At 53.4% G+C, this 114,130-nt stretch carries 112 protein-coding genes, 2 tRNA genes and 2 pseudogenes (1 of these 116 cut by a window edge); 52 read left to right on the top strand and 64 right to left on the bottom strand.

Annotated features, from left to right (window positions below):
• From ACMV5I_RS14555 to cspA, 3 genes are all read right to left on the bottom strand, one after another.
• Window positions 1-515, bottom strand: partial view of a sigma-70 family RNA polymerase sigma factor gene (locus ACMV5I_RS14555; protein WP_121607006.1) — the 5' portion only. Its footprint begins 40 nt before the window's first position; 515 of the gene's 555 nt are visible here — the first part of the coding sequence; the start codon lies at window positions 513-515; its stop codon lies beyond the left edge, outside the window.
• 60 nt (window positions 516-575) lie between these two features.
• Entirely contained in the window at window positions 576-1,136 is a 561-nt protein-coding gene (locus tag ACMV5I_RS14550; protein ID WP_021181194.1) for a fasciclin domain-containing protein, read from the bottom strand.
• Between the two features lie 412 nt (window positions 1,137-1,548).
• Window positions 1,549-1,761 carry an RNA chaperone/antiterminator CspA gene (cspA, locus tag ACMV5I_RS14545; protein ID WP_024485401.1) on the bottom strand — a complete coding sequence of 71 codons (213 nt, stop codon included), beginning with the start codon at window positions 1,759-1,761 and terminating at the stop codon, window positions 1,549-1,551.
• Between the two features lie 369 nt (window positions 1,762-2,130).
• On the opposite strand from cspA, the gene ACMV5I_RS14540 reads away from it, so the two are divergent.
• Window positions 2,131-2,307 (top strand): GhoT/OrtT family toxin, encoded by a 177-nt coding sequence (locus ACMV5I_RS14540; RefSeq protein ID WP_021181193.1) that lies wholly within the window; start codon window positions 2,131-2,133, stop codon window positions 2,305-2,307.
• Window positions 2,308-2,352: 45 nt separating this feature from the next.
• On the opposite strand, the gene ACMV5I_RS14535 is transcribed toward ACMV5I_RS14540, so the two are convergent.
• Complete coding sequence (locus ACMV5I_RS14535) at window positions 2,353-4,470, bottom strand: TonB-dependent siderophore receptor (RefSeq protein WP_414824643.1); 2,118 nt, start codon at window positions 4,468-4,470, stop codon at window positions 2,353-2,355.
• A 324-nt stretch (window positions 4,471-4,794) separates the two neighbouring features.
• Between ACMV5I_RS14535 and ACMV5I_RS14530 the strand changes: the two genes are divergently transcribed.
• The 3 genes from ACMV5I_RS14530 to ACMV5I_RS14520 all read left to right on the top strand — a co-directional run bounded on the left by ACMV5I_RS14530 (window position 4,795) and on the right by ACMV5I_RS14520 (window position 7,449).
• Window positions 4,795-5,277, top strand: a complete 483-nt coding sequence (locus ACMV5I_RS14530; RefSeq protein ID WP_414824642.1) for a hypothetical protein — start codon at window positions 4,795-4,797, stop codon at window positions 5,275-5,277.
• A 295-nt stretch (window positions 5,278-5,572) separates the two neighbouring features.
• Window positions 5,573-6,133: a 3'-5' exonuclease gene (locus ACMV5I_RS14525; RefSeq protein WP_414824641.1), complete on the top strand. Its 561-nt coding sequence runs from the start codon at window positions 5,573-5,575 to the stop codon at window positions 6,131-6,133.
• Window positions 6,134-6,255: 122 nt separating this feature from the next.
• A complete protein-coding gene (locus ACMV5I_RS14520) occupies window positions 6,256-7,449 on the top strand; it encodes a multidrug effflux MFS transporter (protein ID WP_024485406.1) in 1,194 nt (397 codons plus the stop codon).
• A 2-nt stretch (window positions 7,450-7,451) separates the two neighbouring features.
• Here ACMV5I_RS14520 and dadX read toward each other — a convergent pair whose 3' ends face one another.
• The 3 genes from dadX to ACMV5I_RS14505 form a co-directional block, all read right to left on the bottom strand.
• The gene (dadX, locus tag ACMV5I_RS14515; RefSeq protein WP_284122651.1) at window positions 7,452-8,528 is read right to left on the bottom strand and encodes a catabolic alanine racemase DadX; all 1,077 of its coding nucleotides are present in this window, start codon (window positions 8,526-8,528) and stop codon (window positions 7,452-7,454) included.
• Window positions 8,529-8,551: 23 nt separating this feature from the next.
• On the bottom strand, window positions 8,552-9,856 hold the full coding sequence (locus ACMV5I_RS14510; RefSeq protein WP_414824640.1) for a D-amino acid dehydrogenase: 1,305 nt from the start codon (window positions 9,854-9,856) through the stop codon (window positions 8,552-8,554).
• Window positions 9,857-9,926: 70 nt separating this feature from the next.
• Window positions 9,927-10,181 carry a hypothetical protein gene (locus ACMV5I_RS14505; RefSeq protein WP_121607011.1) on the bottom strand — a complete coding sequence of 85 codons (255 nt, stop codon included), beginning with the start codon at window positions 10,179-10,181 and terminating at the stop codon, window positions 9,927-9,929.
• 201 nt (window positions 10,182-10,382) lie between these two features.
• On the opposite strand from ACMV5I_RS14505, the gene ACMV5I_RS14500 reads away from it, so the two are divergent.
• The gene (locus ACMV5I_RS14500) at window positions 10,383-11,918 is read left to right on the top strand and encodes a SpoVR family protein (RefSeq protein WP_024528759.1); all 1,536 of its coding nucleotides are present in this window, start codon (window positions 10,383-10,385) and stop codon (window positions 11,916-11,918) included.
• Between the two features lie 67 nt (window positions 11,919-11,985).
• Here ACMV5I_RS14500 and fadR read toward each other — a convergent pair whose 3' ends face one another.
• Window positions 11,986-12,705 (bottom strand): fatty acid metabolism transcriptional regulator FadR, encoded by a 720-nt coding sequence (gene fadR / locus ACMV5I_RS14495; RefSeq protein ID WP_021181184.1) that lies wholly within the window; start codon window positions 12,703-12,705, stop codon window positions 11,986-11,988.
• A 243-nt stretch (window positions 12,706-12,948) separates the two neighbouring features.
• Here fadR and nhaB point away from each other — a divergent pair, with 243 nt between their 5' ends.
• The 5 genes from nhaB to ACMV5I_RS14470 all read left to right on the top strand — a co-directional run bounded on the left by nhaB (window position 12,949) and on the right by ACMV5I_RS14470 (window position 18,736).
• Window positions 12,949-14,523, top strand: coding sequence for a sodium/proton antiporter NhaB (nhaB, locus tag ACMV5I_RS14490; protein ID WP_414824639.1), 1,575 nt, complete (start codon window positions 12,949-12,951; stop codon window positions 14,521-14,523).
• A gap of 122 nt (window positions 14,524-14,645) precedes the next feature.
• Window positions 14,646-15,176 carry a disulfide bond formation protein DsbB gene (gene dsbB / locus ACMV5I_RS14485; protein WP_021181182.1) on the top strand — a complete coding sequence of 177 codons (531 nt, stop codon included), beginning with the start codon at window positions 14,646-14,648 and terminating at the stop codon, window positions 15,174-15,176.
• A gap of 118 nt (window positions 15,177-15,294) precedes the next feature.
• Window positions 15,295-16,611 carry an IS4 family transposase gene (locus ACMV5I_RS14480; RefSeq protein WP_414824638.1) on the top strand — a complete coding sequence of 439 codons (1,317 nt, stop codon included), beginning with the start codon at window positions 15,295-15,297 and terminating at the stop codon, window positions 16,609-16,611.
• A gap of 647 nt (window positions 16,612-17,258) precedes the next feature.
• Complete coding sequence (locus ACMV5I_RS14475; RefSeq protein ID WP_174333561.1) at window positions 17,259-18,158, top strand: Kdo hydroxylase family protein; 900 nt, start codon at window positions 17,259-17,261, stop codon at window positions 18,156-18,158.
• Window positions 18,159-18,298: 140 nt separating this feature from the next.
• On the top strand, window positions 18,299-18,736 hold the full coding sequence (locus ACMV5I_RS14470; RefSeq protein WP_202672669.1) for a universal stress protein: 438 nt from the start codon (window positions 18,299-18,301) through the stop codon (window positions 18,734-18,736).
• A gap of 232 nt (window positions 18,737-18,968) precedes the next feature.
• Here the strand turns inward: ACMV5I_RS14470 and ACMV5I_RS14465 are convergent, their stop codons facing one another.
• The 4 genes from ACMV5I_RS14465 to ACMV5I_RS14450 form a co-directional block, all read right to left on the bottom strand.
• Window positions 18,969-19,415 (bottom strand): YcgN family cysteine cluster protein, encoded by a 447-nt coding sequence (locus tag ACMV5I_RS14465; protein ID WP_021181179.1) that lies wholly within the window; start codon window positions 19,413-19,415, stop codon window positions 18,969-18,971.
• A 212-nt stretch (window positions 19,416-19,627) separates the two neighbouring features.
• Complete coding sequence (locus tag ACMV5I_RS14460) at window positions 19,628-20,284, bottom strand: fumarylacetoacetate hydrolase family protein (RefSeq protein ID WP_024486626.1); 657 nt, start codon at window positions 20,282-20,284, stop codon at window positions 19,628-19,630.
• Window positions 20,285-20,374: 90 nt separating this feature from the next.
• On the bottom strand, window positions 20,375-21,385 hold the full coding sequence (locus tag ACMV5I_RS14455; protein WP_414824637.1) for a lytic murein transglycosylase: 1,011 nt from the start codon (window positions 21,383-21,385) through the stop codon (window positions 20,375-20,377).
• 105 nt (window positions 21,386-21,490) lie between these two features.
• The gene (locus tag ACMV5I_RS14450; RefSeq protein ID WP_021181176.1) at window positions 21,491-21,763 is read right to left on the bottom strand and encodes a YcgL domain-containing protein; all 273 of its coding nucleotides are present in this window, start codon (window positions 21,761-21,763) and stop codon (window positions 21,491-21,493) included.
• A gap of 135 nt (window positions 21,764-21,898) precedes the next feature.
• Here ACMV5I_RS14450 and minC point away from each other — a divergent pair, with 135 nt between their 5' ends.
• Genes minC through minE form a run of 3 tightly spaced genes read left to right on the top strand, consistent with a single transcriptional unit; the run spans window position 21,899 to window position 23,702 of the window.
• The gene (minC, locus tag ACMV5I_RS14445; protein WP_121607016.1) at window positions 21,899-22,591 is read left to right on the top strand and encodes a septum site-determining protein MinC; all 693 of its coding nucleotides are present in this window, start codon (window positions 21,899-21,901) and stop codon (window positions 22,589-22,591) included.
• 25 nt (window positions 22,592-22,616) lie between these two features.
• On the top strand, window positions 22,617-23,429 hold the full coding sequence (minD, locus tag ACMV5I_RS14440) for a septum site-determining protein MinD (protein WP_024486629.1): 813 nt from the start codon (window positions 22,617-22,619) through the stop codon (window positions 23,427-23,429).
• 3 nt (window positions 23,430-23,432) lie between these two features.
• Entirely contained in the window at window positions 23,433-23,702 is a 270-nt protein-coding gene (minE, locus tag ACMV5I_RS14435) for a cell division topological specificity factor MinE (RefSeq protein ID WP_021181173.1), read from the top strand.
• Between the two features lie 234 nt (window positions 23,703-23,936).
• Here minE and rnd read toward each other — a convergent pair whose 3' ends face one another.
• From rnd to ACMV5I_RS14410, 5 genes are all read right to left on the bottom strand, one after another.
• Window positions 23,937-25,058, bottom strand: a complete 1,122-nt coding sequence (gene rnd, locus ACMV5I_RS14430) for a ribonuclease D (RefSeq protein WP_414824636.1) — start codon at window positions 25,056-25,058, stop codon at window positions 23,937-23,939.
• A gap of 89 nt (window positions 25,059-25,147) precedes the next feature.
• Window positions 25,148-26,836, bottom strand: a complete 1,689-nt coding sequence (gene fadD, locus ACMV5I_RS14425) for a long-chain-fatty-acid--CoA ligase FadD (protein WP_121607018.1) — start codon at window positions 26,834-26,836, stop codon at window positions 25,148-25,150.
• A gap of 230 nt (window positions 26,837-27,066) precedes the next feature.
• On the bottom strand, window positions 27,067-27,657 hold the full coding sequence (locus ACMV5I_RS14420; protein ID WP_046808505.1) for a Slp family lipoprotein: 591 nt from the start codon (window positions 27,655-27,657) through the stop codon (window positions 27,067-27,069).
• Between the two features lie 105 nt (window positions 27,658-27,762).
• Window positions 27,763-28,464: a tRNA (adenosine(37)-N6)-threonylcarbamoyltransferase complex dimerization subunit type 1 TsaB gene (gene tsaB, locus ACMV5I_RS14415; protein ID WP_411754939.1), complete on the bottom strand. Its 702-nt coding sequence runs from the start codon at window positions 28,462-28,464 to the stop codon at window positions 27,763-27,765.
• Between the two features lie 72 nt (window positions 28,465-28,536).
• The gene (locus ACMV5I_RS14410) at window positions 28,537-30,438 is read right to left on the bottom strand and encodes an ATP-dependent DNA helicase (protein ID WP_121607019.1); all 1,902 of its coding nucleotides are present in this window, start codon (window positions 30,436-30,438) and stop codon (window positions 28,537-28,539) included.
• Window positions 30,439-30,571: 133 nt separating this feature from the next.
• Here ACMV5I_RS14410 and ACMV5I_RS14405 point away from each other — a divergent pair, with 133 nt between their 5' ends.
• Entirely contained in the window at window positions 30,572-30,916 is a 345-nt protein-coding gene (locus tag ACMV5I_RS14405) for a RidA family protein (RefSeq protein ID WP_021181167.1), read from the top strand.
• Between the two features lie 65 nt (window positions 30,917-30,981).
• Here ACMV5I_RS14405 and mdtI read toward each other — a convergent pair whose 3' ends face one another.
• From mdtI to zwf, 11 genes are all read right to left on the bottom strand, one after another.
• On the bottom strand, window positions 30,982-31,311 hold the full coding sequence (gene mdtI / locus ACMV5I_RS14400) for a multidrug/spermidine efflux SMR transporter subunit MdtI (RefSeq protein WP_021181166.1): 330 nt from the start codon (window positions 31,309-31,311) through the stop codon (window positions 30,982-30,984).
• Window positions 31,298-31,666 carry a multidrug/spermidine efflux SMR transporter subunit MdtJ gene (gene mdtJ, locus ACMV5I_RS14395; RefSeq protein WP_021181165.1) on the bottom strand — a complete coding sequence of 123 codons (369 nt, stop codon included), beginning with the start codon at window positions 31,664-31,666 and terminating at the stop codon, window positions 31,298-31,300. Before mdtJ ends, mdtI begins: the two co-directional genes overlap by 14 nt.
• 553 nt (window positions 31,667-32,219) lie before the next feature.
• Window positions 32,220-32,966 (bottom strand): 2-dehydro-3-deoxy-phosphogluconate aldolase, encoded by a 747-nt coding sequence (gene dagF / locus ACMV5I_RS14390; protein WP_202672674.1) that lies wholly within the window; start codon window positions 32,964-32,966, stop codon window positions 32,220-32,222.
• A complete protein-coding gene (gene dgaE, locus ACMV5I_RS14385; RefSeq protein WP_414824635.1) occupies window positions 32,953-34,077 on the bottom strand; it encodes a D-glucosaminate-6-phosphate ammonia lyase in 1,125 nt (374 codons plus the stop codon). The genes dagF and dgaE overlap by 14 nt, the downstream gene beginning before the upstream one ends.
• 10 nt (window positions 34,078-34,087) lie before the next feature.
• Window positions 34,088-34,948 (bottom strand): PTS system mannose/fructose/sorbose family transporter subunit IID, encoded by an 861-nt coding sequence (locus ACMV5I_RS14380; RefSeq protein WP_161629439.1) that lies wholly within the window; start codon window positions 34,946-34,948, stop codon window positions 34,088-34,090.
• Window positions 34,948-35,694: a PTS mannose/fructose/sorbose/N-acetylgalactosamine transporter subunit IIC gene (locus ACMV5I_RS14375; protein ID WP_414824634.1), complete on the bottom strand. Its 747-nt coding sequence runs from the start codon at window positions 35,692-35,694 to the stop codon at window positions 34,948-34,950. Before ACMV5I_RS14375 ends, ACMV5I_RS14380 begins: the two co-directional genes overlap by 1 nt.
• A 32-nt stretch (window positions 35,695-35,726) precedes the next feature.
• Window positions 35,727-36,212: a PTS system mannose/fructose/N-acetylgalactosamine-transporter subunit IIB gene (locus tag ACMV5I_RS14370; protein ID WP_021806650.1), complete on the bottom strand. Its 486-nt coding sequence runs from the start codon at window positions 36,210-36,212 to the stop codon at window positions 35,727-35,729.
• A gap of 5 nt (window positions 36,213-36,217) precedes the next feature.
• Entirely contained in the window at window positions 36,218-36,637 is a 420-nt protein-coding gene (locus ACMV5I_RS14365) for a PTS sugar transporter subunit IIA (protein WP_414824655.1), read from the bottom strand.
• A gap of 133 nt (window positions 36,638-36,770) precedes the next feature.
• Window positions 36,771-39,581 (bottom strand): transcriptional regulator DagR, encoded by a 2,811-nt coding sequence (gene dagR, locus ACMV5I_RS14360; protein ID WP_414824632.1) that lies wholly within the window; start codon window positions 39,579-39,581, stop codon window positions 36,771-36,773.
• A 192-nt stretch (window positions 39,582-39,773) separates the two neighbouring features.
• On the bottom strand, window positions 39,774-40,415 hold the full coding sequence (locus ACMV5I_RS14355; RefSeq protein ID WP_021181159.1) for a bifunctional 4-hydroxy-2-oxoglutarate aldolase/2-dehydro-3-deoxy-phosphogluconate aldolase: 642 nt from the start codon (window positions 40,413-40,415) through the stop codon (window positions 39,774-39,776).
• A 337-nt stretch (window positions 40,416-40,752) separates the two neighbouring features.
• Complete coding sequence (gene zwf / locus ACMV5I_RS14350) at window positions 40,753-42,228, bottom strand: glucose-6-phosphate dehydrogenase (protein ID WP_024486466.1); 1,476 nt, start codon at window positions 42,226-42,228, stop codon at window positions 40,753-40,755.
• Between the two features lie 392 nt (window positions 42,229-42,620).
• Between zwf and ACMV5I_RS14345 the strand changes: the two genes are divergently transcribed.
• The 7 genes from ACMV5I_RS14345 (at window position 42,621) to ACMV5I_RS14315 (ending at window position 50,268) form a co-directional block, all read left to right on the top strand.
• Window positions 42,621-43,487, top strand: a complete 867-nt coding sequence (locus ACMV5I_RS14345) for a MurR/RpiR family transcriptional regulator (protein ID WP_414824654.1) — start codon at window positions 42,621-42,623, stop codon at window positions 43,485-43,487.
• A gap of 190 nt (window positions 43,488-43,677) precedes the next feature.
• Entirely contained in the window at window positions 43,678-45,120 is a 1,443-nt protein-coding gene (gene pyk / locus ACMV5I_RS14340; protein ID WP_021181157.1) for a pyruvate kinase, read from the top strand.
• Window positions 45,121-45,367: 247 nt separating this feature from the next.
• Window positions 45,368-46,219 (top strand): hypothetical protein, encoded by an 852-nt coding sequence (locus tag ACMV5I_RS14335; RefSeq protein ID WP_121607031.1) that lies wholly within the window; start codon window positions 45,368-45,370, stop codon window positions 46,217-46,219.
• Window positions 46,220-46,657: 438 nt separating this feature from the next.
• Window positions 46,658-48,241, top strand: coding sequence for a YadA-like family protein (locus tag ACMV5I_RS14330; protein ID WP_414824631.1), 1,584 nt, complete (start codon window positions 46,658-46,660; stop codon window positions 48,239-48,241).
• A 127-nt stretch (window positions 48,242-48,368) separates the two neighbouring features.
• Window positions 48,369-49,250 (top strand): leucine-rich repeat domain-containing protein, encoded by an 882-nt coding sequence (locus ACMV5I_RS14325; RefSeq protein ID WP_414824630.1) that lies wholly within the window; start codon window positions 48,369-48,371, stop codon window positions 49,248-49,250.
• A gap of 292 nt (window positions 49,251-49,542) precedes the next feature.
• Entirely contained in the window at window positions 49,543-49,695 is a 153-nt protein-coding gene (locus ACMV5I_RS14320) for a Hok/Gef family protein (RefSeq protein WP_414824629.1), read from the top strand.
• Window positions 49,696-50,115: 420 nt separating this feature from the next.
• Window positions 50,116-50,268, top strand: coding sequence for a Hok/Gef family protein (locus tag ACMV5I_RS14315; protein WP_021181155.1), 153 nt, complete (start codon window positions 50,116-50,118; stop codon window positions 50,266-50,268).
• 222 nt (window positions 50,269-50,490) lie between these two features.
• Here the strand turns inward: ACMV5I_RS14315 and lpxM are convergent, their stop codons facing one another.
• The 3 genes from lpxM to znuA all read right to left on the bottom strand — a co-directional run bounded on the left by lpxM (window position 50,491) and on the right by znuA (window position 54,059).
• On the bottom strand, window positions 50,491-51,459 hold the full coding sequence (lpxM, locus tag ACMV5I_RS14310) for a lauroyl-Kdo(2)-lipid IV(A) myristoyltransferase (RefSeq protein ID WP_121607034.1): 969 nt from the start codon (window positions 51,457-51,459) through the stop codon (window positions 50,491-50,493).
• Between the two features lie 314 nt (window positions 51,460-51,773).
• Window positions 51,774-53,096, bottom strand: coding sequence for a murein DD-endopeptidase MepM (mepM, locus tag ACMV5I_RS14305; RefSeq protein WP_121607035.1), 1,323 nt, complete (start codon window positions 53,094-53,096; stop codon window positions 51,774-51,776).
• Window positions 53,097-53,117: 21 nt separating this feature from the next.
• A complete protein-coding gene (gene znuA, locus ACMV5I_RS14300; protein ID WP_414824653.1) occupies window positions 53,118-54,059 on the bottom strand; it encodes a zinc ABC transporter substrate-binding protein ZnuA in 942 nt (313 codons plus the stop codon).
• A gap of 78 nt (window positions 54,060-54,137) precedes the next feature.
• Here znuA and znuC point away from each other — a divergent pair, with 78 nt between their 5' ends.
• Both znuC and znuB read left to right on the top strand, forming a co-directional pair.
• Window positions 54,138-54,896, top strand: coding sequence for a zinc ABC transporter ATP-binding protein ZnuC (znuC, locus tag ACMV5I_RS14295; RefSeq protein ID WP_021181151.1), 759 nt, complete (start codon window positions 54,138-54,140; stop codon window positions 54,894-54,896).
• Window positions 54,893-55,678: a zinc ABC transporter permease subunit ZnuB gene (gene znuB / locus ACMV5I_RS14290; RefSeq protein ID WP_261155151.1), complete on the top strand. Its 786-nt coding sequence runs from the start codon at window positions 54,893-54,895 to the stop codon at window positions 55,676-55,678. The genes znuC and znuB overlap by 4 nt, the downstream gene beginning before the upstream one ends.
• Before the next feature lie 42 nt (window positions 55,679-55,720).
• Here the strand turns inward: znuB and ruvB are convergent, their stop codons facing one another.
• The 7 genes from ruvB to ACMV5I_RS14255 all read right to left on the bottom strand — a co-directional run bounded on the left by ruvB (window position 55,721) and on the right by ACMV5I_RS14255 (window position 61,378).
• Window positions 55,721-56,728 carry a Holliday junction branch migration DNA helicase RuvB gene (ruvB, locus tag ACMV5I_RS14285; RefSeq protein ID WP_202672682.1) on the bottom strand — a complete coding sequence of 336 codons (1,008 nt, stop codon included), beginning with the start codon at window positions 56,726-56,728 and terminating at the stop codon, window positions 55,721-55,723.
• 18 nt (window positions 56,729-56,746) lie between these two features.
• The gene (gene ruvA / locus ACMV5I_RS14280; RefSeq protein WP_021806658.1) at window positions 56,747-57,361 is read right to left on the bottom strand and encodes a Holliday junction branch migration protein RuvA; all 615 of its coding nucleotides are present in this window, start codon (window positions 57,359-57,361) and stop codon (window positions 56,747-56,749) included.
• Between the two features lie 158 nt (window positions 57,362-57,519).
• Complete coding sequence (gene ruvC, locus ACMV5I_RS14275; RefSeq protein ID WP_021181146.1) at window positions 57,520-58,041, bottom strand: crossover junction endodeoxyribonuclease RuvC; 522 nt, start codon at window positions 58,039-58,041, stop codon at window positions 57,520-57,522.
• Between the two features lie 67 nt (window positions 58,042-58,108).
• Window positions 58,109-58,852, bottom strand: coding sequence for a YebC/PmpR family DNA-binding transcriptional regulator (locus ACMV5I_RS14270; protein ID WP_121607039.1), 744 nt, complete (start codon window positions 58,850-58,852; stop codon window positions 58,109-58,111).
• Between the two features lie 21 nt (window positions 58,853-58,873).
• The gene (gene nudB / locus ACMV5I_RS14265; protein WP_414824652.1) at window positions 58,874-59,320 is read right to left on the bottom strand and encodes a dihydroneopterin triphosphate diphosphatase; all 447 of its coding nucleotides are present in this window, start codon (window positions 59,318-59,320) and stop codon (window positions 58,874-58,876) included.
• Window positions 59,320-61,104, bottom strand: coding sequence for an aspartate--tRNA ligase (gene aspS, locus ACMV5I_RS14260; protein ID WP_046808306.1), 1,785 nt, complete (start codon window positions 61,102-61,104; stop codon window positions 59,320-59,322). Before aspS ends, nudB begins: the two co-directional genes overlap by 1 nt.
• Window positions 61,105-61,186: 82 nt before the next feature.
• The gene (locus ACMV5I_RS14255; protein WP_071683691.1) at window positions 61,187-61,378 is read right to left on the bottom strand and encodes an FmdB family zinc ribbon protein; all 192 of its coding nucleotides are present in this window, start codon (window positions 61,376-61,378) and stop codon (window positions 61,187-61,189) included.
• A gap of 240 nt (window positions 61,379-61,618) precedes the next feature.
• Here ACMV5I_RS14255 and ACMV5I_RS14250 point away from each other — a divergent pair, with 240 nt between their 5' ends.
• The 5 genes from ACMV5I_RS14250 (at window position 61,619) to cmoB (ending at window position 65,557) form a co-directional block, all read left to right on the top strand.
• Window positions 61,619-62,191 carry a hydrolase gene (locus ACMV5I_RS14250; RefSeq protein ID WP_411752617.1) on the top strand — a complete coding sequence of 191 codons (573 nt, stop codon included), beginning with the start codon at window positions 61,619-61,621 and terminating at the stop codon, window positions 62,189-62,191.
• Between the two features lie 246 nt (window positions 62,192-62,437).
• A complete protein-coding gene (locus ACMV5I_RS14245; protein ID WP_414824628.1) occupies window positions 62,438-63,253 on the top strand; it encodes a DUF72 domain-containing protein in 816 nt (271 codons plus the stop codon).
• 101 nt (window positions 63,254-63,354) lie between these two features.
• Complete coding sequence (locus ACMV5I_RS14240) at window positions 63,355-63,750, top strand: MAPEG family protein (protein WP_024486445.1); 396 nt, start codon at window positions 63,355-63,357, stop codon at window positions 63,748-63,750.
• Window positions 63,751-63,845: 95 nt separating this feature from the next.
• Window positions 63,846-64,589, top strand: a complete 744-nt coding sequence (gene cmoA, locus ACMV5I_RS14235; RefSeq protein ID WP_021806664.1) for a carboxy-S-adenosyl-L-methionine synthase CmoA — start codon at window positions 63,846-63,848, stop codon at window positions 64,587-64,589.
• Window positions 64,586-65,557 carry a tRNA 5-methoxyuridine(34)/uridine 5-oxyacetic acid(34) synthase CmoB gene (cmoB, locus tag ACMV5I_RS14230; RefSeq protein ID WP_414824627.1) on the top strand — a complete coding sequence of 324 codons (972 nt, stop codon included), beginning with the start codon at window positions 64,586-64,588 and terminating at the stop codon, window positions 65,555-65,557. Before cmoA ends, cmoB begins: the two co-directional genes overlap by 4 nt.
• A 58-nt stretch (window positions 65,558-65,615) precedes the next feature.
• Here the strand turns inward: cmoB and ACMV5I_RS14225 are convergent, their stop codons facing one another.
• The 3 genes from ACMV5I_RS14225 to ACMV5I_RS14215 all read right to left on the bottom strand — a co-directional run bounded on the left by ACMV5I_RS14225 (window position 65,616) and on the right by ACMV5I_RS14215 (window position 68,389).
• Complete coding sequence (locus ACMV5I_RS14225; protein ID WP_414824626.1) at window positions 65,616-66,113, bottom strand: hypothetical protein; 498 nt, start codon at window positions 66,111-66,113, stop codon at window positions 65,616-65,618.
• A gap of 724 nt (window positions 66,114-66,837) precedes the next feature.
• Window positions 66,838-67,587: a copper homeostasis protein CutC gene (gene cutC, locus ACMV5I_RS14220; RefSeq protein WP_414824651.1), complete on the bottom strand. Its 750-nt coding sequence runs from the start codon at window positions 67,585-67,587 to the stop codon at window positions 66,838-66,840.
• Between the two features lie 232 nt (window positions 67,588-67,819).
• Window positions 67,820-68,389, bottom strand: coding sequence for a VOC family protein (locus ACMV5I_RS14215; RefSeq protein WP_024486441.1), 570 nt, complete (start codon window positions 68,387-68,389; stop codon window positions 67,820-67,822).
• 859 nt (window positions 68,390-69,248) lie between these two features.
• Here ACMV5I_RS14215 and argS point away from each other — a divergent pair.
• On the top strand, window positions 69,249-70,979 hold the full coding sequence (argS, locus tag ACMV5I_RS14210; RefSeq protein WP_202672686.1) for an arginine--tRNA ligase: 1,731 nt from the start codon (window positions 69,249-69,251) through the stop codon (window positions 70,977-70,979).
• A gap of 71 nt (window positions 70,980-71,050) precedes the next feature.
• Here the strand turns inward: argS and murJ are convergent, their stop codons facing one another.
• From murJ to rimJ, 4 genes are all read right to left on the bottom strand, one after another.
• Window positions 71,051-72,586, bottom strand: coding sequence for a murein biosynthesis integral membrane protein MurJ (gene murJ / locus ACMV5I_RS14205; RefSeq protein WP_024530484.1), 1,536 nt, complete (start codon window positions 72,584-72,586; stop codon window positions 71,051-71,053).
• A gap of 119 nt (window positions 72,587-72,705) precedes the next feature.
• Window positions 72,706-73,623: a Gfo/Idh/MocA family protein gene (locus ACMV5I_RS14200; RefSeq protein WP_121607046.1), complete on the bottom strand. Its 918-nt coding sequence runs from the start codon at window positions 73,621-73,623 to the stop codon at window positions 72,706-72,708.
• A complete protein-coding gene (locus tag ACMV5I_RS14195) occupies window positions 73,616-74,260 on the bottom strand; it encodes a YceH family protein (protein WP_121607047.1) in 645 nt (214 codons plus the stop codon). The genes ACMV5I_RS14200 and ACMV5I_RS14195 overlap by 8 nt, the downstream gene beginning before the upstream one ends.
• Window positions 74,261-74,270: 10 nt before the next feature.
• Complete coding sequence (gene rimJ / locus ACMV5I_RS14190) at window positions 74,271-74,855, bottom strand: ribosomal protein S5-alanine N-acetyltransferase (protein WP_024486700.1); 585 nt, start codon at window positions 74,853-74,855, stop codon at window positions 74,271-74,273.
• A 335-nt stretch (window positions 74,856-75,190) separates the two neighbouring features.
• Here rimJ and mdtH point away from each other — a divergent pair, with 335 nt between their 5' ends.
• The 4 genes from mdtH (at window position 75,191) to ACMV5I_RS14170 (ending at window position 79,593) form a co-directional block, all read left to right on the top strand.
• A complete protein-coding gene (gene mdtH, locus ACMV5I_RS14185) occupies window positions 75,191-76,396 on the top strand; it encodes a multidrug efflux MFS transporter MdtH (RefSeq protein ID WP_024486699.1) in 1,206 nt (401 codons plus the stop codon).
• A 169-nt stretch (window positions 76,397-76,565) separates the two neighbouring features.
• Window positions 76,566-77,213: a glutaredoxin 2 gene (grxB, locus tag ACMV5I_RS14180; RefSeq protein WP_414824624.1), complete on the top strand. Its 648-nt coding sequence runs from the start codon at window positions 76,566-76,568 to the stop codon at window positions 77,211-77,213.
• Window positions 77,214-77,244: 31 nt separating this feature from the next.
• On the top strand, window positions 77,245-78,885 hold the full coding sequence (locus ACMV5I_RS14175; protein ID WP_414824623.1) for an ABC1 kinase family protein: 1,641 nt from the start codon (window positions 77,245-77,247) through the stop codon (window positions 78,883-78,885).
• A gap of 144 nt (window positions 78,886-79,029) precedes the next feature.
• Complete coding sequence (locus ACMV5I_RS14170; RefSeq protein ID WP_121607049.1) at window positions 79,030-79,593, top strand: lipoprotein; 564 nt, start codon at window positions 79,030-79,032, stop codon at window positions 79,591-79,593.
• A gap of 37 nt (window positions 79,594-79,630) precedes the next feature.
• Here the strand turns inward: ACMV5I_RS14170 and ACMV5I_RS14165 are convergent, their stop codons facing one another.
• The 3 genes from ACMV5I_RS14165 to ghrA all read right to left on the bottom strand — a co-directional run bounded on the left by ACMV5I_RS14165 (window position 79,631) and on the right by ghrA (window position 82,032).
• Complete coding sequence (locus tag ACMV5I_RS14165; RefSeq protein ID WP_121607050.1) at window positions 79,631-80,209, bottom strand: molecular chaperone; 579 nt, start codon at window positions 80,207-80,209, stop codon at window positions 79,631-79,633.
• Window positions 80,210-80,247: 38 nt separating this feature from the next.
• The gene (locus ACMV5I_RS14160) at window positions 80,248-80,985 is read right to left on the bottom strand and encodes a phosphatase (RefSeq protein WP_121607051.1); all 738 of its coding nucleotides are present in this window, start codon (window positions 80,983-80,985) and stop codon (window positions 80,248-80,250) included.
• Window positions 80,986-81,090: 105 nt separating this feature from the next.
• Complete coding sequence (ghrA, locus tag ACMV5I_RS14155) at window positions 81,091-82,032, bottom strand: glyoxylate/hydroxypyruvate reductase GhrA (RefSeq protein WP_121607052.1); 942 nt, start codon at window positions 82,030-82,032, stop codon at window positions 81,091-81,093.
• Window positions 82,033-82,257: 225 nt separating this feature from the next.
• On the opposite strand from ghrA, the gene ACMV5I_RS14150 reads away from it, so the two are divergent.
• Window positions 82,258-82,347, top strand: a tRNA-Ser gene (locus ACMV5I_RS14150).
• A 368-nt stretch (window positions 82,348-82,715) separates the two neighbouring features.
• On the opposite strand, the pseudogene ACMV5I_RS14145 reads toward ACMV5I_RS14150, so the two are convergent.
• The 6 genes and pseudogenes from ACMV5I_RS14145 to lsrR all read right to left on the bottom strand — a co-directional run.
• Window positions 82,716-82,940: pseudogene (locus tag ACMV5I_RS14145) on the bottom strand (LysR substrate-binding domain-containing protein); the annotation flags it as partial.
• Entirely contained in the window at window positions 82,892-83,548 is a 657-nt protein-coding gene (locus ACMV5I_RS14140) for a dTMP kinase (RefSeq protein ID WP_414824622.1), read from the bottom strand. The gene ACMV5I_RS14140 and the pseudogene ACMV5I_RS14145, both read right to left, overlap by 49 nt.
• A gap of 348 nt (window positions 83,549-83,896) precedes the next feature.
• On the bottom strand, window positions 83,897-84,907 hold the full coding sequence (locus ACMV5I_RS14135; protein ID WP_174333543.1) for an AI-2E family transporter: 1,011 nt from the start codon (window positions 84,905-84,907) through the stop codon (window positions 83,897-83,899).
• Between the two features lie 131 nt (window positions 84,908-85,038).
• Complete coding sequence (locus ACMV5I_RS14130) at window positions 85,039-85,389, bottom strand: cupin domain-containing protein (protein WP_414824620.1); 351 nt, start codon at window positions 85,387-85,389, stop codon at window positions 85,039-85,041.
• Window positions 85,390-85,401: 12 nt separating this feature from the next.
• On the bottom strand, window positions 85,402-86,994 hold the full coding sequence (lsrK, locus tag ACMV5I_RS14125; protein WP_414824619.1) for an autoinducer-2 kinase: 1,593 nt from the start codon (window positions 86,992-86,994) through the stop codon (window positions 85,402-85,404).
• A 52-nt stretch (window positions 86,995-87,046) separates the two neighbouring features.
• Window positions 87,047-88,012 carry a transcriptional regulator LsrR gene (lsrR, locus tag ACMV5I_RS14120; protein WP_162304244.1) on the bottom strand — a complete coding sequence of 322 codons (966 nt, stop codon included), beginning with the start codon at window positions 88,010-88,012 and terminating at the stop codon, window positions 87,047-87,049.
• Window positions 88,013-88,261: 249 nt separating this feature from the next.
• Here lsrR and lsrA point away from each other — a divergent pair, with 249 nt between their 5' ends.
• The 9 genes from lsrA (at window position 88,262) to ACMV5I_RS14075 (ending at window position 95,723) form a co-directional block, all read left to right on the top strand.
• Window positions 88,262-89,821, top strand: a complete 1,560-nt coding sequence (gene lsrA, locus ACMV5I_RS14115; RefSeq protein ID WP_414824618.1) for an autoinducer 2 ABC transporter ATP-binding protein LsrA — start codon at window positions 88,262-88,264, stop codon at window positions 89,819-89,821.
• Window positions 89,815-90,864 carry an autoinducer 2 ABC transporter permease LsrC gene (gene lsrC, locus ACMV5I_RS14110; RefSeq protein WP_024486578.1) on the top strand — a complete coding sequence of 350 codons (1,050 nt, stop codon included), beginning with the start codon at window positions 89,815-89,817 and terminating at the stop codon, window positions 90,862-90,864. The genes lsrA and lsrC overlap by 7 nt, the downstream gene beginning before the upstream one ends.
• Window positions 90,861-91,862, top strand: coding sequence for an autoinducer 2 ABC transporter permease LsrD (gene lsrD / locus ACMV5I_RS14105; protein ID WP_099049937.1), 1,002 nt, complete (start codon window positions 90,861-90,863; stop codon window positions 91,860-91,862). Before lsrC ends, lsrD begins: the two co-directional genes overlap by 4 nt.
• A gap of 44 nt (window positions 91,863-91,906) precedes the next feature.
• The gene (lsrB, locus tag ACMV5I_RS14100) at window positions 91,907-92,929 is read left to right on the top strand and encodes an autoinducer 2 ABC transporter substrate-binding protein LsrB (RefSeq protein WP_024486576.1); all 1,023 of its coding nucleotides are present in this window, start codon (window positions 91,907-91,909) and stop codon (window positions 92,927-92,929) included.
• A gap of 34 nt (window positions 92,930-92,963) precedes the next feature.
• Window positions 92,964-93,839 carry a 3-hydroxy-5-phosphonooxypentane-2,4-dione thiolase gene (gene lsrF, locus ACMV5I_RS14095; RefSeq protein ID WP_024486575.1) on the top strand — a complete coding sequence of 292 codons (876 nt, stop codon included), beginning with the start codon at window positions 92,964-92,966 and terminating at the stop codon, window positions 93,837-93,839.
• Window positions 93,840-93,896: 57 nt separating this feature from the next.
• The gene (gene lsrG / locus ACMV5I_RS14090; protein ID WP_414824617.1) at window positions 93,897-94,187 is read left to right on the top strand and encodes a (4S)-4-hydroxy-5-phosphonooxypentane-2,3-dione isomerase; all 291 of its coding nucleotides are present in this window, start codon (window positions 93,897-93,899) and stop codon (window positions 94,185-94,187) included.
• 219 nt (window positions 94,188-94,406) lie between these two features.
• Window positions 94,407-94,496, top strand: a tRNA-Ser gene (locus tag ACMV5I_RS14085).
• 534 nt (window positions 94,497-95,030) lie between these two features.
• Window positions 95,031-95,240: a hypothetical protein gene (locus ACMV5I_RS14080; RefSeq protein WP_024486940.1), complete on the top strand. Its 210-nt coding sequence runs from the start codon at window positions 95,031-95,033 to the stop codon at window positions 95,238-95,240.
• A 102-nt stretch (window positions 95,241-95,342) separates the two neighbouring features.
• Window positions 95,343-95,723, top strand: coding sequence for a DUF1622 domain-containing protein (locus ACMV5I_RS14075; RefSeq protein ID WP_414824616.1), 381 nt, complete (start codon window positions 95,343-95,345; stop codon window positions 95,721-95,723).
• Between the two features lie 37 nt (window positions 95,724-95,760).
• Here the strand turns inward: ACMV5I_RS14075 and ACMV5I_RS14070 are convergent, their stop codons facing one another.
• On the bottom strand, window positions 95,761-96,876 hold the full coding sequence (locus ACMV5I_RS14070; RefSeq protein ID WP_414824615.1) for a diguanylate cyclase: 1,116 nt from the start codon (window positions 96,874-96,876) through the stop codon (window positions 95,761-95,763).
• A 197-nt stretch (window positions 96,877-97,073) separates the two neighbouring features.
• Here ACMV5I_RS14070 and ACMV5I_RS14065 point away from each other — a divergent pair, with 197 nt between their 5' ends.
• The gene (locus ACMV5I_RS14065) at window positions 97,074-97,559 is read left to right on the top strand and encodes a heme-degrading domain-containing protein (protein WP_414824614.1); all 486 of its coding nucleotides are present in this window, start codon (window positions 97,074-97,076) and stop codon (window positions 97,557-97,559) included.
• A 228-nt stretch (window positions 97,560-97,787) separates the two neighbouring features.
• Entirely contained in the window at window positions 97,788-99,479 is a 1,692-nt protein-coding gene (gene dauA, locus ACMV5I_RS14060; protein WP_121607061.1) for a C4-dicarboxylic acid transporter DauA, read from the top strand.
• Window positions 99,480-99,651: 172 nt separating this feature from the next.
• On the opposite strand, the gene kdsA is transcribed toward dauA, so the two are convergent.
• From kdsA to hemA, 6 genes are read right to left on the bottom strand one after another with little or no spacing between them, the layout of a single operon-like run.
• Complete coding sequence (gene kdsA / locus ACMV5I_RS14055; protein WP_024485431.1) at window positions 99,652-100,506, bottom strand: 3-deoxy-8-phosphooctulonate synthase; 855 nt, start codon at window positions 100,504-100,506, stop codon at window positions 99,652-99,654.
• A gap of 38 nt (window positions 100,507-100,544) precedes the next feature.
• Window positions 100,545-101,354, bottom strand: a complete 810-nt coding sequence (gene sirB1, locus ACMV5I_RS14050; protein ID WP_021806696.1) for an invasion regulator SirB1 — start codon at window positions 101,352-101,354, stop codon at window positions 100,545-100,547.
• Complete coding sequence (locus tag ACMV5I_RS14045; protein WP_414824612.1) at window positions 101,351-101,749, bottom strand: SirB2 family protein; 399 nt, start codon at window positions 101,747-101,749, stop codon at window positions 101,351-101,353. The genes sirB1 and ACMV5I_RS14045 overlap by 4 nt, the downstream gene beginning before the upstream one ends.
• Before the next feature lie 18 nt (window positions 101,750-101,767).
• Window positions 101,768-102,601 (bottom strand): peptide chain release factor N(5)-glutamine methyltransferase, encoded by an 834-nt coding sequence (prmC, locus tag ACMV5I_RS14040; RefSeq protein WP_202810872.1) that lies wholly within the window; start codon window positions 102,599-102,601, stop codon window positions 101,768-101,770.
• The gene (gene prfA, locus ACMV5I_RS14035) at window positions 102,601-103,686 is read right to left on the bottom strand and encodes a peptide chain release factor 1 (RefSeq protein ID WP_024528846.1); all 1,086 of its coding nucleotides are present in this window, start codon (window positions 103,684-103,686) and stop codon (window positions 102,601-102,603) included. Before prfA ends, prmC begins: the two co-directional genes overlap by 1 nt.
• 32 nt (window positions 103,687-103,718) lie before the next feature.
• Window positions 103,719-104,981 (bottom strand): glutamyl-tRNA reductase, encoded by a 1,263-nt coding sequence (gene hemA, locus ACMV5I_RS14030; RefSeq protein ID WP_024528845.1) that lies wholly within the window; start codon window positions 104,979-104,981, stop codon window positions 103,719-103,721.
• Between the two features lie 492 nt (window positions 104,982-105,473).
• Between hemA and ACMV5I_RS14025 the strand changes: the two genes are divergently transcribed.
• The 4 genes from ACMV5I_RS14025 (at window position 105,474) to prs (ending at window position 109,477) form a co-directional block, all read left to right on the top strand.
• On the top strand, window positions 105,474-106,619 hold the full coding sequence (locus tag ACMV5I_RS14025) for a porin (RefSeq protein ID WP_414824611.1): 1,146 nt from the start codon (window positions 105,474-105,476) through the stop codon (window positions 106,617-106,619).
• A gap of 252 nt (window positions 106,620-106,871) precedes the next feature.
• The gene (gene lolB / locus ACMV5I_RS14020; protein WP_021181100.1) at window positions 106,872-107,492 is read left to right on the top strand and encodes a lipoprotein insertase outer membrane protein LolB; all 621 of its coding nucleotides are present in this window, start codon (window positions 106,872-106,874) and stop codon (window positions 107,490-107,492) included.
• On the top strand, window positions 107,492-108,358 hold the full coding sequence (gene ispE / locus ACMV5I_RS14015; protein ID WP_202671359.1) for a 4-(cytidine 5'-diphospho)-2-C-methyl-D-erythritol kinase: 867 nt from the start codon (window positions 107,492-107,494) through the stop codon (window positions 108,356-108,358). Before lolB ends, ispE begins: the two co-directional genes overlap by 1 nt.
• A gap of 171 nt (window positions 108,359-108,529) precedes the next feature.
• On the top strand, window positions 108,530-109,477 hold the full coding sequence (gene prs / locus ACMV5I_RS14010; RefSeq protein WP_002211240.1) for a ribose-phosphate diphosphokinase: 948 nt from the start codon (window positions 108,530-108,532) through the stop codon (window positions 109,475-109,477).
• 181 nt (window positions 109,478-109,658) lie between these two features.
• Here the strand turns inward: prs and ychH are convergent, their stop codons facing one another.
• The gene (gene ychH, locus ACMV5I_RS14005; RefSeq protein ID WP_121607068.1) at window positions 109,659-109,937 is read right to left on the bottom strand and encodes a stress-induced protein YchH; all 279 of its coding nucleotides are present in this window, start codon (window positions 109,935-109,937) and stop codon (window positions 109,659-109,661) included.
• A gap of 365 nt (window positions 109,938-110,302) precedes the next feature.
• Between ychH and pth the strand changes: the two genes are divergently transcribed.
• Complete coding sequence (pth, locus tag ACMV5I_RS14000) at window positions 110,303-110,893, top strand: aminoacyl-tRNA hydrolase (RefSeq protein ID WP_021806702.1); 591 nt, start codon at window positions 110,303-110,305, stop codon at window positions 110,891-110,893.
• Window positions 110,894-110,918: 25 nt separating this feature from the next.
• Here pth and ACMV5I_RS13995 read toward each other — a convergent pair whose 3' ends face one another.
• Complete coding sequence (locus ACMV5I_RS13995; RefSeq protein ID WP_202728991.1) at window positions 110,919-111,164, bottom strand: hypothetical protein; 246 nt, start codon at window positions 111,162-111,164, stop codon at window positions 110,919-110,921.
• Between the two features lie 920 nt (window positions 111,165-112,084).
• On the opposite strand from ACMV5I_RS13995, the gene ychF reads away from it, so the two are divergent.
• Entirely contained in the window at window positions 112,085-113,176 is a 1,092-nt protein-coding gene (ychF, locus tag ACMV5I_RS13990) for a redox-regulated ATPase YchF (protein ID WP_021181096.1), read from the top strand.
• A 186-nt stretch (window positions 113,177-113,362) separates the two neighbouring features.
• On the opposite strand, the pseudogene ACMV5I_RS13985 reads toward ychF, so the two are convergent.
• A pseudogene (locus ACMV5I_RS13985) lies at window positions 113,363-113,856 on the bottom strand (integrase core domain-containing protein); the annotation flags it as partial.
• Between the two features lie 158 nt (window positions 113,857-114,014).
• Between ACMV5I_RS13985 and ACMV5I_RS13980 the strand changes: the two are divergent.
• Window positions 114,015-114,130: hypothetical protein (locus tag ACMV5I_RS13980; RefSeq protein ID WP_414824650.1), on the top strand; the 116-nt coding region annotated here is incomplete at its 3' end.

The raw sequence follows: 114,130 nt of genomic DNA, 5'->3' as shown, positions 1-114,130 counted from the left end.
CGGATCCAACTTTTGATCGTGCCAAGCGGTTGTTGCAGATGTGCCGAAACCTCGCCATGAGACATACCTTGGTAGTAAGCCAACACAATGCTCTGCCGTTGTTCAACGTTCAGATGGTTCAGGCACTCGGCCAGTTTTCCAGCCTCCTCACCCAGCAGCAACTGACTGACAGGTTCTTCCGCGCTCGCCCCCAAGTCATCCAGCCACTCCTCTTCCGTTTGCCCCGCCCGGCCACCAGCACCGCGCAGCCAATCAATAGCCTTATTGCGCACAATGTGCGTCAGCCAGGTCAATGGGGAGCTGAGATTGGGGTCATAGCTGGCAGCGCGATTCCACACGCTGATAAAGCTTTCATGCAGCACCTCTTCAGCCCAGGATTGGCGACGCAGTAAACGCAGAGCAACGGCAAACAAGCGGGGCGACGTCTGTCGATAAAGCTGTTCAAACGCGTTGCGGTCGCCAAGCGCAACGGCTTGCATCAATTCGACATGTTGTTCAGGAAGTGCTTTGGTCATGTCCTGTCCTATCAAGGTGCGGGCAGCCTTTTGGCAGCCTGCACCTAGTATAGACGGGATTTATTTTGGCAACAGAACGCTGTCGATAACGTTGATCACGCCATTTTTCTGATAGACATCATAGGTGCTGATGTTGGCAATATGACCTTGGCCATCTTTGAGCTGAATATTGTGGGGGCCATTATTCATAATCCACAAAGGTTGGCCATTGACCGTTTTCAGCTCGGCCGTGCCGTGCCCTTCCTTGATTTTCTTCTCCAGCTGTTTCATATCATAGCGACCAGCAACCACATGGTAGGTCAGCACTCCGGTCAGTGCCGCCTTATTCTCAGGTTTGAGCAAGGTATCGACAGTTCCGGCAGGCAGTTTGGCAAAGGCTTCATTGGTCGGAGCAAACACCGTAAACGGGCCAGCGCCTTGCAGAGTATCAACCAAACCTGCGGCCTTCACCGCAGCAACCAGCGTGGTGTGATCTTTGGAGTTGAGGGCATTCTCGACAATATTTTTGCTGGGGTACATGGCGGCACCGCCTACCATTACCGTATCGGACATCATGGCAGCCATTGAGACGCTACTGAACAACAGTGATGAACACAGGGCAGTACAGAGAAGCTTTTTCATGGTCATATCCTCGAAGGGTGATGTGGGAAGATGTCCTCACATAGCCATATACGTAGTGAACGAGAATATTGGATGCAGTAATCAGAAAATATTTTTCGAGCGGGGAAAATGGATGTAAAAAACCCCGGCGTAAACGCCAGGGTTAAAAGTAGTGCCGGTCGCTTTCCCGGCTGTCATGATGCGGTGCAAGCGTCCATCGAACACTCCAGCATTGCACAGCCTAAGCACGGCCTTTTCACAACAGAAAAGCAAACTTTGGTGAAATTGGCTTTTCTGTCTACCCTCATGGCTAGGAGGATATATGCAACCCCGGCACCAGGCCGGGATTGATTTGGTAGTGTCGATATCGCTTGTCTGCTCCGGTCTACACCATCATCGCTATTGCAAGTTTCAACCACACTACCCAGTCACATTACATTGCTGTAACGTTAACTGCTGATGGGCCTTTGGCGCCATTTTCGATGCTGAATTCAACCTGCTGGCCTTCATCAAGCGTCTTGTAATCATTACCCTGGATTGCAGAGAAGTGTACGAACACGTCTTTGCTGCCATCAGCAGGAGAAATGAAACCAAAACCTTTACCAGCGTCAAACCATTTTACTAAACCAGTCATTTTATTAGACATAGATACTTCCTTCATTGTTTTTTTAGGCCGCCATAATGGCGAATGAGGTCTGCAATTCAGTGGAAACTTATGGGGGCACTAGAAGGAAATTCGCGGAAAAAGAGGTATCTGTCGGATATCGCTAATACTGAGAACTACTTTACTAAAACTGCTTTCATAAGGTCTGTACTTCAAACCGATGACGCTATTTACTCATAACCCAGAGTTATTAGCAAGGGCTATTTATAATTAATTTCGATAAGGCTCTCTTTCAGCCGTGCGACAAGCCGCCCTTTCCACCCCTTTACACCCCTTTACACCGCATTAACACATTGATTACTTGTGGGGAGCCGCCTAGAATGAGCGGTAAAAATTACCGGGATGGTTTTCATGTTATCGCTGTGGGAAGTCACGCAATACGTTTATTTTATTGGCCTGTTGGTTTCGATGATTGTCACTTTTCTGGTCAGCCGCGATACCCTCCCCATCCGCCTGCTTAGTGCGCTGATCATCGGCCTGACCTGGCCACTCAGTCTGCCCGTAGTGCTGTTGTTTTCGCTGTTTTAGCGCCTCATCCCGCTCACGTTCAGCGGGATGAGTACGGTTTAACCGTTAAAAGTCATACCCCACGGTAGCGATAACTGAACGCCCCGCTCCCCAATAGCAGTAGCCAGTGCCATAGCAGCCAGCAACATATTCCCGGTCCGTCAGGTTATTGGCGTTCAGCTGCACATAAGCCCCTTTTAACGACGGTTTTACGCTGTCCAGATCCATGCGCACCGAAGCATCCAGCAGCGTGACCGAAGGAATACGCAGAGTATTCTCATTATCCGCCCACTGTTTGCCAATATAACGCACGCCAGCCCCCAGATTGATACCAAGCCCAGCCTTGTACTGCCCCCATAAAGAAGCCATCTGATTAGGCGCCAGGTATGGCGTATTGCCATCGTTACCGTCAACGGCATCCTTGAATTTCACTTTGTTGTAGCTGTAACCGGCAATGACATTCAGGCGCTCGCTCACCTGGCTACGAGCCTCCAGCTCAATCCCTTGTGAATGTACCTTACCGGCAGGCACATAGTAACTGTCCTTCACCACACGGTTGGCTACGTCATTCTGCGTCAGATCGTAGAGGGCAATGCTGTAGATCGAGCTGCTGCCTGGAGGCTGATACTTCAGCCCGGCCTCATATTGCTCGCTGGTGGTGGGTTTAAGCAGATGCCCCTCTTTATCGGCCAGGACCGCTGGCGTCACCGCGGAGCTGTAACTCATATACGGCGAGAAACCGCTGTCAAAGTGGTACAGCAAAGAGGCTCTGCCCGTAAAGTGGTCGTCAGTACGGGCATCGGTAGAATCGGTATTCAGCACGGTATTCTTGGTTTCCAAACGGTCAACACGCCCGGATAGGTTGAGATACCAATTGTAGAGGCTGACTTCGTCCTGCAGATAGACGCCGGTCTGCTCATAACGCCGTTTAGAGTCGGTGTGACTGAGAATAGTGATATCTGGCCCGCCGGAAACGCCGGTGAACGGGTTCAACGGCGTGGCCGAACCAGACTCTTCCCACAGGTTATTGGTAAAACGTTGATAATCCAGCCCCAGCATCACCTTGTGTTCCAACGCGCCAGTCGCAAACTCCGCCGCCAGTTGGTTATCCACGGCATAAGCATCCAACGACGTATTGGAGCCGCTGTACCAACGGTTCAACTCGCTACGATCGGCGTTCCAGCCAATCTGGTAAACCTGCTCCAGCTCCACGTTGGAGTGGGTATAGCTGGCATTTTGACGGAATGACCAGACGTCGTTAAAACTATGCGAGAAATCATAACTGTAGATTTGCTGCCAACGTTTGAACACATTGCGGCTGCTTTCGCCGTCAAAAAATCCCCGGCCCAGCTTGTCCCCACTGGTGGTATAAATGCTGCCGTCTGACGGCACCGCGCTATGATAACCACCGGAAGGATCTTTTTGCAGATTGGCCTGCAACAGCAAAGAGGTATTTTCATCCGGTTGCCACAGCAACGAAGGCGAAATCGCATAGCGCTCTTCACGCTGATGGTCATACATAGTGTCGCTGGTGCGGGTAATACCGGTCAAACGGTATGCCCACTGATCGTTCAATGCCCCAGTCGAATCAAACGCACCGCCTTTGGTATTGTTGTTGCCGGCCATCACATTGACGTGGTTTTCACTGGCAAACTGCGGCCGTTTGCTGGTCATTGCCACTAACCCACCAGGGATACTTTGCCCATACATCACGGAAGACGGGCCCTTAATCACGTCAATGCGTTCCAGGAACCAAGGGTCGATTTGCAAAGCGTTATAACTGCCGCCGTCGCTAAGCAGGCGCAGGCCGTTCAGGAAGGTGTTATTGACGTCGCCACCGTGGAAACCGCGCAGAGCGATAGTATCGTAACGCGTCGCGCCACCAGAGAAGTTAGTGAAAACGCCTGGGGTATATTTCAGCGCATCGTTAACCGTCAAAGCCCCTTGGTCGCTCATCTGTTGGCGTGTTACTACGGAGACGGATTGTGCAGTGAGCACCAAGGGCCGATCCGTTTTAGTAGCCCCCTGGCTGGTGCTGGCTTCATAGCCATGCGTTGCCGTTTCCGCCGTATCGGCGGGTTTGGCCGTGACCACGAGGGCATCTTCAGCAAAAGAGGTCAGTGGCAGGAAAATCGCTAGCGAGCAGTAAAGATAAGAACGACTGGCAGGAAAAAACGCAGGCATACCTGTATTCCCCATGGGATCCATTGAAATTGCACCGAAAACGTACCGCACCGGCAACGCTGGCCAGTTTGGCGTACAGAGGTCACGGTGCTCTGATGTTGTTAGATAATAAATACTAATAACAATGATAATTGTTATCTTTACCATCAATGAATTCAAGTAGCAAAATGCACTCTGGTGATGGGCGTTTCAGGCGAGTTTATGGGCTTATGATTGGTACGTCATCATGGAGAAAACCTTTACCTCAGCAGCTTATGCTCCTGAGCCGTTTAGTTTTCATTTAGCTGTTAAATGCTATAAATCTGGATAACTCAAGGAGTGTGCATGACTCAAACAGCAAATCCTATCCCTGCCCCCTCCAGAAGACTGAAAGTGGTCTATGGCTGGTATGTTTATACAGTGTATGCGTTACTGATCTTTAATCTCTATCTGGCGGTATACAACACTTGCGTTCGCCACCCCTTTGAATCACCGTTAATCTCCATGGCTCATAGCCTGTTTATCGCTTTTCTGCTCAGCCAGATCCTGAAGAAACGAAGAGGGTTCGGTTGGGTATTGCTGATCTACTTTATGACCATGCGCCTGTATTACGCCAATATTTTGCATACTGAGTTCTCCACCGCCAGCCTGAGCCTGGTTTGGATCGTCATGACAATGTTACTGGCTGGTACTCTAACCGTTAGGCAATTCAACACTAACAAGGTGCAACAGGAAGGGTTGGCGCGCTTTGGTTGGCGCCAATGGGCCGTGTTAATCGGGATAACGGCGATATTGACGCTATTAGTCACCCGCGACTATCTGGGGTGACGGGTGACTGCGGGATGTGAGGTTCAGAGATATCCACCATGCGGCAGATTTTACTTAAGTTTTGCGCGTTTTCGCAGATTTTATCGGTAACGTAAACGCCAAAATAGCCTAATACCAGCAGATAGCCGATCATACATAGAATAAAAATAAGTGTTCTCAACGCTAGCTACCAACTCTGCAACATGACTAAAGTCATCATACCGTGAACAGACCGTTTTCGCCTATTTCAAAGTAACTGGATATTCTGCCAGACTGTATGCACTACCATCACGAGCTTGTTCAGCCTGGAGACCCCATGAACCATTTGATGCTAGATATTGAAACACTGGATATTACCCCGAGCGCGGTGATCCTGGTGGTTGCCGGCGTGTTTTTTAACCCGAGGACCGGTGAGTTAGGGGCAGAGTTTGAAGCGGCAGTGAACAGCCAGCAGGAACAACCGGGCCGGACAATCAGTCTGGATACTGTGGCCTGGTGGGCAAAACAGTCAGACGAAGCTCGTAAACAGGCCTTCGGAGGTAGCGAAAGTCTCAAGCGGGTATTAACCAACCTGAGCCGTTTTATTCACATGCACAGCACCGACACGGTGAAAGTCTGGGGCAATGGCAAAGAGTTTGATTGCTCGATCCTGGAACATGCCTACCACCAGTTGGCAATGCCTTGCCCCTGGAAGTTCTGGGATACCCAAGACGCCCGCACTATCATTACGCTGGCTGAGTTGCATGGTTTCAATCCCAAGAAACAGCGTCCGTTTGAAGGCACACCGCACCGGGCGCTGGATGATGCCAAACACCAGGCGCGCTACGTTGCAGATACCATTTCAGCGCTTTATTACCGCCAACCCGCGGTAAAATGATCGCGCCAGGGAAAATCAAGCGCAAACGGTTTCCTGCCTGTCATCAATACGTTATCGCTTCCCATTTGCGGTTGGGATCTCTACTCTAGTCCTCTTTGTCATTCGGATGTGCCATTTTTGTTATGCAAAAATTTCTCTTTCTCCTGCTCAGCCTGGTGTTACTTGGCCCTCTGGGAATTGATCTCTATCTGCCGACCATTCCTGCCATTGCCCTGGGCCTTAACAGCAGCGAAGCCTTGATCCAATCCACCATTTCGCTGTTTATTCTGGTGTTGGGTCTTGGCCAGGTGATCGCCGGTCCGCTGGTGGATAACTACGGTCGTAAGCCGGTGGCTATCGCCGGGATCCTGATTTATATGGTGGGTGCAGCCATGGCCGCGCTGGCGACAACGGCGGATATCTTTGTCGCTTCACGCCTGATGCAAGGTGTGGCCGTTTGCTGTACCGCCGTTGTAGCATTTAGTGGCGTGCGCGATCGGATGAATGGCGATGACGCCGCACGCGCTTTCGGTTTTCTCAACGGCACGCTGAATATCATTCCTGCACTGGCCCCGCTGCTCGGTGGCTTGCTGGCAGAAGCCTTCGGCTGGCGCGCCCCATTCTGGTTCCTGGTCGGTTATGCCGCAGTGGTGTTATTGCTGGTCATCTTCTTCCTGCCGGAAACCCGCCCCGCTACTACCGTGGCCGTCAAAGGGCTGCCGGTACGACAGTATCTGCGTATTCTCGGCGATCGCCGTTTTATCTCCTTTGCGGTGGTCAACGCTGGGGCGATGGGGATGGCGCTAACTTATGTTTCATTGGCACCTAACGTGCTGATGGGCACTGCCGGGCTATCACCGCTGCAGTTCTCTTTGGTATTTGGTGCCAACGGTTTCTGGATCATGCTGGTCAGCTTTGTCGCCAACCGCATCATTCACAAGATTGGCCGCCCTTTCTGCCTGGCGACCGGCGGCATACTGATGGGGTTAGGATGTCTCGCGTTAGTGTTGGGCGTGGCACTACTGGGTGACGCTGCACAAAGCCATTGGTTGGCGTATATCCTGCCCGTGGCCTGCGCCTGCGCCGGATTGGCTTTTGTCATGGGGCCGTCAACCAGCTATGCGTTGGAGCCTTACTCTAACGAAGCTGGTGTGGCTTCAGCACTGGTAGGTTTTATTCAGATGGCCGGGGGGGCCGCGCTGGGCCTGATCGCGATGGCGTTACCACTGCAACCGAAAATGTCGCTGGCGTTGGTGATGCTGGTAGGTTGCCTGCTGGCGCTACACGCGCGGCAGCGCAGCAAGCAAATCAAAGGACAGTTGAAGAAGATCGGCTGAGTCTATTCTTCTACAACAATAGGCACCCGTGCCGCCAAGGCTGTCAGCAGTTCGTAACCCAAGGTTCCGGCTGCGGCAGCCACATCATCGACCGGCAGTTTCCTTCCCCACAGTTCGACATCAGTACCAATGGTTGCCTGCGGGCACGGCGTCAAATCCACCGTCATCATATCCATGGAAACCGAACCTACCGTGTGCGTCAGCACACCGTCCACCCAGACTGGAGTCCCGGTGGGCGCATGGCGAGGATAGCCGTCCGCATAACCACAGGCTACGACGCCGATACGCTGCGGCCCACGAGCGGCATAGCGCCAGCCATACCCTACCCGGTCTCCCGCTTGCAGCTGTTGGATGCCAATGATCTTGCTGCTCAGCGTCATCGCCGGTTGCAAACCGGTAGCGGCGATGTCCTGCCAGTGGCCGCTGGGTGATGCGCCATAAAGTATAACCCCCGGCCTCACCCATTCCCCCTGCGTCTGTGGGTGCCACAGGGTGGCCGCCGAGTTGGCCAGACAACGAGGCAGATCAATCGCAGCAGTCGCGCGTTCAATCACGGCCATTTGCTCCGTTACGCCTTCAGCACCGTCGGCGGTGGCGAAGTGGCTCATTAGCGTTATCGAACCAATATTACGCAGCTCCTTTGCGGCTAGCCAAGCGCTGTGCAACCGCTCCGGGGCAAATCCTAGGCGGTTCATACCACTGTTCAACTTGAGATAAATATCCAGCGGCGCCTGTAAACGCGCTTCGGCAATCGCCTGTAGTTGCCAGTCGCTGTTCACCGCCGTGGTTAACCGGTAACGATCGATCAGCATCAGGTCTGCGGGCTGGAAAAAGCCCTCCAGCAACAGAATCGGCCCCTGCCAGCCAGATTCGCGTAGTAACACTGCCTCGTTAAGATCGAGCAAGGCAAAACCATCACTATTCTCGCCTAGGCTGCGCCAGACGTGCTGCAAACCATGGCCATAGGCATTGGCCTTAACAACGGCCCAGATTTTAGCCGTAGGAGCAAAACGACGAACTACCTGCAGGTTATTGGTCAACGCGGCCAAATGCAGCGTCGCGGTAATCGGGCGAGGCATGGGCTCTCCTATCAGATTGTGTTTCAGCGTGCCGGGTGCACGTCATTCAAGGGAACAACAGGTCCCTGCCGAAAGTCTGCGCGGTAACGCGCCACCGCCAGATCGTCTGAAGCAATGGCCGGGGTGACCCCTGAGATCAAATCGGCAAGCAACTGCCCGGAGCCGCAGGCCATCGTCCAACCCAAGGTGCCATGGCCGGTATTCAAATAGAGATTTTTCAGCGGAGTGCGCCCCACGATTGGCGTGCCATCTGGCGTCATCGGGCGCAGCCCCGTCCAGAATGTTGCCTCTTCAACACGCCCACAGTTCGGATACAGATCGCGTACCACCATTTCCAGCGTTTCACGCCGCTTCTGCTCCAACTGGGTATTGAAGCCAACAATCTCCGCCATACCGCCCACGCGGATGCGCTTATCGAAGCGAGTAATGGCAATTTTGTAGGTTTCGTCCAGCACGGTAGAGAATGGCGCGGCCGCTTCATCGGTTATCGGGATGGTTAATGAGTAACCTTTCAACGGATAAACCGGAATGGACACCAGATCGCGCAGTAGCGCGGTAGAATAGGCGCCGAACGCCACAACATAGCTATCGGCAGTAATGATTTCACCATCACACTGCACGCCGGTAATTTTATCTCCTTCCACCAGCAAGCGTTCAACGTTGCGGTTAAACAGGAAGTTGACTCCGGCCTGCTTAGCCAGCTTGGCCAACTGCTGGGTGAACAGTTGGCAGTCCCCGGTTTCATCATTCGGCAGCTGTAAACCGCCGGTCAGCTTATGGGCAACCTGCGACAACGCCGGTTCAACCGTCGCCAACTGGCTGGCCTCCAGCAGTTTGTAAGGTACTCCGGCGTCCTCCAGCACGGCAATGTCCTTGGCCGCGCTGTCAAACTGCTGCTGGGTGCGGAACAGTTGCAGCGTGCCGCCTTGACGGCCTTCGTACTGGATGCCGGTTTCCTGACGCAGAGCTTTAATGCAGTCGCGGCTGTATTCCGCCAGACGCACCATACGGCCTTTATTGGTCATATAGTGGGCGGTATCGCAGTTTTTCAGCATCTGCCACATCCAGCGCAGTTGGAAACTGCTGCCGTCTAGGCGGACTGCCAACGGCGCGTGACGCTGGAACATCCATTTAATCGCCTTCAACGGTACCCCAGGTGCTGCCCAAGGTGCGGCGTAACCCGGAGATATTTGCCCGGCATTGGCCGCACTGGTTTCCAAGGCTGGCCCGGGTTGACGATCGATCACCGTCACCTCATGGCCCGCTTTTGCCAAGTACCATGCACTGGCAACCCCTACCACTCCGCTACCTAAAATAACCACTCTCATCGCTGACTCCAGCCCAAGGATCGATAAAGCACAATCTACCAATAACAGGAAATTAACTCAGTGGAAAAAACTACTCAACAACTCGTTTATTAATCGTGACAATATTCACAATTATTTTATCGTTGATGCGCCAGTCTTTGGCAATACGGGTCAAGAAATAACGATAAGATGCTGTTAAAGCGCATTTTGACGAAAAATCAGGCTGTTCATCCGCCAAAAACATCAGCGAAAACAACCAACGCCATATGGAATAACAACCTTCACAATCTGGAATATAAATCTGTTTAATTAAATATTTCAGGTGAATAATTCCAACTACGAGCATTGCGCATCAGTTTCCTCTGCCTCACGGTCCGAATGCCAGGTTGAGTACCGCCACAGGCCGCAAAGCGGGTTTAAGCATAGCTACCCCAAGTGGTTATCAATGCTCAGCACGGATGATTTCAAACGATTTATTACGACTTGGACTATCATTGTTAAAGGGTCTGCCAAAAGAGCCGACGCCGTTCATAACGAGGGTGCGCTGATGACTACTTCGACACAGAAAAAGGTTAAGGAAGATAAACGTCTGAGCGATGGACCGGACTGGACATTCGACCTGTTGCAGGTGTATCTGGAACAGATCGACCGGGTTGCCAAACATTACCGGCTCGACACCTATCCGCATCAGATCGAGGTCATTACCTCCGAGCAGATGATGGATGCCTATTCCAGCGTCGGGATGCCGATCAACTATACCCACTGGTCATTCGGTAAAAAATTCATCGAAACCGAGCAGCGCTATAAGCATGGTCAGCAGGGGTTGGCCTATGAGATCGTGATCAACTCCAACCCGTGTATTGCCTATCTGATGGAAGAAAACACCATCACCATGCAAGCACTGGTTATGGCTCATGCCTGCTATGGGCACAACTCGTTTTTCAAAAATAACTATCTATTCCGCAGTTGGACCGACGCCAGTTCGATTGTCGATTATCTGCTGTTTGCCCGCCATTACATCAGTGAATGTGAGGAACGCTATGGCGTGGAAGAAGTAGAAAAGCTGCTGGACTCCTGCCATGCGCTGATGAATTACGGGGTCGATCGCTACAAACGGCCACAAAAAATCTCGCTGGTGGAAGAAAAAGCCCGCCAAAAGAGCCGTGAGGAGTATCTGCAAAGCCAGGTCAACTCGCTGTGGAAAACCCTGCCGCGAGTCGATCGCGAAGCCCTGCCGGAACAGGCCGTGCGTTTTCCACGGGAGCCGCAGGAAAACATTCTCTATTTTATGGAGAAAAACGCCCCGTTGCTGGAATCCTGGCAGCGCGAAGTGCTGCGCATCGTGCGTAAAGTAAGCCAGTATTTCTACCCGCAAAAACAGACGCAGGTGATGAACGAGGGCTGGGCCACCTTCTGGCACTACAGCATCCTTAACCACCTGTATGACGAAGGGCGCGTGACGGATCGCTTTATGCTCGAGTTCTTGCACAGCCATACCAATGTGGTCTACCAACCACCGTACAACAGCCAATACTACAGCGGCATCAACCCATACGCGCTGGGCTTTGCCATGTTCCAGGACATCAAACGGATCTGCCAGTCGCCGACCGAAGAAGATCGCTACTGGTTTCCGGATATCGCCGGCAAAGACTGGTTGGATACCCTGCACTTCGCCATGCGTGACTTCAAGGATGAGAGCTTTATCAGCCAGTTCCTGTCACCGAAGGTGATGCGTGATTTCCGCTTGTTTACCGTGCTGGATGACGATCGAAACAATTACCTGGAGATTTCAGCGATCCACAACGAAGCGGGCTATCGGGCGATACGTCAGGAGCTGTCGGCTCAGTACAACCTGAGTAACCACGAACCCAATATTCAGATCTGGAATGTGGATCTGCGTGGCGATCGTTCATTAACGCTGCGCTACATTCCGCAGGACCGGGCTCCATTGGATAAAAGTCGCCGTGAGGTGATGAAACATCTGCATCGTCTATGGGGGTTCGACATTATTCTGGAGCAGCAAAACGAAGATGGTAGCGTTGAGTTGCTGGACCGCTGCCCACCAAGACCCAACGCGTTATAAAGCGGCAATATGACAAAGGGGCGCATGCAGCGCCCCTTCAACTATCTGATTACGGGAATAACGCGAATTAACGACGCGCTTCGGTCAGATCGCTTGGCATAGTGCCCTGCATGCTCTGCCAAATAGCCCCACTCTCTTTACCGTAGTTACGCACGCAATCCATCACCTGATCGTACATCTTCTCATGACACAGGCTAGACAGCTTGTTGTAGAAGGTCAGTGCGAGTTTGCGCGCTTCCGGGTTGGAGAAGTAATAACGGCCAACGCGAGTATACAGCCCTTTCAAGCCATTGAGGATCAGGCCGTAAATCGGGTTGCCCGAGGCAAAGGCCAAGCCACGGAAAATTTCATAGTCGAGCTGGTTGAAGGCATCCGCCTGATCGTCAACCAGCGCCGCTTTCGCCAACACTTCCTGCGCCTGCTCCGGGTGGTTACGCACCGCCGCACGGATAAAGATCGAGGCAATATTGGTCCGCACTGACAGCAGATTATCGATCAGCTGCGGTACGCTGTTGTGATCGAGCCGGGCCAGGGTTTCCAGAATATTAAGGCCGGAGGTTTCCCAAAAATTGTTCACTTTGGTCGGCTTGCCGTGCTGAATAGTCAGCCAGCCGTCACGGGCCAGTCGCTGTAGAACCTCACGTAATGTGGTGCGCGTGACGCCAATCAGTTCTGAAAGCTCACGTTCCGCGGGCAAAATAGAGCCGGGAGGGAAGCGGTTATTCCAAATACTTTCAATAATATACTCTTCCGCGAAACCGGCAGGACTCTGCGCCTTTATAACCATGTGTTTGATGTTCCGTAACGACGATAATCAGTAATTGTAATCGGCAGATCATACCAGATCGCCGGGGCATCACATAGCGCGAGCCAAAAACAATAAACGAAAGTGTGCATAAGCTGGCAAAAAGATGAAAAAAACCACTTCGCCGAAATTTCAGGCTATTAGGGCTTCGTTGTTTGCATCAGCCCCACTGCCGTTGTTAGGGTATGACGAGCCAACTCACTTTAAGGTTTCGCAAAAACAAGCATGGATATGACAATACGCTCGGCATTGGTAAAGAACTTTCTCGGGGCGTCCCCCGATTGGTACAAACTGGCCATCATCAGTTTTCTGGTGATCAATCCCTTGGTATTTTTCCTGGTCAGCCCTTTCGTAGCGGGCTGGCTACTGGTTATCGAGTTTATCTTTACGCTGGCGATGGCGCTGAAATGCTACCCGCTACAGCCCGGCGGACTACTGGCCATTGAGGCAGTGTTGATCGGCATGACCAGCCCCGCACACGTCAGCGCGGAAATTGCCAGTAATCTTGAGGTGTTATTGCTGCTGGTGTTTATGGTGGCAGGCATCTACTTTATGAAGCAATTGCTGCTGTTTGTGTTTACCAAACTGCTGCTGAACATCCGCTCAAAGATGCTGCTATCGTTGTCCTTCTGCGTTGCCGCTGCACTGCTCTCTGCCTTCCTGGATGCCCTGACCGTGGTCGCGGTGGTGATCAGCGTCGGCACGGGGTTTTATTCGATCTACCATAACGTCGCCTCCAATCAGAAAATCGATATTAGTGACGATAGTCACCTGGAAGATGCCGACCATAAACAGACGCTGGAACAGTTCCGTGGCTTTCTGCGCAGCCTGCTGATGCATGCGGGCGTCGGCACTGCTCTCGGGGGCGTGATGACCATGGTGGGCGAGCCGCAGAACCTGATCATCGCCAAAAGCGCCGGGTGGGGCTTTGGCGAATTTTTCCTGCGCATGACCCCCGTCACGCTACCGGTGTTCGTTTGCGGTCTGTTGGTTTGCCTGCTGGTTGAACGTTTTGCGGTATTTGGCTACGGCACCAAACTGCCGGACCAGGTGCGTAGCGTACTAAAAGAGTTCGATCGCCAGGCAACGGCCAAGCGTAGCCGCCAGGAAAAAATGAAGTTGGTGGTACAGGCGTTAATCGGCCTCTGGTTGGTGATTGCCTTGGCCTTCCACCTGGCGGAAGTGGGCCTGATTGGCCTCTCGGTGATCATTTTGGCAACCTCGCTGTGCGGCGTAACCGATGAGCATGCGATCGGTAAGGCTTTCCAAGAAGCCCTGCCCTTTACCGCGCTGCTGACGGTGTTCTTCACCGTCGTGGCGGTGATCATTGAACAGCAGCTGTTTACTCCGGTGATCCACTATGTGCTACAAGCACCGCCGAGCTCACAGCTTTCCCTGTTTTATCTGTTCAACGGTCTGCTCTCTTCCGTTTCTGATAACGTTTTTGTCGGTACGGTTTACATTAACGAAGCGCGGGCGGCACTGGCGGACGGAGCAATTTCACTGCAACAGTTCGAACTGTTAGCGGTAGCGATTAACACCGGTACCAATCTGCCTTCGGTGGCTACACCCAACGGGCAGGCTGCTTTCCTGTTCCTGCTGACCTCTGCCCTGGCGCCGTTGGTACGTCTGTCTTATGGCCGCATGATCTGGATGGCATTGCCTTACACGGTGGTGCTGACCCTGGTTGGCCTGCTGTGTGTGCAGCATACTCTGGCACCGGTAACGGACCTGTTTACCCAATGGCAGTGGTTAATGCCGCTACCGCTTGACGCGACGGCCCCAATCGCTGCACATTAGCCGCCATAACCGTCCCTGCAAACGACGATATTTTTCACTGAATCGTCGTTAGATAGCTGGCAGCGGGGATGAATTGGTTTACACTGCCGGTTCAATTGCTTACTGCATGGAAGAATATAGATATGTTGCAATTCTTTAACCGCTGCTCGCAGGGGCGCGGTGCTTGGCTGTTGTTGGCTCTGACTGCATTGGTACTGGAGTTGGCGGCCCTCTATTTTCAGCACGTGATGCTGTTACAGCCTTGCGTAATGTGTATCTACGAACGTGTCGCGCTGTTCGGGATTTTGGGTGCGTCACTGCTTGGTGCATTGGCACCGAAGTCGCCGCTACGCTATGTGGCGATCCTGCTGTGGATTTACAGTGCCTGGGAAGGCCTGCAGTTAGCCTGGAAACACACGATGATCCAGCTGCATCCATCGCCGTTTAATACCTGTGATTTCTTTGTCAGCTTCCCATCTTGGCTGCCGTTAGACAAATGGGCGCCTGCGGTGTTCCACGCATCAGGTGACTGCTCGGTGCGCCAGTGGCAGTTCCTGTCGTTGGAAATGCCTCAGTGGCTGGTGGGGATTTTTGCTGCCTATTTGCTGATCGGGATTGTGGTTCTGCTCAGCCAATTTGTCCGCCAACGTAAACGCGATCTGTTTGGCCGCTAACGCTATAACATCGCAAAAACGGCGCCTAAGGGCGTAATGCCGATCAGTTAAGGATCACTTGAACGATCCAGCCACTGTGTAAGAATCCGTAATCTCTCCAGGGATTACGGATTTTTTTATGTTACTCAGCCAAGCTTTAGATACTGTCCATAAATTCTCCCCACAGGAGTTTGCTGCTCTTGCAGACCTGCTTTCTCCTGAACTGATTGATGAGTGCCTGGCCGACACAGGTATCGTCACCCTGCGCAAGCGCCGCCTCTCCATGGAGATGATGGTCTGGGCTGTCACCGGCATGGCCCTGTTCCGCTCTCACTCCATGAGCCAGTTGGTCTCCCATATGGACATTCTTCTGCCCGGCAACCGGCCTTTTGTTGCACCCAGTGCCATTGTTCAGGCCCGCCAACGGCTCGGGGAGGATGTTATCCGGTTGATGTTCGAAAAAACACGCCAGCTCTGGTTTGAAAAAACACCCTTGTCTCACTGGAACGGACTGACGTTGATGGCAGTAGACGGCACGCTGTGGAGAACACCGGACACACCAGAGAATGATGCTGCTTTTGGCCGTACCGCCAATGTGAACAAGCGGTCCGAATGGCCGCAACTGCGTATGGTCTGCCAGATGGAAGTGACAAGCCATCTGCTGTCTGCCGTTGCCTTCGACAGCGTCTCTGATGCAGGTGAGGCTGAACTTGCAGCCCAGCTTATCGCCAAAACGCCTGACCACTCGTTGACCATTATGGATAAAGGCTTCTATGCCCTGGGCCTGCTGCATCGCTGGCAGTCATCAGGCGAAGAAAGACACTGGATGCTGCCATTACGCAAAGGTGCGCAGTATGAGGTGGTGAGAAACCTGGGGCCCGGACAGAGCCTGGTGACCTTGCGGCTGTCACCCCAGGCGAAAAAGAAATGGCGGGATGCCCCGGAAACCCTGACAGCAAGACTGATAAGTAAGGACGTGGGGGGTAAAACGGTGCAGATACTGACATCGATGTGTGACCCGCTCAGATACCCGAAAGCAGATATCGCAGACCTGTACAGCCACAGGTGGGAGATAGAGCACGGGTTCAGGGAGATGAAACAGCATCTGCTGAATAATGAGCTGACACTGCGGAGTAAAAAGCCGGAGCTGGTGCGTCAGGAACTGTGGGGTGTGGCGCTGGCGTACAATCTGTTGCGCTTTATGATGGGGCAGATGGCGTACAGTCTGAAAGGCGTAGAGCCTTATCAGATGGGCTTTAAACAATCCGCGTTGTATCTGTGCAGCCACTTGCGGTTACTGCCAGGAGTGTCGCCGGGAAAACTGCCAAAAGTCATGGAAGAGATACTGAGCATGGCATCTAGCTTCGTGCTGCCAGGGAGAAGAGCGCGACATTACCCGAGAGCAGTAAAAAAGAGGCCGCAACGTTATCCGTTGCGGCCTCCTTTAAAAGCTTAACTGATAAGCATTACGCCTAAGGGCGCCGTTTTTTATTGCTACTGAGGCTTACCGAGTAGGGCCGCTGCATGCTGCGTCCGTTTGGGTAATCAATGGCATCGTGTGTAGTAGGCAAGCAACATCAAGTATGGGTAAAGTAATACACGAGCACGATCAGTACTCCGGCCACGGCAAATAGGCGTACCATCTTCATCATCACATTCTCATCACAGGCGGAGGTGCCGACAAGCTACCTAAGATTTTGTTTAAAAAGAAGCGTCCACCAGGCGATTATGACGTAATTTACATAACATTAAGTTTTGTTGTGGTTCCCCGCCGATATACCGCCCAATCTTTGGCAATTCTCCCCTTTCAAGCACCGATATATTGGCTACACTTAATCACTGATTGGCCGTTTTTCATTCACCGTATTAATACTTTAGGGCGGATACTAATAAAATGCTGACATATATAAGCCACTCCCCTCATCCGCCCTGATTTATTTACCTTTCCGTTTAACTTTTGTTTAACCTAACTGCCCGGTTAGCACGCTATTTCGGCTATGCTCTGCATGATAAAACGCCTACGTCTACCAAGGCCGCAGGCGCTCAACCACTGAACAGTCGCAGCCAATAAGATAGACAGAGTATTTTGAGCAAGGGATCACTATGTCAGAAAATAAAATCAATCTGCAATCGGCCATCACAACGCTGCCCTATTTAGACTGGAATGCTACCGCCTCTGCTACTCTGGATGCCGTAGCCGAGTTGGAAAGCGGCAAGGTGCTCTATTTCCCTCATCTGGCCTTTAATCTGACCGACGCGGAAAAAACCTTACTCACCCCAGAGTTGGTCGATCCCAAACGCAAAAATATTAGCTATCAGCCAGAACAACAAAAACTGACCGGGGTTGCCCTTGAGGCCAAACGCGAAGCAGTACATAAATTAATGGCTCGGCACTATCAAGCCTGCCAGCATTTAATCGATTCCGTGCTGCCCGAATATCGGCACGCAGTGCAAATGCCCACCAATAGCCTGCGTCTACACCCGATCTCTGCGTGGACAGCCTCGACTTCATGGCGCAAGGACGACCGCCGCCTGCATGTCGATGCGTTCCCTTCTCGCCCCAATTATGGCAACCGTATTTTACGCATCTTCACCAATATCAACCCTCATGGTGAAAGCCGCCAGTGGCGAGTCGGGGAGCCGTTCCCCCAGTTGGCGCAACGTTTTCTGCCACGCCTGAAACGTTATTCGCCCTTTGCCAGTTGGTTGCAGGATAAAGTTGGCATTACCAAAACGCGCCGTAGTCACTACGATCACCTGATGCTGCAAATGCACGATGCGATGAAGGCAGATAAAGACTACCAGGAAAGCGGCCCCCAGCAGGCAGTGGAATTCCCCCCAGGAAGCAGCTGGATCTGTTTTTCCGATCAAACTCCCCATGCTGCTATGGCTGGCCAATATATGCTGGAACAGACCTTTATTTTACCGGTGAGCGCCATGAAAACCCCGCAGCATGCGCCGCTGAACGTCTTGCAAGAGTTGTTACACAAGCCATTGATATAGAAAGCCTGGCTTTTCAGCCGATCCGCGGGTTAATCGCTGGATCGGCCATAACTTCGATCTGTGTCACCCCATTGGGGCAGCAAATTTGGTATATTAATCACGCAGTAGTATGCACATCACCTACTCATTATGGAGGTTGTATGTACAAGACTATCTTAGCGCCCATTGATTTGGCTGAAATCGAGTTAACACAGAAAGTCATTCCCACTATTCATTCACTGGCAAACATCGATTACCCGCATATCCATTTCCTCGCCGTACTCTCCCCTATGCTCTCTTATTATGAATATGGGTTATCGCACCCCGAGCGGTTGCTGCCCAGCGATGATGAACGGATACAGATTGCACTGGCGGAGTTAAAGAAAGCCGTTACGGCGTTTGATATTCCGGAAGGCCGAGTGCACTGTTCGGTAGAGATCGGCGCGCCACGGGATCGGATTTTGAATTTTGCTGATGAGATCAACGCCGATCTGATCGTTGTCGGTTCGCGAAGGCCAAGTATCACCACCTTCTTGCTTGGCACAACGGCATCATCGGTAGTCAGGTATGCCAAAACCTCGGTTTTGGTGGTGCGATAAGACCGCAGACTACGTTCTAAAAAGCGCTAGTAATACGTAGCTGTACGTAATAGTGCTACAGGAGGGAGCCATGCAGAACGCCGACACGCCGTGAATCCATCCCTGGAGGCTCGTATCGCGCGTCCATGCGCTCAACGGTCGGCTAACCTGCATGGCTCCCTCCTGACTTAGCTTAAGGTGTTGCGGTGACAAGCGTAATTATTTGGCCACGGTTTCTGGTTATAACAGCCACTCACCTAGCCCAACTGGGTTTGTTGAGGATATGATCCTGCCAATCCACGACTTCGCTTTCACGCACCGCGATATGGCGTACGGTAATGCGCTCACCGTGCATTGCCGCTTTTGATCCGCTGACCAACGGGTGCCAGTCAAACAAGGGTTTACCCTCGCCGATCAGGCGATAGGCGCAGGTTGGCGGCAGCCAGTCGAACGTGGTGAGGTTTTCGCGCGTCAGCTTGATGCAGTCTTCTTCCAGCTCAAAGCGGCGCTCGTAGTTGCGGCACTGGCAAGATTTGATATTAAGCTGATCGCAGGCCACGTTGGTGAAGTAAATCTCATCGGTATCTTCATCGATCAGCTTGTTCAGACAGCATTGCCCACATCCGTCGCACAGCGATTCCCACTCTGCCTCAGACATTTCGTCCAGCGTCTTCTGTTGCCAAAAAGGGAGTTGTGACATATCGACTTCCGAAAATAGGTAAATGAACAAACCACCTGCAAGCAGGTTCAAGGGGGCACACTATATAGACACTCAGCGCAAAAGGAAACGTTTCCCCGGCTGCCCCTGCCTGCCGCAACGACATCCAACGTGGATAATAACAGTGTAAGGTAGCAAAGAGGTTTCTGCCTGCAACACCCAGAAGGCCCGACAGGCAGAAAAATAAAGCGGGATTAAATCACTCGGGTGCTCAGGGTCTTACCGTTAAGCGAGATTTTCAGCATATCGCCGGAAACCATTGGCCCGACCCCTTGAGGAGTACCGGTCAGAATGATGTCGCCCGCACGCAGCGTAAAGAAACGGCTCATATAGGCAATCAGCGGCAAAATGGGGTTGATCATATCGCGGGTATTGCCCTGCTGGCGCAGTTCGTCATTGATCGACAAAGACAGCTCGGCATTTTGCGGATCGCCAAACTCAGCCACCGGAATAAAGCCGGAGATCGGGCAAGAGCCATCAAATGCCTTGGCTTTTTCCCAAGGTTGACCCGCCTTCTTGAACCCGGCCTGCAGATCGCGCAAGGTCAAATCCAGTGCCACCCCATAGCCCGCAATGGCACGGGCCACGCGATCTTCATTGGCCTGCTTTAATGGGGTACCAATCAGCACCGCCAACTCGACTTCATGATGAATCGACCCCAGCCCCTTGGGGATCGCAACCGGTTGACGAATATCACACAATGCTGTTTCAGGTTTGATAAACAACACCGGCTCAGGCGGGGTGACACTCCCCATCTCCTTGATGTGATCGCTGTAGTTGCTGCCTACGCAAACCACTTTGCTTACCGGGAAATCAAGCAACGCTCCTTGCCAGTCTCTATGTTGATACATACCGCCTCTCCCAACCACAGTGTAGGGGCCAGATAACCTCAGCCCATGATACGTACGGGGTGCCATTCCAGGCACCTGGTAGTTACCGACCTATTGACCGATACCGTCGGCCATCATTCCCACGCTGATCGCGAAATAATACGAACGATTCCAGTGCATGAGAGTACGGAAGTTATCATAAACCAAGAATGCGCGTCCTTGCATATCATCTGGAGCAATCACCCAACTACGCAAACCAGAGGCCGGTAAGGGTGAACCATCCGCTAACACCACTCCTTTTGCCGCCCACCGTTCCTCGCGATGCCCCTGGGCATCTTTCAGCCCCAGTTGGTCAACATTGAATTGCGCGGGCAGTTTGACTTCACGGCCCCAGCCAACCCCAGCCTGCCAACCCTCGGTAGCCAAATAGTTGGCCGTGGAGGCAAACACATCGTCGAGATTATTCCAGATATCGATTTTACCGTCGCCATCTCCATCTGCGGCATAGGTCAAAAACGAGGTTGGCATAAACTGGCTCTGCCCCATCGCCCCCGCCCAGGACCCTTTCAGGTTGCCCGCATCAACGTGACCCTGCTCAATAATCTGTAAGGCCGCCATCAGCTGTTTGGAAAAGAACGCTTCGCGCCGGCCTTCAAACGCCAGCGTCGCCAACGCAGAAACAACATCTTCCTTACCCTGTATCTTGCCAAAGGCACTTTCCATACCCCATAGCGCGACAATGTATTGTTCCGGAACGCCATAACGCGCCGTCACTCGCGCCAGCTGTGGCTGATATTGCTGAAGCATCTCGCGGCCCCGCTGGATCTTCCACGCGGGCAACACACGGCTGAGGTAATCATCCAGCGTGATCTTCTTTTCCAACTGATTGCGATCGGCATTAATCACCCGATCGACAAAATGCGCGTTGGCAAAGGCAGCCTCAACGGTAGCCGCAGGTATACCCTGCTTGATGGCCCGGCGCTTCAATTGTTCCACATAAGCCGGGAACTCCGCCGGATCACGCCCGGTTTCTGCCAGCGTGCTCCCGGTTGGCTGCGTTGCTGGCGCGGGAGCTGCCCCCACCTGTTTAACGCAGCCAGCCAAAAGGAGCAGCGTTAGCATTATCGACATCTTCTTCATGATTTTCCCTACCTGTGACGACCTGCCGCCAGATGCAGATGATGCTTAAAAGCTGGCGTTAACACAGGGTTGAAAATCGACGCCCGGTTATTTTTTGGCGTCAGACAAATGAAGGTTTAATAGGTTTTCCACCGGCGGTGGGAACTGCAGATAAAACCCTTCCTGCTTTAGGGCTTCTTTCACCTTCTCGATATCCGCTGAGGCCAATTTCTTACGCCCGTCGAGCGACAGCATCATGGCATACTGCGGAGTGCCAAAACTTTTCATCAGATCTTCCGGCACCCGAGAGAAATCGTCTTTTTTTTCGACATAAAGATAAGTCTGATCGCGCTTGGCACTTCTATAGATGACACAAAACATTTTTAAAACTCTATTTAATTGAGGCAGCGTCTTGCCTGGATATAACTCTGACTATAACATGCTTATAGTACTTCGGAATATCGCACCCCGAGTGGTATTCCGGGGATTTAAGTTGCTGAGACTGAGTCAGGATAGATGTCACAATCGCCAATTGAGCTAAAAGGCAGCAGTTTTACCCTATCGGTGGTTCATTTACATAATTGCGACCCCGAGGTAATACGCCAGGCACTGCAAGAAAAGGTGGAACAAGCGCCAGCTTTTCTCAAAAATGCCCCTGTTGTTATTAATGTTGCTACGCTGAACGGCGACGCAGACTGGAAAGAAATTCAACGGGCTGTCACTGCGGCTGGGCTGCGCGTGGTCGGCATCAGCGGTTGCAAAGATGAGCGGCAGAAACGGTCCATCGCCCGCGCCGGTTTGCCACTGCTCAATGAAGGTAAAGGCCAGAAGGCGGCCCCACCGGCTCCGGTGATCGCGCCAGTACCTGATAATGCCCCAGCCAAAACGCGCATCATCAGTACTCCTGTCCGTTCAGGTCAACAGATTTACGCCCGTAACAGCGATTTGATCGTCACCAGCAGCGTCAGTGCCGGTGCCGAACTGATTGCCGACGGCAATATTCATATTTACGGTAGCATGCGTGGCCGCGCACTGGCTGGCGCCTCTGGCGATACCCAGTGTCAGATTTTTTGCACGCACCTGGGTGCTGAGCTAGTCTCTATCGCAGGGCAGTACTGGTTGAGCGATCAGATCCCGTCCGAGTACCTCGGGCAGGCAGCAAGGCTCAGCCTGTTGGATAATGCTTTAACCATACAACCTTTAAATTAAGCCCTTTTGACAAGGAATCCATTTCATGGCACGCATTATTGTTGTTACATCGGGTAAAGGGGGCGTTGGCAAGACCACATCAAGTGCGGCCATTGCGACCGGCTTGGCCCAGAAAGGCAAGAAAACCGTGGTGATCGACTTTGATATCGGTCTGCGTAATCTTGACCTCATCATGGGGTGTGAGCGCCGGGTCGTTTACGATTTCGTGAACGTTATCCAAGGTGACGCCACGCTGAACCAGGCGTTAATCAAAGACAAGCGCACCGACAACCTCTACATTCTGCCCGCTTCGCAAACCCGTGACAAAGACGCACTGACCCGTGAAGGCGTGGAAAAAATCCTCGGCGATCTTGACGAGATGGCCTTCGAATTTGTGGTTTGCGACTCACCCGCAGGGATCGAATCCGGTGCTTTGATGGCGCTGTATTTTGCCGATGAAGCCATCATCACCACCAACCCGGAAGTGTCTTCAGTACGTGACTCCGACCGTATCCTGGGCATTCTGGCTTCCAAATCGCGCCGTGCCGAGAGAGGGGAATCCCCGATCAAGGAACATCTGCTGCTAACCCGTTACAACCCGGGCCGCGTCAGCCGTGGCGACATGTTGAGCATGGAAGACGTGCTGGAAATCCTGCGTATCCCGCTACTTGGCGTGATCCCGGAAGATCAGTCGGTATTACGTGCCTCTAACCAGGGTGAACCTGTTATTCTTGATAGTGAGTCCGATGCCGGCAAGGCCTATGACGATACCGTTCACCGCCTGTTAGGGGAAGAACGCCCGTTCCGCTTCATCGAAGAAGAGAAAAAGGGCTTCCTGAAACGCCTTTTTGGGGGATAAACCATGGCTCTGTTAGACTTCTTTCTGTCCCGCAAAAAATCAACAGCCAGTGTAGCCAAGGAACGGCTACAGATTATCGTCGCAGAACGTCGTCGTGGGGACAGCGAACCCCACTATCTGCCTGATTTAAAGCGCGATATTCTAGCGGTAATTTGTAAATACATTCAGATCGACCCCGAAATGCTGCACGTGCAATTCGAGCAGAAAGGGGACGATATTTCGGTACTTGAACTGAACGTGACGCTACCGGAATCGGAAGAAACGCCTAAATGATTGCGATGCAATGAGTGCCCCCTGTATATTTTTATACAGGGGGCAACTGTATATTCGTCCAGTTATAAACGCGCGCGCAAAAATAAAAACTCCGCGCTATTGAGACTACTCTCAGTTCTTTTTGACACCACTTTCTTTATGGTGAAGGCTGGCGATTAATATTTTCTTCGCCTTATTTTTAGCGAGATAAAACGGAACAGTTTGATTTAAACTGCCCCGCCCGATCTTTAACGATTAATAATCCTGTAGGATCGCCTGCAACGGCGCGGCCAATAGCTCACCACGCCAACCACGGATTAACTCAGGCTGTGACTCGCTCTCTTTCAATTTCCAGTGCCAATTCAGCAACTGGTTAATCTGCCGCCGCGAAGCCAGCAGTTCGACGCTAAGGCCACTCTGCTCACTTACCAACGTAATGGCAGCCTTAATCTCCTTGAACACTTTCTTATAGCCAGGATGATCGACCAGGTTACTCAACGGTGCCGGCAAAGCTGATTCTTCGAGAGCGTTAGCCTCCGCCACCAGCGCCACCAGGGTTTTACCATGATAGCGGATCTCCGGACCACTCAGCCCCAGCGCCTCCAGTTCACCCAGCGAACCCGGCATATAGCGCGCCACGGCCCATAGGTTCTCTTCACGCACGACAAAGTTCACCGCCAGATCGCGTTCACGCGCCTGACGTAAACGCCACTCGGCCAGTTTTTGCAGGCAAGCCAACTGACGCGGACGTAACTGCCAGGCATTGGTGATTTCGCGATAGGCCAATTCCGGCGCCAGCGCCTCACTGCGCCGTTGGCAGAGCAAGCGGCACTCGTTATCGGCTGCAGCGGTCCAACCCGCTTCCTCGGTCTCCTGCACCAGTTGCTTGGCCATCGGCAACAGGTAGAACACATCAGCTGCGGCATAAACGCATTGGCGCTCGGTCAATGGCCGCGCCAGCCAGTCGGTACGCGATTCACTCTTATCGAGATCGACCTGCATATACTCCGTCACCAGCTTGGCAAAGCCACAGGACAGCGTATGGCCGCTGAAGGCCGCCAGGATTTGAGTGTCGACCATCGGTGTCGGCAGCGTCTTGAAGGCATTCAGAAACACCTCCAGATCTTCGCTACCGGCGTGCAGAAATTTCACTACGGCGGTATCGGCCAGCAGGTCGATAAAGGGTTGCCACTGCTTGATGGGGAGAGGATCGATCAGGGAAAGTTGTTCACCATCATATAACTGGATCAGGCCTAACTGCGGATAATAGGTACGCGTGCGGACGAACTCGGTATCCAGCGCCACCTGGGCGTAGTTTCTTGCCTGCTCGCAGACCTGCTGCAATCCGGCGTCGGTAGTGATCAACTGATAATTCAAAACATCATTCTCTTGGTCATTTTTAGGATTCAAACACAACAACGCCGGCTTATTCACCGGCGCTGTTGAAAAGGGGAGCAACGATTGGCCTAGGCGGCATCGTCAGCCTTGGGCTTTTTCTGTTCGTCACGCAGTTCCCGTCGTAAGATTTTGCCGACGTTCGACTTCGGCAACTCGTCACGGAACTCAACAATTTTTGGCACTTTATACCCTGTCAGGTGCCGACGGCAATGGGTTAGCAACTCTTCTTTGGTGAGTGTCTGATCTTTCTTCACCACACAAATCTTCACCGCTTCACCCGAAGCATCGCTGGGTACCCCGATGGCCGCACATTCCAGCACTTTCGGATGCTGGCTAACGATCTCTTCGATCTCGTTCGGATAGACGTTAAAACCAGAAACCAGGATCATATCTTTCTTGCGGTCAACGATGCGGATAAAGCCCTCTTCATCCACGGTAACCACATCCCCAGTCGCCAGCCAGCCATCGCGCAACACTTCGTCCGTCGCTTCAGGGCGTTGCCAATAGCCTAACATAACTTGCGGCCCTTTAACCCAAAGTTCACCGGGTTGACCGACCGGCACATCTTTGCCTTCATCATCCACCAGACGGATATCGGTAGATGGCACCGGCAGGCCAATGCTGCCGCTGTAGTGTTTCAAATCATGCGGGTTGCCAGAGACCAGCGGAGAGCACTCCGTCAGCCCATAGCCTTCCAGCAAATGATGGCCGGTCAGCTTTTCCCACTTTTCCGCCACCGATTTCTGCACCGACATCCCTCCGCCAACGGAAAGCCGCAGCGTGGAGAAGTCCAGCTTCTGGAAATCTTCATTGTTCAATAACGCATTAAACAGGGTATTTACCCCGGTCATGGCGCTGAACGGGTATTTTGCCAGCTCCTTCACCAGGCCCGGAATATCACGTGGGTTGGTGATCAGCAGGCTACGGCCGCCCAACTCGATAAACAGTAGGCAGTTCACCGTCAACGCAAAGATGTGATACAGCGGCAAGGCGGTGACTACCAACTCCTGCCCTTCACGCAGTAACGGCACATAAGCCGCTTTGGCCTGTACCAGATTGGCCTGCATGTTGCGGTGGGTCAGCATCGCTCCTTTTGCCACGCCGGTTGTACCGCCGGTATACTGCAGGAAGGCCAGATCGGTATTGATAATATCTGGCTTCACGTATTGCAGGCGGCGGCCACGCTGCAACGCGCTGCGAAACGAGATGGCGTCCGGCAGGTCGTACTTGGGCACCAGTCGCTTGATGTACTTCACCACAAAGTTGACCAACGTGCCTTTGGCGGCGGAGAGCTGGTCGCCCATGCGGGTCAGGATAACGTGTTTAACCTGGGTTTTGAACACCACCTTTTCCAAGGTGTGGGCAAAATTGGAAACGATGACAATCGCGCTGGCACCGCTGTCGTTCAGTTGATGTTCCAACTCACGAGGGGTATACAGCGGGTTGACGTTAACCACCACCATCCCCGCCCGTAAAATACCGAACAGGGCGATCGGGTATTGCAACAGGTTGGGCATCATCAGCGCCACACGGTCGCCTTTTTTCAGCCCCAACTCGTTTTGCAGGTAGGCGGCAAACGCTCGGCTGCGCTCTTCCAGCTTGCGGAAGGTCATCACCTCACCCATGTTGATAAAGGCGGGTTGATCCGCGTAACGGGCAACCGCATTCTCAAACATTTCGATCAGGGATGAGTATTGATCGGCATCGATTTCTGCCGGAACATCCGCCGGGTAACGTTTTAACCAGACCTTTTCCAAGCTATTACTCCTGAAATCATTACTAATTATCATCGCAGCCCCCAAAATTGCAGCCAAACTTTAACAATATTTTAACTCAGCGTACCAGTTTGGGTTTTAAACAATATTCAGGTTGCGATGTGCGTCACTAATTGCCGACGCAACCGCACAACAAAAAAAGTTAAGGCGGCCATTAAGCCGCCCTAAAGTATAAAAACTATCCTACTTGCCGAAGCCTCAGATCTGCGTCCTTACTCCGTAACGAAAGTTTGCACCTGCGCCGGACCTGGATTATACCAGCCATAACCCCCGCCCCAACCTGGGCCCCATGGGCCATTATGCCAGCCCCACGGCCCCATTGGCTGTGGTGGCATCACAATCTGCTGAGCGATTCGCCAACGCTTGAAACCGGTCGCATCCATGGTGACAAAGCGGTAAGGCGTCATGCCAATCTTACCGTCCCGTAGGCCGGTGATCGGCCCAACTACGGTGACCAGTTGCCCTCTGAAGTCGACCGGGTCGAGGAAGCCGTTAACCGAAGCCAGCAAACGGCCTTGCGAAGGTTCCCCCAATATCGGGCGAGCGCCAGAATCCAGCGGCACCGCCGCAATCTCCAGAATGGTACGCCCACGTTCATTAGCCACCGCAACCACGGTACCGCCGAAGCGTGCCTCCGCGCCGGTAAACTGTTTCGGCGCGTTTTGCACCACCGACAGTCGATCGACCGGCGTGGGGCTGGTGCCTTGGATGGCATCAGGAATGGTCACACAGCCAGAGAGTGCCAATACGCTGCTTGCGATTGCCAGCGTTAACAGCTTTTTACTCACAGTACGGGTTAAGATCATCGCAATCTCCTGAATTAGCTGTAACTTCGACAACGTTCATCAGTGCAAGTTGCAGGCGGAGCTGTTTTCTATCGGCGGCAACTTTAGATTAACTATAGGAAACTATTCGCGTCCCGGTAGCTTCTTCCATGTCACTTCGTTACGCAAATAGGTCGGCTCAGCATTTTCCACGCTAACCGCCAAGCCTTGCTGCCAGGCCTGTAGTGCCAGAGGCAGCATATCTTCGGCCTGCGGCAACAGCATTTTCCCATCGGTAACGTTCAGCGAGGAACCTGCAACCAAATCTGGGTAGGTTTGCCAACCGGTCCCCACATGGGCCCAATCACCTTGCAAATGCTGCGCTCGCTCCAGAGCCTGCTGTGGAGACAGCACCGCTTCCCCTGCGCTTTCCAGCCACTGGCCATCAAGCTGGCGTTCAAACTGGCCCCAATAGACCTCGCCCATACGGGCATCGATCGCTGCCAACACTCGCTGCGCGCCGGTCATGCGCCAGGCACCTTGCGCCATGGTTTGCAGCGTGGAGATCCCAAGCATCGGCAGTTCGGCGCCGAGCGCCAGCCCTTGGGCAATACCAATGCCGATACGCACGCCGGTAAAGCTCCCAGGGCCACGGCCAAAGGCCAAGGCATCGAGCTGTGAAAGGGATAATCCGGATTCGGCCAGCACCTGCTGCACCAGCGGCAAAATGCGCTGGGTATGCTCGCGTGGGCACAGTTCAAATAGGGCGTGAACTTCGCCTTGATTCCAGATAGCGACAGAACATGCTTCCGTCGCCGTATCGATCGCTAAAATTCGCGTGGACATGCCAAACCTCAGGCGGGAAATATCAGTGGTTTCATACAGGGCGCGCATTGTAGCACACCCCAGAAGTCGCGCCTATTCACCCTTGAGGAAGGCAATAGCCTGCGCAAGATCGCGGGTACGTGGCGTTGGTGGCAGGCTGTTGAGAAACACTTCACCATAAGGGCGCATCACCAGGCGGTTATCACAAATCACCAGCACGCCCCGATCGTCGGTATCGCGGATCAGACGGCCAACCCCCTGCTTGAGCGTAATCACTGCATCGGGCAGTTGCACATCATTGAACGGGTCACCGCCGCGTAAACGGCAATCTTCAATGCGCGCCTTCAGCAACGGATCGTCCGGCGAGGTAAACGGCAGCTTATCGATAATCACGCAAGAGAGCGCATCACCGCGCACGTCAACCCCTTCCCAGAAGCTGCTGGTTGCCACCAGTAACGCATTGCCCGCTTCGACAAACTGCGCCAACAGTTGACCCTTGCTGGTTTCCCCTTGCAACAGCACCGGCAGCGTCAAGGTGGCGCGGAACTCTTCAGCCAGCTCACGCATCATCTGATGCGAGGTGCAGAGGAAGAAACAGCGGCCCTGGTTGGCCTCAATCATTGGCCGCAGCATTCGGGCCAGTTGTCGTGCCCCACCGGGTTGATTCGGCGAGGGCAGGAAACGTGGCACGCAAAGCAGCGCCTGATTGGCATAGTCAAACGGGCTGGGTAGCAGTAGAGTTTTGGCCTTATTCAGCCCCAAGCGATCGGTAAAGTGACCCATTTGCTCATTCACCGACAGCGTTGCTGAGGTGAAAATCCAGCTACCCGGTTTTTCATCCAGCATCTCGCGGAAGCGGTCTGATACCGTCAATGGCGTTAGCGCCAACACAAAACTGCGTGAGTTGCATTCATACCAATAGCTGAAACCGGGTTCGTTGACCTCTTTGAGCCGTTTCAGGCGAGCGCGGAACTGCGTAGCACGTTCAAAGGCAGCATCCAGCAACGCCGAACGGCCCAGGGAAAGCTTGACCACGTCGTAACACAGTTCCAAAGCATCATCGAGCAACAGCAAGGCGCGCTGGACGTTAGGCTGAGTTAGCACCTCACGAAGGTTACCGCGAAAACCCGGTTCCCCCAGCGCTAAACGGAAATCCTGCGTGCTCTGGCTGAGGCGATCGGCGCTCTTTTGCAGCTGTGCGCTGTCGCGTACCTCGGTACGGTAAGCAATGGTGATATCTTTGGCCAGATCCATCAGTTGGCGGCTGGTGAGCTGCTTGCCGAAGTATTGGCTGGCGATATCCGGAATTTGATGCGCTTCGTCGAAGATCATCACGTCCGCCTCCGGGATCAGTTCGGCAAAACCGCCCTCCTTGACCACCATATCCGCCAGAAACAGATGATGGTTAACCACCACCACGTCGGCATCCATTGCCCGGCGCCGTGCCTTGACCACGAAGCACTCTTTATACAGCGGGCAATCACTGCCCAGACAGTTATCGTTGGTGCTGGTCACCAGCGGCCAGACAAAGCTGTCTTCCGCCACATCGCTGCAGGAGCTGATATCCCCTTCTTCCGTCAGGGTTGACCAACTGCGCAGCCGCACCAGATCGATCAGCGTCTGGCCAGCCAGTTCGCCACCAGCCATGGATTGCTGCTCCAGGCGTTCCAGGCACAGATAGTTGGAACGCCCCTTCAGCAGCGCCAGCTTGCCTTTGTATTTTAATGCCTTGGCCACGGTGGGCAGATCGCGAGCGTAAAGCTGATCCTGCAAGGCCTTGGAGCCGGTGGAAATAATCACCTTGCGCTTTGAACGCAGCGCCGGTGCCAGATAGGCGTAGGTTTTACCGGTGCCGGTTCCTGCCTCGACGACCAGTTCCTGTTTGAAATTGATGGCTTCCGTTACCGCCTCTGCCATCAATCTTTGCGGTTCACGGGGTTTGAACCCTTTAATTGCCTGCGCCAATGCGCCTTCTGGTGCGAAATCGTCTGCCACGCTATCTCTCTGCCGGTATCATTCAGCGGTGATTATGCCAAGCCTGCCACGCCGCTACCACCGACTTTATCCGCACACACATCCGTTCCCGGCTGTGATACGCTTATGACGTTGATGATAAGGAGATAATTGCATGAATATCGAACGAATTGATCCGGCACAGCGCTGGTCAGAAGCGGTGATCCACAATGACACCGTTTATTACACCAGCGTCCCGGAAAATCTGGACGATGACGCTACAGCGCAAACCGCCAACACCTTGGCCGCTATCGATGTGCTGTTGGAGCGAGTGGGTTCGGACAAGAGCCGGATTTTAGACGCCACCATTTTCCTGGCCAACGGCGATGATTTTGCCGCCATGAATGCCGCCTGGGATGCCTGGGTTGTTGCAGGCAGCGCGCCGGTACGTTGTACCGTAGAAGCACGTCTGATGAATCCTAAATACAAAGTTGAAATCAAGATCATCGCGGCGCTGTAAAACAAAAAAACCGCAGGTCATACCCTTAATCCAAGAGTAGAGACCTGCGGTTTTTTATTTGGCCGTTAAGCCAGTTTGATGATGACCATACCCGTCAATAACAGGGCCAGCCCCATCCAGCCTTTGGCATTGAGCCGTTGACCGAACAGGATCCAACCGGCAGCGATAGTGGCAGCAATACCGAAACCGCCCCACAGCGCATAAGCGACTGAAAGATCGATCCCCTTCACCGCCTGCGCCAGCGCGCTGAACGCCCCTAATACCGACACCAAAGACAACAGCCCCAGCCAAACTCGGCTAAAACCGTTCGACATCTTCAGAAAGATGTTGGCCACAATCTCCAGTACGATGGCCAAGGCCAGAAACCCAATGTGGTACAACTCAAGCTGTTGCATGGTTGTTACCTCGCGGGCTGACCTGTTTTCGTGGCTTGCGGGTGCCGGATTTCACCAGCAGGATCCCGGCAATCAACGCTACCAAGCCCAGCACTTTCAGCGCAGAGATTGGCTCATCAAACAGCATCACGCTGAACAGGGTAATAAACAGGATGCCGATCCCTTCCCATAGGGCGTAAGCAACGCCCAAGGCCACGCGTTTTACCGCTAATGACAGCATGATGTAAGACAGGGTGATCATCACGTACATGACGATGTGTCCGGTCATACCGCCGCTGACGCTAGCGTATTTCATGGACAGGGTACCGATAATTTCGGCGGTAATGGCAAAGCCTAAAAAGATCCAATAAATCATAATTTTTCTCCCAAACGGCGAATCACGCACGCTAAGGCGTATTTATCCCAATCTATCTCATCAAACAGGCGCACGGCGGCGCTTGAGATATAGAAATCTCTGGGGATAAACCTACCCAAACGTATTAAAGAAGTTTGCCCGGCAACGCCAAACGACGGGAAGTGAACCCAGTCATCAGCACCGGTTAAGGGAGAAAGACGCTATAGCTCGCTGCACCAGTGATGCTCACTGGCAAGAATGGCAGAAAGGAAAAGTTGGCAACAAGATGTTCTGAGAGGCGTTCCATTAAGTTTCATCATAATTATTCTCTATCTTCAGCCGCACACCGTGCGATTTGCCCAATATCCTCATGAATGTAAAATTTTCAACTGCATTAGTTTTACCATAGCGAAAATCAGAAAGCAAACCGCTGTTTTCACATTTAGCGAAAAAAAATGAGTTATAAATAAGAGCCTTAATGTTTTTAAAAATTAAAAAAAGGCTCGGATTTACACCTGAGCCTTGTGAGAATTTCGCTAGCCGGTAAGTGCGGCAGATTCAGGCGCCACGCGCCTTAGCGCAGGATCTGTTTGATGCCTTCCAACAGCAACGCGACCTCTTCGGCACGGGTCTCTCCGCTGTGTGGATCGATGATGGAACTGTAAACGTGTGGCATCACCTTTGCGACTCCGGCGTCAAGGCAGGTTTCCAGTATTGGCAGGAAGTTTTGCGTATCGATCCCGCCGGTGGGTTCGATCATGGTCATGCCATTGCGTACGCAACTTTCCGCCAATGCGCGCAGTTCTGCCAGCGACGATAAGCCCCCCATTGGGAAGAATTTGGCCGCATGACCACCCAGATCGAGGATCATACGCACCGCGCTGTCACAACTCACCACGGCGGGCTCGCCCTGGCTGCTGTGAACTCCGGTGGAAATGATCACCTTCCCTGGCGTTCCGGTGGGCGAGATCAAGGCATTAATGCAGGTATTGCTGATACCTCGGGCTGCCAATGCACCCGCGGCAAAACCACAGCCGGTGAAGGTCTGGTTAACGTGTGCGGGCGCGGTGGCTGCCGCAATCATTGCCGCCTTATAAAACTGTGCCGCCGACCCCGCCCCCAAGCCAACGGAAATTGCCGGGATTTGCTCCATCCAGCGTTTCACCTCGGCCACGCCCTGCTCAACGTTGGTGAACTGCGCCGAGATCACCCCAATTGCGGCATGCCCTTCGGCGGCATGGTGTACCCGTAACGCATTGGGGATATCTTTGGCCAGCACGTTGATGGCCACGCGTCCCTGGTAAAAATCAAGCTGTTGCATGTTGCCCCCTGGCCTGTTGCACAATTTCCGTCAGCCGCGCCACGATCAACGCAAAATCGTCGTCGCGCAGCGCCCGTGGATCGAAGCTGAAGACGCCCTGATTCAGCCAGTAATGGCGGGTGTAAAACGCCACCTCGCCAGTGCGCAGTTGCTCTTCCACCTGATAGGCGGTTAATCCTAATCTGGAGGCGTCCACACTTACCCGCACCCGATAAATCGCTCGCCCGGCTTCATCCTGTTCGATTTCAGCCTGTAGACCAGGCAACGCGGATATCTGCTGTGCCAGATCGCGCAACGCGGGTAATTGGCGGCTCCAGTCCGGCTGATGTTGCTGATAATGATCCAGCGCCATCACCAGCCCCACCATGTTCTCTTTACCGATCTTCATCGCTCGCGCAATACCGTTATGCTGGGCCTTGCAGCAGGCGATCCATTGCCGATCGCCGGTGACAAAACCGGAGGTCGGTGCGTCCAGCGCTTTAGCCCCGCTATACACCACCATGTTGGCCCCGGCTGCCACATAGGCCCGCAAATCTTCCTCTGCGGCCGCATCCACAATCAGCGGCAGCCCGGCATCACGGGCCACGGCGACAAAATCGCTCAGCGCAACCATGCCCTTTTGTACGCAGTGATGCGACTTGACGTAAAACAGTGCCGCCGTCTGCGCCGTGATGGCCTTGGCTAATTGCCAGCGGGCCGCCAGATTGCTTTGCCCTACCTCAACCACTTTACCGCCACCCAGCCGGATAGCGGTGGTGATCGGCGCACCATAGTCAATATTGTGGCCACGCAGCATGACGATTTCATTCGCCAAACCTTCACTGCACGGCATCTGAGCCACCCGTTCCGGCTCCCCACGGGTAATGGCTGCCGCGACCGCAATAGCCACCCCGGCGGAGGCGCAGGAGGTCACATAGCTGTCTTGCGCACCGGTATGCTGAGAGATGAGCTCGCCAACGCGATCCACCAGCGCATCAATTTCCACAAAGGCTGACGCCGCCTCGGCCGTAGCCGCCATCACCTCATGCGGCACCGAAGAAACACCAAGGATGGTCATCTTGCCGCTGGCGTTGATCACCCGTTTCAATCCGAGCCGTTGATAAATATTCATCGCTGCTCCGTTACAAAATACCCAACAGGGAACACACCACGCTCAGTACCACTACCGAAAGCAGAATGGTGGTATAGCGCGGTCCTTTTTTGACCAGATAGAAGTAGATCGAGAACACCGCAGCCAGCGGCAACAGGCCGGGGGCGATGGAATCCAGGATCTGTTGCACCACCACCTCGGAACCTTCCAACGCGCTGATTTTCAGCGGTGAGGTGATCTTGACGTAGCTGGCAGACAACGCCCCCATCATGATCAGCCCGAGCACGTTGGCCCCGTAGATCAGCTCTTTTATCTTGCCCCCTTGCAGCAGCCCGATGATCGATTCCCGTCCCAGCGTGTACCCTTTGTGGGCTAAGCCGTAGCTGATCGCCATGGTGATCACGGTATACAACACCACCGGCATGATGCCACCCATGGCGCTGCCGTTGGCCGCAAAGGGAATGAAGATGGCGATTAACAGCGGCATGATTGCCGCCCAGACCACCGAGTCACCAATTCCGGCCAGCGGCCCCATCAGGCCGGTTTTAATCCCGGTGATGGACGAATCGGAAATCGGCTCGCCACGGGTTTTCTGTTCTTCCATGGCGATGGCAACGCCCTGGATCACCGCACCGAAGGTCTGTTCGCTGTTGAAGAAGTTCAGGTGGCGTTTCAGCGCCTCAACCTGCTCTTCTTTCTGCGGATAGAGCTTTTTAATAATCGGCGTCATTGAGGCGCAGAAAATCAGGCTCTGTAAACGTTCATAAGAGTTGGAGACTTCGGCTCCCAGCCAGTAAATAAACCAGGCTTTGGTGATGTCCCGCTTGGTCAGCACGTTGGTTTGGCGTGCTCTTTCCACCAGCTCGTGTTGCATGATGTCGCTGCTCATGATCAGGCTCCCTCACCTTTGGCCATGTTTTTAACCAGGAATGCCGCACAGGTACCGAAGATGGCCATCGCCATGATGTCGACCTTGAGGTATAGCACCGCGAAGAACCCGGCAATGAAGTAAGGCAGCAGGCTTTTCCTGCCGATAACCATGATGGTGATCGCAAAGCCCAGCGCAGGCAGGATGCCGCCCATGATTTCGAACGAGTGGGTCAGCCAATGTGGCATCAGCGCCAGGAATTTCTCGACCACGCCCTGGCCGAAATAGTTGGCGGCAAACACCACCGGGAAGCGGATCACCAGGCCAAGCAGTGCCGGATACAGGAAGGCACAGCGCATGATCCCGCTGATATTAGCCTCTTCCGCATGCTTATCGGCCATATGCACCCAGACGGCGTTCACGGTACGGCGTAACTGGTCAACGAACACGCCGATCACCCCAAACGGGATTGCCAACGCGATCGCCAAGTTAGGATCCATCCCCGCTTTCACGGCGATCGGCAGTGCGATACAGGCCGCCAGCGCCGGATCTGAAGGGACGTTCCCGCCCGGCGTAGAAGTCACGCCCAGATACACCAACTGCATCCCGGCACCGATAATCATCGCCGTTTTCATATCCCCCAGCAGGAAGCCGACGAATACCGCAATGGCGATGGGTTGCACCAACATCCCCGAAAGGGTGTAGCCCAAGCGCAGGCGGGCAAACCAGTAATACAGCCCCATACAGATGGCAACGGTCAAGTTATCCATGTTATTGCTCCTAATCGATCAGATGCCGAATATCAGAACTTCTTCAAAATATCTGCCAGTGCCTGCGGCTTGTCTTCCGGGATGGTCTGGAAGAACACCGTCACACCGCGTTGCTGTAGGTCTCGCAGGATCGCCACATCAGCCTCATCCAGCGTGATGTTCTGGAATACCGCTTTACGGTTTGGCCCACCGCCTAGGCCACCCACCTGGATATTTTTGACGTCAAACCCGTCGACTACCGCCTGTTGCACCGTAACCAGGTTCGGGAACAGGACCAATACGTTGCCCTCCCCTAGTTGATTCTCCCGCCAAGCCGCCGCAAAGCTCTGGTTGCCATAGCAATCCACTTTCACATTCGGCGGAGCAGCCATCAGATAGATGCTTTTCATAAACGGATCGGCTTCCAGCTCATCACTCACTACCGCGATACGGTTAGCCTGCGACTGCCCAACCCACTTGGTAACGACCTGGCCGTGGATCAAACGGCTGTCAATGCGGCATAAAACGATATTGGCCATAATGATTATTCCCCTGATGTTATTGATTTGATTTGTTTAACTACGTCGAGGCAGCTGTTGCGCCCCAGTTCAACCAACTCATCGAGATGGTTGAGAAAATTGCCCTGCTCGCGTAAATCGATAGCGGCCAGCAGCAAGGTGGCGTTCAGGCCGGAAATCACGCCGATGGCGTAGTCGCGGCTCAAGCGTGCCGCCACGTTGGAGGTGGTGCCGCCGATAAAGTCGGTGAGGATCAATGAGCCCTCCGGCATGGTTTTCACCTGTTGCTCAACGCGCTCATGGAACTCCACCAGCGTGTCGACCGGCATCAGCGCGATATCGAACACCCCGCTGGTTTCGCCAATCACCATGCGGACGCTTTCACGCAGTTGTTGGCCCCAGCCGCCGTGGGTCAGTAGTAAAATCTGTGGTAATGCAGCCAAAATGGCCTCCTGGCAATCTATTGAAAGTCATCGAAAATTTCTGTTCCCTAGAGATATAGCAATGCCTGTGCCAACTTTGTGGCACGCCGGAGGAGGTCAGTGGAGAGCGGGCCTTCAAGGCCCGCCGGGGAGGGGTTTAGCGGTAGAGTAGCTCGTAGATATAAAAATATTCCGCATCGGACAGGCGGATAGAATAGGCACGTTCAATCGGCGAAAACGCGTCTTTGATGACAGAAAACGCCTGTTGGTCGATATCCTGCTGGGCATCCAGGGCAATCTGTAACGGTTTGTGGCTTAAAACGATACGCTCCACCATGCAACAGCAGTGGATCAGGAAGCGAAGTGTCACCTGCCTTGAAGGCTGCAGATCCAGCGTGCGGCAAATCTGATGCAACACCGCTTCGATCTCTTGCAGAATACGTTGGGGATTGAGCACGGAAATATGGTTGATGATGCTCTCCAACGTCAGCGCGCTGATAAAGCGCATTGAACAGCGCTCCACCTGCAACTGGCGTTCGGCGCTGCCAAGGTCCGGGTTTAACAGGCTAAGCACCAGTTCCGGCCCCTGTTCGGAGAACAGCTCTTCCAACGCGATAAACGGGATATCCGGCAAGCCAGGCTGGAAGGTGCCCACGATCCCCACCAGGCGCTCGTTACCGCCTATCGCCTGACGCAACCGCTCCAGGCTGCGCACTTCGTTGTAATCCACCAATACCATGCGGGTGTCTTCCGCCATCAGCTCACCGAAGCTTTCCTCCAGCACTTTCTTGATCTTCACCGCCGTGCCCATCCCGGTGATACAGGAGATTGCCAACACCTTGCCGGTCTCATCTTCACGCTGGTCGTAAAGCTGATGGGCAATCCCTTTGCTGGCCATCAGTTGCATCAAGGGGGCGAAATCACTGGTCTCATAGGTCAAATCCAGCCCAATCTCCAGCAACGCCCCCATGGTGATGTTCTGGATCAGCAGCACATCGATGTGGAACAGTTTGCTGACGGTGCTGGCAAAGTGCACCAACGAGCCGATATCCACAATCAGGATCAAGCGCTGATAGCGCTTTTCCCGCAGTGTCGCAATCAGTAATTCCAATGTGTCATGCACCGACTGCTCGAACGGCATATCGATGGCGGTAAACAGCTCACATTCCAGCACCCGATTGACATAGTGCGCCATGCTGCTGGCCGTGGTGGTGCCATGGCCGATCAACATGGCACCGCAGTCAGGATTAACCTCCTTGCGCTGGCGGAAGCTACGGCACTCCTTCAAAAACAGACACAGGTAGACGATTTCCGTCGATGGGCATTGGATGTGGAAGATTTCATTGATTTTGCGGCATAGCTGGTTGGCGTTGTCGTACTCATCCTTGCAGTAATCCAGGATCAGGCTGGAGGAGTACAGGTTAGGGATCAGCCCTTTCTGCACGTAGGAAAGCAGCGCCAGTAAGTGTTTACGCAGATGGCCGGCCATATTCTGCGGCAGCGGGAAACCCAACACCTGTTCGATGCAGCCGATCAACAGGGTGATGCGTTGCTCAACCTGGCCGCCATAATAGCGTTCCTCACTTTCCCCACCGTTGCGGCTGTACAGCCCATATTCAAAAATGGTGCGTAGCTTGTTCTTCAGGATCGACAGGGTTTCCTGCGGCGGCACGTTGCTGTTGCGCAGGTTGACGTATTCGCGCGTCAGATAGGTATAAAACAGATCGCTATCCTGCTCGCTGCTTAAGGCGCTCAGATGCTGCTTGAGCTGCTCCAGAGGCTGTGAACTGATGTCCAGATACTCCTGCTGACCAAATAGCGCATCCACCAGCAGGCGGCTGCTTGCGCTGGCAGAGTGCGGGACATCCATCAGCCGCTTATCCAGCAACAGCCTTGGGCTACTGTGTCCCATCCCGCTGGCCCAAGCCTGGGCACAGAGGAATTGGATATCGCTTTTGAGTTGGCCGATGTTTCCGCTCAGCGGTTTCTCCAACAGATAGAGCAGTAATCCCTTATCCAGACGGATAATACGGCCAATCTTGCGGCTCTCAAGCTGTAAGAAACCGGTAATGATTTCTACCTGTTCCTCCAGCGAGCGTTCCCGCAGCGCCGGTATGACAATCGACACCTGAATACGCCGCAGGAAAGTGCGTAGCAGCGTTGAGTCTGGGCTTTCGGTGGTAGCGCAAATCAGCCGTACGCTGATGGGTCGGGCTTTATCGCTTGAACCCAGTGGCCGATATTCACCTTTATCGAGGATCGAAAACAGTTTCTCCTGCCCTTCGTAGGGCAAGCGATGGACTTCATCGAGCAACAGAAAGCCACCGTCCGCCTGTTCGGTCAGGCCACGTTTGCTTTCGATCGCGCCGGTAAACGCGCCCTGTTTATGACCAAACAGATGGGACGAAAGCAGCTCCGGGTTATGGGCATACTCGGCGCAGTTGAAATACACTAACGGGATTTGCCGCTGTGGCTGTTGCACCGTGGCGAATTGGTGCATCACCTCGGCAAAGAAGGTTTTCCCCACCCCGGAAGGCCCGGTAAGCAACACATGCAATCCACCGGGATAAAGCACCGCCGCCTTGCCCTTCTCTACTGACAGCCGCAGACTGCGGTCATAACCAATTACCGTATGAAAAGGGTCATCACTGGCTGGCTGCGGCAAGGCTTTGGCGGGTAATAGATCCAGCAAGTCTTTGGCTTCCAGCCTGTCATCTGGCAGCGACTGCTCAATCAACTGTTCGCAGACTGCCCGGTGCAAAAACAGCACGGGACGGGATTTAATCTTGATGACCAACCGATCACCGTGCAGCTCGTTGAGATCTTTACTGACGGAGTTACGTGCCAATCCCAGGTTGAAAGCGATGGTTTCCGCGGCGAAACCGCCAGCGCTTTGTTCAAGCGTTTCCCGGCTAAGCGTAAGGGTAAGACGTTCCAGCTCCTGGCGAACTGCATCTTTACGTTTCATTTTAACCTGTTGTTATTATTTATTATAAAGAAGAAAAAGAGGGTGATTGGCAAGCGGGCAGCCAATCTAAACAAAAGTCATCCTAATACAGGGTTAGGGAAAACAACCACCGCAAAATGTGAAGCTGTGGTATTTACAGGCAAAAAAAATGCCAATCACAGAGGATTGGCATCAGCAGGAGCGAACGCGGGTTTAGGCGGTAGCACCCTTGACGGCTTCACGCGCCAATTCGGTGATACGAGCATAGTCGCCGCTTTCCAGCGCATCCGCAGGCACTAACCAGGAACCGCCGATGCACAGCACGCTTTTCAGTGCCAGATAGTCACGGTAGTTGTTCGGAGTGATGCCGCCGGTTGGGCAGAAGCGCACCTGTGAGAACGGCCCGGCAATGGCTTGCAGCGCCTTGACGCCGCCGTTGGCTTCCGCAGGGAAGAATTTAAACTCGCGAAGGCCATAATCCATCCCCAACATCAGCTCGGAAACGGTGCTGATACCCGGGATCAACGGAATGCTGCCTGCGGTGGCGGCTTTCAGCAAATCGGCGGTCAAGCCAGGGCTGATGGCAAACTGAGCGCCAGCCTCGGTCACTTCCTGCAGCTGTTGTGGATTGATCACCGTGCCAGCACCAATGATGGCATCAGGAACTTCTTTGGCGATCGCACGAATCGCGTCCATCGCACAGGCGGTACGCAGCGTCACTTCCAGCACGCGCACGCCACCCGCAACCAGTGCTTTCGCCAACGGCACGGCGTGTTCCAGTTTGTTAATCACAATCACCGGAACTACGGGGCCTGCCGTCAGGATCTGCTCTGCACTGGTTTTCCAGTTTTTCATCGTCATTCTCTCCATTACTTTCGGTTGGTGTATGGCACGCCCCTGCCACAGGGCTCCGCATCGCTGCAGATTCCGATCGCACCGCTAAAAGCCAGCAGACAGGCTGACGCCGGTCACCTAGGCTAATTCTGTTGACTGGTTACCAGCCCCTCACCCAGCCCTCTCCTAAAGGGAGAGGGCGCTAAACGGTGATCTCAATAAGCCCCTACCGCTCCGATGATAAATCGGTCTCAATCTACCTCTGGCCCCAGAAAAAACACCAGGGGTAGCGGCGAACTCGATCGGTTCCCTCTCCTTTTGGGAGAGGGTTAGGGTGAGGGAACTGGTTAACTGCTGCTTATTCGAATTCGTTCCACGAACGGCCATCGCGTGTGATCATCGCGACGGAAGCCACCGGCCCCCAAGTCCCAGACTGGTAAGGCTTAGGTGCTTCGTTGTCCGCTTTCCAGGCATCCATGATTGAGTCAACCCACTTCCAGGCTTCCTCAACTTCATCACGGCGCACGAACAGCGCCTGGATGCCACGCATGGTTTCCAGCAGCAGGCGCTCATAAGCGTCGGCCACGTGCTCCTGATTGAAGGTTTCCGAGAAGCTCAGATCCAGCTTGGTAGTTTGCAAACGATGCTTGTGATCCAGGCCCGGCACCTTGTTCAGTACCTGGATTTCGATCCCTTCGTCCGGCTGCAGGCGAATGGTCAGTTTGTTCTGCGGCAGCTGTTGATAGGAGTCACGGAACAGGTTCAGCGGTGGGTTTTTAAAGTACACCACCACTTCTGAACATTTGGTCGGCAAACGCTTACCGGTGCGCAGATAGAACGGCACCCCGGCCCATTGCCAGTTGTCGATATCGACGCGGATGGACACAAAAGTCTCGGTGTTGCTGCTCTTGTTTGCCCCTTCCTCTTCCAGGTAGCCCGGCACTTTTTTACCCTGCACGAAGCCTGCGGTGTACTGGCCGCGCACGGTGGTTTCCCGGACATTGGTCTGATCGATACGGCGCAGCGAGCGCAGCACTTTCACTTTCTCATCACGGATACGGTCAGTGGTCAAATCCGCCGGAGGTGACATGGCGATCATGGTCAGGATCTGCAACAGGTGGTTCTGGATCATGTCGCGCATCTGCCCGGCCTGATCGAAGTAGCCCCAACGCCCTTCAATACCCACTTCTTCCGCCACGGTAATCTGCACGTGATCGATGGTGCGGTTATCCCAGTTGGAAGCAAACAGGGAGTTGGCAAAGCGCAGTGCCAGCAGGTTCAGTACCGTCTCTTTGCCCAGATAGTGGTCGATGCGGTAAACTTGGGATTCGTTAAAGTACTCAGCAACCTGATCGTTGATCACCCGTGAGGATGCCAGGTCAGTACCAAGTGGCTTTTCCATCACCACGCGCGCCGGATCTTTATTCAGCTTGGCCTCGCCCAGACCCTTGCAGATGGCGCCAAAGGTGCTTGGCGGCATGGCGAAATAGTTGATGGTGGTGCGATGTTTCTGGTCCAGCATCTTGCCTAACTCGGCGAAGTGCTTGCTGTCGTTGACGTCCAGATTGCAGAAGTCCAGGCGTGCGCTCAGCGTGGCCCAAAGCTCATCGTCCAGCTTTTCTTTCATAAAGGTGCCCAAGGCTTCCTTGACCACCTTGGTATAAGCTTCTTTATCCCACTCGGCACGGCCTACCCCGATGATACGGGTATCCGGGTGGATGTGACCGGCTTTCTCTAACTGGTACAGGGAAGGCAGCAGTTTACGACGCGCCAGATCGCCCTTTGCGCCGAAAATAACCAGGTCACAGGCCTGGGCTGTAGAGGTTACCGCCATGTTCATCTCCTCGATGCAGGATATTTGTAATTTTCTTACATTACTAATGTACTCTCTTTCGCTACGGCCAGTAAACCCGGATCAAAAGCAGAAAAAAAGCCTCAGAAACTACGGCGTTATCCCTGGCGCGGCGCTAACGCTGCTGGCAACGGGGGAAACTGTAATTTTCTGTCTTTTTTGACACTCTTTTACCATTATGAAAGTTAGACACAGGTCATGTTCTGGTGAAAAAAACCAGCTTATCCCTTGTCGACACTGCCAACGCTTACCAGCACGTAGTATATTTTCATTAAACCGGATTGATTTCTCCTTTGATTGAAATCGACATACCCTATGGATCGCCAGTGACAGCTGGTGTCCGGCAGGTATAAACCATGAGTGACTCTCGTTATATGAATACGCTGGAAAAAATCCAGAGCCATCTGGAGCTCCTGAGCAAATCGGAAAGGAAAGTCGCCGAGGTGATCCTGGCCTCCCCACAAACCGCTATTCACTCCAGCATCGCCCGTCTGGCCAAACTGGCCGATGTCAGTGAGCCGACCGTAAACCGCTTTTGCCGCCGCCTGGAAACCAAAGGGTTCCCCGACTTCAAACTGCATCTGGCACAAAGCCTGGCCAACGGTACACCCTATGTAAACCGCAATGTCGAAGAAAACGACACCGTTGCCGCTTACACCAGTAAGATCTTTGAATCGGTGATGGCCAACCTGGATACAGTAAAGGCAAATCTCGACATTACCGCAATCAATCGTGCGGTTGATCTGCTTACCCAGGCAAAAAAAATCTCGTTCTTCGGGCTCGGGGCCTCTGCCGCCGTGGCGCACGATGCCATGAACAAATTTTTCCGCTTTAATATTCCTGTGGTCTATTTTGACGATATCGTCATGCAGCGCATGAGCTGCATGAATTCTGTCGAGGGGGATGTCGTAGTGCTGATCTCCCATACCGGGCGCACCAAGAATCTGGTCGAGATGGCGCATCTGGCACGAGAGAATGACGCCACGGTCATCGCCATCACCTCGAAAGATACACCACTGGTCCAGGCTGCGACCCTCCCCCTACTGCTGGACGTGCCGGAAGATACCGATGTTTACATGCCCATGGTGTCCCGAATTGCACAGTTAACCCTGATTGACGTACTGGCTACCGGATTTACCTTGCGTCGAGGGGCTAAATTCAGAGATAACTTGAAGCGGGTCAAGGAAGCGTTGAAAGAATCGCGCTTTGATAAAGGGATCGTCCCCAACAGTTTCGACTGAAAACGGATTTAAAAACCGCCGGTCAGATCACAAGTTGACCCACGGGATTATAGTTGTACCCTGATAGCTCGTTCATACAGATAACCCAGATGAAAATTGGGTAGGCGAAAAGCGTCGGCCCCCTCATCCGGTTTCGTTATCTGACGTTCAGCAACACCAATACTTGCGTCACAAGTCAACGGAGTAATACATGACCAGACGGCTCAGAAGAACCAAAATCGTTACCACACTGGGTCCGGCTACCGACCGCGACAATAATCTGGAAAAGATTATTGCTGCTGGTGCGAACGTAGTTCGGCTTAACTTTTCCCACGGCAATGCAGAAGACCATCAGGCACGGGCAGATAAAGTGCGTGAGATTGCGGCCAAGCTGGGGCGTCATGTCGCTATCCTGGGCGATCTTCAAGGGCCAAAAATCCGCGTTTCCACCTTTAAGGAAGGCAAGATTTTCCTTAACATCGGCGATAAATTCCTGCTGGATGCCAACCTGACCAAGGGTGAAGGCGATAAAGAAAAAGTCGGTATCGACTATAAAGGCCTGCCTGCGGACGTGGTTCCTGGCGATGTCCTGTTGCTGGACGATGGCCGCGTACAGCTGAAAGTGCTGGAAGTTCAGGGCATGAAAGTGTTCACCGAAGTCACCGTAGGTGGCCCGCTGTCGAACAATAAAGGCATCAACAAACTGGGCGGTGGCCTCTCTGCCGAAGCCCTGACCGAGAAAGACAAAGCCGATATTCTGATCGCCGCCAAAATTGGCGTCGACTACCTGGCCGTCTCCTTCCCACGCACCGGTGAAGACCTGAACTATGCTCGCCGCTTGGCGCGTGACGCTGGCTGCAACGCCAAAATCGTATCAAAAGTAGAACGTGCCGAAGCCGTATGCAGCGACGAAGCGATGGATGACATCATCCTGGCTTCCGACGTGGTCATGGTTGCCCGTGGCGATCTGGGCGTCGAAATTGGCGATCCAGAGCTGGTGGGCATTCAGAAGAAACTGATCCGTCGCGCCCGTACGCTGAACCGTGCGGTGATCACCGCCACGCAGATGATGGAATCGATGATCACCAACCCGATGCCGACTCGTGCCGAAGTGATGGACGTGGCGAACGCCGTGCTGGATGGTACCGATGCGGTCATGCTCTCTGCCGAAACCGCTGCAGGCCAGTATCCTGCCGAAACGGTAGCCGCCATGGCGCGTGTTTGCCTGGGCGCAGAGAAGATCCCAAGCATCAATGTGTCTAAGCACCGTCTGGACGTGCAGTTCGACAATATCGAAGAAGCCATCGCCATGTCGACCATGTATGCCGCTAACCACCTTAAAGGGGTTACCGCCATCATCGCCATGACCGAATCTGGCCGCACCGCGCTGATGATGTCACGTATCAGCTCAGGTCTGCCGATCTTCGCCATGTCACGCCACGAACACACGCTGAACCTGACAGCGCTGTATCGTGGTGTCACCCCGGTCTACTTCGGTAGCCACAGCGATGGCGTCGCCGCCGCTAATGACGCTATCGCCCGTCTGCGTGATAAAGGCTACCTGGTGTCCGGCGATCTGGTACTGGTTACCCAAGGTGACGTCATGAGCACCGTGGGCACCACCAATACCAGCCGTATCCTGCGCGTAGACTGATTTAGTCATTTCGACACGCTGTTATAGGCCAGCCGGTTACTCTATCGGCTGGCTTTTTTAATGCCTGGATAACGTTTGCCGCTTCCCTGTTACTGACCTTCAGCTTTTCTTCCCTAGACTAAAAAACAGTTAATCAAGCCATCTGTGCGCTAGCTATCATAATTAGTAGCAACAGACAGCCTAAAGAGGTGATAAACTCCAATAAGTATTGGATTAGACAAAGGTTAATCAAAGGACAATCAGATAAATGATACACGCATTTTTTGAATTCCCCTTACTGCCAGCCAAGGTGACCGACGTCAGCAAACTGAAGGAAGTCATCAACAGTGATAGCTCGACAAGTTTTGTCATGGCCCCTGAAGTCGCCAAATTTGTCAAAGACGCACTGGTCATTAACACCACTATCGGCAGCTTTAAAAACACCCGTTTTCAGTTTGCCGATGGCACCTATATCGCCTTTGACAGCAAAGGTAAATCCACGCTGTTCCACTCGGATAACCCGCCGGATTGGGCGCGGACCAAAAGAGAATATTCACGCACACAATGGCTCACCAACCATGGTCTGCTCGATGCGCCCGCTAAGGCACTGATAGCCAAAATGCTGGAAATACCGCTAAAAGAGCGGCGCGAGATTGCCGACAATCTGTTTAATCTTGATCTAGACAAGCTGATACCCTCAGTAGGTGCAAGATCAACCGCAGGCAACCGCAATGGTAAATCAACCAAACCCAAGATTTCGGACTTGGGTTCGGTGGAGTATTTCCTTAACTTCTTCGCCAGACTACGCGAATGCGTAACCACAGACACCTTCCCCACTCTGCAAAAACTGATGGATCTTGGCGAGCAGGTGTCGGTTAATCAGGCCCCAGCCAGCGTCAAGCAAGCCGTTAGAACCTACTATAAAGCGGTGTGTGGCGAGCAGATCCCTAACAACAAGGTGGTTGAAAAGGGTTACCCTGAGCTCTACTGCATGCGGATCAAACCCGCGATTGAAGCGGTTGAGGCGGTTGGGCTTGATAGCTACTATGCCAAATTATCAGCCGCGATCGGCCTGGCCGGTGACTGCACCATCGCAGACTTTTATTTTCACTATCAGTAAGTCATAACATAGTCAGTTGCGCTGCCCGAGGTTTTGAAAACGGTCCGGCGCAACTTAGCCTACTAGCCTCCACCCTACCTCTCTCATCTCGCACTGCTTCCGTACCTAATACACCTAATCTGCCAGACCTTCACAAAATTCATTGCTCATGGATAAAATCCACACCTGCTAACAATCACCATCCCAGCGTGATCCACCTCACTTGAAACACCTTAAGTCTTCGATTGAAAGTCATCAAAACAACACTGCTTGATAAGTCATTTAAAATTGACAGCAGTCAATAAAAAGACTGAACAAACACATAGAATGACCAAAAACAAAGACTACAAACACAACACAAAGACTGTGATTGTTTATGCGAAGTCTATAGAGGCAAGAAAGACTATGGATGGTCATATCAAGCTCCCAACCTTAATGACTTAATGATAGGTAGTAAAAATGACCATCCAGAAAACCCTGCTTGCTTCTTTCATCACGCTGGCCGCGATTAGCGGTATCGCCCATGCGGATAGTTTAGCGGGTGCGCTGACCGAGCTGCAAACCATCCAATCCGGCATGAGTCAGCAAGAAATAAACCAGAAAATTCAACGCTTCATCGAGCGTGCTCCTGATGGCACAAATATCAAAGGAGTGTTAGCAGACTTCGGCTTAACCTACACCGGCCCGACGGTAGATACCTCACCCCATCAGGCTCTGATCACGCTCCCTCTTGATGCGCCAGTAATTGATCGCTCTTCACATCTGGACAGCAACGTGACGCAGGAACAACACGATACCGCCAAAGCTGCCGCAGAGGAGCTCGCTGCCTATCACCATAACAATCCCGAAGGCAACCCGACACACCAGACCGGGCCTGCCACGCATCTGGATGGCACCCATCAACCACTGGTTACCCCCCATCTGGACGCGCCAGTGATTGATCGCTCCTCACATCTGGACAGCAACGTGACGCAGGAACAGCGCGATACCGCCAAAGCTGCCGCAGAGGAGCTCGCTGCCTATCACCATAACAATCCCGAAGGCAACCCGACACATCAGACCGGGCCTACCACACATCTAGATGGCACCCATCAGCCGCTAGTTACCCCACATCTCGATGCACCGGTGATTGACCGTACCTCACATCTCGATAGCAATGTGACCGATGCTGAGCGCAATGCCGCACGCTACGCCGCTTACCAGCACAACAATCCCGAAGGCAACCCGACTCACCAGACCGGTCCTGCTACCCATCTGGATGGTACTCATCAGGATACGGTAACCCCACACCTGGATGCGCCGGAGATTGATCGCACTGCTCATCTCGACAGCAACGTTACCGACGCCGAGCGTAATGCCGCACGCTATGCTGCTTACCAGCACAACAATCCAGAAGGGAACCCGCCTCACCAGACTGACCCTGCCCCCCATCTGGATGGACAGCACAATGTCGCAAAAAAGTTAACTGCGGCCGGTCCCCACCAAAGCGAGCAGCGCGTATTGACCGCAGAGAAATATGCCGACGCTAATGCCGTCCCCCATAACGGTATTGACGGCAAGAACGGTGTCGATGGTAAAGACGGACAATCCATCACGGGTAAAACAGGTGCCAAAGGCAAAGATGCGGATATGACGCTGGTGAATGCCAATGTTGTTGCTCTGCGCAGCGTACGTAACGAACAGGCCGTACAGGGTGCTTACGTCCAGCAAAACAGCGCCAACGTTGCCCTTAACCGCGCACGTATTGCCAGCAACAGCGCCGCGATCAATCAGAACTCACATGATATTGCCGCCAACCGCAAAGATATTGATGAGAACAGCAAAGATATCAAACGCGTAGGCGCCATGGCTCAGGCTGTAAGTTCACTGCATTACAACCGCAATGAATCAGGCTACGCCGTTGCCGCCGGGGAATATGATAGTGAAGCCTCCATCGCTGGCGGTATGCAATTTCGTACGTCACAAGACAGTGCCGTCACCGTTCAGGTTAGCTGGGATGGCAATGCCACGGGTGCCGGAGTTGGTTTCCATTCAAACTTTTAAGCCATAGCCTTTACCAAAACCTCGGGAGCATTTAGCTCTCGGGGTCAGCTCCACCAGATTTGTATTCCCCTACCTTCCCCGCTTGCGTACCATCGGCCGATATCCCCCATTTTTTGGAGCACCATGCATGCTACACCAGCATCATCGGCAACATACTCAGGATTCGCTGGACCTAGATAACCAGCAATTGGACAGCCTGAACGAAGCAAGCTTGAGCGGCACCTCCCTGCAAAAAATCAGCCTGTACAATAATTGCCTGACCCGCTTCCCCGAGCAGATTTTTCACCATCGTAAGCTGAAAGTACTCAATATCTCCTGCAACCAGATCGCCGAACTGCCAAGGGAAATCGGCTTGCTAAGCCAGTTGCAGATGTTCGATTTTGGCCACAACCAGGCAGCATCAATTCCTGCCGAAATCGGGGAATTGCGTGAATTAAAGTATCTGTATTTAAGTGATAACGGCTTCAGCCAGCTACCCGATTCACTTCGCCAGTTGCAGGCATTGTGTTATCTGAATCTGACGGATAATCAGCTAGTGGAACTCCCCTCAGCGCTGTTCGCCATGGCGGCGCTACAAGAGTTGCGTCTCTACAATAACGCCATCACCGCATTACCCTCCGAGATCGGTTTGTTAGGCCAGTTGCGTGAATTACACCTGATGAAAAACCGTCTCACAACCCTGCCCAATGAGATCGTGCAACTGTCAGAGTTACAGGTGATGGATTTGGAAAACAACGCCATTGCGTACTTACCCGATCAATTCTGCCAATTGCCCAAGCTGAGCACCCTCAATCTGCGTTTCAACCAGTTATCCCGGCTGCCTGATGGCTTTGAGGCATTGAGTTCACTGGTTTCATTGGACTTACGTGCAAACCGATTAAGTGAATTACCGACAAGCATGGCGCAAATGAAAAACCTACGGCGACTGGACCTGCGTTGGAATGACTTCGACCATTATCCAGCGGTGCTTGAACCGCTAATCCAGCAGGGCTGTATGGTTCATTGCTAATTGTCTGACTAAAATCTGCAACGATGAACAGTTGGTTTTTCAGGCCGTTGCAGAGCATTGCGTAACGCTGCGCAGAGTTGGTATTTGGGAATAAAACTGACACGAGCCAGGCGGGTGTGATGAATATACTACGCGTGGGTGCTCTGGATCTTTGTATCTGGAGCCAAAAGCCAAGGTGATGGATACAAAGAGAAAAGCCCCGAGTCGATAACATCAACCCGAGGCCAACTCTAACGCCACACAACGTTAGGTTAGCTTCTTACCTGCCGAGAGGCAAGGAGAAGGAAACGTAATGTTGAATAAAGGAAACATCGTCAAACTGGTCGTTATCTGTACCACCGTTATTTTGCTGGTATGGCTAACGCGCAGCAAACTTTGTGAGCTGCGTATTCGATCGGGCGACACGGAGGTTGCGGCCATTTTGGCCTACGAATCCGAACGGTAAGGCAACCCAACGGCGGGGGCCTGCTCCCGCCCGTTGGTTGTTGGCGTGTAGATCTATGAGCACCCTTTTCCTACAAATTAAAACGACGGGTTTCTGGCCCGTCGTTTTTACTTTATTAGCCGCACCTGGCTTGCTATTTCTTAGCCAAATCCGTCATAGCTGCTTTTCAGGCCGTTGCAGAGCATTGCGTAACGCTGCGCAAAGTCGATAGTTGGGGTTAAAACAGACACGAGCCAAACGGGTGTGAAGAATATACTACGCGTGGGTGCTCTGGATCTTTGTATCTGGAGCCAAAAGCCAAGGTAATGGATACAAAGAGAAAAGCCCCGAGTAGATAACATCAACCCGAGGCCAACTCTAACGCCTACACAACGTTAGGTTAGCTTCTTACCTGCCGAGAGGCAAGGAGAAGGAAACGCAATGTTGAATAAAGGAAACATCGTCAAACTGGTCGTTATCTGTACCACCGTTATTTTGCTGGTATGGCTAACGCGCAGCAAACTTTGTGAGCTGCGTATTCGATCGGGCAACACGGAGGTTGCGGCCATTTTGGCCTACGAATCCGAACGGTAAGGCAACCCAACGGCGGGGGCCTGCTCCCGCCCGTTGGTTGTTGGCGTGTAGATCTACGAGCACCTTTTTCCTACAAATAAAAAACGACGGGTTATAGCCCGTCGTTACAGTTTGTTAAAAGCTGCTGAAATTGTAGGAAAAGAACAGGTTAGAGAATAGTGGCGCTGCATGCTGCGCCCATTTAGCAGCGTGTAACGCCCGGTAGAGAGTTGATAAGCGACCTTAACGATATAAATCGTCCCGCGAGTAAGGTTCAATCTCACCTTCCTTGCGTGTTTTCAGCAGCTTCAAAATCCAGGTATATTGTTCCGGATTAGGACCCACCAGGTTTTCCACCTCTTCGTTCATGCGGCGCGCAATGCGAAGGTCGTCGGCTTCGGCCAGATCATCCATCGGCTCACGGATATAAATGTCCAGCATGCTGGTTTTACCGTCATAAACTGGGAATAGCGGCACGATCGCCGCTTTGCAGACTTTCATCAAGCGGCCGACCGCAGGCAATGTGGCTTTATAGGTCGCAAAGAAATCTACGAATTCACTGTGCTCGGCACCGTGATCCTGGTCAGGCAGATAATAGCCCCAATAACCATGGCGCACCGAACTGATAAAAGGCTTGATGCCATCGTTGCGGGCGTGCATACGGCCACCAAACTTGCGGCGCACGCTATTCCACAGATAGTCGACCAGTGGGTTGCTCTGGTTATGGAACATCGCTGCCATGGGTTGCCCGCGCGCAGCCATCAGCATCGCTGGCACATCGACGGCCCAGCCGTGCGGCACCAGGAAAATCACGTTGCGGCCTTCCTCACGGATTTTATCCAGCACTTCTTCACCGTGCCAACGTACGCGCTTGAGTACTTTCTCCGGTTTGGTACAGGCCAGTTCCGCCATCAGGATCATCGATTGCGGTGCGGTGGCAAACATCTCATCGATAATTTGTTCGCGTTGCTGCTCTGGCAGTTCCGGCATGCAATAGAGCAGATTGATACGGGCGCGGCGTCGTGCCCCTTTCGCAACCTTGCCAGCCAGTTTACCAATCGCACCCAGTAATGGATCTCGCATTCGAGCTGGGACCAGAGAAATACCGGCCATCAGCCCGGTTCCCAACCAAACGCCCCAGTAGCGCGGATGATAGAAGGCTTTATCAAATTGTGGGATGAACTCTACGTTCGATTTCTTCTCGTTTTGCATGACCTGCTCTCATTCAACGCATCTGCTCGCAAAATATATACCCGTCGTCTTTCAAGCTGCAGCGTTGTTACCTGCGCTTGTTCACCCCAGTCACTTACTAAAAGTAAGCTCCTGGGATGAACAAGCTTGTCGCCTAGCTGCAACTTGAAATCCATAGGGTATAAAACTATACACCTAATTACTGTCAAGCAACGGGCCAGGTTAGAACCGCAACCGTACGCTGACAACATAAGGTATTTGTGGCCTCGAGCAGGCACTAATAAAAACATCGGCCCGAAATCAGGCCGATGGGAAATCATAAGGGATAGCGACGGTTAATCCAGCTGCAGCTGTGGCACCACTTCCTTCACCTGTGCCAGGTAATCGCTGCGATCTTTACCCATCAGCCCTTCAGAGCGAGGCAACTTAGCCGTCAATGGGTTTACCGCTTGCTGGTTAGTCCACATTTCATAATGCAAATGTGGGCCAGTAGAGCGGCCGGTGTTACCGGAAAGCGCAATACGATCGCCACGTTTCACCTTCTGCCCTGGCTTGACCAATAGCTTTTTCAAGTGCATATAACGCGTGGTGTATTGGCGGCCATGGCGGATCGCCACATAGTTACCTGCCGCGCCACTGCGCTTGGCGATCACCACTTCACCGTCACCCACCGCCAACACTGGCGTGCCGACCGGCATGGCAAAGTCGACGCCTTTATGCGGTGCAATACGCCCGGTCACCGGATTTACGCGGCGTGGATTAAAGTTGGAAGAAATACGGAACTGCTTCATGGTCGGGAAACGCATAAAGCCACGTGCCAGCCCGGAACCCTGACGATCGTAGAACTTGCCGTCATCGGCGCGGATGGCGAAGTAGTCTTTGCCGCTGCTGCGCATACGTACGCCCAACAGTTGGCTTTGCTCGCTCTTGCCGTCAAACTCTTCACGCGACATCAACACCGCGAACTGATCGCCTTTGCGCAGCTTGCGAAAATCAAGCTGCCATTGCAGGGCTTTGATCACCGCATTGATCTCGGCACGGCTCAGGCCAGCCGCCGCGGCGCTGCTGACAAAGCTGCCATTCAGCTTGCCACTCAGCACGCTGTTGCGCCATTCACCCTTCTGGGTTTCCTTGGTTTCTTTAAAGGAGTTGCCCACACGATCATAGGTGCGGGTTTCACGGCGTGAAACCTCCCAGGTCAGGCGCTTAAGATCGCCATCTTCGGTAAGTGTCCAGGAGAGTTGCTGGCCGATTTTCAGGTTACGCAAATCGCGGTTCTGCGAAGCCAGCAGCGAAACATCCGACATTTCGATGCCGTACTGGGTCAGAATACTGCCGAGCGTGTCACCGGTAGAAACCACATATTCATGCACACCTTCCTCTCCGGCGACCTTCTGGTCCAGCTCATCCTCAGGGATGTCATCATCGGGGGTAGGTTGGTCGGCATCAATAGGTTCACTGGCTTCGGGCTGCAATGCCCTTAACTGGTTGGCTTCCAACTCGACGCTTTTAACAATAGGGTTATGTTCTGGGTGATAAACGGAAGGCCGCCAAACAGCGACGGCCAACGTAACGACTGTCAACGACCCTAGCATTACGCGATGGGGCCGAGGCAGGTTGTTATACGCCAGAGTGATAGTTCGGACTATCTTCTGCACTCAATAATATCCTCATAATCTTTACTTCAGGCAGCTCACGTACTGGTTGGACAGCGCTGTCAGGAAGTTCCCGTAGCTGTCTTTCCCCAGTTCGATGCCGGTGCCCAGCGGGTCCAGCGTTCCAGAACGCACATTGGTACCCTTGGCAACGGCATTAATTACGGCCGGTCTGAATTGTGGCTCAGCAAAAACGCAGACTGCTTTCTGCTCAACCAACTGTGTTCGAATTTGGTGTAAACGCTGTGCGCCAGGTTTAATTTCGGGATTAACGGTAAAATGGCCCAGTGGGCTCAAGCCGAAGTGTTTTTCAAAGTAGCCATAAGCGTCATGAAAAACAAAATATCCCTTACCTTGCACAGGCGTTAGCATCTTAACAAGATTTTTATCAGTTTGCGCTAGCTGATCCTCGAACTGGCGCAGGTTTGCGTCTAATTTGTCCTTCTTTTGCGGCATAAGTTCCAATAATCTGTCGTGAATCGCGATCGCGGTCACTTTTGCCACCTCTGGCGACAGCCAAACGTGCATATTATAGTCACCGTGATGATGGTCATGTCCATCGTCACCATCCGCATGACTATGCGCTTCGGCTGCATGATCATGGTCATGATCGTCATCGCCTTTCATCAATAACGGCTGTACCGCAGGCAGTTCACTAATCGCAAGCTGCTTATTGGCGGGCAACTGCGTCAGGGATTTGGTCAGAAAAGCCTCCATATCTGGCCCTACCCACAGTACCAGGTCGGCGCTACGCAGCCGCTGAATGTCCGAAGGGCGCAAGGCGAAGTCGTGAGGTGAAGCACCGTCCGGCAGTAATATCTCGGTAGGCGTTACCCCATCAGCAATTGCGGAGGCGATAAAGCCCAGCGGGCGTATAGAGGTCACTACGGCGGCCGTCGCATTGCCCGCCATTACCAAAGCCGCCGCCAGCAGAGTGCGTTGCAGCCATTTATTTTTCTGTACCATCATCAGTAATCCCGTCGTTTTCAGCAAAGAAGCGTGATATTATAACATTTGGTTAGTTCTGCAAAATGTAATCACGATATGTCTACACTGGCAACGCTAAAAAATATCTCTGTTTCTTTTGGTACCCGGCGGGTACTGACAAATATCTCTCTCAACCTGCAACCGGGTCGTATTCTGACGCTCCTCGGGCCTAACGGGGCTGGCAAGTCAACGCTGGTTCGTGTGGTGCTGGGCCTGATTGCCCCTACGGAAGGCACGCTGGAACGCCTGCCGGGGTTGCGCATTGGCTATGTGCCGCAAAAGCTGCATCTCGATGCCACCCTGCCCTTGACCGTCAACCGCTTTATGCGGCTCAAGCCTGGGGTGAAAAAGGCCGACATCCTGCCCGCGCTCAAACGCGTACATGCTGCGCACCTGTTGGATCAGCCCATGCAAAAGCTGTCCGGCGGCGAAAACCAACGGGTGTTACTGGCACGTGCGCTGTTGAATCAACCGCAGTTGCTGGTACTGGATGAGCCCACGCAAGGGGTAGACGTTAACGGCCAGTTGGCGTTATACGACTTGATCGACCAATTACGTAAAGAGCTGGGCTGCGCGGTACTGATGGTTTCCCATGACCTACACCTGGTGATGGCCAAAACCGACGATGTCCTATGCCTGAATCAACATATCTGCTGCTCCGGCACGCCGGAAGTTGTGTCAATGCACCCGGAGTTTATCGCCATGTTCGGTAATCGGGGCGCTGAGCAGTTGGCGATCTATCGCCATCACCATAATCACCGTCACGACCTGCAAGGCAGAATTGTGCTGAAAAAAACCGGGGGCCGTGAGGCATGATTGAACTGTTATTGCCCGGCTGGCTGGCCGGTGTGCTGTTGGCTGCGGCGGCGGGCCCGCTGGGTTCATTTGTGGTCTGGCGCCGGATGTCTTACTTTGGCGATACGCTGGCACATGCTTCGTTGCTTGGTGTGGCCTTCGGCTTATTGCTGGACGTGAATCCGTTTTATGCAGTGATTGCCGTTACGCTGCTGTTGGCCTTGGTGCTGGTTTGGCTGGAGCGCCGTCCACAGTTGTCGATCGATACGCTGCTCGGCATTATGGCGCATAGTGCGCTCTCGCTGGGTCTGGTGGTGGTCGCACTGATGTCCAACGTGCGCGTAGATCTGATGGCTTATCTGTTTGGGGATTTGCTGTCGGTGACGATCAGCGATATCTGGATGATCGGCACCGGCGTGGTGATTGTGCTGCTGGTGCTCTGGTGGCAATGGCGCGATCTGCTGTCAATGACCATCAGCCCGGAGATGGCGCATGTCGATGGCGTTAACCTGCCCCGCGCACGTACCATTTTGATGCTGGTGACCGCCTTGACCATCGGGCTGGCCATGAAGTTTGTTGGCGCGCTGATTATTACGTCGCTACTGATTATCCCAGCCGCAACCGCACGGCGTTTTGCCCGCACTCCTGAACAAATGGCCGGTTATGCGGTATTGATAGGGATAATTGCGGTCACCGGCGGGCTAACCTTCTCAGCATTCTACGATACGCCAGCTGGGCCTTCGGTAGTGTTAAGTGCTGCGGTGTTGTTTGTACTGAGCCTGTCGAAAAAGCAGCAGGCTTGATCTCATTACGCCAGGGGCTCCCCTGGCGTAACTCCTAGATTGCTACTTCTCTTCCCGCTCGAGACCAAAGTGCTTATAGGCATGATTGGTCGCCATTCGCCCACGCGGAGTACGCTGAATAAACCCCTGTTGGATCAGGAAGGGTTCGATCACGTCTTCTATTGTTTCACGCTCTTCACCGATCGCTGCCGCCAGGTTATCTAACCCCACCGGGCCACCGGCAAATTTGTCGATGATCGCCAGCAACAGCTTGCGGTCCATATAGTCGAAACCTTCCGCATCGACGTTCAGCATATCCAACGCCTGCATGGCCACTTCGCCATTGATCACCCCGTTGGCACGTACTTCGGCAAAGTCGCGCACGCGGCGCAGCAGGCGGTTGGCAATTCGTGGCGTACCGCGGGCGCGACGTGCCACTTCATGCGCCCCATCGGTAGACAGATCAAGACCCAGGCAGTTGGCACTGCGGGAAACGATATGTTCCAGATCGGCCACCTGATAGAACTCCAGACGCTGCACGATGCCAAAGCGATCGCGTAATGGAGAGGTCAAGGAACCGGCCCGCGTGGTGGCTCCAACCAGAGTGAACGGTGGCAAGTCGAGCTTGATCGAACGTGCCGCCGGACCTTCACCGATCATGATATCCAGCTGATAGTCTTCCATCGCTGGATACAGGATCTCTTCCACCACCGGTGAAAGACGGTGGATTTCGTCGATAAACAGGACGTCATGGGGCTCCAGGTTGGTCAGCATTGCCGCCAAATCCCCAGCCTTTTCCAGCACCGGACCAGAAGTGGTACGTAGGTTAACGCCCATCTCATTGGCCACGATGTTGGCCAAGGTGGTTTTACCCAACCCAGGCGGCCCGAAAATCAACAGATGGTCCAGTGCATCGCCGCGCTGTTTGGCAGCCTGAATAAAGATTTCCATCTGCTCACGCACATGCGGCTGGCCAACATACTCCGTCAGCAGCTTGGGGCGGATCGCACGATCCAGCACCTCTTCTTCATTGAACGGCTCGGCAGAGATCAGGCGGTCGGCTTCAATCATGGTCTACCCCTTTCCGGCCTACAGTGCGGCACGTAATGCTTCGCGGATTAATGCCTCGCAATCCGCACCCGGCTTGGCAACCTTGCTGACCATCCGGCTGGCTTCCTGCGGCTTATAGCCCAAGGCCACCAGCGCAGAGGCCGCTTCGGCTTCAATATCCATCTCCGCCGCTTTGGCCGCACTGGCCGGCAGAGGGATTTCGCTGCTGTTGTTGAACAGATCGCCGTTCAGGCCTTTGAAGCGGTCTTTCATTTCGACGACCAGACGCTCGGCGGTTTTCTTGCCCACGCCTGGTAATTTGATCAACGTAGTAATCTCTTCACGTTCTACCGCGCTGACAAACTGCTGGGCAGACATGCCTGAAAGGATCGCCAACGCCAGTTTTGGCCCTACGCCGTTCACTTTAATCAGCTCACGGAACAGCGCTCGCTCTTGCTTATCATTGAACCCATACAGCAGCTGTGCATCTTCACGCACCACGAATTGGGTAAACACGATAGCCTCTTGCCCCAGCTCCGGCAGCTCGTAAAAGCAGGTCATCGGCATATGCACTTCATACCCGACGCCATTGGTTTCAAGTAACACCAGCGGTGGCTGCTTTTCCAGAATAATTCCTCTGAGACGACCTATCATTACCCCTCCTGAATGGATCCCTGTACGCGGCGCACTGCCACGCAGTATTGATACAGCTTATACCATAAAAAAGGCTGGATGAATATCCAGCCTCCGATTGATAACAAAACGGCCATGCCTCGGCGAGCGCAGCATGCGGGCCACTAAGTTACAGGCCCCTAACGCAAACGCCCGCGCGCCAAATTCAACCGCCCTTCACTCATACGCAGCACGTTCTGGCTGAGATGGCAGTGAGTAATGGCGATAGCCAACGCATCCGCGGCATCCGCCTGTGGATTGGCAGACAGCTTCAGCAGTGAGCGAACCATATGCTGCACCTGAGACTTTTCCGCCGCACCGGTACCGACCACCGTCTGTTTCACCTGACGCGCCGCGTACTCAAACACTTCCAGGTTTTGATTGACGGCGGCAACGATCGCCACCCCCCGCGCCTGCCCCAGCTTCAGCGCCGAGTCCGGGTTCTTGGCCATAAACACCTGTTCGATGGCGAAGAAGTCCGGTTGAAACTGGGTGATGATTTCGCTCACACCGGCATAAATCAGCTTCAGGCGCGTTGGCATATCATCCACCACGGTACGAATACAACCGCTGGCAACATAGGTCAGTTGGCGGCCCTGCTGGCGGATCAGGCCATAGCCGGTGACGCGCGAGCCGGGATCGATACCCAGTATGATCGCCATTGCTACCACCACCCTGCATTGATTGTTGCCTGGCGTTGCCGGTTGGCAACGCCATCGTTCAGCCGCATTACAGCGTTTCAGCGATCTCGTCGGAGATCTCACCGTTATGGTAAACCTCCTGCACGTCGTCACAGTCTTCCAGCATGTCGATCAAGCGCAGTAACTTAGGCGCAGTCTCCGCATCCATATCCGCTTTGGTGGACGGGATCATGGAAACTTCGGCCGAGTCTGCCTCAAAGCCTGCGGCGGTCAACGCGTCTTTCACTTCACCCAGATTTTCCCAGGCGGTGAAGACGTCAATAGCACCATCGTCATAGGTCTGGATATCTTCGGCACCCGCTTCCAGCGCGGCTTCCATCACCGTGTCTTCATCCAGGCCCGGTGCATAGGTGATCACGCCTTTTTTGGTGAACAGATAGGCCACGGAACCGTCGGTACCCAGGTTGCCACCACACTTGGTGAAGGCATGGCGCACTTCTGCCACGGTACGGTTACGGTTGTCACTCAGGCACTCGATCATTACCGCAGTGCCGCCAGGGCCGTAACCTTCATAGATGATGGTTTCCATATTGGTATCATCATCGCCGCCTACACCACGGGCGATAGCACGGTTCAAGGTATCGCGTGTCATGTTGTTGGACAGCGCTTTATCGATAGCCGCACGCAGACGCGGGTTCGAACCCGGATCGCCGCCGCCCAATTTGGCGGCAGTCACCAACTCACGGATAATTTTGGTGAAAATCTTACCGCGTTTAGAATCTTGTGCAGCTTTGCGGTGTTTGGTGTTGGCCCATTTACTATGACCTGCCATAAAAAATATCTCCAAAAAGAACTACTGGACAGAATGGATCACAAACTCTTCAATCGCCTGCTGATTACTCCAGGACTTGGTCAGTTTGACCGCCTCGGACGCCTCAAGCCATTGGTAAGCATGATGTTCGGTCAAGACCGGATCGCGCTCATCAGGTAACGCCAGACAGAACCAGTGCTCTTTATTACGCGTGGTTCCCGGCGCATAGCGGTGTCGCAAATGGACAAAGAGTTCAAATTCCACACAGCGCTGGCAATCGAGCAACGGCAGACCCTCTGCTGCGATGTCGATGCCAATCTCTTCCATGACTTCGCGCTGTGCGGCATGCGGCGGCGATTCGGCGTCTTCAAGGCTGCCGGTGACCGACTGCCAGAACTCCGTATCGTCACGCCGCTGTAACATCAGCAACCGGCCACTGGATTTTGCATAAATCACCACCAGAATAGACTCGGGCCGCTTGTAATTCATCACTCGCTCTCTTGTTCGGCTGAGGCTTTCTTCACTACGCTGATCGCCAGTTCCTGCAACGAAGCCGGGTTGGCGAAGCTTGGTGCATCGGTCATCAGACAGGCTGCCGCGGTGGTTTTCGGGAAGGCGATAACGTCACGGATGTTCTCGGTACCGGTTACCAGCATCACCAAACGATCCAGACCGAAGGCCAAACCGGCGTGCGGAGGAGTGCCGTACTTCAGCGCATCCAGCAGGAAGCCAAACTTCTCGCGTTGTTCTTGCTCATTGATGCCAAGAATACCGAAAACGGTTTGCTGCATTTCACTGCGGTGAATACGCACGGAACCGCCACCCACTTCATAGCCGTTCAGCACCATATCGTAGGCATTGGCGATGGCCGAGGTAGGATCTTTTTGCAGCTCTTCCGGGCTCATATCGCGCGGAGCAGTAAACGGATGGTGCATCGCCGCCAGGCCACCTTCGCCGTCTTCTTCGAACATTGGGAAATCGACCACCCACAGCGGTGCCCAGCTGTCGAGTTTGGTCAGGCCCAGATCGCGGCCGATTTTCAAGCGCAGCGCGCCCATGGCGTCGGTAACGATTTTAAAGCTGTCGGCACCGAAGAACAGAATGTCACCGGTTTGCGCATTGGTGCGCGCCAGGATCGCTTCCAGCACTTCGGCACTGAGGAATTTGGCAATCGGGCTTTGCACGCCTTCCATACCTGCAGCACGATCGTTAACCTTCAACCATGCCAAACCTTTGGCACCGTAGATATTAACGAAAGCGCCGTATTCGTCGATCTGCTTACGGGTCAGCTGTGCGCCACCCGGAACACAAATCGCGGCCACGCGGCCTTTGGCATCGTTCGCCGGGCCAGAGAACACTTTAAACTCAACGTCTTTAACCAGGTCGGCAACGTCCACCAGCTCCAGCGGGTTACGCAGGTCTGGCTTATCGGAACCGTAACGGCGCATCGCTTCGGCAAAGGTCATGATCGGGAATTTACCCAGATCGACGCCCTTCACGTCCAGCCACAGTTCATGCACCAGTTGCTCCATCACTTCACGCACTTGCTCGGCGCTCATGAAAGAGGTTTCCACGTCTATCTGGGTGAATTCCGGCTGACGATCCGCGCGCAGGTCTTCGTCACGGAAGCACTTGACGATCTGGTAGTAACGGTCGAAGCCAGACATCATCAGCAGCTGTTTGAACAACTGTGGGGACTGCGGCAATGCGTAGAACTTACCTTTATGTACACGGCTTGGTACCAGATAGTCACGGGCACCTTCCGGCGTAGCTTTGGTCAGCATTGGGGTTTCGATATCCAGGAAACCGTGGCTGTCCATAAAGCGGCGCACAAAGCTGGTGATCTTGGCACGGGTTTTCAGGCGGTCGGCCATTTCCGGGCGACGCAGATCCAGGTAGCGATATTTCAAACGCGCTTCTTCGCTGTTGGTCTGGTTAGAGTCCAACGGCAGCGGTTCGGAGCGGTTGATGATCTCAAGCTGATGAGCAAACACCTCAACTTCGCCAGTCGCCATATCCTTGTTGGTCTGGCTTTCCGGGCGCGCACGCACGGTACCGACGATCTGGATGCAGAACTCGTTACGCAGTTCGAAGGCTTTGTCGAAGGCCGCTTTCTGATCCGGATCGAAGAACACCTGGACGATGCCTTCGCGGTCACGCATATCAATAAAGATCAGGCCACCCAGATCGCGGCGGCGGTTGACCCAACCACACAAAGTGACTTCCTGGCCGACGTGGGCCAGATTCAACTGCCCGCAATATTCAGTACGCATACGCTATCCTTTTGACTTAAGCCGATTCGGCCGGAGGTTGGCAGCAGTTGCTGTTTCCGCACGGCTATTATCTGACGAATTGTTATTTATCACCCGGTTTGAAGTCTGTTGCATACCAGCCGGTGCCCTTTAACTGGAAACCGCTGGCAGAGATCAACTTGGTCAATGCGGGCTGCCCACACGCCGGACATTGAGTCAACGGCGCGTCGGAAAATTTTTGTAGTTTCTCTAATCGATGTTGGCATGAGCCACATGCATATTCATAAATCGGCATAGATCGCTGGATTAAAGATTGGTGAAAAAAGGCGGTCATTATAAAGGAAATTCATGCGCCAGATAAGAGCGAACACGGCATTGTTGCAACGCTAAATGGTACCGAACGTTAAGAAACAACACATCGGTTAACAAATTTCCCATTAACTGGCAGCAGTTTTATCACGTAGCCTATGTCTCCGTCGTCTTTCAAATGCCAGTAGCACAACCTTAAATCCACTTTAACCCAGAGACGCACCCAATGTTGAAACTTGATGCCCAAACCACCGCCCTGGTCCTGATCGATCTGCAAAATGGCATTTTACCTTACGCCGCTGGCCCGCATAGTGCTAGCCAAGTCGTCACCCATGCAGCCCATCTGGCAGGGCGCTTTCGCGCGCTGAATGCCCCCGTGTTTCTGGTGCGCGTCGGCTGGTCTGATTCCTTTGCCGAAGCGCTCAAGCAGCCGGTAGATAAACCTTCACCGTCTCCGGTCGGCGGGCTGCCAGCGTCCTGGTGGGAATTCCCCGAAGAACTGGCGGTACAAGACAGTGATGTGCTGATCACCAAACGCCAATGGGGCGCATTCTATGGCACCGATCTGGACCTGCAACTGCGCCGTCGGGGTATCAAATCGGTGGTATTGGGCGGTATCGCCACCAATATTGGCGTGGAGTCTACCGCTCGCGCAGCCTGGGAACATGGCTATGAGTTGGTGATCGCCGAAGACATGTGCAGCACCTACAGTGCCGAGATGCACCAATTCGCCTTCGACAATATCTTCCCGCGTATTGCCCGTGTGCGCAGCACCAGTGAGATCCTTGCTGCGCTGTAAAATCTCATCTAGCTGTTGATAAAGAGTAACAGGTGGAAGTCATGCAGAACGCCGACACGCCGTAAATCCGTCCATGGAGGCTCGTATCGAGCATCCCTGCGCTCAACGGTCGGCTAACCTGCATTGACCTCCACCCGACTCAAGCTCAGGTGTTGCGGTGGTAAACACTGTTTTCGGCACTTGAAAGCAAGGCAGTATGACGCTACCGTTGTTGCCAAAATGTAAAACAGGGAAGATGAGCGTTTAATGTACATCGGACTACCGCAATGGCAACATCCGGCCTGGAACCGCATCGGCCTGCGCGATCTGGCGGACTACAGCCGCTATTTCAACTGTGTGGAAGGTAACACCACCTTCTACGCTCTGCCGAAGGCGGAAATAGTGCATCGCTGGCGCGACATGACCGGCGATGATTTCCGTTTTTGCTTTAAATTCCCCTCAGCGATCAGCCATAAAGCGGCCCTGCGCGGCTGTGAAGCCGATATCAAGGCGTTTTATGACTGCCTGCGCCCCCTTGAAGGGCGTATCGGGCAGCTGTGGTTGCAGTTGCCCGCCGCCTTTGCACCCGAGCATCTGGGCATTCTGTGGGCATTTCTTGATGCGTTACCGCCGGAATACACCTACGGAGTCGAGGTCCGTCATCTAGAATTTTTCGCCAAGGGTGAGGCAGAACGCCAACTGAATCAGGGTTTGCACCAACGCGGCATTAACCGGACCATCCTCGATAGCCGCCCACTGCACCATGCCAAACCGCACAGCCCAGCGATCCGCGATGCACAACAGAAAAAGCCCAAACTGCCGGTGCATGCAGTGGTAACGGCTAACAACCCGCTGATCCGCTTTATCGGCGGTGACGTGCTGGCGGACAATCAGCGCTGGTTTGAGTCATGGCAACAGAGGTTGCCTGACTGGTCGCAGCAACATCAGCCTTATCTGTTTATTCACACGCCAGATAACAGCGATTCACCGCAGCAGGCACAGAAAATCTGGCAAGGGCTACACGGCATAATTCCGAATTTAGCGATGCCTCCAGACTGGCCAGAGCAAGAAACCTTGTTTTAACCTATTAATCTGATGGGTCCTATCGGATATTTCCTCGCGACAGTCGCGATGATGGCAGTTATGATGCTCGTTGCCAGATTTGGTTACGAATGGAGTTAAAAATGGTAAGCGCGCTCTATGTGGTGCTTGGCGCATTGTTGTTGATCAAACTCTCTTATGACGTGGTCAGGTTGAGGATGCAGTACCGGGTCGCCTACGGTGACGGCGGGTTCTACGAGCTGCAAACCGCGATCCGCGTACATGGTAACGCCGTGGAATACATCCCGATCGCCGCCATTCTGTTGGTGATCATGGAGATGAACGGTGCCGAAGTCTGGATGGTGCATCTGTGTGGTTTGCTGCTGATGGCAGGCCGGCTGGTTCACTACTACGGTTTGCGTAACCGTGAAGTCCGCTGGCGCCGTTCGGGTATGGCGGCTACCTATCTTTCTTTGATACTGATGGTGATAGCTAATATCGTTTATCTGCCGTGGGACATTATCTTCAGTTTGCACTGATATCCCCTGTGTTCAGGCGGCCACGCCGCCTGCTTCTGCCTGCGTCGCTTTTCTGTTAGTATACGCCCCTTCGAATTCTGACCTGATTTGCCGCTATGCCAAACCGCGATACTCTTTTTTCCGCCCCGATCGCCAAACTGGGCGACTGGACCTTCGACGAGCGCGTTGCTGAAGTCTTCCCAGACATGATCCAGCGTTCCGTTCCGGGCTACTCCAATATCATTTCGATGATTGGCATGCTGGCCGAACGTTTTGTCCAGCCACACAGCCGGGTGTATGACCTGGGGTGCTCGCTCGGCGCGGCCACGCTATCGATGCGCAGGAACATCAGCGTCGAAGGTTGTCAGATTATTGCGGTCGATAATTCCCCCGCGATGGTAGAGCGCTGCCGCCGCCATCTTGATGCGTTCCGTGCCGATACGCCGGTCGATGTCATTGAGGCGGACATTTTAGACATTACCATCGAAAACGCCTCGATGGTGGTGCTGAACTTCACCCTACAGTTTCTTGAACCGGCCGATCGGCTGCGCCTGCTCGAACAGGTTTATCGCGGGCTACGTCCGGGCGGCGCCTTGGTGCTGTCAGAGAAATTCAGCTTTGAGGATGCGGATGTCGGTGAACTGTTGTTCAACATGCACCACGACTTCAAACGCGCCAACGGCTACAGCGAATTGGAAATCAGCCAAAAGCGCAGCATGTTGGAAAACGTGATGCTGACCGATTCGGTCGAAGCGCATAAAGCGCGCCTCAGGCAAGCCGGTTTTGAACATGCAGAAGTCTGGTTCCAATGTTTCAACTTCGGCTCGTTGATCGCCCTGAAATCAGGAGAAACCGCATGATCGAGTTTGGAGACTTCTACCAGCGCATTGCCAAAAGCCCGTTAAGCCACTGGCTGGATACGCTGCCGGCACAAATCACCACCTGGCAGCGCGAATCGCTGCATGGCAAATTCAAGCAGTGGTTCAATTCGGTAGAGCACCTACCTTCCCTGACGCCGATCCGGTTGGATTTATTGCATGGCGTACGTGCCGAGATGGAACAACCGCTGTCACCTGGCCAGCTCGAAGGCATTGAGAAAATGCTGCGTACGCTGATGCCGTGGCGCAAAGGGCCCTTCTCGCTTTACGGTATCGATATCGATACTGAATGGCATTCCGACTGGAAGTGGGATCGAGTGCTGCCGCATATTTCCCCACTGGCCGGCCGTACCATTCTGGATGTGGGTTGCGGCAGCGGTTACCATCTGTGGCGCATGGTCGGTGCCGGAGCGCATCTGGCGGTCGGTATCGATCCGATGCAGCTGTTCCTGTGCCAGTTTGAAGCGGTGCGTAAATTGCTGGGTAGCGATCAACGCGCCCATGTGTTGCCGCTGGGTATCGAACAACTGCCCGAACTGGCCGCTTTCGACACCGTTTTCTCGATGGGCGTGCTTTATCACCGCCGCTCCCCGCTGGACCACCTGTATCAGTTGAAAAACCAGCTGGTTTCCGAGGGTGAGCTAGTGTTGGAAACGCTTGTAGTGCCAGGCGATCGTCATCAGGTATTGGTGCCGGGCGACCGCTACGCGCAGATGCGTAACGTCTACTTTATTCCGTCTGCCGAAGCGCTGAAGTGCTGGCTGGAGAAATGCGGATTTGTGGACGTTAGAATTGCCGATATCTGCCCGACCAGCACTGAAGAGCAGCGCCGGACTGACTGGATGACCAGCGAGTCACTGGCTGAGTTTCTCGATCCTCAGGATCCAACCAAAACGATTGAAGGCTACCCGGCACCAATCCGCGCCGTGCTGATCGCCAAAAAACCGTAAGCCTTAACCGACTCATTATGTAAGGGCGTAGCAATTCTACGCCCTTTTAGTTGCCTTGTTATTTTCTCAAAGCCTCTAGCAGATCCTTTTCAAACACCCCGCTGGATGAACACTCGAAAGGCTTGACCTTATCGTTGCCATCGCCCGCTACTAGCCCCGCAACGCCATTGACTTGCACCATCACGTTAGTCCCTTCTCCGGCGCTAAAAATCTGCACCAAGATCCGGTAGGTAACATTCAGATTAGACGGCCCAGGCTGGTCTGAACAAGTCAGATACAGACTGGCCAGTTCAGTATCATTGCCCGTCGTGCCAACAATCCCAAGATGTGGGTCGACAAACGTGGCCTTTAACCCTTTCTGCGCAAAAATTGCCTCGGCACGGGTTAACAGCTCATCCGGCTTACGGTTACCTATCAAGGTGGGCTTCTCCGCAGCAGTCGGTTCACCAGTGGCAGTTTCAGCCGCACTGCCGGGCTGGTTACCGGTTTTGGTTGGCCCATACACCGAGACGCAACCACTCAATGCCAATGCCAGCAAAAAAGTAAAATATCTCATCACTCACCTGTAATACAGCGTGGCGCAGGCCGTTAACGACATAACAAGGCCGACAATCAGTAAATAACGCATCGCCCCTCCTCCATTAACGATAATAGGCCGCAACACAGCCCGATAATGAACAACAAACCAACATTAACCACACAACATAAACTCTCATGTATCCTCCTGACAAAAAGCGGTTGAACTTGTTTAGTAACAGCGCCATCAAACGGTATCTTCTCCACATCAAGATGTCGCTTCCTGTCAGGTGTGTGAGCGCTGGCAATACAATCGTGAGGAAACCAATCGAGGCTCAGCGCTGAGGATTGAACACTTTCTCTGGCGTGGTCGACTGGACAAATTCATAAGTGTTGTTAATGCTATGTATGGACAGGCTGTTGATAGCCTTGCTTATCATCATGACCGGCATAGGGATTGCCGTCATATTCAATATCGGCGGCATCGTGCAAATGCTCTCGGCCATTTTTCACTGGGTGGAGAGTCTGCGATAAGCCACGGCTGCCGGTTACATTTTATCAATATTTAAACTTAAGGCCGTGGCTCATCGTTAACTAGAGTTAAAGTGTTGGTATCGCGCCAACACCAGAGAAGTATAAACCTGTTTGCCCTGAGCACCTCTACCCTGTTCAGGGCTTTTTTTGCGCACAGATGCAAAAAGCCCCGAAGATTCGGGGCTTCAGACTGGTCTCGCAACCGGGCGCAGCATGCGGCCCCTACGAACTCACTCGGCAGGAGTCAGCATGGCCAACGCGTTCTTCATCGCCTCGACCGTTTCACCATCCACGCAGTAGTGGCTGAATTCGTCAAACTCATTATCGGCACACATGGTGACACCCGCCTTACGGTAACGCATGGTGGAAGGCACCGTATGCCCGGCCGAGCTATGCAATTCCTGAATACCGATATCCACAAACTTATGCATATTGCTCAAACGGACACCTGCACCGGCCATAATCACTGGCCCCTTGCTGGCATGCACCAAGTCGCGCAACAGCGGTAAGCCCAACTCGGCATTTTGCTGCTGCCCAGAGGTCAGAATGCGCGCCACGCCGAGTTGGGTCAGGTGTTCCAGCGCCACCATCGGGTTTTGACACATATCGAACGCACGATGGAAGGTCACCGCCATATTACCGCTTATTTTCATCACCTCGCGCATCCGCGCAAGATCGATATGCCCTTCGTCGTCCAGCATGCCGATGACTACACCGGCAAAACCCATCTCGCGGATTTGCGCCACGTCGTTCTTCATAATCTCAAAATCGACGGAGCTGTAACAGAAATCGCCCCCACGCGGCCGTACTATTGGATGAACGGGTATCGTTACCCGCTCCCGAGCCAGCCGCAACGATCCAAAGCTCGGCGTCAACCCGCCCTCACTCTGGCTGGCACACAATTCTATGCGGTCAGCGCCCGCATGCTCTGCTGTTATGGCACAGTCGACGCTATAGCAACAAACTTCCAGCTTCATTATTGTTACCCCCAGATAACGGTCAAAAATGCTACAGCAAACGTTAACCCGTCGCCCTTAGGCCACAGGATGACAATCTGATAAAAGTCTTAATGGCACGAGGTGCTAACTATGGCACTCAATTTTGATTAATGGATCGATCGCAGTCACAGTGGCGGCGTTAAGTCGGATAAATAACGCGAACGCATCATTTTTTCCCCTAACCCCCCATTCGAAACAGGCAACGAAAGACACGCTACTGTTTCACCCGTTCACTGGCCACGATGTCACGAATATGATGCGGATGGAATTTGATGGTGACATTGCCATCGGTGATCGCCAAGGTCGGATTGGCCAGGCGTTCGCCCTCACCTTTAGGTGAGCTCTGCTTAAGTTTGATGCCCGGCAGCAGCAAGGCTTCGTCCGCCAGATGTTCCAGGGCGCGAGCATACAGGGTAGCGGGATCGCCGCTTAGCACCAGCTCTACATGTTCCCATCCTTCATGTGGATAGCGTTTCTCGCCGGGGTATGGCAGTTCAATACAATCAATCTGCCAAGGACCAACCTGTAGTGGCTCATGGAGATCAAACAGGCAAATCGGCCTGCCGTTAATCATCGTCTCCGAAAGCAGCGATCCGCATTGCAGCAACCCCTGCCGCCAACGATCGGCGGTGCTGTTCTGATGGCAACGCAGCGAGATATGGTCTGCGCTGAATTTTACCAGCTCAAGATGGAGCCGTTGTGCAAACTGCTCCAGCGCCAGTTCAAAGCGAGGCAAATCGAGCGTCAGGTCGTTAAGTTCAGCGATCGATGACAAGGTAGTCATAAGTTTCTCAGGCTCTCCAGGATCTTTGGCAGGCCAATAATCTACACGTCGAATCGGCTTGAGGCTATGGATCAGAGAATAAAAACCTAACGGATGAACATAATGTTGTCTATTTTGCGCCCAAGCCTATTTTGGACCGAATTATCCTTCATGAAAGATGAAGCAATCAAGAATCGTCTCATATCATAATTAATTAAACCATTATTAATAATCTTAAGAACGCCTAATGTTTAATCGTTCTTTACCCCCTCAAGGACAACATATATAAATCACTTGAAATGGAATCTAAACACAACCCCACAAAAAATGTAATGCCATGTTTTTACTGGTAAAAAACAGAAATCATGCGAACAGTCCTAAACAGTGCCATTACAATTGATTCAATGACGTTAATAAGTTAGGTTAGGAGGGCATTTGATTTTGGATAAATAAACATGATCCTGTTAGGTATATCCCTTGTTTTAATAGCCATCGCTGGCTACGCGATTTATCGCCATTTCAAAACTCGTCAGAATAGTGTGTTACGCTCTGGCCGAGGCAATAAAAAGCGCTAAAGCGTCCATTAATCCGCACCCATCAAACCTATGACAGCGGACGGTTTGATTCACCGACTTACCTTTTTGGCCTTCACTTTTCCCCATCTTTCACCATGCCAGCCCGCGTCAACTACTGACGCGGTGCCGTCAATCGGTTACAATTGCAGGCTGTTTTGTGGTTGAGCGTCGCCTGCGATGTGCGGCGTCGTCCCTGCTGGACTGCAAGTTGTGCGCCAAGGCGTTTTGCAGGCCAACAGAGTAAAACCACCTTTTGATCCGGAGGGCGTACTGCACGGCCCTCGTTTGTCATTTAAGGTAACCCGGTGAATATTCAGGCTCTTCTATCAGATAAGGTCAGCCAGGCGCTGATTGCCGCAGGTGCACCTGCCGATTGCGAAGCTCAGGTTCGTCAGTCCGCGAAAGCACAGTTTGGTGACTATCAGGCCAACGGCGTGATGTCCGTTGCCAAAAATCTTGGTATGCCGCCACGACAACTGGCAGAGAAAGTCGTGCAACTGCTGGACCTGGGTGACATCAGCAGCAAAGTGGAAATTGCCGGCCCTGGCTTTATCAATATCTTCCTGAACAGCGAATGGGTTGCCCGCCAGGCCGATGCCACCCTGGGCGCAGCTAAGCTGGGCATTGCCCCCGTTAAGCCGCAAACCATCGTGATCGACTATTCTGCGCCCAACGTGGCGAAAGAAATGCACGTGGGTCACCTGCGCTCCACCATTATTGGCGATGCCGCTGCCCGTACTCAGGAATTCCTGGGCCATAAAGTCATACGCGCCAACCATGTGGGCGACTGGGGTACCCAGTTCGGTATGCTGATCGCCTACCTGGAAAAGATGCAAAACGAGCACGCCAGCGATATGGGGCTGTCGGATCTGGAGCAATTTTACCGCGAAGCCAAGAAAAACTACGACGAAGACGAAGATTTCGCTCTGCGCGCCCGTGGTTACGTGGTCAAACTGCAAGGCGGCGACGAATACTGTCTGAAGATGTGGCGCAAGCTGGTGGACATCACCATGGCGCAGAACCAACTGACCTATAACCGTCTGAATGTCACCCTGACCGAAGATGACGTCATGGGCGAAAGCCTGTACAACGCCATGCTGCCGGGCATCGTTGCCGATCTCAAGGCGAAAGGGCTGGCGGTAGAAAGCGAAGGCGCTACCGTGGTGTTCCTGGACGAGTACAAAAATAAAGACGGCGATCCGATGGGTGTCATCATCCAGAAGAAAGATGGCGGTTACCTGTACACCACTACCGATATCGCCTGCGCCAAATACCGTTTCGAGACCCTGGGTGCCGATCGTGTTCTCTATTACATCGACTCGCGCCAGCATCAGCACCTGATGCAAGCCTGGACTATCGTGCGCAAAGCAGGTTACGTGCCAGACTCCGTCTCGCTGGAACACCACATGTTCGGCATGATGCTGGGTAAAGACGGCAAGCCGTTCAAGACCCGTTCAGGCGGCACCATCAAACTCTCCGATCTGCTGGATGAAGCCGTTGAACGCGCCAGCAAACTGATTGCCGAGAAGAACCCGGACATGCCTGCCGACGAAATGCAGAACGTGGCGAACGCGGTCGGCATCGGTGCGGTTAAATATGCCGATCTGTCGAAAAGCCGTACCACGGACTACATCTTCGATTGGGATAATATGCTGACCTTCGAGGGCAACACCGCGCCGTATATGCAGTATGCCTATACCCGCGTCGCCTCGGTGTTCAAGCGTGCTGGCGTGGATGAAAGCAACCTGACGCTGCCATTGGTGATGACCGAAGAACGTGAAGTCGCGCTGGCAACTCGCCTGCTACAGTTCGAAGAAACCCTCACCGTGGTCGCCCGTGAAGGTACGCCGCACGTGATGTGTACCTACCTGTACGACCTGGCAGGGCTGTTCTCTGGCTTCTACGAGCATTGCCAGATCCTCAACGCCGAAAGCGAAGAAGCTCGTCAGAGCCGCCTGAAGTTGGCTCTGCTGACCGCCAAAACGTTGAAAACCGGTCTGGATACGCTCGGGATCGAAACTGTCGAACGCATGTAATCCCATTCGATAGCCGTAAAAAAGGTCGCATTAGCGACCTTTTTGTTATCTGGTGATTAGCAATGGGGGTATCAATCTACCCGCCGAGCAAAGTCTCTAGGGCGGAAACCAAGGATCCCCAACACCGCGAAGTAGGCAACAATCCCCGCAGCCACCACGACCGATAGACGCAGTAAGCGAGCCAGCATATTGCCCTGATCCCATTCCGGCATCAGCCACATCACGCCAAGCAGTACCGCTGCCATCACCAGCACGGCGACTACCAGCTTGAACAGGAACATCGCCCAGCCGGGTTGCGGTTGGAAAATATCCTGCTTGCGCAGTTGCCAATACAGCAGCGAAGCATTCAGACAGGCCCCCAAACCAATCGACAGCGAAAGCCCGGCATGCTTCAGTGGACCAATAAATATCAGGTTCATTACCTGGGTCAGGATCAGCGTAATGATGGCAATCTTGACCGGCGTTTTGATGTCCTGGCGCGAGTAGAAACCCGGTGCCAGCACTTTCACTACGATCAGGCCCATCAAACCAACCGAATAGGCCACCAGCGCGCGCTGGGTCATCGCCGCATCAAAGGCGGAGAACTTACCGTACTGAAACAGCGAAACGGTTAGCGGCTTGGCCAGGATGCCTAGCGCAATGGCGCTCGGCAAAGCCAGCACAAAGCACAGACGCAGGCCCCAGTCCATCAGGCGGTTATATTGGTCATGGTTACCGCTGGAGAAGCTCTTCGCCAAGGACGGGAGCAGAATGGTTCCCAATGCCACGCCCAACACCCCAGACGGGAACTCCATCAGGCGGTCGGCGTAATACATCCACGAAACCGAGCCGGAGACCAGGAACGAGGCGAAGATGGTGTTGATGATCAGCGAGATCTGGCTGACCGAGACCCCCAGGATCGCCGGCCCCATCTGGCGCATCACACGCCATACGCCAGCGTCATTCAGCTTCAGGCGCGGCAATACCAGCATGCCGATTTTCTTGAGGTGCGGTAATTGATAACCCAGTTGCAGTACGCCCCCCACTACCACCGCCCAGGCCAAAGCCAGCACCGGCGGATTGAAGTACGGCGCGGCAAACAGCGCAAAGCCGATCATGCTGACGTTCAACAGCGTTGGCGCAAAGGCCGGGATGGAGAAACGGTTCCAGGTGTTGAGGATCGCCCCCACCAGCGAGGCCAGTGAAATCAGCAGAATATAAGGGAAAGTGATACGTAACAGCGACGAGGTCAGGGCAAACTTATCCGGCGTATCGGTAAACCCCGGAGCCGTAATAAAGATCACCCAGGGCGCAGCCAGCATGCCAAGCACGGTCACTACCGCCAGCACCAGCGTCAACAGGCCGGAAACGTAGGCAACAAAGGTGCGCGTCGCCTCTTCCCCCTGCTGGCTTTTGTATTCCGCCAGGATCGGCACAAATGCCTGGGAGAAAGCCCCTTCCGCAAAGATGCGGCGTAAAAGGTTTGGCAGCTTGAACGCCACAAAGAAAGCATCCGTAGCCATCCCTGCCCCAAAAACGCGTGCCACGATGGCATCACGCGCAAAGCCCAGCACCCGTGAAAACATGGTCATCGAGCTAACGGCTGCCAGTGATTTAAGTAGATTCATGTGGTTTTTCTGATGAGTACGACGGGTAAATATCAACGCCTGCATTGGCAGGCGTCAGTTGAGTGGCGTTAGTCTACGGCTCCACGCCGTTAATAGCTACCGCCATATGTTACATGGGGTTAACTGGCATCACGCAGCATTTTCTCGATCAATCGCTGGGCGTAAATGGCCTGTTCTCCGGCGGTTTCTGGCACGGTCTGGTTGATGATGGACTGAATAAAATGGTGTACCGCACCGGCAAAACCGCGTTGTTCCAGCGTGGTTTGCCAGCCTGGGGCTGGTTTCTCGAGCACGCCTTGCGGGTCTTCCCGCAGCCATTGGCGCATATCGTTCAGTTGATAGACCGCGCCGTTGGTGACTGCCTGCACACTCTCCCGTTGGCTGCCAGCACGCCGGTGCATGCTGGTCGTAACGATGGTGTCACCACAGGCAAAGTGGTGTTCCGCGTAAAGCATCTCGCCCGCTTCGTTTGCACGCAACTGGCCACTCTGCAAGCTGGCATTCCCGCCTCCCAACCACAGCGCGGTATCCACCACGTGCAGATAATCATCCAGCAAGGTAAAACGCAAATCCTTGGGTCCTACGCTATCGGCGCGGTGTTTATCCATACGGATCGAGGCCGGTAGCTGCATTTGCTGTTTCAACTGGCGATACAGTGGCGCAAAACGGCGGTTGAAGCCCACCATCAGTGCCACGCCCTGCTTTGCGGCCAGCTCGATCAACTGCTCACCCTGCTCTAACGTTTCCGCCAGCGGTTTATCCACATAGACGTGTACGCCCTGCGCCAGCAGTTCACCAACCACCTGAAAATGGCTAGCAGTGCTGCTGTGTACGAACACCGCATCACACTGCTGTGCCAGACTATCAAGGCGAGAGAAATAGGGCATACGATAGCTATCGCATACCGGCTGGGCTTTCTGCTGATTCGGTGAAAAGCCGCCGACAAGCTGCCAGTCCACCGCTTGAGAAAGAATTGGCAGGTAAGCCTTTTGCGCGATACCGCCTAAACCCACGACCCCGATACGAAGTTTACTCATGTGAACCCCGCGCCAGCAGTTGCTGCACCTGTTGTTTCAATTCAGCGACTTCAGCCTCCAGACGCACCACGCGTTCAGTCAATTCACCAGCATTAGCCTCCTCGGCTTCGGCCGGAGCCGCATCAATCTGGCCGCTGAACAGGTGCATAAAGCGGCTCTCACGCTTGCCTGGCTCACGCGGCAAACGCACCACGAACGGCCCATCTTCACGGGTCGTCAACTGTTGCAACACCTCTTCCACTTCGCTGACGTCGTTGAATTCGTGCATCCGGTTTGTGCGGGTACGCAGTTCGCCCGGCGTCTGCGCGCCACGTAACAGCAGGGTCGCAATTACCGCCACTTCGGCTGGCGACAGTTTCAGTTGGCCAAACTCGGAGTTGCAAAAACGCTGCTCATACTTCACTACTCGATTGCCAAAACCACTTAAGGTGCGCAAAAAGTGTCTTCTCAACAGCAAATCGAGCTGCTGCTGGACTTCGCTTTCCGTCAGGTCCATCACCGGCTCGCGGTTGGTTTTTTGATTACAGGCCAGCGTAATGGCATTCAGGGAAAGGGGATATTGGTCAGGGGTGGTCACCTGCTTTTCCATCATGCAGCCGATCACTCGGGCTTCTTTGGCATTTAATTCATATTTCATTGTTACGGCCTCAGCGTGGTGGTTGCCACTCTTTATTGGTCAATGCGGTCAGCACATGATCCTGCCACTGTCCGTCGATCAGCAGGTAATCCTTGGCATAGCCTTCGCGTTCAAAACCGAGCCGGGTCAGCAACGCTCCGCTGCGTTGGTTGTGCGGCATATAGTTGGCCATAATGCGATGCATCCGTTGTTGGCGCTGCATATAACGGATGGCCGTTTGCAACGCTTCGTACATCAACCCCTGTCCCTGCCACTTCTCACCCAGGGAATATCCCAGGAAGCAGGCATGGAACGAACCGCGCAGCACATTGCTGAAGTTGGCCACGCCGCACACATGAAGTTCTTCCGGATCGAGCAGGATAAAATAGTAGGCACTGCCCTGCTTTTGCATTTCCGTGATCATAGCCAGGCGGGCTTGCCAGCCAGAGGGGTAACAGTGGCTATCATCGCGCACCGGTTCCCAGGGCTTCAGGAACGCCCGGTTTTCGGCATAGTATTCGGCCAGGCGGTAGGCATCACGTTCGTGAACTAAACGGACAACCAGCCGGTCGGTGGTAAGGCGTATTTTCGGTGATGCAGAGCGATAGCCAAACATCATTTCCCCCGCGGTCAGAACGGTTCGATAAGAAGTATTGATTGGGTCAACGTCTACGGGCTCAGGCGTTATCTCGCATGACTCATGGCAGACTATCGGCGTAAAACCGCGTATTCCCCCGGTAATATAACCGTAGCCTGCCCGGCAGGTAAGCCCCTTAGCGCTCAGTAAATAGCCAGTTAGCTGTTTTTCCCATTTTTAAGTGTAGTTTTGCCACTCAGGTAACGTATTGACGATTAAAAAATATTATCTATCGCCCCCCTATCAGCCACCGCATATTGGGTAGAGAATAATCTAGGTAGTCTTCCTCTCCTTTTAACTGCTCGTGGTGAAGCATGTCTCTGGTATCGCAAGCTCGGAGCTTGGGTAAGTATTTTTTATTGTTCGATAACCTGTTGGTGGTTTTAGGCTTTTTCGTCGTCTTCCCACTTATTTCTATTCGCTTTGTCGATCAACTGGGCTGGGCGGCCGTGGTCGTGGGCCTGGCTCTGGGGTTACGCCAACTCATTCAGCAGGGATTGGGGATCTTTGGTGGAGCGATTGCCGACCGTTTTGGCGCCAAACCGATGATCGTCACCGGCATGCTGCTGCGTGCGGCGGGCTTTGCCACCATGGCGATGGCCGATCAACCCTGGATACTGTGGTTTTCCTGCGCGCTGTCCGCCATTGGCGGCACCCTGTTCGATCCGCCCCGTACCGCGCTGGTCATCAAACTGACCCGCCCGCATGAACGCAGCCGTTTCTATTCACTGCTGATGATGCAAGACAGCGCCGGTGCCGTAATCGGTGCGTTAATCGGCAGTTGGCTGCTGCAGTACGACTTCCATTTCGTCTGCTGGGTGGGCGCGGGTATTTTCGTGCTGGCCGCTGGTTGGAACGCCTGGCTATTACCCAACTACCGGATCTCTACCATACGAGCGCCGATGAAAGATGGCATGATGCGTGTGCTGCGCGATCGCCGCTTCCTGACCTATGTGTTGACGTTGACCGGCTATTACATGTTATCGGTGCAGGTAATGTTGATGCTGCCAATCGTGGTTAACGAGATCGCCGGTTCGCCGTCGGCGGTCAAATGGATGTACGCCATAGAAGCTGCGCTATCGCTTTCATTGCTATACCCGCTGGCACGCTGGAGCGAAAAACACTTCCGGTTGGAACAACGCCTGATGGCCGGCTTGCTGCTGATGACCCTCAGCCTATTGCCTGTCGGCTTTGCCACCAGCCTGCAAGCGGTGTTTACTCTGATCTGCTGCTTCTACCTGGGATCGATCATCGCCGAACCGGCGCGTGAGACCTTGAGCGCCTCGCTGGCCGACTCTCGGGCGCGCGGCAGCTACATGGGCTTTAGCCGCCTGGGGTTGGCACTCGGTGGCGCATTGGGTTATACCGGCGGTGGCTGGATGTATGACACCGGCAATGCGATGGGCATGCCGGAGTTGCCCTGGTTCCTGCTGGGGCTGGTGGGCTTTATCACGCTGTTTGCCTTGTACTGGCAATTTAATCCGCGTACCGCAGCCCCCGCAATCGTCCGCGGTGGCTGATTTTTGCCCGGGCGCATCCCTTGCGCCCAGTCTCTGGCGACCAACTCTGCCAAAGTTGCTATCCTGATAGTACAAAAAACGGCGCAGAAAGGCTTATGATGGAGCATCATCCCACGACAACCTGCGCAGCGGCCCAGACTGGCTGCTAAACCCGACAACAGGAGCATGCATGAAACTGTTTATTTACGACCACTGCCCATTCTGCATAAAGGCTCGCATGATATTCGGCCTCAAGGATTTGCCGGTGCGTTTGGTGACCCTGCTAAGCGATGACGAAATCACCCCCACCAGCATGATCGGCAAGAAGATGGCGCCAATCCTGCAAAAAGACGATGGTAGCTATCTGCCCGAAAGCATGGATATCGTGCATTACGTCGATAACCTGGACGGCAAACCACTACTGACGGGAAAAACCAATCCGGCCATCGCCGCGTGGTTGCAACACACCGCCACCTACGTCAACAAACTGCTGTTACCGCGCTTTGCCAATGCCGATTTCGAAGAGTTCGCCACTGACAACGCGCGCCGCTATTTCAGCGACAAAAAACAGGCCGCCAGCGGTGATTTTGCTGTATTACTGGCCGACAGCGCCGACCTCATCGCCCAATTGGAAGAGGATCTGGCCACGCTCTCCCCGCTGATCCAGTCATCGGAAGCGGTCAACGGCACGCTCAGTGAAGATGATATCCATCTGTTCCCGCTGTTACGCTCGCTGTCGATCGTGGCCGGTGTCGCCCTGCCGGACAACGTGGAGGCTTACCGCAACCACATGGCGCAGCGCGTTGATATTCCGTTGCTGTTCGATATGGAGCAATGATCCACATCGGCGATAAGGGAGTCACGCGCAGATGCTAAAAATGTTTTTTGTCACCGCTCGTGACCGCGCCAGGCTGCAAGAAATTTCTTCCGTACTAATCCGTTACGGTTTGCAGGATGTCATCAGGCTGCTAGGGTTAGGCAAGATGCTTGGCGGCCTGAGAAGCGGCGGCGTGGAGGTCGATAATCAGACATTGCCAGAACGTCTGCGCGCGGCCCTGGAGGCTTTAGGGCCAACCTTCGTTAAATTCGGCCAGATCCTGGCCACCCGCACCGACCTGCTGGAACAGCGCTGGACCGACGAGCTGGAGCGCCTGCATAGCCAGGCGACAACCCTACCCTGGGATAAGCTGGCCGCGCAGATCACCGCCGATCTGGGCGGTGATCCTCAGCAGGTATTTGCCCAATTCGATCCCATCCCGCTAGCCGCCGCCTCCATGGCGCAAATCTACCGCGCCCGCCTGCACAGTGGCGAGTCGGTGGTGGTGAAAGTGTTGCGTCCAGGGTTAGCCAAAACCATTCATGCCGATCTGCGCCTGTTGGCCTATCTGGCAGAAACCGTGGAGCAACAAAGCCCGGCACTGGCGCGTTATCGCCCGCACCAGATGGTGCAAACGCTGGCCACCGCGCTCAATCACGAGCTGGATCTGACGCATGAAGGTAATAATTGCGATCGGGTTGCGGAACACTTTGCCAAACAGCCCGACGTGGTGATCCCGAAAATTTATTGGCAGCACTCGTCAAAACGCCTGCTGGTACAACAATATCTGCCCGGCATCGCCCCCGAAAACCCGCAGCAATTAGCCGACGCCGGGTTCGATGGCCCGTTGCTGGCACAGCGTGGCGCGCAGGCATTTATGACCATGGTGCTGGAACATCGGCTTTATCACGCCGATCCTCATCCCGGTAACGTAATGGCCCTGGGCGACAACCACGTAGGGTTTATCGATTTTGGCATGGTTGGCCAGTTGTCGGAAAGGCGGCGTAACCAACTTCTGCTGTTGCTGCAGGCCATTGCGGAGCGCCAGAGCGACGGCATCGTCAATACGCTGATCGCCTGGTCTGACAGCCAGGAACTGGATCTGACCGATCTGGAACAGGCTGCGCAAAACTTTCTCGATAAGCAAGCCTCAAGCACCCTGACTCTGGGCAAGGCACTTACCGACCTGTTGGTGATGGCCCGTGAGCATCAGCTACCGTTACCTCCCGATCTGGTGCTGTTATTCAAGGCGCTGATCACCGCGGATGGCGTTTTACACCGCCTGGATCCCGCCTTTGATATCGTAGCCACCCTTAAACCGATGTTGCGCCAGGTGATGCTCCAGCGCTATACACCCGAAGCGCTGCGCCGTCGTGCTCTATTGCTGGGTGGTGAGGCGCTGGATGCCGGAGAGGAACTGCCACAGGCCATTCGTTTGCTGATGCGCCGTTTAAAGCAGGGCAAGATCGACGCCGAAATCAACGTCAAGAACCTCGGCCAGCTCAGCAAAGCTTTGGAACGTGCGGCGGTCACGCTGGCCATTGCGATCGTCACGGCGGCATTCGCACTGGGGCTGGCTCCTTATCTGATGCGTTCCACCAGCCAGCTGTGGGGCATTCCTCTGTTCCCCGCGCTTGGCGGGTTAACCTGTCTGGGAGGCGTGGTGCTGTTGGTATGGCGGCTGCGGCGATAGGTAATTTCAGCCTTATCCGACTAGGTAAAAAACCCTTTGCGCCGCGTCATCTGTTATCCTGCGAGCTGAAATTTTTCTTTGCTGGCAGTCACCTTTGGTTTGCAACAGTCAAAGTCTGCCGCATTTTCGTTTTACGAGGTTTGAATGAAGAAGATCCTGATGGGCATGGCTGCCCTGGTCGTTGCCGGTACGCTTGTCGGCTGTAACCAGCTTACCCAATACAGCGTCAGCGAGCAGGAAGTGAATAATTACCTGCAAAAACACAACGACTACCAAAAGCAGATCGGCGTGCCGGGGTTGGTTGATGCCAATATTGTGTTAACCCAGTTGCAGAGCCAGATTGGCCGTACAGAACCTAATAAGGTCACGCTTTCCGGCAATGCCAAGGTCAATATTACTTCGATCCTCGGGCCACAGGCCGCCGATTTGCAGTTAACGTTGAAGGCGCAACCGGTCTACGACCGCGAAAAAGGAGCGATCTTCCTCAAGGAAATGGAATTGGTCGATTATCAGGTGCAGCCGGAGAAGATGGATACGGTGATGAAGGCTCTGTCGCCTTACCTGAATCAGTCGTTGAAATCGTATTTCGATCAGAAACCGGTGTATGTTCTCAATGCGGATAAGAGCAAAACGGAAGCCATGGCACTCAAGCTGGCTAAAGGGTTGGAAGTGAAGCCCGGTCAGTTGGTGATCCCGTTCACCGATTAATTCTTTTGGGCGCAGTCTAGGCTGCGCCCTCTCACATTTACTCTTCTTCGTCCTGCCCTTCTTCACCTTGTTCATACTCTGCTAGCTCATCACACATGGCGGCAATGGCATGGCGAGCTATCTCTGCCAGAGTACGGTAAAAACCGCTGGTGGCGTGTGCCTCGACCTTACCCAGGAAGCGGCCACACCAAGGCAGCAAGAACTCGTTAAACAGCGTGATTTGCGCCTGGACTTCATCTTCCTGCGACTGATCTTCCAGCCAGGAGGCGGCCAACAACAGCGAACCGAAATGATCGGCTGGCGCTTCACCTAATGGCATCCCACGCTGCTGGAGAAATACCCGCACGTCCGCTTCGCTGGCCCCTTCAACGTAGGACGAACGCAGTGGTGAGACGCTGCACTCGCTGCCGACAAACAGAGCGTTAAAATCGGCGGCCAACTGCGGATCGGTACAATGCTGTTGCAAACGAGTCAGCAGTTCGTCCTGCTCGAGCGGCCAGTGCTGCTGCAGTTTGCCCTCTTTGATCAAGGTAAACAGTGGCTCCAACAACGGATCCTGCGGCTGGCGGTAAAACAGCGTGCCCAACACCCGGCAGACAACGGAAAACTCATTCATGATAACACCCTATAAAACTAAAATTTGCCGTGACGATGTCACAGATCGGCTAATTCCGCAATTGCCGGTCTGCCACGCTGCTCAAGAAAGTTCAGGATCCGGCGCGGTGACACGTTTAAAACGCGCTCCTGCGGGAAATCCACTTCCTCAAGGATACGCTCGCAGTGTTCAAAACCACCTAGAGCAAAAGCCACGTGCGAGTCAGAGCCTAATGCCAGCCAGCCGCCAGCGTCACGCACTGCGGCAGCTATCGCACGGCAATTTGATTCACTGCCCTTACGGGAATGAATAAACGAAGAGTTATTCAGCTCCAACGCTACCTGATATTTGGCTGCCGCTGCGGCTATCGCCGGGATATCGACCGGATATTTTGGGTTGCCCGGATGGCTGATGATATGGACATCGCCCTGCACCATGGCGGCAATCATCGCCTCGGTGTTGGCGGCCCGATCCTGCGGAGCAAATACCGGCTCATGGAACCCGGCAATAATCAGATCGATTTCGTTGAGCATGGGTCCGGTGCAGTCGATATCACCGGCCAGGTTTTTGATATTGGCCTCAATACCGCGCAGAATGCCAATGCCATCCACCAGACGTGGCCACACACGCATGTTCATAAAGTGCCAGTAGTGTGGCGCATCGGCCATATCCGGCCCATGGTCGGTGATGGCGAACAGTTTGATGCCTTTGTGTTTCGCTTCGGCGATATAGTCGTGCAGGGTGCTATAGGCATGGGTACTGGCTACGGTATGCATATGTAAATCAACGGGGTACATTCTTTCTCCTTCTTAGGCGCTCGCCAGGGTCAGCGGATGGCGGCCAATCCTTGTTCATGATAGCAGTTAACGCCGCTAGCGACATGTTAACGGATTGGGAAAGCATCAATAGCCACGCTGAATATCAACCAGTCCAGCAGGCTGTTCACCCGCCTCAAGCCGCAGGAGATTGGCACTAACCTGATCCATCGCCTGTTCCGGCAGAGTAACAGCAGCAATATGCGGGGTAATCGTGACACGGGGATGACGCCAGAAGGCATGAGCGGACGGCAAAGGTTCGTTGACAAAGACGTCAAGCATGGCGGCCGCCAGTTGCCCTTGTGCCAACATCGCCAGCAGATCGTCTTCCACCAGATGGGCACCGCGCGCAATGTTGATCAGGTAAGCACCTGGCACCAAACGGCTAAACAGCTGGCGATTAAGGATACCCGCAGTTTCAGGCGTATTGGGCAACAGGTTGATCAGCAACCGCGTGCCATCAAGAAACGCCGCTAACTGAGGTTGCCCGGCAAAACTCTGTACGTGCTCAATCTGCTTGGGGCTGCGGCTCCAGCAGCGGACGTTAAAACCGAACGCCACCAGCTTTTGCGCCACACTTTTCCCCAATACCCCGGCGCCCAGAATGCCGATGGTGAAATCACTCTGCTGATGAGGCTCAAGCGGCAACCAGTTCTGCTGCTGTTGCTGCAACTGATACTCATCAAAACGACGAAAATAGCGCAACACGCCAGCCAGCGCGTATTCATCCATCTGCTGCGCCATGCCGGTATCCTCCAGCCGGATTAGCGGTACTCCCGCCGGTAGGACACCGGGATGCTGACGTTCCTGCTCAAGAATGGCGTCTACTCCAGCTCCCAGAGCAAAGATCCCTTTCAGATCGCGGCGGTTGGCCAGCATCTCATAGGGTGGCCGCCATACCAGCGCGTAGTCCGCCGGACGATCGTCCCCAGGCTGCCATGCCCGGATATTCGCCTGTGGTAAACGCTTCGCCATTCCTGCCAGCCAATCTTGCGCATCAAAAAACGGGTGATAGAAAATAATATTCACTGCCGGTTCCCTTGTTGGGTGGATTTTTAGCTATCCTTTCGCGCTTTGCCGCACTATGCAAGAATAAACTGACAGGGAGAAGGAGGAATTATCGTGCGACAAATCAGCAGATTGCTGGAAGTTTGGCTAAACGCACACGGTTATGGCACAAGGCTATTGACGCTGGGATCAGATTCTCCTACATTAGCGCCCGTCGACAGCGTAAACCGTTGCCGATGACAAAACGGTGAGGTGTCTGAGTGGCTGAAGGAGCACGCCTGGAAAGTGTGTATACGCGTAAGTGTATCGAGGGTTCGAACCCCTCCCTCACCGCCATCTTAAATGAGAAAGCCTGAATTCACATTCAGGCTTTTTTATTGCATGTACCACACTCTGGGAGGGGTGAGAATCCTCGACAGGGTTCGACAAAATGGCTCGCATCGCAGAGACATTTTGGACGGCCGACCGGCCGCCCGTAGGGTGAGCTTGCGAATCAAGCCCTCCCTCATCGCCATATTATAAGAAAGAGTCTGAACTAACGTTCAGACTCAGATTGATGACAAAGTGGCAATATTGCTGAATGGGTCGGGATCTATCTATACCAGTATTTGCTAACCCATTGATTATCCAGACGGGCGCAGCATGCAGCGCCCCTACATTGTAAGCCCGGTGAGGGTTTGCCAGTAGCCTCAGTCTGAACTAACATTAAGCTGTCCAAAGATATTCTTATCGGTTAACCGATCGGGATGGCACACCGGCACCAGTCTCTCCTCAAAGAGTACCTGCCTACGCATGCCTGCCCATACTGGGTGCTCGAAATGAATCGCCGCGTCAAATCCGCTCCCGGAGAGAAGCAAGGGATCGGTTCTGGCCGCGATATTTAACGTGATGTCCGTGTATAAGGATTGGAAGCCGCTGAGGCGAGGGATCCGAGCATTCTGTAAATCTCAGAAATGACCTGCATTGTTGCGTCTTCGATTCTTCCTTCATTACGGCATAAAACCCAGCCGTGATTTGCAATTTCTCGCTCGAATGCCCTGGTACAAGCGACATGCTCCTCCACCTTAGAAATCACTGTACTGCCTAGCCCACGCGATCGGGCCGCGGCCCTTGCCCATGAAATATCAGGCGCAGTAATCACCCCGACATGCAGGTCTGGCGCTCGCACGTTTCGTTCAATATTAAGCTGTAAAATCTCTGCGAATGGAACCATTCGCCGAAACGCTGCGTCCGAAGGGTACCAGCGATCCATCAAGATAATGCTGTCCGGTGGCTGCTTAGTCAGCACATGCTGTGAAATCCAAGCACGGCTATCAGCAAAGCGCTCACAAACCTCCAATTCCAAATCCAGGGTGGGATTTCTGGCGTGCTTGTTAACGAGGGCCATTGTTTCCGCCCTGTAGGGATCGCTTTTTTTCTCGCAGAGTCGGATCACCTTCTTGTTGTCAGCCCTTAGTTCTTTCGTAATGGCCTCTAACAGTGTGGTTTTACCGGCTCCCTTGGGCCCATCCAGAGAAACAAACAACTGACGACTCATTCTTTAAATGACGATGGGTATACGGTTTTTGTAAAGCCTACATCTTGCAAAAGCATCTTCCTTCTTTCGTACGAGTTGTATGTCGGCCTGACTAGACCTGTTAAAAGTGTTGCGATTGTCTTTAATGGTGGCGCTGCTTTTAACTTTAATGGGATTAAAATTTACACTGCAGAGTAGGACCATGAGGGTCTCACAGTCTTACTCTGCTTCTTGTTATCATTGAGTTATGTTGATGCGTCCGCTTCTGGCACATCACGGACATTTCAACTTTGCCCTACCGCACATCTGAACTCATTACCTACTTTGCAAAAACATAGTTGGTTCGCAAAATGGCCCCCTCCCCGCCCCTCAAATCAGCTTAGCTTCCCTAAGCTCACTCTTCAGATAGGCATAATAGATAGGAGCGGCAACCACGCCTGCCAGGCCAAATGCGGCCTCAAAGACCAACATCGCCAGCAAGATCTCCCAAGAGTTAGCCCTGATTTTAGTGCCGACAATACGGGCATTAAGGAAGTACTCAAACTTGTGGATCACGATCAGGTAGAGCAGCGCAATCAGTGCCACTCCGAGTGAAACCGACAGGCCAGAGATGAAAACAATGGTATTGGAGATCAGATTGCCGATCACCGGCAGCAGGCCAAAGATAAAGGTAAACACCACCAGCGTTTTCGCCAACGGGATATGGATCCCACACAGCGGTAGCACACCAAGGATAAAGATAGCCGAGAAGAAGGTATTGATTGCCGATATTTTAACCTGAGCAAACACAATATTGCGGAACGCCTGCGATAACAGCGAAATCCTTTTCATCAGCTCACTTTTCAGTAATGGCCGCTCCTCGCTGCTATCAATGTTATACAGTGAGACTATGGCACCGAGCACCATCCCGATCAGCATGGTCACCAGGCCATGCAGTACGCTCTTACCCATCGTCTGCAGCAGCGCTATGTGCTGTTGCATCCGGCTCAGGATCTCGTTCTTCAGTTCTTCCACACTCAACGGCAGGTAGCCCGGCATATATTTTGCCACCTCTTGCTGGACATCCTGCAGGATGAACGCAATACGGGTGTTAATGGCAGAGATATTCTTCATATCCTGCATCAGATAGCCGACGATACTCCCCACAATGGTGATCAACAGGCCGACCACCAAAGTACTGATCACCGCCACAACCAGCCATCTGGCCCGATGGCCACCGATGACCTTCTGAAAATGTGGCGTCAGGATATTCACGATCTCGTAAACCAGAAAACCAGCCATAAAGCAGGTAAGAAGATGCAACGGCAGCAGCAGCAGGATCCCCCCCATCACAAAGATGAAACTGATTATCCTGGCCTGTTTGACATTCATTATCTGCATTGTTACTCGCTTGTCCCTGAGGGGATAGAATTTTTAAGCACCTGTTTAGTATTATATTTCATTTATCATGTCCACCAGAACACGACAAGCTAAATTCATCCAACCTCAAGCCGGAAGCTTGGGCTTTTTCCCTAATAGCTCTCAGGCTCTGCGGGATGGCTGTCCCCTAGCACATGTGGCGATTTCACGAATACCCCTTTCCACGGCACCGAGCCAGTATTGACCAGAAAATGCGCCTCACCAGGATCACACTGCAACACATCCCCTTCACGTAGCATGTGCATATCCCCTTCCAGATACAGACAAACCTCCCCGCTGAGACTATAAAAGACTTCGCAAACCTCCTTGTGGCGATGATTTCTGAATGACTGCCCTGGTTGCAACACCACGACGCCCATATCGCACATCGGGCCGCGGATCAGGTATTTCGGGCCATTGTCACCGAAGCGATAGTCGTGAGCCATTTCATTAGTCTTGAGCATGATTACTCTCCTTTAAAGGCCGGGAGCCTTCCACATTGACGTCGTCAACCCGTGATCGACCAAACCAAGTTGATCCAGATACACCTCCAGCCATTTTTGACGTGCCTGTTGATAAACCTCACTGTTTTCTGGATTCGGGATATGTTCCCTATCCCAACGCACCAGGCTCTCCCCCGCATCCGCCAACGACGAATAGACTCCTACCCCCACTCCAGCGGCAATAGCACATCCCAGCGCGGTCGCTTCCTTGACCACCGGGACTCGTACGGTCAGCCCGGTGACATCGGCCAGGATCTGACTCCAGAGCGTCCCCTTTGAACCGCCACCGGCAAACACCAGTGAATCGGCCTTGATACCTGAAAACTCGGCGATTTGTTGCAGATTACAGGCCGACACGATAGCCGCGTTCTCTTCCAGGGCGCGGAACAGCGTGGCTTTGTTGCACTTTTCCGGATCGATTGACAGGTTGATAAATGAGGGGGCGGCGTGATACCAGTTCTTAAAGCGCATGACATCGGAGAAGATGGGCATAACGCCATAAGCACCTGATGGTACACGCCTGGCCATATCCTCCAGCAACGCATAGGTATCCACGCCCAGACGTTCACCAATCAGCTTCTCCTCGGCGCAGAAGGCATCACGAAACCAGCGCATGGTCAGCCCGGTAAAAAAGCTGATGGATTCAGCCTGGACCATGTCTGGGATCACATGCGGGTTAATGCGCACATTCATATTGGGATCGGTAACCGGCGCAGGAAGGTTCACGACCTGCTGCCAGAACGTTCCCCCTAATACGGCGATCTGCGCTGGTCTGACGATGCCTAGCCCCACGCATCCCAATTGAACATCACCGCCCCCGACAATCACCGGTGTGCCAGCCCGCAGACCTGACAGTGTGGCAGCGTTGTCCGTCACCGCCCCCAGCGGGGTTCCCGTCTCTTTTACCGGTGAAAGAATGTCCGAACGCAGGCCCGCCATTTCCAACAGGCCTTTTCTCCAGTCTCGCGTGACCAGATCAAGCAACCCGGTAGTCCCGGCATTTGACGGATCGACCGCAAGTTCACCGCTGAGCATATAAGCCAGCCAGTCACTGATCATGGTGACCGCGGCTGCCTGGCGATAGATATCAGGGCGGTAGTGCGCCAACCACAGCAGCCGGGGCATTGCGCTGAGTGCCAGCGTCTGCCCTGAACAACGGTAAACCTCATCTTCAAAAGTATGGTTGTGGATCTCTTTTAACTCGCTGACCTCACGCGTTGCCCGTGCATCTACGTTGGCGCATGCCCAGATTGGCTGACCTTCTGCATCATAGATCACAATCCCTTCACGCATTGAACACGCAGCCACGGACGCAATCGCCTCCGGCGCAATGGCCGCCATCTTTAACGCTTGATGGATGCATTGGCAGGTGAGGTGCCAGTTTTTGGCAAGATCGAATTCCATGGAGCCCGGTACATCAGGAACCGCCAAATGTAGCCATTCGGCTTGCCCTACTGAGACTTGATTGCCTTCCAAATCAAAAATTACCGCTCTGATGCTGCCGGTACCGGCATCCAGAGCCATCAGGTATTGGCCTGATGTGGCAGGAGTACAGAGTCGAGCCATGTGTTTGTCCTCGGCTGGTGTTTGAGACAGTCTGTTACATCGTTATTAACCTTTACTTTCCAATAAGTTTGAGCATTTCTGCCGCCGTGTCCTGATCGGTGACCAAGGCGTTGATATAGCCACCCTTCAATGCCGCCACGATCGCTTCAGCTTTTGGTACTCCCCCCGCAACCCCGACAACGGTAGGTATGGTGGCGAGTGCACTTAAACTCAGTCCTATCAATTCTTGATGGATCTGCATGTCGGGAATGATTTCGCCGCTGGCATCAAAAAAGTAGCCGAGAATATCGCCAACGGCACCTTTGCGGCCAATCATCAACTGCTCGCCTTCGGTGATATAGCCAGCGCGTAAAATGGTGGCGGCATCTTTTTGACTCACCGCACCGATCCCAACAACGGCGACATCGGCAGCCTGGGCCGCCAGCAGAACGTCCCTGACGCTATTTTCATCCCGCAGAGTGCGGGCAATATCGGCAGAGGAAGCGCGCAACGGAGCTGGGATCATGCTGACACTGCAGGCGGCATCCAACTGACCAATCCCGGTCATATAAGGCCCTACACCACCGGAAAGCGTGACCAGCCGAATTTGCTGCGAAGAAATGAAACCGCTGAGCCTTTTCAAGGTGCTCATGGTGGCCTCACCAAATCCCGCCGCCAACAGCTGCTGCGGCTCCAGAGACTCCATCAGCATGTGTGCCGCCCCGATCCCCAACCTCGCGCTGTCATCAGCCTCGGCCAAGGCGGGTAATACGCGAATGTTTTTCAGGTCAAAGTGTTTTTTCAATGCATCTTCATACTGTAGGCAACCTTCAAAGCGAGAGTTAATCTGCACCCGAATAATCCCAGACTGATGCCCTTTCTCCAGCAAACGCGAAACTTTAAGGCGCGTCAGCCCAAGCCGGGCGCTAATCTCGCTTTGCGTCAGCCCGTCGTGATAGTAGAACCAGGCGATACGGGCGACCTGCTCCTCCTCACACATGCCATGTTCGGGTGTCAACGCACTGTCATTTATCGTCATAAATCCGCTTCTCTTTGAACATTTTTAAATCTTGAACACAATTGTTCCGCTATCGCTCAACAATAGCTGTGAGTCATGCCACAAATATACACCAAATTTGAACATCGGTTTTCACAGCAAACAATTATTCAAAAAACGTGATCGCAGTGATGGTTTTATCGCCAAACCATGACTAAGGTTATGAACAATTAGTTTTCTAAAAAATATTTGTTCAACTCAGTCACTCATCTTCGAGTGAACGGAGGCAAGATGCAAACCGGTGAATATTCAGATCCGCCTCTGCTCTGCGTACAAAACATTAATAAACACTATTCCGGTGTTGAGGTGCTGAAAGGTATCGACTTTACCCTGCATGCCGGGGAGGTACATGCCTTGCTCGGTGGCAATGGCGCGGGGAAATCTACGCTAATGAAGATCATCGCTGGCGTAGTCCCACCGGATGGCGGCGCTATCGAGATCAATGGCCAGCGTTGTGCCAGCCTGACCCCGGTAAAAGCGCATCAACTGGGGATCTATCTGGTGCCGCAGGAACCGCTGTTGTTCCCCAGCCTGTCGGTTAAAGAGAATATTCTGTTTGGCCTGCCAGCCAAGCGGGCTGCTGTGGAAAAAATGCAGCAGTTACTCGAACTGTTGGGATGCAAGCTTGAGCCCAACAGTATGGCAGGGTCGCTGGATGTGGCTGACCGCCAGATCGTTGAGATCATGCGGGGATTAATGCGTGATTCCCAGATCCTGATCCTGGATGAACCCACGGCGTCGCTGACGCCTGCCGAAACGGACAGACTATTTGCCCGCCTGCATGAACTGCTTAGCAAAGGTGTCGGTATCGTCTTTATTTCCCATAAGCTGCCGGAAATCCGCCAGATTGCCGACCGCGTCAGCGTAATGCGTGACGGCAAAATCGCCCTGACGGGGAAAACCGCCTCGCTAACCACGGATGAGATTATTCAGGCAATCACCCCAGCGGCCCGTAATGTGGATCTCTCCGCTAGCCAGAAACTGTGGCTCGAACTGCCTGGCAATCGGCCAGCCAACCCTCAGGGCAAAGCCGTATTGCAGTTGAGGGAACTCACTGGTGAAGGCTTCCGGCAGGTGACACTCAACGTCCACGCTGGGGAAATCCTGGGTCTGGCTGGCTTGGTCGGCTCCGGGCGCACCGAGTTGGCTGAAACGCTGTATGGATTACGCCCAGCCAGTGCGGGCAGCATAATGCTCAATGGTGAAGAAATCGCGGAACTGAATACCCGCCAGCGGTTGCAACGCGGGCTGATCTATTTACCGGAAGACCGGCAGTCTTCCGGGCTGTATCTGGATTCATCGTTATCCTGGAACGTCTGTGCCCTGACCCACAATACTGGCGGGTTCTGGGCCCATCCACAGCGTGATAACGCTACGCTTGAACGTTATCGCCGGGCGCTGAATATCAAATTCAACCACCCGGAACAACCGGCCCGCACCCTGTCTGGCGGTAATCAACAAAAAATCCTGATCGCCAAATGCCTGGAAGCATCGCCACAGTTGCTGATCGTCGATGAACCGACCCGTGGCGTCGACGTCGGTGCACGCAACGATATCTATCAGCTCATTCGGAGCATTGCCCAGCAGCATGTCGCTATCCTGTTTATTTCATCCGATCTCGAAGAGATAGCCATGATGGCCGATCGGGTCTGCATCATGCACCAGGGCGAGGTGGCAAGCAGCACGCTGTCCGGCGACGAGATCACTGTGGATACCATCATGCATATGGCCTTTGGCGAACAACATGTCGCATCCCATCAGCCTCATGCCAACGGGGAGACCTCATGCTAAAGATGATACAAAACAACCGAGAGCTGACGGCGCTGCTGGCCATCATCGGCCTGTTTGCGTTACTGGGGGGCATTGATAGCAGCTATTTCAGTTTCCAGACGCTGACCATGATTTTCAGCAGTTCGCAAATTCTGATGTTGCTGGCTATCGGCGCGGCGCTGGTCATGCTGACCCGTAATATTGATGTCTCCGTCGGTTCCATCACCGGGATGTGTGCGGTCCTGCTTGGGATAACGCTCAATGCCGGATACAGCTTGCCCGTCGCCTTTACCGTCACGCTGCTACTCGGTTTGCTGGCCGGTTTTTTTAATGGGGTGCTGGTCGCCTGGTTCAAAATTCCTGCCATAGTCGCCACCCTGGGCACCCTTGGCCTGTATCGCGGCATCATGCTGCTATGGACCGGCGGTAAATGGATCGAGGGTTTGCCAAGCTCGCTCAAGCAACTCTCTTCCCCAGTGCTGCTGGGTATCTCACCGATTGGCTGGCTAACTTTACTGCTGGTGGCGTTAATGGCCTGGCTACTGTTGAAAACCTCATTCGGCCGCAGCTTCTATGCCACCGGTGACAACCTGCAGGGTGCTCGTCAACTCGGGATCCGCACCGAGGCCATCCGCATCATCGCTTTCTCACTTAATGGGCTAATGGCGGCGCTCGCCGGGATCGTGTTTGCCGCACAGATTGGCTTTATTCCCAACCAGACCGGAACCGGCCTGGAAATGAAGGCCATTGCCGCCTGTGTGCTGGGAGGCATCAGTCTGCTTGGTGGTTCTGGTACGGTGGTGGGGGCCATTCTGGGGGCCTATTTCCTGACGCAGATCGACAGCGTGCTGGTACTGTTGCGCATTCCTGCGTGGTGGAACGACTTTATCGCTGGCCTGGTTTTGTTGGGGGTCCTGGTATTTGATGGCCGCCTGCGCTGCGCCCTGCAAAGGAATATCCGCCGCCAGAAATATGCCCGGTTTATCGATCCTCCACCTCCGTCCCCAACATCCCCTAACTCCACCCAACTCCCTGCACAGGGAAAAAAACGGGAGATCGCATGATGGCACAATGGCGACGTTTCGGCTGGGAACTGGCGCTGGCCGCCCTGCTGCTGATTGAGATCCTGGCGTTCGGAGTCGTTAACCCGCGCATGCTGGACATCAATGTCCTGTTGTTCAGCACCAGCGACTTTATCTGTATTGGCATTGTGGCACTGCCGTTAACCATGGTGATCGTCAGTGGTGGCATTGATATTTCATTTGGATCCACCATTGGCCTGTGCGCCATTGCGCTAGGGGTATTGTTCCAGGCGGGCCTGCCCTTGCCGTTGGCAATTGCGATAACGCTAGCCTTGGGTGCCCTATGCGGTTTGATCAACGCCGGATTGATCATCTACACCGGTATCAATCCTTTGGTGATCACCCTCGGCACCATGTACCTGTTTGGCGGTAGCGCCCTCCTGCTTTCGGGCATCTCTGGTGCCACCGGCTATGAAGGCATCGGAGGATTCCCGATGGCCTTTACCGATTTCGCCAACCTGACGGTGTTTGGCCTGCCAGTACCGCTGACCTTCTTTATGGTCTGTGTGCTGCTGTGCTGGCTGCTGATGCACCGGACACACGCAGGGCGCAACATCTTCCTGATTGGCCAAAGCCAGCGCGTGGCGCAATACAGTGCGATCCCGGTTAACCGAACGCTATGTGCACTCTATGCAATGACCGGATTTGCTTCGGCCATCGCTGCGGTATTGCTGGTTTCCTACTTTGGTTCGGCACGTTCCGACCTCGGTGCCTCCTTCCTGATGCCAGCCATCACGGCAGTGGTGCTTGGCGGGGCGAATATTTACGGCGGCTCTGGCTCCATTCTCGGTACCGCCGTAGCCGTTTTGTTGGTCGGTTATCTGCAACAGGGATTACAAATGGCTGGCGTGCCCAACCAGATCTCCAGCGCACTTTCCGGAGCGCTGCTGATTATTGTCGTCGTTGGCCGTTCCATCAGCCTACATCGGCATCAGATCAAAGAGTGGCTCCAACGACGACGCAGCATCCATCAGGTTTGAGCTCAGACAGATAACTTCTGACAACGCGATATACGGAGAACAACATGACCCTACAACGTATCAAAAAAATCGCGCTTTTAAGCGTACTCGGCATGGCTTCGCTAAGCATTGGCGTACAGGCGGCGGAACGCATTGCCTTTATCCCCAAACTGGTGGGCGTCGGCTTTTTCACCAGCGGGGGTAATGGAGCACTAGAGGCGGGGAAAGAGCTGGGCGTTGACGTCACCTACGATGGCCCAACCGAACCTAGCGTTTCCGGCCAGGTTCAGTTGATCAATAACTTCGTTAACCAGGGCTATAACGCCATTATCGTCTCTGCCGTTTCCCCGGAAGGACTCTGCCCGGCGTTAAAACGCGCCATGCAGCGGGGCGTGAAGGTATTGACCTGGGACTCAGACACCAAGCCCGAATGCCGTTCTTACTACATCAATCAGGGGACACCAGCTCAACTCGGGGGCATGTTGGTCGATATGGCAGCCAATCAGGTGAAGAAAGATAAGGCCAAGGTCGCCTTCTTCTACTCCAGCCCGACAGTCACAGACCAGAACCAATGGGTGAATGAAGCCAAGCGTAAAATCGAAAAAGACCATCCAGGCTGGGAAGTGGTCACCACACAGTTTGGTTACAACGATGCCACCAAGTCACTGCAAACCGCCGAAGGGATCCTGAAAGCCTACGGCGATCTGGATGCCATCATCGCCCCGGATGCCAATGCCCTGCCCGCTGCGGCCCAGGCGGCAGAAAACCTCAAGCGTGACAACGTGGCAATTGTAGGGTTCAGCACGCCAAACGTTATGCGCCCTTATATTCAGCGCGGCACGGTTAAAGAGTTCGGCCTGTGGGACGTGGTCGAACAGGGGAAAATCTCGGTTTACGTGGCCAACGCCCTGCTGAAAAACGGCGAATTGAAGGTTGGCGACAAGCTCGATATCCCTGGAGTGGGTCAGGTAGAGGTTTCGCCGAATAGCGTACAAGGCTACGACTACCAGGCAAAAGGCAATGGCATCGTGCTGCTGCCTGAGCGCGTGGTGTTCAATAAAGACAATATCGACAAATACAACTTCTAACCTATCGCACTGATTATTTGGAGGGAGTAAGACAATGGCTGATTTAGATGACATCAAAGATGGTAAAGACTTCCATATCGATAAGCCGCAGCAAAATGCCCTGTTCAGTTTAAAAGGGTGCGGTGCGCTGGATTGGGGCATGCAGTCCCGCCTGGCACGCATTTTCAATCCCCGCACCAACAGAACCGTGATGCTGGCCTTTGACCACGGCTATTTCCAGGGGCCGACGACCGGGCTGGAGCGGATTGATATCAATATTGCGCCGCTGTTTGCACATGCCGACGTGTTGATGTGTACCCGGGGTATTCTGCGTAGCGTGATCCCGCCAGCCACCAACAAACCCATCGTGCTACGCGCTTCAGGGGCAAACTCCATTCTGACCGAGTTGAGCAATGAGGCGGTGGCGGTCGCCATGGACGACGCGGTGCGTCTGAATAGCTGTGCCGTTGCCGCACAGGTTTATATCGGCACGGAACATGAACACCAGTCGATTAAAAACATCATCCAACTGATCGATGCGGGTCTGAAAGTCGGCATGCCTACCATGGCGGTGACCGGCGTAGGGAAAGATATGGCACGAGATCAGCGCTATTTCTCACTGGCCACACGTATCGCGGCCGAAATGGGGGCGCAAATCATCAAGACTTACTACGTGGATAAAGGATTCGAGCGCATTGTGGCCGGTTGCCCAGTGCCGATAGTTATCGCCGGTGGGAAGAAGTTACCAGAGCGCGAGGCGCTGGAGATGTGCTTCCAGGCGATTGATCAAGGGGCGTCCGGGGTAGATATGGGGCGGAATATTTTTCAGTCAGAAAGTCCGGTTGCCATGATCAAGGCAGTGCACGCCATCGTTCATCAGAACGAAACGGTAGAACACGCCTACGAACTATTCCTTAGCGAAAAAGGCTGATACGGCTGAAATGCGGGCTGGTTTTCCAGACCCGCCCCCCATTCAAGGAGGCTGATTATGCACGTTACCCTGGTCGAAATTAACGTTCATGACGACAAGGTTGAGCGGTTTATCGAGGTGTTTCGCCAAAACCATCTGGGTGCGATCCAGGAAAAGGGCAACCTGCGCTTCGATGTGTTACAGGACCCTGACATCCCCACGCGTTTTTATATTTACGAGGCTTACGCCGATGAGCAGGCCGTGGCTTTCCATAAAACGACCCCGCACTACCAGGCTTGTGTTGAAGAGTTGGAATCGTTGATGACCGGTCCACGTAAAAAGACGGCCTTTATTGGCTTAATGCCCTGAAGACTTGCCCCACCTTACCGGTGGGGCGAGCAATGAAGCTCGTGTTTGAACAGCACCTGTCCGCAGGTACTGGACTAAAAAATGCGTTATTCCGGCCTTGATTTACGCCAAAGCGACCACGGCTTAACCACCTGAGCTAAAACCGTAAAAATATTCTTGACCGGTTAACCGACTCTCCCTATAGTAGCGCCCCGTTGCACTGAGTAACGCGCAACGTACGGTGAGGTGTCTGAGTGGCTGAAGGAGCACGCCTGGAAAGTGTGTATACGCGTAAGTGTATCGAGGGTTCGAACCCCTCTCTCACCGCCATATTTTAAGAGAAAGTCTGAACTCACGTTCAGACTTTTTTTTTGCATATACCCCGTACAGAGAGGGGTGAGAAGCCTCGACAGGGTTCGACAAAATGGCTCGCAGCGCAGAGACATTTTGGACGGCCGACGGGCCGCCCGTAGGGTGAGCTTGGAATCAAGCCCTCTCTCACCGCCATATTCCAATAAAGACTGAGCTATTGGCTGTCAGTTAAGACTACTAATCCCCCCTCACCCCAACCCTCTCCCAAAGGGCGAGCGAGCTAGTACGGAGCCATGTTCAGGTACAGAGGCGCTCGGTGACAAGTTTGATGTAGAGGACGATTGCCGTAATTAAGTTGTAGCACATTCGGTCCCCTCTCCTTTTGGGAGAGGGCTAGGGTGAGGGGTGCGGCTTTAAGGTAGTTGTAAGCGCCACAACGATAAAATCGAACAATTTATCGGCACACTCTGTTTAAACAAAAGTTAGAAAGTATTTGCTACAATACTGATAGGGCTATAATTTAGTTACTTTACTCAGGATACAGGTATCATCATGACTAATCAGCACACCAACAACGAATTGACTGAAGAACAAAAAAAAGAAATTGACTTAATAGCGTTACAACGAGTCCAGGCAATGAATAGCGATGAATTCCTTTGCCAGCGCATTGACGAAAAAGTTCACGCGATGGAAGACCACGTCAAAGCTTATTTCAATAAGTGTTTTTCACTGCACTTAAACAACAAGCATAGCGAAAAGTAAAATGCTTTACGGGCCTGAGCTAAAACGCCCTACTCCAAGCCATTAACTAAGCACGGTTTGTTGGTGAGAGGCCTGATAAACATGGAAAACGGAGCTATCTAATTGGAAAGTATCAAAGAAATAATTATCTATTTCTCTCTAATGCTACAGGTTTTTTTAGAGTTTCTATCCGTTATTTGCGTTTTTGTCGGGCTGATAAAGGCACTTTATACTACAATCACCAAAGTTAAAAGTCAGTCCATACTCTATTTAATAAGGGCACGTTTTGGAACCTGGCTTGCTTTGGCGTTAGAGTTTCAATTAGCGGCTGATATCTTGGCAACGACGATCAACCCTAGTATGGAAGAATTGGTTAAACTGGTAATCATTGCCGTGATACGTACATTCCTTAATTACTTTTTATCTAAAGAGTTAGATTATGCTGAAAGCAATGTTGCTGTCGTCGGTAAAACCGACGCAACAACACTGGAGGGGAAAAAGTAAAGGTGTCAGAGAAAGCGTTGTTTACTCCCGGGCCAGGCTAAGACTTCTTAGCCGCCATAGGGCTATACCTCTTCCCCAACTGTGATAGCGACATCAAACGGCTGCTTACCACGCGGTTTTTACCCTCGCGCTTAGCGTCATACAGCGCTTCATCCGTCATCTCTATCGCTTTCTCCACCGACATACCAGCCAGATAGAGCGAGGTCCCAATGGAGATGGTCAACCGGATCGCCTCCCCACTCTCGGTAATAAAATCAAATTCTTCCACCCGGCTGCGAATACGTTCCGCCACGGCCGCAATATGCAGCGGTTCATAGCTGGAAGTGATGACCATAAACTCCTCGCCGCCGTAACGGCCGACAAAGTCTTCATCACGTACGCAATCTTTCAGAATGGCCCCCACGCTGGCCAATACACCGTCACCGGCCAAATGACCATGGGTGTCATTCACCTGTTTGAAATTATCCAAATCCAGCAACATTAGGCCACAAGACTCCCGTTGGGCATGCTTCAGCATCATTTTGTAGTCCACGCTGGCGCGGTTGTTGATGTGGGTCAGGCTGTCGGTCGTCGCCTTGTTGCGCATGGAGAAAAAGGCATTAATATGGCGCTCTTTAAAACTCAGGGCGTGGTAGCAAATCGCCAGGCAAAGCGCCGATGCGGCCTGATACAACAGAATATCCAGCCACAGTTCACGGAAGTTGACGAACGAGCCGACCACGGCAATGCGGTAGAGCGCAATGATACCGATGGTAAGGTAAAACACCCGGTTCGATTTTTTCCGCCAGACCCCCGATAGGAGCAGCGGCAAGATGATCGAACCGATGAATAGATTATCCAGCGTGAAGCCGCCGTTAAAGCCAAAGTTCACCAGATAGCACACTATCCCACTGACTGCACCACCGAAAAACAGCACCAGAATCATCGGGATCATGGCAAAGCTGTAATAAATGTTACCGGTGAGCAACAGCCGAGTCTGATTCAGATACAGCACCGCCAGCCCCGCCAGCACACCAAATAACACTCGTTTCCACACGGCGGACTGGTAGGAAAAAGGGGCATTTCTGCTAAGCGCAAAGTAGGTTACCGACAACGTGGCATAGGTGATGCACGCGTCACTGTAAATAGACGAGATTGACGCAATATATGTCATAACTATTCGGCATACTCCAGGATGCGGCAATGTTGTTTTTCGGGTTACTACTGATTATCCAGATGGGCGCAGCATGCAGCGCCCCTACGATAGTCAAAATGATAACGGCTAGGTGGGTATATGTTATTGCCAGGCAATCTATGTCCTATCCTCAGTTCAGGATAGTCTGTTATCCATCACACCACGGGGAAAATCTGATGAATATCGATGATGAATTGCAAGCGCTGGCGACACAAGAAGCGGACCTTACCTTCCACCATTTCGACCATGCCACCGCGTGGGAGCTGGGTGTAGCGCTAAAAAATGCCGCAGAACATCGCCAATTACCCATCGCTATCGAAATTCAGCTAAACGGACAAACGCTGTTTTATTACGCCCTGCCAGGCGCAACGCCAGACATTGCCGACTGGGTGCGGCGCAAGCGCAACGTGGTCAACCATTTCCATAAAAGCTCTTATGCCGTGGGTTTACGCCTGCAACAACGGCAAGTGACGCTGGAGGAGAGATATGGCCTCAGCGTACGTGACTATGCCGCCCACGGTGGCGCATTCCCCATCAACCTGCTCAATGTGGGTTGTGTCGGTTCCATCTCTATTTCTGGCTCCCCGCAGCTCGAAGACCATCATCTGCTGGTCAGCACTCTTGCTCAGTTTCTAGGCTTACCCTTGCCCTCAGTACACTAAGCGATAAAAGCTGCGCTTTTCCCCCAATCCACAGCGGACGATCTGCACAGGCTGGCGCTTGGCGCGAATAGTCCGCTGAACAAATATAAATTAATCGCAATCCTGATGCTTTGATACAAATCTAGGTATCGGCGGACAGAAAGGGGTATGGTATCTACCAGCTATTCCGAGACGGACCTCCATGGCCCGCCATTCCGTTCTCTTTTATAGACTTGGTTTGCAACTTAGATGAAAACGCACGAAATCAACGGTATCCGCCCTTTTAGCGCCCTGATAGATGCCTGCTGGCGCGAGCCCTATTCCCTTCAACGTCTGCTGAAAGATGCCATTGCCGGGGTGACCGTCGGCATCATTGCCATACCCCTGGCGATGGCGCTGGCCATTGCCAGCGGCGTTCCCCCACAGTATGGGCTGTATACCGCCGCCATTGCTGGCATCGTAATCGCCGTCAGCGGCGGTTCGCGCTACAGCGTTTCCGGCCCCACCGCGGCGTTTGTGGTGATCCTGTTCCCCGTTTCACAGCAGTTTGGGCTCTCTGGCCTATTGATTGCCACCATGCTGTCCGGCGTATTCCTGCTGATTATGGGGTTGGCGCGGCTTGGCCGCCTGATCGAATACATTCCACTTTCGGTCACGCTTGGGTTTACCTCTGGGATTGCCATCACCATCGCCACTATGCAGGTGAAGGATTTCTTTGGCTTACAGCTGGCGGAAGTACCGGAAAACTACATCGGTAAGGTGAATGCGCTGTTGCATGCTTTACCCACCCTGGACTATGGCGATACGCTGATTGGCGCGGTCACCTTGGTGGTCCTGCTGCTCTGGCCAAAGCTGGGGCTGCGTATTCCCGGCCACCTGCCCGCCTTGTTGGCTGGCACCGCAGTGATGGCAATTCTGGCACAGTTCGATCATCAGGTTGCGACCATTGGCTCCCGTTTCAGTTTCGAACTGGCAGACGGCAGCCAAGGCCAAGGTATCCCGCCGATCCTGCCGCAGTGGCTGTTGCCATGGCATCTGCCTGCTGGCGACGGTAAACCAACGGAGCTGAGCTGGCAGCTGCTTTCCGCTCTGTTACCGGCAGCCTTTTCCATGGCGATGCTTGGTGCGATCGAATCGCTGCTGTGCGCGGTAGTGTTGGATGGCATGACGGGCAAAAAGCACCACTCCAACGCCGAACTGATTGGCCAGGGCGCGGGTAATATCATCGCCCCGTTCTTCGGTGGCATTACCGCGACGGCCGCCATTGCCCGCTCGGCAGCCAACGTGCGAGCAGGAGCAACCTCACCGGTTTCGGCAATCATCCACTCGTTAATGGTGCTGCTGTCCTTGCTGATGCTGGCACCGTGGCTGTCCTACTTACCGCTGGCGGCGATGGCTTCGCTGTTGCTATTGGTCGCCTGGAACATGAGCGAGGCGCATAAAGTGGTTTATCTGTTGCGCCGGGCGCCGAAAGACGACATTTTGGTGATGCTGCTGTGTATGTCGCTGACGGTACTGTTTGATATGGTGATTGCCATTACCGTTGGCATCGTGCTGGCCTCACTGCTGTTTATGCGCCGAATCGCACGCATGACCCGCCTGAGCGAGTTGAGCGCCGAGGATGGCCGGCTGGTGCTACGCGTCAACGGGCCGCTGTTCTTCGCCGCTGCCGAACGCGTGTTCAACGATCTGCTGGTACGCGGTGAAAACTACCACACCATCGTATTGCAATGGGATGCCGTGCCGGTGCTGGATGCCGGGGGGCTCAACGCGTTGCAACGTTATATCGACGCCCTGCCCGCCGAAAAACAGCTGGTGATCACCGATATTCCGTTCCAGCCGTTAAAAACCCTGGCTCGTGCGCGCATGAAGCCAATCGATGGCAAACTGCATTTCTACCCCACCTTGCCTGAGGCACTCACCGCGCTTAACGGCCAGTAAAGCAAAAGGCCCGACAAATTAATGTCGGGCCTTCAAATCGATGACAAAGTAGCAATATTGCTGAGTTTGTCGAAATCGAACACCCCAACCTACCTAACCCATTGATTCTCGAGGCGGACGCAGCATGCAGCGCCCCTACATCATGGGCCAGGAGAGGGTTTGCCAGCAGCAGTTAGTTGCTGGTATCCAGCTCAGCGAAGCTTTTCACCAGATCGTCAATGGCTTTCATTTGCACCAGGAACGGTTCCAGCTTATCCAACGGCAACGCCGAAGGACCATCGCATTTGGCATTGCTTGGATCTGGGTGTGCCTCGATAAACAGGCCAGCCAAACCTACCGCCATACCGGCACGAGCCAGCTCGGCAACCTGCGCGCGGCGGCCGCCTGAAGCAGCACCAAACGGATCGCGGGTTTGCAGGGCGTGGGTCACGTCAAAGATCACCGGATGGCCACCGGTCACATTCTTCATCACGTTGATACCCAACATATCAACTACCAGGTTGTCATAGCCAAAGTTGCTGCCACGATCGCACAGGATAACCTGATCGTTGCCGCCTTCTTTGAATTTATCGACGATATTGCCCATCTGGCCCGGGCTGACGAACTGCGGTTTCTTGACGTTGATCACCGCGCCGGTTTTCGCCATGGCTTCAACCAGGTCGGTCTGGCGTGCCAGGAAGGCTGGCAGCTGGATCACATCAACCACTTCAGAAACTGGCTGCGCCTGTGAGGCTTCATGCACATCGGTGATAATTTTCACGCCGAAGGTGCTTTTGATTTCCTGGAAAATCTTCATCCCTTCTTCCAGGCCTGGGCCACGGTAAGAATGGATAGATGAACGGTTGGCTTTATCAAAAGAGGCTTTGAAAACGTAAGGGATGCCCAGTTTTTGCGTCACGGTGACGTAGTGTTCGCAGATGCGCATCGCCAAATCGCGTGATTCCAGTACGTTCATACCGCCGAACAGTACAAACGGTAGATCGTTCGCTACCTTGATGTCGCCAATGCTGACTACTTTCTGTTCCATGCTTGCACCTTATTGATTAATAAATCGGAATCAGTGAATTAATGCAGCGTGACCTGCTTGAGCTCGATGGAGTGGATTTGAATTTTTATCACTTCACTCACCGGGTCTTCAGGGCACTGCTCGACAAAATAGTTGAGATCGGAAATAGCGATATGGTTGCATTCCAGCTGGGCATAAATCAAGCCACGGTCACGGATCTCGTAAGGATCGTCTGGGTCAAAACTCAGCACCGCCTCGCTGGCTCGCAGCGCAATTTCCATCTGCTTTTCATCCATCAGCGCGGCTTTCAGCGTATCGAGCATCTTACGCACCACCAGAATGTTTTCCGATTCGTCCAGATCGTCATCTTCCAGTTCAGCCCCCAGCCCCAGATTACCTTTGAGCCAAACCTGCAACTGATGTTCGTTAAGCGTTTCCCCGTTCAACGGGTTAACCAGCCACATCTCCTCATCCAGCCAGTCAGCACGCATGATCAGCTGAGTGGGGAAAATCACCGGCATCAGCGGCAGATCCAACTGGTGGGCAATATGCAGGAAAATGGTTCCCAGAGAGACTGGCGTACCTTGGCGGGCTTCCAACACCTTATCCAGCCAGATGGCGTCAGAGAGCCGATAAACACCGCTGGCACCGCCGAATCCCCAGGTTTTAAAGAACAATTCGATAAGCGCTTCCAACTGCTGATCCTGGTTGAGATCGTCCGGGATGATTGCGCGCGCTTCTTCACTCAACTGCTGTAACTTGCGCTCAACTTCCGCCACCGGAAAGTCCCGCCGGATGATCTTGGATACCAGGATCACCCCCTCACTCAGTGAGGAAGTGTTAAATTCGAAATCGGCAATGCTGCTCATAGGTATCCCATCAAGAACGGTATTTTGGTCGTGGCAAGTTTAACGATCAGATACAGACAGCCCAGTGCCAGAACGAATGCCAAGGTACGGATATTCCAGCTTTGCGTCTTCTTGCCCAATGCGACATAGCCCAACAGGATATAGATAATAACGCCAAACAACTTCTCGGTCAGCCACGAGTCCATGCCAAGCAGTGGGTAAAGTTTGAACATCACCACCAGGGCAATACCGGTGGCAAACAGCACCGTATCATTGATATGCGGCGTGATCTTTACCCAGCGCTGGTTGATCATCGGCGATGCACGCCACTTCCAGAAGAAACGCAGTACAAACAACGTAATGCTGATGGCTACCGTTAATAAATGCAGATGTTTTAGCGCCATGTAAGCGGCCATAATGGTTTCCTTGGTTTCTTATAGTGGTTTTTGGCCCAGAGTCACGCGATCGTTGCCGCCATAGTCGCGATGCGTTGCCACCGCGATAAATCCCGCGGCATTCAGAAGCGTACGTACACTTTCACCCTGTTGCCAACCGTGCTCAAGCAACAGCCAACCCTGCGGCTCTAAATAATCTGCGGCCTGCTGCACGATCGCTGCCAGATCGGCCAGCCCCTGATCGGCGGCCACCAGCGCACTGCCGGGTTCAAATCGGACATCGCCCTGCCCAAGGTGAGGATCGGCTTCATCAATATAGGGAGGATTACTGGCGATCAGCGCAAACTTTTGCCCGGCCACCGGCGTAAACCAGCTCCCTTGCAAAAAGCGCGCATTGTTAATCGCCAGTTTTTGCGCGTTATGCTGCGCCAGCGCCACGGCCTCCGATTGCAGATCGATGCCGGTGAGCTGGCAGTCTGGTCTTTCGCTGGCTAACGCCAGGGCAATCGCGCCGGTGCCGGTGCCAAGATCCAGAATGGCACACGGCGTTGCGGGCAGACGCTCCAAGGCCAACTCCACCAAACATTCGGTATCCGGGCGCGGGATTAGCGTAGCAGGCGAAACCGACAGAGGGAGCGACCAGAACTCACGCTCGCCAACCAGATACGCCACCGGTTCCCCGCGCTCACGGCGAGCCAGCAGCACCGTTAACTGCTCAGCCTGCTCTGCCGTCAGCGGAGTTTCGCCAAACGCCAACAAGTAGGTTCTGGCCCGACCGGTCACGAAACCCAACAGGATCTCCGCATCACGTTTGGCGCTGTCACTGTGCGTCAGGCGTAAGGTCGCGGTTTTCAGCCAGGTTTGATAATCCATTACTCAGGCTCGGCAGAGAGCGCGGCCAACTGATCGGCCTGGTATTCCTGCACGATCGGTTGAATTAGCATATCCAGTTTGCCTTCCATCACCTCATCCAGACGATACAGCGTCAGGTTGATGCGGTGGTCGGTCACACGCCCCTGCGGGAAGTTATAGGTACGGTTACGATCGGAACGATCGCCGGTGCCCAGCAGGTTGCGGCGGGTAGAAGCCTCTGCCAACTGGCGTTTCGCCATCTCTGCCGCGCGGATACGTGCCCCAAGCACCGACATCGCCTTGGCTTTGTTCTTGTGCTGTGAACGTTCGTCCTGGCATTCAACTACAATGCCGGTCGGCAAGTGGGTAATACGGATCGCAGAATCGGTGGTGTTAACGTGCTGACCACCGGCCCCGGAGGAACGGAAGGTATCGATTTTCAGATCGCCCGCGTTGATTTCTGGCAGCTCCGCCTCTGGTACCGCTGGCATCACCGCCACCGTGCAGGCAGAGGTATGGATACGGCCCTGGGATTCGGTTTCCGGCACGCGCTGAACGCGATGACCGCCGGACTCAAACTTCAGTTGACCGTAAACGCCGTCGCCAGAGACTTTGGCAATCACCTCTTTGTAACCGCCGTGTTCACCCACGTTTTCGCTCATGATCTCAACCCGCCAGCGGCGAGTTTCAGCGTAACGGCTATACATACGGAACAGATCGCCAGCAAAGATAGCCGCTTCGTCGCCACCGGTTCCGGCGCGCACTTCCAGGAAGCAGTCGCGCTCATCGTCCGGATCCTTCGGCAGCAGTAGCACCTGCAGCTGCTGTTCCAGCTCTTCCGTCGCCGCTTTGGCCTGTTTCAGCTCTTCCTGCGCCATTTCGCGCATTTCCGGATCGTCCAGCATCATCTCTGCCGTGGCGAGATCGTCCTGCACCTGACGCCATTCCAGAAAACAACGGCTGACGTCGGTCAACTGCGCATATTCGCGCGACAGGCCACGGAACCGATCTTGATCGGCAATGACACCGGCATCGCCGAGCAGCGCCTGAACTTCTTCATGGCGCTCTTGTAACGCTTCCAGTTTGGCAACAATAGAAGGCTTCATGCGTGGTTTTAAACCCTGTTAATAAAAGAGAACTAATGCTGATCCAGCCCGAGGCTGTCGCGTAAAATGTGCAACCGCTCCATGTCGCCGTCACCGGCGGCCTGCTGGAGGGATTTGGTAGGGGCATGAATAAGACGATTGGTTAATCTGTGGGCCAGTTCATGGATCACCTGCTCCACGTTAGCGCCTTGAGCAATCGCAGCCAGCGCTTTTGACTCCATTTCCGCACGGATTTGATCGGCCTGCGAACGGTAGTCTCTGATGGTATCTGTCGCGCCCTGTGAGCGCAGCCAGGTCATGAAATTGCTGCTTTCCTGCTGCACAATGGTCTCGGCCTGTACGGCCGCCGCCTGCCGTTGCGCCATATTGCTCTGAATAATGGCCTGCAGGTCGTCCACGGTGTAGAGATAGGCGTTCGCCAGTTTGCCCACTTCCGGCTCGATATCGCGCGGAACGGCAATATCCACCAGCAACATAGGCTGATTGCGGCGCGCTTTCAGTGCCCGCTCAACCATGCCCTTGCCGATGATGGGCAACGGACTGGCGGTGGAGCTGATAATGATATCGGCATCTGCCAGGCGTGCGTCAATCTCCGGCAATGAGATCACCTCTGCCCCTACCTCTTGCGCCAATACCTGAGCGCGTTCACGGGTGCGGTTAGCGATGATCATATGCTGCACTTTATGCTCACGCAGATGGCGGGCAACCAGCTCGATCGTTTCCCCGGCACCGACCAACAGCACATTCAGTTCGGCAAGGGATTCGAAGATTTGACGCGCCAGCGCACAGGCGGCGAAGGCAACGGATACCGCGCTGGCACCGATTTCGGTTTCAGTGCGTACACGTTTGGCAACGGAGAAGGATTTCTGGAACAGGCGCTCCAGCTCACCGGAAAGTGACTGGCCACGCTGGGATTCGGCAAAGGCTTTCTTTACCTGCCCGAGGATCTGGGGTTCACCCAGTACCAAAGAGTCTAACCCGCTGGCAACGCGCATCAGGTGGCTGACGGCCTCGTCGCCGTGATGCCAATACAGGCTCTTGCGCACGTCTTCAGGGCGCAGATGGTGATAATCACATAACCAGGCTACCAGTTGTTCATGCAGATGATCCTGCTGCTCCACGCTGAGGTACAGCTCGGTACGGTTACAGGTAGACAGCACAACGCCGCCCTGCACCAATGGCTGTTGCAGCAAGCTATTCAGCGCCTTGTCGATCGACTCTGGGGAGAAGGTCACCCGTTCTCGCAGAGAAACCGGAGCGGTTTTGTGATTAATACCTAACGCCAGAAGGGTCATTGCTTCGAGTAATACTTCTCTTGGTACGGGTTCTCGTTGTCCGGCATTCTACTTGATGCGCGACATCAATTAAAGTGACAACCGCATCTTCCGGCCAATCGCTGGTATTGGCGGGACAAATCAGTCAGCACGACAAAACTCGGTATGTTTCAAACTCATCAGAAACCTCAAGGGAAAAACGCTGAAAGGCAACGCCAACCCTTGCAAACTCCCCCTTTCAGCCTGCTTGACGACATCCTTCGTATTCCCACAGCTTAACATTTCACATTACTGATAATCGCGATAGGTTACGGTTTCCATTGTTTTAATTGCTATTTTTTCGGCATGTTCCCATAATCCCGCCAAATAGTTAGCTGGCGAATTATTTACACAAAAACCGTTTCATAATTTCACTTTCTGAAATCGGAAAGTGAGCAAACCAGAAAGCCCCGGGCGTTGTTGGCCGATGGATGGGTTTTCATTTCTTGAGCAGCACGTAAGAAGGGACGTTCCATGAAATTACGTAGATTAAGCCAGGCGGTTACCGCAGGGCTGATAGCGGGTTGTAGCGCATTTGCAGCACATGGTGAAATCACCTTATTAAAGCAGGATCCGCAAGCGGGCGATCCCCTTAGCCGCCTCACTTTCACCGTTGGCGGTAGTATTCGCCCACAGTTCAACATGATGACTGGCGATGGCGATAAAGGTTCTTATAAACGCAACGGTTTTGACGGCGGCACACGTTTTCGCTTCGCCACTGATTACTACCTGTTCGACGACATCAGCTGGATCAACTATTACGAGTTAGGCGTCAACATCCCGGCGCTATTCAGTTGGGATAACCACTACGCAGAGGGTGCCAACAACACCTCACGCCGTATGCTGTATACCGGCCTGAAAAGCAAAACCTGGGGTCAACTGACCTTCGGTAAGCAAAACAGCGTTTACTACGACGTGGTCGGGGCCAAAACCGACATCTGGGATTACGACATGCTGGCCCAGGCACCAGGCAACGGCATTAACGGCGACTATGACGGCTCCTACCGGTCACGCAGCATGCTGAAATATAAAACAACCGTGGGCGATGCCGATATCTACGCCGCTTACCTGTTCAACGATGACGAATATCTGCCTGGTAATGGCTTACGCTACAAGCGCAAGGGCGGCGGTTCATTCGGTGTGGATTATCACCTGAGCAAAGACCTGACCTGGGGCACCGCCTGGAACTACACCAGCGCCGAGATGCGTAACCCCAATAGTGGCGAAAGCAATGACTACAATCAGAACATTTTTGGTACCGCACTGAGCTGGAAGCCGGACAACTGGACGCTCAGCTTTGGCGGCGGCTGGTATGACAACTTCCTGACCAGCAAGAAAAATCAGGTGAACAACTACTTCGCCGGGGATGCCTGGGGGATTGAATATTTCGTCGGTTATAGCTTCCCGGTAGGCGAATACGCGGTGAAATCCATCATGCCTTACTTTATGGGCGACCGCCTGCAGTACACCACTGGCCGCGATTATCAGCGTATTGATAATGGCTTGGGTGTCTCCTTCCAGTTCGACTACGGTTTCCGCGCCGACGTTGAACACGTGCTGACGTCCAGCACCGATAATCTGGGCGATATGACGGTTGTTCGTTTGCGTTACGATTTCTGATCTGGCAAAGCGCGCCACTGGTGGCGCGCTGAGGCGAAAGATTCGCTCTGTAGGGATGCAACATACTGCGCCCACAGATTTCCACCCCAAAAAACCTCGCCATCGTTTACAATCTTCCACACGCCAGACGCCACCCTTGCTGCAAGGCTTTTGCGCCATTGTATTATTGACGTTACGCCACTCGCCCGTTAGCGTGGTGGCAGAAATGCTAAACAGCACTGCCCCGCAAGGACAAAAGGACAACAAAACGTTATGCCTATCCGCAAAGTTAGTTTGCTTCGCCTGATCCCATTAGCCAGCCTGGTGCTGACGGCCTGTACTCTCACCAAGCCTGGCCCGGCCACCAGCCCGACGTCTCCGCAGTGGCTCGCTCATGAGCAAGCGGTGCAACAGCTTGAGCAGTATCAGACCCGGGGCGCTTTTGCTTATCTGACCGATCAGAAAAAAGTCTACGCCCGCTTCTTCTGGCAACAATACACGCCCGATCGCTACCGCCTGCTGCTGACCAACCCGCTTGGCAGCACCGAGCTGGAGTTGAACGTGCAAAAAAGCGTGGTGCAACTGACGGATAACCAGGGTAAACGCTATGTCAGCGACAACCCGGAAGAGATGATCCGCAAGCTGACCGGCATGCAGATCCCATTGGATAACCTGCGCCAGTGGATGCTTGGCCTGCCTGGGCAAGCTACCGATTTCAGCCTGGACTCCCAGTACCGCCTGAACAAACTGACCTACAAACAGGGCGATCTGACCTGGGTTGTCACCTATCAGGACTACAATACCGATCTCAAAATCCCGTTACCGAGCCGCCTTGAGCTGCAACAGGGCGATCAACGCATCAAGCTGAAAATGGATAACTGGACGCTCAAGTGATGATCCACCAATGGCCTTCCCCGGCAAAGTTGAACCTGTTTCTCTATATCACCGGCCGTCGTGCAGACGGCTACCATCAGTTGCAAACGTTGTTCCAGTTCCTGGATTATGGCGATACGCTAACCATCGTTCCCCGCCAGGATGACCAGATCCAGTTGCTAACACCCGTAGAAGGGGTGCCAGATGAGCAGAACCTGATCGTCCGGGCCGCTCGTCTGTTACAGCAACATTGCACGGCCCACGCCATTGCCACCCTTCCCCGTGGGGCTGACATCAGCATAGACAAGCGCTTGCCGATGGGTGGCGGCCTTGGCGGCGGCTCTTCCAACGCGGCAACGGTGCTGGTCGCACTGAATGAACTTTGGCAATGTGGCCTGAGCGACGACCAGTTGGCAGAGATGGGGCTAACCCTCGGTGCCGATGTCCCGGTATTTGTGCGCGGCCATGCGGCATTTGCCGAAGGGATCGGTGAACTGCTACAGCCGGCAAATCCGGCAGAAAAGTGGTATTTGGTCGCTCATCCCGGCGTCAGCATCCCCACACCGGTGATTTTTGCCGATGCCGAATTAAAAAGAGACACCCCGGTTCGCCCTCTGAACGCCCTATTACAGGCACCTTACGCAAATGATTGCGAACCGATCGCAAGAAAACGTTTTCGCGAGGTTGAACAGCTTCTTTCATGGCTGTTACAATACGCGCCGTCACGCCTGACTGGCACAGGTGCTTGTGTGTTTGCAGAATTCGACTCCGAGCCCGCCGCTCTTCAGGTGTTAAATCAAGCCCCGGCCTGGTTGCGTGGATTTGTAGCGCGTGGCGTTAACGTCTCACCACTACATCGCATCCGTTCCGGGCAGTTTGAGCCGTAGCTCAACGTGTCGTTGCGCAGGGTCGTCTACCTGGCCCTGTCATCTCTGCGCTGCTCTGCAGTTCAAGTTAGTTTTACACACCCGTATGTATATTGCGTCGGCGTCGCCAACTGCCCCTTGGCGAAGACCGTATGACAATATCTTCTCTGGACGCATGCTGAGGTTCTTCTCGTGCCTGATATGAAGCTTTTTGCTGGTAACGCCACCCCGGAACTAGCACAACGTATTGCCAACCGTTTGTACACCAGCCTTGGTGACGCCGCTGTAGGTCGTTTTAGCGACGGCGAAGTGAGCGTGCAAATCAACGAAAATGTACGCGGCGGTGATATTTTCATCATCCAGTCCACCTGTGCACCCACCAACGACAACCTGATGGAACTGGTTGTTATGGTTGATGCCCTGCGTCGCGCCTCCGCAGGTCGTATTACTGCTGTAATTCCTTACTTCGGCTATGCCCGCCAGGATCGCCGCGTGCGTTCTGCGCGTGTGCCAATCACTGCCAAAGTTGTTGCCGACTTCCTCTCCAGCGTAGGGGTTGACCGCGTATTGACAGTCGATCTGCATGCCGAGCAGATCCAAGGTTTCTTCGATGTCCCGGTAGATAACGTATTCGGTAGCCCGATCCTGTTGGAAGACATGTTGCAACAGAACCTGGAAAACCCGATCGTGGTTTCCCCAGATATCGGTGGTGTCGTGCGCGCCCGCGCGATCGCCAAACTGCTTAACGATACCGACATGGCCATCATTGATAAACGTCGCCCTCGCGCAAACGTTTCTCAGGTGATGCATATTATCGGGGACGTGGCAGGCCGTGACTGTGTACTGGTCGATGACATGATCGATACCGGTGGTACCTTGTGTAAAGCAGCCGAAGCGTTGAAAGAACGCGGTGCCAAGCGCGTATTTGCCTACGCCACGCACCCGATCTTCTCCGGTAACGCCGTGGATAACATCAGGAACTCGGTGATTGATGAAGTGATCGTCTGTGACACTATTCCGCTGTCAGCAGAAATCAAAGCGTTGAAAAACGTTCGTACTCTGACCTTGTCCGGTATGTTGGCTGAAGCTATCCGCCGTATCAGCAATGAAGAGTCAATTTCCGCGATGTTCGAACATTAATCCCTTCTCTGGCGCGGTTCACCTCCACTGCGCCAGGTTGTTCGGGTGAACACCTCAGAAAACAAAAAACCCGTTGAAGCGCGAGCAACAACGGGTTTTTTACGGGATGTGGGACATAACCTTAAACCTTATACGGCCAGGCTCCCTTGCCTTTGTTCGCCAGATCCTTGGTTGTGGTTAATCAATGTGACGGACGGCGCGGGTTGTTTTGGCAGCGTTTATCAAAGTGTTTTGCCCACCAATAACGATCTGCAACCCGCTCGCGCCCACCAATACGTGCACCGGCCAGCCACAACAAGGCGCCGATAAAGATACTAATGATGGCGCCGTGGGCAAAGAACTGCGGCAAATTGAACTGTGATACTTCAGCCAGGATGGAGTATCCAACCCCGCCAATCATTACCACCATACCCATTCCCATTAAAACGTTGCCAATGACCTCAGCGTTTTTACGTTTCATATGCCACCTCCATAGTGCCATGTGCCAATAGAGGGAAAACCCTAACTCGTTATCCCACTTTGATTAGTTAAGTATAGTCGTTATTTCAGCATGGGTATTGCGTGACCGATCACAAATGGCAACAAAAGGCTGACAATTCTTTACTTTATGATAAAAATTAGCGAGGTAACTAAATTGTTTTACTAATGTATTATTCAGTTTTCAGCTATTCACGGGGGGAGGCGCCAGATTTTTGTCATTCTGCACGCAGGCAGGTACACTAACGGCCTATAAATTTCGAGCTGTGCCGTTGTGAAACCTCAGGCGATCGCACCTGGCAGGCAACGGGCACGCCCTTTCCATTTTTCTAGCATAGTGAATCTCTTGTGAGCAGTATCAAACTGATTGTTGGCCTGGCCAACCCGGGCGCTGAATATGCCCAGACACGGCACAATGCCGGCGCATGGTATGTTGACCTACTGGCGCAACGCCACAACCAACCGCTGAAGGAAGAGAGTAAGTTCTTCGGTTACACCGCACGCCTGAATTTGGCCGGTAACGACGTTCGGCTGCTGGTTCCTACCACCTTTATGAACCTGAGTGGTAAAGCCGTTGGCGCCTTGGCTACCTTCTACCGCATTCTGCCGGAAGAGATCCTGGTAGCCCACGATGAATTGGATCTGCCACCAGGAGTGGCGAAACTCAAATTAGGTGGCAGCAACGGTGGCCACAATGGCCTGAAGGATATCCAGAGCAAGCTGGGCAACAACCCGAACTTTTATCGCTTGCGCATTGGCATCGGCCACCCAGGGGATAAAAACAAGGTGGTAGGCTTTGTGCTGGGTAAACCGCCAGCATCAGAGCAAACGCTGATTGATGATGCCATCGATGAGTCGCTACGTTGCACGGAGATCTTGCTGAAGGAAGGTATGACTAAAGCCATGAATCGTTTGCATGCATTTAAAGCGACTAGCTAAGCGGTTAGGCCAAGTGATGTGATTTTCACTTGCTTGGCCTGCTACTTATCGGGCAATAGCGGCACAGTTTACGGGTACAGCATGGCTGCACGTTGTTTTGCACAACAACATCAACCACATCCGGCGTAGTTTTCTTTTTCGAATCCGCATTTCCACCAAAAAAAGGCCGCTCAATCAGGCTCTTCCTCCGCTCGTTCCTGAAATGAATAATAAAAGAAATAACCGAAAGTAATAATAAAATCGGTGCGGAAAGCACATCAATCCCATTCATGGAATAAATTCCTCCTTGAATTTAAATGGTACAAGCAATAAGACGCGGATAATATCTTAAAAAAATAATCCCAACAATACTTATAGTTAAAATTATCGTTACCCCTCTAAGTCTACCTCAATATAATTAAGACAATACTTATATTTACACGGAAACATCCTATAAGGATTGTAGGATATTTCCATTAAACAGTCACAGATAATTCTCATTAAACCAAAGGCAATTACAATAATATATTAAATAAATTAACCATTCAGGCTGAGTACAAATAATAATCACACAAAATAATAAATACAAATAAAAACAATATCATATGAACATATCTCACTGAAAAAAATGACTACCAAACGAGACCAAGATTAAATATTCATCATATTTAAAACAAAAGCTAGTTTGAAATTAATGCATTTTTCTAGCCTATATAGATAGCCTACCATAAGATAAGTGACGTCTTGCGGCTTAACGTTCTGTAACTCTTTATCCGCCGTAATCCACCCGCTTTTATTATCATATGTTGCCACATTGTTTCATTGGATGAGGGAAAGCCCCCCCAAGAATAACCTCAGAAAAAGAGTGTCTTTTGTAGCTAAACATGCATTTAAAATAAAACATTAACTCACTTATATTACTAAATATCTGATAACAAATACCCAGAATAATCTCAGATATTAGCGTTCTATGCCCTATTGCCAGATGTGTTCAACCTGGCTCTGCACCTTGCCTGCAGAACACCTCTACCGACGTTGAATTGAGCCGACCCAGGCGTTAGCAGCCGTAAGGAACGCCTCAAGTGATAGCGCCAGCAACGGGCAGATCGAGATAACTGCCCATTACGTGTATAATGGCGGGATAATTTCGTCCTTTATGCAGCAGGCTAATGTTAACCTGTTGATAGTCAAGATATTTAAGGTGATATAAACATGGGATTCAAATGCGGTATCGTCGGTCTGCCTAACGTTGGCAAATCCACCCTGTTCAATGCGTTGACCAAAGCGGGTATTGAAGCGGCTAACTTCCCGTTCTGCACCATTGAACCCAATACCGGCGTGGTACCGATGCCCGATGCACGTCTGGATCAACTGGCCGAGATCGTCAAACCACAACGCATTCTGCCCACCACCATGGAATTCGTTGATATCGCAGGCCTGGTAAAAGGGGCTTCCAAAGGTGAAGGCCTGGGTAACCAGTTCCTGACCAACATCCGCGAAACCGAAGCTATCGGCCACGTGGTACGTTGCTTTGAGAATGACAACATCATTCACGTGAATAACAAAGTGGATCCAGCTGACGATATCGACGTCATCAACACCGAGTTGGCACTGTCCGACCTTGATACCTGCGAACGCGCCATTCATCGTGTGCAGAAGAAAGCCAAAGGCGGCGATAAAGACGCAAAAGCTGAATTGGCTGCGCTGGAAAAATGCCTGCCACAGTTGGAGAACGCCGGTATGCTGCGTGCTCTGGATCTGACTGCTGAAGATAAAGCCGCGATCCGCTACCTGAGCTTCCTGACTCTGAAGCCAACCATGTACATCGCCAACGTCAACGAAGACGGTTTTGAGAACAACCCGTATCTGGATGTTGTACGCAAGATTGCTGCCGAAGAAGGTTCCGTGGTGGTTGCTGTTTGCGCCGCTGTTGAATCCGACATTGCAGAGCTGGAAGATGAAGACCGTGCTGAATTTATGGCTGAGTTGGGTCTGGAAGAACCAGGTCTGAACCGCGTGATCCGCGCAGGTTATGAATTGCTCAATCTGCAAACCTACTTCACCGCTGGCGTGAAGGAAGTACGTGCCTGGACCATCCCGGTTGGTGCTACTGCCCCGCAAGCGGCCGGTAAAATCCACACCGACTTTGAAAAAGGCTTTATCCGTGCGCAGACCATCGCCTTTGAAGACTTTATCACCTACAAGGGTGAGCAAGGTGCCAAAGAGGCCGGCAAGATGCGTTCAGAAGGGAAAGACTACGTCGTTAAAGATGGCGATGTGATGAACTTCTTGTTTAACGTCTAAATGGTTTCTGCTGTTCCATAAGATATTGTTGATAATCATGGAGGCACGTCGGACATTTAAAATCCACGCAATCGCGTGGATTTTAAATGTCCGACGTAGCTAAAATACCGTATGAAATGCCGCCTGCCCCACAGGATTAGATACAGCGTTCGCTTAGTAATATCGGTTTATTTACTCCCGATCTTCTCAGTTCTGCCACCCAGTTGCAAACTCAGGTATATCAAATAATTCAGCGATGAGTGCGGTCGGCACTCGTTTTAATCCTTTCATCATTCATTGTTTATTCCCCGCGCGCGACTAGCATCTCTTAAAAATGTTCATTACGGTATTCATAGCGAAAACGTCCTCTAAAGTTCTCAATAGACCCATTTTGTGTCGGCTTAATGCGATGGATAAATCACAACTCCGCACCATTCCCATAAACGTACGGGTCTAGTGCCCAGCAGGTGAACTCAGGCACTTGATCTGTTCTTATCGTCACCGGATAACCACAAAACAGTGCAATACCGTCCAAAATGCCCGTTATGAAGCCGCGAAATTCTTAAGGCCACGGTGCCGTCAGACACTCCTTCGTGAAATCATCCACACAAGTCAGGCACTTTATACGGCGCCCCGTTGCCAATACATCCCATAATAAAATCCATCGACCACCCCAGGTTGGGGGCAGACGGACGCAGCAGTAGCTGTAACCAAGGCGCCTGCGTTCAAACGGTAGTTCATTGATACGCGCGAATAACAGCACGTGGACCACACAAACGGCAAGCTAAAAGAGAGAGTTGCGACAGCCCCATCGTATTTCACATTAACACTACTGTTTCGCGATTCTGGGCGTTGTTGAATAAATCGAACTTTTGGCCGTAGTCAGGATCAGATCACCACACTCCTCATCCTGCAGCGATATCACGTGGCAAAACAAAAGTTCAAAATCACCAACTGGGCCACCTACAACAAGGC

This window comes from Serratia sp. T13T92 (genome assembly GCF_047530105.1).
GTDB lineage: Bacteria > Pseudomonadota > Gammaproteobacteria > Enterobacterales > Enterobacteriaceae > Chania > Chania fonticola.
Note: the sequence above shows the minus strand (reverse complement) of the source record. Positions and strands in the feature narration are given on the sequence as shown.

Excerpts from the sequence above, each read along its gene's own strand:
- rimJ (WP_024486700.1), bottom strand. The coding sequence starts at position 74,855 with ATGTTTGGCTATCGCTCTGCATCACCGAAAATACGCCTTACCACCGAC.
- ACMV5I_RS14215 (WP_024486441.1), bottom strand. The coding sequence starts at position 68,389 with ATGACTACCTTGTCATCGATCGCTGAACTTAACGACCTGACGCTCGAT.
- dagF (WP_202672674.1), bottom strand. The coding sequence starts at position 32,966 with ATGCAACAGCTTGATTTTTACCAGGGACGCGTGGCCATCAACGTGCTG.
- ACMV5I_RS14325 (WP_414824630.1), top strand. The coding sequence starts at position 48,369 with ATGCTACACCAGCATCATCGGCAACATACTCAGGATTCGCTGGACCTA.
- ACMV5I_RS14530 (WP_414824642.1), top strand. The coding sequence starts at position 4,795 with ATGACTCAAACAGCAAATCCTATCCCTGCCCCCTCCAGAAGACTGAAA.
- mdtH (WP_024486699.1), top strand. The coding sequence starts at position 75,191 with ATGTCTCTGGTATCGCAAGCTCGGAGCTTGGGTAAGTATTTTTTATTG.
- grxB (WP_414824624.1), top strand. The coding sequence starts at position 76,566 with ATGAAACTGTTTATTTACGACCACTGCCCATTCTGCATAAAGGCTCGC.
- ispE (WP_202671359.1), top strand. The coding sequence starts at position 107,492 with ATGATCCACCAATGGCCTTCCCCGGCAAAGTTGAACCTGTTTCTCTAT.
- ACMV5I_RS14160 (WP_121607051.1), bottom strand. The coding sequence starts at position 80,985 with ATGTACCCCGTTGATTTACATATGCATACCGTAGCCAGTACCCATGCC.
- nhaB (WP_414824639.1), top strand. The coding sequence starts at position 12,949 with ATGGATATGACAATACGCTCGGCATTGGTAAAGAACTTTCTCGGGGCG.
- lsrR (WP_162304244.1), bottom strand. The coding sequence starts at position 88,012 with ATGACGATAAATGACAGTGCGTTGACACCCGAACATGGCATGTGTGAG.
- ychH (WP_121607068.1), bottom strand. The coding sequence starts at position 109,937 with ATGAAACGTAAAAACGCTGAGGTCATTGGCAACGTTTTAATGGGAATG.
- ACMV5I_RS14245 (WP_414824628.1), top strand. The coding sequence starts at position 62,438 with ATGTACATCGGACTACCGCAATGGCAACATCCGGCCTGGAACCGCATC.
- ACMV5I_RS14315 (WP_021181155.1), top strand. The coding sequence starts at position 50,116 with ATGTTGAATAAAGGAAACATCGTCAAACTGGTCGTTATCTGTACCACC.
- ACMV5I_RS14130 (WP_414824620.1), bottom strand. The coding sequence starts at position 85,389 with ATGCTCAAGACTAATGAAATGGCTCACGACTATCGCTTCGGTGACAAT.
- ACMV5I_RS14175 (WP_414824623.1), top strand. The coding sequence starts at position 77,245 with ATGCTAAAAATGTTTTTTGTCACCGCTCGTGACCGCGCCAGGCTGCAA.
- ACMV5I_RS14070 (WP_414824615.1), bottom strand. The coding sequence starts at position 96,876 with ATGACATATATTGCGTCAATCTCGTCTATTTACAGTGACGCGTGCATC.
- minC (WP_121607016.1), top strand. The coding sequence starts at position 21,899 with ATGTCACAATCGCCAATTGAGCTAAAAGGCAGCAGTTTTACCCTATCG.
- cmoB (WP_414824627.1), top strand. The coding sequence starts at position 64,586 with ATGATCGAGTTTGGAGACTTCTACCAGCGCATTGCCAAAAGCCCGTTA.
- lsrG (WP_414824617.1), top strand. The coding sequence starts at position 93,897 with ATGCACGTTACCCTGGTCGAAATTAACGTTCATGACGACAAGGTTGAG.
- ruvA (WP_021806658.1), bottom strand. The coding sequence starts at position 57,361 with ATGATAGGTCGTCTCAGAGGAATTATTCTGGAAAAGCAGCCACCGCTG.
- cspA (WP_024485401.1), bottom strand. The coding sequence starts at position 1,761 with ATGTCTAATAAAATGACTGGTTTAGTAAAATGGTTTGACGCTGGTAAA.
- ACMV5I_RS14270 (WP_121607039.1), bottom strand. The coding sequence starts at position 58,852 with ATGGCAGGTCATAGTAAATGGGCCAACACCAAACACCGCAAAGCTGCA.
- ACMV5I_RS14135 (WP_174333543.1), bottom strand. The coding sequence starts at position 84,907 with ATGCAGATAATGAATGTCAAACAGGCCAGGATAATCAGTTTCATCTTT.
- ACMV5I_RS14065 (WP_414824614.1), top strand. The coding sequence starts at position 97,074 with ATGAATATCGATGATGAATTGCAAGCGCTGGCGACACAAGAAGCGGAC.
- murJ (WP_024530484.1), bottom strand. The coding sequence starts at position 72,586 with ATGAATCTACTTAAATCACTGGCAGCCGTTAGCTCGATGACCATGTTT.
- ruvC (WP_021181146.1), bottom strand. The coding sequence starts at position 58,041 with ATGGCGATCATACTGGGTATCGATCCCGGCTCGCGCGTCACCGGCTAT.
- minD (WP_024486629.1), top strand. The coding sequence starts at position 22,617 with ATGGCACGCATTATTGTTGTTACATCGGGTAAAGGGGGCGTTGGCAAG.
- ACMV5I_RS14225 (WP_414824626.1), bottom strand. The coding sequence starts at position 66,113 with ATGAGATATTTTACTTTTTTGCTGGCATTGGCATTGAGTGGTTGCGTC.
- ACMV5I_RS14370 (WP_021806650.1), bottom strand. The coding sequence starts at position 36,212 with ATGGCCAATATCGTTTTATGCCGCATTGACAGCCGTTTGATCCACGGC.
- hemA (WP_024528845.1), bottom strand. The coding sequence starts at position 104,981 with ATGACCCTTCTGGCGTTAGGTATTAATCACAAAACCGCTCCGGTTTCT.
- ACMV5I_RS14450 (WP_021181176.1), bottom strand. The coding sequence starts at position 21,763 with ATGTTTTGTGTCATCTATAGAAGTGCCAAGCGCGATCAGACTTATCTT.
- nudB (WP_414824652.1), bottom strand. The coding sequence starts at position 59,320 with ATGAATTACAAGCGGCCCGAGTCTATTCTGGTGGTGATTTATGCAAAA.
- ACMV5I_RS14255 (WP_071683691.1), bottom strand. The coding sequence starts at position 61,378 with ATGCCGATTTATGAATATGCATGTGGCTCATGCCAACATCGATTAGAG.
- ACMV5I_RS14170 (WP_121607049.1), top strand. The coding sequence starts at position 79,030 with ATGAAGAAGATCCTGATGGGCATGGCTGCCCTGGTCGTTGCCGGTACG.
- minE (WP_021181173.1), top strand. The coding sequence starts at position 23,433 with ATGGCTCTGTTAGACTTCTTTCTGTCCCGCAAAAAATCAACAGCCAGT.
- sirB1 (WP_021806696.1), bottom strand. The coding sequence starts at position 101,354 with ATGAGCAGCATTGCCGATTTCGAATTTAACACTTCCTCACTGAGTGAG.
- prfA (WP_024528846.1), bottom strand. The coding sequence starts at position 103,686 with ATGAAGCCTTCTATTGTTGCCAAACTGGAAGCGTTACAAGAGCGCCAT.
- lsrA (WP_414824618.1), top strand. The coding sequence starts at position 88,262 with ATGCAAACCGGTGAATATTCAGATCCGCCTCTGCTCTGCGTACAAAAC.
- ACMV5I_RS14045 (WP_414824612.1), bottom strand. The coding sequence starts at position 101,749 with ATGGCCGCTTACATGGCGCTAAAACATCTGCATTTATTAACGGTAGCC.
- lsrC (WP_024486578.1), top strand. The coding sequence starts at position 89,815 with ATGCTAAAGATGATACAAAACAACCGAGAGCTGACGGCGCTGCTGGCC.
- ACMV5I_RS14455 (WP_414824637.1), bottom strand. The coding sequence starts at position 21,385 with ATGCTAACGCTGCTCCTTTTGGCTGGCTGCGTTAAACAGGTGGGGGCA.
- dauA (WP_121607061.1), top strand. The coding sequence starts at position 97,788 with ATGAAAACGCACGAAATCAACGGTATCCGCCCTTTTAGCGCCCTGATA.
- ACMV5I_RS13995 (WP_202728991.1), bottom strand. The coding sequence starts at position 111,164 with ATGAATGGGATTGATGTGCTTTCCGCACCGATTTTATTATTACTTTCG.
- ACMV5I_RS14335 (WP_121607031.1), top strand. The coding sequence starts at position 45,368 with ATGATACACGCATTTTTTGAATTCCCCTTACTGCCAGCCAAGGTGACC.
- aspS (WP_046808306.1), bottom strand. The coding sequence starts at position 61,104 with ATGCGTACTGAATATTGCGGGCAGTTGAATCTGGCCCACGTCGGCCAG.
- lsrK (WP_414824619.1), bottom strand. The coding sequence starts at position 86,994 with ATGGCTCGACTCTGTACTCCTGCCACATCAGGCCAATACCTGATGGCT.
- ACMV5I_RS14165 (WP_121607050.1), bottom strand. The coding sequence starts at position 80,209 with ATGAATGAGTTTTCCGTTGTCTGCCGGGTGTTGGGCACGCTGTTTTAC.
- ACMV5I_RS14505 (WP_121607011.1), bottom strand. The coding sequence starts at position 10,181 with ATGCTCGTAGTTGGAATTATTCACCTGAAATATTTAATTAAACAGATT.
- dsbB (WP_021181182.1), top strand. The coding sequence starts at position 14,646 with ATGTTGCAATTCTTTAACCGCTGCTCGCAGGGGCGCGGTGCTTGGCTG.
- dadX (WP_284122651.1), bottom strand. The coding sequence starts at position 8,528 with ATGCCTCGCCCGATTACCGCGACGCTGCATTTGGCCGCGTTGACCAAT.
- lpxM (WP_121607034.1), bottom strand. The coding sequence starts at position 51,459 with ATGCAAAACGAGAAGAAATCGAACGTAGAGTTCATCCCACAATTTGAT.
- ACMV5I_RS14025 (WP_414824611.1), top strand. The coding sequence starts at position 105,474 with ATGAAATTACGTAGATTAAGCCAGGCGGTTACCGCAGGGCTGATAGCG.
- ACMV5I_RS14550 (WP_021181194.1), bottom strand. The coding sequence starts at position 1,136 with ATGAAAAAGCTTCTCTGTACTGCCCTGTGTTCATCACTGTTGTTCAGT.
- lsrD (WP_099049937.1), top strand. The coding sequence starts at position 90,861 with ATGATGGCACAATGGCGACGTTTCGGCTGGGAACTGGCGCTGGCCGCC.
- ACMV5I_RS14470 (WP_202672669.1), top strand. The coding sequence starts at position 18,299 with ATGTACAAGACTATCTTAGCGCCCATTGATTTGGCTGAAATCGAGTTA.
- ychF (WP_021181096.1), top strand. The coding sequence starts at position 112,085 with ATGGGATTCAAATGCGGTATCGTCGGTCTGCCTAACGTTGGCAAATCC.
- tsaB (WP_411754939.1), bottom strand. The coding sequence starts at position 28,464 with ATGTCCACGCGAATTTTAGCGATCGATACGGCGACGGAAGCATGTTCT.
- ACMV5I_RS14405 (WP_021181167.1), top strand. The coding sequence starts at position 30,572 with ATGAATATCGAACGAATTGATCCGGCACAGCGCTGGTCAGAAGCGGTG.
- cmoA (WP_021806664.1), top strand. The coding sequence starts at position 63,846 with ATGCCAAACCGCGATACTCTTTTTTCCGCCCCGATCGCCAAACTGGGC.
- ACMV5I_RS14240 (WP_024486445.1), top strand. The coding sequence starts at position 63,355 with ATGGTAAGCGCGCTCTATGTGGTGCTTGGCGCATTGTTGTTGATCAAA.
- lsrB (WP_024486576.1), top strand. The coding sequence starts at position 91,907 with ATGACCCTACAACGTATCAAAAAAATCGCGCTTTTAAGCGTACTCGGC.
- fadR (WP_021181184.1), bottom strand. The coding sequence starts at position 12,705 with ATGGTTATAAAGGCGCAGAGTCCTGCCGGTTTCGCGGAAGAGTATATT.
- kdsA (WP_024485431.1), bottom strand. The coding sequence starts at position 100,506 with ATGGAACAGAAAGTAGTCAGCATTGGCGACATCAAGGTAGCGAACGAT.
- zwf (WP_024486466.1), bottom strand. The coding sequence starts at position 42,228 with ATGGCGGTAACCTCTACAGCCCAGGCCTGTGACCTGGTTATTTTCGGC.
- lsrF (WP_024486575.1), top strand. The coding sequence starts at position 92,964 with ATGGCTGATTTAGATGACATCAAAGATGGTAAAGACTTCCATATCGAT.
- ACMV5I_RS14520 (WP_024485406.1), top strand. The coding sequence starts at position 6,256 with ATGCAAAAATTTCTCTTTCTCCTGCTCAGCCTGGTGTTACTTGGCCCT.
- ACMV5I_RS14250 (WP_411752617.1), top strand. The coding sequence starts at position 61,619 with ATGTTGAAACTTGATGCCCAAACCACCGCCCTGGTCCTGATCGATCTG.
- mdtI (WP_021181166.1), bottom strand. The coding sequence starts at position 31,311 with ATGCAACAGCTTGAGTTGTACCACATTGGGTTTCTGGCCTTGGCCATC.
- ACMV5I_RS14525 (WP_414824641.1), top strand. The coding sequence starts at position 5,573 with ATGAACCATTTGATGCTAGATATTGAAACACTGGATATTACCCCGAGC.
- ACMV5I_RS14140 (WP_414824622.1), bottom strand. The coding sequence starts at position 83,548 with ATGAGTCGTCAGTTGTTTGTTTCTCTGGATGGGCCCAAGGGAGCCGGT.
- ACMV5I_RS14200 (WP_121607046.1), bottom strand. The coding sequence starts at position 73,623 with ATGAGTAAACTTCGTATCGGGGTCGTGGGTTTAGGCGGTATCGCGCAA.
- mdtJ (WP_021181165.1), bottom strand. The coding sequence starts at position 31,666 with ATGATTTATTGGATCTTTTTAGGCTTTGCCATTACCGCCGAAATTATC.
- ACMV5I_RS14500 (WP_024528759.1), top strand. The coding sequence starts at position 10,383 with ATGACTACTTCGACACAGAAAAAGGTTAAGGAAGATAAACGTCTGAGC.
- ACMV5I_RS14330 (WP_414824631.1), top strand. The coding sequence starts at position 46,658 with ATGACCATCCAGAAAACCCTGCTTGCTTCTTTCATCACGCTGGCCGCG.
- pyk (WP_021181157.1), top strand. The coding sequence starts at position 43,678 with ATGACCAGACGGCTCAGAAGAACCAAAATCGTTACCACACTGGGTCCG.
- znuC (WP_021181151.1), top strand. The coding sequence starts at position 54,138 with ATGTCTACACTGGCAACGCTAAAAAATATCTCTGTTTCTTTTGGTACC.
- ACMV5I_RS14320 (WP_414824629.1), top strand. The coding sequence starts at position 49,543 with ATGTTGAATAAAGGAAACATCGTCAAACTGGTCGTTATCTGTACCACC.
- ACMV5I_RS14375 (WP_414824634.1), bottom strand. The coding sequence starts at position 35,694 with ATGGATAACTTGACCGTTGCCATCTGTATGGGGCTGTATTACTGGTTT.
- ACMV5I_RS14480 (WP_414824638.1), top strand. The coding sequence starts at position 15,295 with ATGTTACTCAGCCAAGCTTTAGATACTGTCCATAAATTCTCCCCACAG.
- ACMV5I_RS14355 (WP_021181159.1), bottom strand. The coding sequence starts at position 40,415 with ATGAAAAACTGGAAAACCAGTGCAGAGCAGATCCTGACGGCAGGCCCC.
- dgaE (WP_414824635.1), bottom strand. The coding sequence starts at position 34,077 with ATGAATATTTATCAACGGCTCGGATTGAAACGGGTGATCAACGCCAGC.
- ACMV5I_RS14540 (WP_021181193.1), top strand. The coding sequence starts at position 2,131 with ATGTTATCGCTGTGGGAAGTCACGCAATACGTTTATTTTATTGGCCTG.
- ACMV5I_RS14535 (WP_414824643.1), bottom strand. The coding sequence starts at position 4,470 with ATGCCTGCGTTTTTTCCTGCCAGTCGTTCTTATCTTTACTGCTCGCTA.
- ACMV5I_RS14475 (WP_174333561.1), top strand. The coding sequence starts at position 17,259 with ATGTCAGAAAATAAAATCAATCTGCAATCGGCCATCACAACGCTGCCC.
- znuA (WP_414824653.1), bottom strand. The coding sequence starts at position 54,059 with ATGGTACAGAAAAATAAATGGCTGCAACGCACTCTGCTGGCGGCGGCT.
- ACMV5I_RS14460 (WP_024486626.1), bottom strand. The coding sequence starts at position 20,284 with ATGTATCAACATAGAGACTGGCAAGGAGCGTTGCTTGATTTCCCGGTA.
- prmC (WP_202810872.1), bottom strand. The coding sequence starts at position 102,601 with ATGGATTATCAAACCTGGCTGAAAACCGCGACCTTACGCCTGACGCAC.
- lolB (WP_021181100.1), top strand. The coding sequence starts at position 106,872 with ATGCCTATCCGCAAAGTTAGTTTGCTTCGCCTGATCCCATTAGCCAGC.
- ACMV5I_RS14345 (WP_414824654.1), top strand. The coding sequence starts at position 42,621 with ATGAATACGCTGGAAAAAATCCAGAGCCATCTGGAGCTCCTGAGCAAA.
- znuB (WP_261155151.1), top strand. The coding sequence starts at position 54,893 with ATGATTGAACTGTTATTGCCCGGCTGGCTGGCCGGTGTGCTGTTGGCT.
- dagR (WP_414824632.1), bottom strand. The coding sequence starts at position 39,581 with ATGAAACGTAAAGATGCAGTTCGCCAGGAGCTGGAACGTCTTACCCTT.
- ACMV5I_RS14465 (WP_021181179.1), bottom strand. The coding sequence starts at position 19,415 with ATGTCACAACTCCCTTTTTGGCAACAGAAGACGCTGGACGAAATGTCT.
- ruvB (WP_202672682.1), bottom strand. The coding sequence starts at position 56,728 with ATGATTGAAGCCGACCGCCTGATCTCTGCCGAGCCGTTCAATGAAGAA.
- ACMV5I_RS14080 (WP_024486940.1), top strand. The coding sequence starts at position 95,031 with ATGACTAATCAGCACACCAACAACGAATTGACTGAAGAACAAAAAAAA.
- ACMV5I_RS14510 (WP_414824640.1), bottom strand. The coding sequence starts at position 9,856 with ATGAGAGTGGTTATTTTAGGTAGCGGAGTGGTAGGGGTTGCCAGTGCA.
- ACMV5I_RS14195 (WP_121607047.1), bottom strand. The coding sequence starts at position 74,260 with ATGAAATATGAATTAAATGCCAAAGAAGCCCGAGTGATCGGCTGCATG.